This is a genomic window from Pirellulales bacterium, from assembly GCA_033762255.1.
GTDB lineage: Bacteria > Planctomycetota > Planctomycetia > Pirellulales > JALHPA01 > JANRLT01.
Genome location: JANRLT010000072.1, coordinates 1 through 106,901, shown reverse-complemented (window position 1 = coordinate 106,901; position 106,901 = coordinate 1). Strand labels below are relative to the sequence as shown.

Here is a 106,901-nt window from a genome sequence, read left to right as displayed (position 1 = left end):
GCTTGTTCGTTGTGTTCCGCCACGTAAGCACTTCTCAGTTCGGGTCGGGTTTTTGCCAGATGTGCCGTTGCCCGTGCTCGCGGCATGCCTTTGTCGGTTAATGCCTCAAGTGCCGATTCCCATGCCACTTGGGCGGGCTTGCCCTTGGTGCCGGGCTTTTCGTGCCGTGCCCCCTGCCGGGCGTTTGCCGCCGCCAAATATTGTTGATGCAATTGCGGTTGCTCCCGCACCAGCTTGGCGGTCGCCGCCGCCGCCGATAGTCGCGGGTTCCTTTCCCGCATCAAATCGAGGTTCGCTTGCCAAAGGTCGGCAACGTTCTGGGTATCTGACATCTAACACCAATCACTTTCTGCCCTGAGGGCAATCAAGAAAAACTACCATGCCGCTACATGCGGCACGGTTCCGCCGGTCGGCAACATGCCGCCGGTCAAATCACTGAGAATCAAATCCTTGATCCGCTGGCGGGTTCCCGCAGAGAGGGACGGCCAGAGGCGGACGAGGTCTGCTAGGTCACTGTCAAGAATTTCTGTGGTGGAATTGGCCAGTGCGCTACCTTGTGCGCTACCTGAGGGGGAACTATGAGAATTTGCCGTATTTTCCGCTATTGTTCCAATCCCGTTGGGGTCAATTGAATTAAGATTTTTATCCGCGAAATTGCGTCCATTTCGCCCTTTTTATTCTGTATCATTCAATCTCTTTGCTGATACTCTTCTCAGCCATATTTTCTCAGCGGTAACAGTTTTTGATTTTATTTGCCTCAGATTTTACCGGTGGCACGCGTAGTTCAGGCCAGCCGTTTACCAGGCAGGCAAGCGAGCAAAATGCGGTTTTATTTCAGCGATCTATTCGTGCTTAGGCAAATCGGCCGCTCGGCGTTAGTCCGGGGGTTTTTTGCCATTTTAACCGCAGTATAGAGCACTAAGGCGGATACGAAATCAAACAGAGACAATGCACGAGAGCACTCAACACGCCTGCTGCTTTTCCAGTCACGATCAAATTTCCTGTAAGGATTTTACAGCCATGTAAACTTACCAATTTTTGCGCAGGACCTCATCCGGCAATGTGGATTAGCCTGCACCTTGATTTTGCTTTTACTCTTTATCTTTGGGTCGTTGTGGATTGTTTTTTGAGCAGTTTCCCGGCGACGATTACGATGTCGGATGATTCCAGTGGTTTTGTCCTCGTTGCCGCTATTTGCGGGCGGTTACAGGTCGATTGAAGGGTATTGCACATTTAGGCAGGATCGCTCGAAAAATAAAGACCCGGATTATGATACTCCGAATGCCTGCTAGCACGATATTTGGCGTGTTTTCACCGGGAAGTTATTTGTCGTGCGCCCCCCAGGTAAAACATCAGCTTGAGCTAGGTCCTACGCCGAGGCCGCTCTGAATGCGATTACCTCGATCATCAAGAAGACGAATATTGCAGGATTTTTAACCGCCATTTTGTCTGGTTTGCTATTGGTGGGCATTTTTATCCAGAAAAACCACACCATCAACTCCTGGGAGAAAATGTGAACCTATGTAAATAGTTACAGTACATATCAGTTGGTAAGCGTTGTTTCATGATGAATTCAAGATAAAAATGCGTCATTTCTTGGGGAGTCAGGTTAAAGGGAATCCTCTGGATAAGTGCGGAAATGGCGGCTCGACACTCCCGTATGTTCATGAGCTGTTACAAACATTCCAGGAGTTTCAAATTACCAATTTTTTCGTCTCATTAGGGCCTATAAGTGTCCTTGCGGGAATCACAACTCTTTGTATATTAGATAGTTTCGCGAATTCCCCAGGACTGCTAGCGTAGCTCAATTGGCAGAGCAGCTGATTTGTAATCAGCAGGTTATCGGTTCAACTCCGATCGCTAGCCCTGAAAAGCTTAAACCTATGCCATTAAACAGTTTAGCGTTTTTTGCAAGCTGTTTTTTGAGGGGGCGGGTGCCAGCCGGACTTGCCAAAGCGGGTTGGAGGGTAATTCCATCCCCCAGAACTTATGTTGTCGGGTTTTGTCATTCCCCTTGGTTGGTAGGCGTTTTTGGTGCGTAGAGGAGCAGAAATTGAATGATTTCCGCGGTGCCATAATTTAATGGAAAAGCGGGGTTTTTTTGCCGGTGAGGTAAAAGCGATTGTACGGAGGGTTATCCAAGTGGCTAAAGGACGCAGACTGTAAATCTGTTGCACTCGTGCTTCGAAGGTTCGAATCCTTCACCCTCCACTAGAATTTTTCCCGGGAGGGGGTCTCACCCCCGGGAGATAGTTGTGTTAGATTGACAAAAACTGGCTGTTGCGGGTTTGCGATTTATCCGTGGCGTCAGAGGCGTGTGAATGGGCATTTTTTGCCATGTAGGAGCTTGAGCGCGGGTGTAGTTCAATGGTAGAACCCCAGCCTTCCAAGCTGGTCGTGAGGGTTCGATTCCCTTCACCCGCTGTTAATGAATGTTGTAAGAGGTGGCGAGATAACCGTGGTTGGACATTTGTCGCCGTGGATTATTGCTGTTGCCTCAATAGCAAGTTGATGCCTGAATAATACCTAGTCAACCTGCTGATGTAGCTCAGTTGGTAGAGCACGTCCTTGGTAAGGACGAGGTCAAGGGTTCAAGTCCCTTCATCAGCCCTGGCAATTGGGCGGATTGTGGTTGGGCGGATGAGTTGGTGGTATTGCTTTGTCGGATTGTTATGGTGAGCCAATTTTCGAATGTGTCGAACAAGTCCGTGATGTTCGGCGGGATTCGATTTACCGAGTTTTGTTTACGATTTTTTTCACGGGTTTGGGACGGGCCGGTTAGTCTTTTGCCGGTTTGTCACCGCAGCATTTTTTAGGAGTTAGAATGGCCAAAGACGTCTTTCAACGTACCAAGCCGCACTGTAATGTCGGCACCATTGGGCATATCGATCATGGCAAGACCACGTTGACGGCGGCATTGTTGGCCGTGCAATCGGTCAAGGGACTGGCTTCCTTAAAGTCCTACTCGGACATTGCCAAGGGGGGAACCGTCCGTGATGAAACCAAAACCGTGACCATCGCCGTGTCCCACGTCGAATACGAAACCGAAAAACGGCACTACGCCCACATCGACTGCCCGGGGCACGCCGACTTTATTAAAAACATGATTACCGGCGCCGCCCAGATGGACGGAGCGATATTGGTGGTAAGCGCCGCTGACGGCCCGATGCCCCAGACAAAGGAACACATTTTGTTGGCCCGGCAGGTCGGCGTACCCGCGCTGGTGGTCTTTTTGAACAAGGTGGACCTGGTCGATGATCCGGAATTGTTGGATCTGGTCGAAATGGAAATTCGGGAGTTGCTGACGCACTATGGCTTTCCCGGGGATGACATTCCGATCATCCGCGGCGCTGGCAAGCCCGCCTATGACAGCCCGGCCGACCCGACCGCCCGCAAGTGCATCGAGGATTTGCTGGACGCGGTGGATAGCTACATTCCCCAGCCGCAACGCGAAGTTGACAAGCCCTTCCTTATGGCGATCGAAGACGTGTTTTCCATCGAAGGCCGCGGTACCGTCGCGACCGGGCGTATCGAACGCGGAGTGGTCAAGGTTGGCGACGAAGTGGAGATCATTGGCTTTAGCGAAAATAAAGCCAAGACCACCGTCACCGGCGTGGAAATGTTCCGCAAAATGATGGAGCGGGGCGAGGCGGGCGACAACGTCGGCTGCTTGCTCCGCGGTTTGAAGCGCGAAGATATTGAACGGGGCCAAGTCTTGGCCAAGCCAGGCTCGATCACCCCGCATAATAAATTCGAATGTGAAGTTTACATCCTGAGCAAAGAAGAAGGTGGCCGCCATACCCCGTTCTTTTCTGGATATAAGCCGCAGTTTTATTTCCGCACGACCGACGTCACCGGCTCCGCCAATTTGCTGGGGGGCGCTGAAATGTGCATGCCCGGCGATAATGCCAAGCTAAGCGTGGAGCTGATGGCCCCCATCGCCATGGACGAAGGGGTCCGCTTTGCTATCCGTGAAGGGGGCAAAACGGTCGGTTCCGGCGTCGTGACGAAGATTTTGGCCTAAGTTGACGGTTAGGTGGAATTTTCCCAGGGCGGACACGGGAGTCAATTTCTCGCGTCCGTCTTTGGTTTTTTCGGCTGGCGTGTTTTGCTCATTAATGAGCGGATGGGCGTAGCTCAATTGGCAGAGCAGCGGTTTCCAAAACCGCAGGTTGGGGGTTCGATTCCCTCCGCCCATGCTGATTGCCGGGTGACATTTCCGTTGGGAGGGTTAGGGTCTGTTGGAATGGATGGGGTGGTTGGGGGGGATGATTAGTGGCAGGCAGTGTTTTAGTCAAGCAGTGTCGTATCAAAAAGTGGCTCGCCGGATAACTTGCGGCGTTGGACCTGTACCAGTCCCTTGTCAAGTGTGCCGCTGGTAGACGTTTGTAAGGCATCAGGATGGGCGGTAAGGCACCGGGATGGGCCTTGGTGGATGGTATTTTTTGCAGGATGCGAATTTGTGGAGCAATAAGCCATGGCAGAAAAAAAAGAAGCGTTAGCCCCCTCGGTATTCGCGGAATTATTCCAGTTTGGGTTGTACAAGCGTTCGCAGGGCCGCATTATGCGGCAGGCGACCTTTTTTGGCCTATTGGCGTTTTTCCTGGCTTTGGCATGGCGGTTGCCGCCATACTTTGGCTATGACGCAGGCAGCACTTATTGGAGCATGTTTTTTGCCATCTCCGCCGTGGGGGCTTGGCTTAGTTATCGGGTGGTCAACATCCCGCGTTTTGCCGACTTTTTAATCAACGTGGAAGGGGAGTTTAACAAGATCTCTTGGCCCACGCAGGCCGAATTGTTGCGTAGTTCGGTGGTGGTGATATTCGTGATGTTGGCCATGGCCCTGCTGTTATGGTTTTTTGATACCGTGTGGTTTGGGTTGTTCCGGCTGATCGGTGTGATTCATTCATGACCACTCGTGGAATCTGGGGGGACCGATTTTTTTGGATGGGTAATGACCATCGGAGAGTAGTGCAGTGCAGGACGAGATGTTAGACAATACGCTGGATGACGGACACCCGCGGCAGGCAGGGGATGAAGCGGCGGTGGCGCCCGCTGATTTGGCATCTGACGCAGCGGTTGAAACAACGGCTGGCGCAAGTGGTGTCGCGCCCGCGACACCGGCTATGCAAGATTTCGAAAATTTAACAGCGAGCGCTGAACCGCCATTGGAGAATGCCGTCTCCGGTCAACACCCTGACGCGGCAACAGCTGAAGTAGATGTTGCTCTGGATCAGGCGACAGTTGCCGTTGATCAGGCTCCATCCACCGACCAACATCTCCAGGGGGAAAGTTCCCCTGAACCTGGATTTTCCACCGTATTTGATGAGGCCGCCAAGGTGGAAGCTGCCGCCAATCAGTCTGCTCCCGTTGATGTTAGGGTTGATGAGCACCTGGCCAGTGATATAGCCAGCCCGCATGTTAATGGCGTAGATGTAACGCCTGCCGCGTCAACCGCCGAAGAAGCGGACGAACCAGCCACTATCGTGGTCCCCACGGTCAAGCCTCGGCGCACCAAAACCGCCGCCGAGTATCAAGAAGCCATGACCGCGCTTGAGGAACCTCCCGCGCAGATGCATTGGTATATCCTCAAGGTGGCGACCAATCGCGAGGACTCCGTTTGTGACACGCTGCGACGCAAAATTGCCATGGCTGGCCTGGAACGTTATTTTGGCGAGATTGTCGTTCCCGTAGAGCTTATCACCGAATTTCGCAACGGCAAGAAGCGTACTACCAAGCGGAAATTGTATCCCGGTTACATCGTTGTCAACATGGAAATCAACGACGACACCTGGTATATCGTGCGCGAGACTTCCGGCATTGGCGACTTTACCGGGGCGATGGGGCGTCCCACTCCCATGTCGGCGGCCGATATTGCCAAAATCCTGCCCAAGACAGAGGATGGTCCCGCCGAACAACCAAAGGTCGCCATCAAGTACAAATCGGGCGATAAGGTGCGGATCAAGGAAGGGAACTTTATCAACTTTGAGGGGGTAATCGAAGCCATTGACGAGGCCAAGGGGCGCGTTACAGTCATGGTCAATATTTTTGGCCGTCCCACTCCCGTGGATATTGAGTATTGGCTGGTGGAAAAAGTGGATTAAGCCGAGGTTTACCACCCGCAGGGGATCGAATTGGCTCGGTGCCGTTTTGTGTTTTTATTAGCGAAATTTAAAGTTTCAATTTTCAATCGACAATTCATTTTTGTGTTCAGGTGAGTCAGTATGGCTAAGCAATTGGTTGGCACGGCAAAGTTTCAGGTTCCCGGCGGTCAGGCCACCCCCGCCCCCCCGGTTGGTACTTCCCTGGGTAAATTTGGCATCAACCTTGGCCAATTTGTCTCCCAGTTTAATGATCGCACCAAGGAAGCCAAGGGAATGCCTATTCCCGTGGTGGTCAATGTTTACAACGACCGCAGTTTTGACTTTATCACCAAAAGTCCCCCCGCCGCCGCCCTTTTGAAGGAAGCCGCCAAGATCGAAAAAGGTTCTGGTGTGCCTAACAAAACCAAAGTCGGCAAGGTCAACAAAGAACAATTGGATAAAATTGTTAAATTGAAAATGGCCGATCTGAACGCCCGCGACGCCGAACACGCCCGGCGGATGATCGAAGGGACCGCCCGTAGCATGGGCTTGGTGGTGGAAGGCTAATTCACGGCGCTAAATGGCCGGAAATAGCCGATGGCAGCGTAGTTGCGGGGGAGGCGGACTATAGTTTAAGCGGAAAGCTGAAAAATAATTATACAATTATTTTCTTGGCTTGACATTTGGCTGGATGTGTTAGAATCGAAAGTCTGTCATTTTTTCTGGGACGCAAACCCGCCACTGGGGCGTGGGATGCGGCTTGGACCAGGAAAGTGTGGATCACTATGCCACTACAATCAAAACGTAATAAAGCGCTCGCGGCGAAAGTTCCTTCGTCGAAGACTCCGCTCCCCTTGGCCGAGGCGGTCAAGATTCTGAAGCAATTCGGCGGTTTAAAGTTCGATCAATCGGTCGAAATCGCCATGCGGTTGGGAATCGACGCGAAGCAAGCCGACCAACTCGTGCGCGGCTCCATCGTCCTGCCCCACGGTATTGGCAAGTCCAAGCGGGTGGTAGTGTTTGCCAAGGGTGATTTGGCGGATCAGGCCAAGGCTTCCGGCGCGGACGAGGTCGGCACCGATGATCTGGCCAAGAAAATCAAAGATGGCTGGACGGAATTTGATGTCTGTATCGCCGCTCCGGATATGATGGGTCTGGTCGGTCCCCTGGGAAAGGTCTTAGGCCCACGTGGTTTAATGCCTTCTCCCCGCGCTGGAACGGTCACGCCGGATATCGCCAAAACAGTCAAAGAGTACAAGGCAGGCAAGGTGGAGTTTCGCAATGATGCCGGCGGAATCATTCATGCCGTGACTGGCAAGCTAAGTTTTGACGAGCAAAAGCTGGTGGAGAACATTCAGGCCTTCATTGATCATGTCCTGCACTTAAAGCCGACGGCGGTTAAGGGGCAGTATGTCAAGACTGTCTCTATCTCCGCCACCATGAGTCCTGGTCTCATGGTAGCCATTTAGGTTGGGTGGCTCGTTAGGTTGGGTTGCCTGGCTATCCGTCTGATCTGTCAGGTTGGGCGATGATGGGTGTGGAGTGAAGTCGGTGGTAGGCAAGGCGGGGTGGTGTTCGGTGGCCCGGTCCTGAAATTCAAATATTTCTGAGTTAGGTGAATTGCGATGAGCAAGTTAGTTAAAAACATGATGATTGACGATCTAAAGCGCAAGCTGACGGGCGTCAATGATGTGCTGTTGGTGAATTGCATCGGCCTGAATTCCGAGCAAACCGCCAAGCTGCGGACCGACTTGCGTGCCAAAAATATTCACTTGACCGTGATTAAGAACAGCCTGGCGCGTCTGGCCACGCGGGGCACTCCCATTGAGAATGCCTTTGTGGAGACCGAGGGTTCTTTGGCGGTGGTTTGGGGGGGAGAGGACATCGTCAGTCTCGCCAAGGAAATCATCGAAATTTCAGAAAAAAAGGGCTTTGAAAAGCTAATTCCCCGCGGTGGCGCGGTGGATGGAGAACGTTTGGCTCCGGACGGCGTCAAGGCTGTCAGCACGTGGCCTAGCCGGACAGAAGTCTTGGCCAAGATTGCGGGTCAGATCTCTGGTCCGGGTGCCCAGTTGGCGGCGCAGTTGATTGGAATTGGCGGGACGCTTGCCAGTCAAATCAAGCAAAAGCTGGAGGATCTGGAAAAGGCCGAGGCGCCGGCCGCGGAATAGCGGCGACGATTGCTTGGCGTTTTTAGCGACTGGCTCGCGGACTTGCTCGTTTGACCGATGTTCATGGCTGGTTGTAATGGGTGGGCAGTTTGGCGTTTGGGGCGGGTTGGTGGCGAGATAGCGTTGGTGACTAAGTCGTAAGTGGCTGGCTGATTGTTTTTGCCGGCGGCCGTGATTGCCGCCGTTTGTTCATACACGTTGGTATTTGAGTTTTTTGAACCATTCTGTTGTGCGTTGCCGTGGTTGGGATCGGCCCGGCGGCGTTTTCGTGAGAAAGGATCGTTGCGACCATGTCCACTGATACCGCAGTTGATTATTCCGCTCTGACCAAGGATCTTGGCGACAAGATCGTGGCCTTGACCCTTAAGCAAGCCAAGGAACTGAGCGATTATCTGGAAAACGTCCACGGAATCAAGGCCGCTGCTGGCGGCGCCGTGGTAATGGCTGGTCCCGCCGCGGGTGGCGGTGGCGCGGCTGCTCCCGCCGCTGTTGAAAAGACCGAGTTTGACGTCATTTTGGAAAGCTTTGCCGCCGACAAGAAAATCGGCGTGATCAAGGTTGTCCGGGCGGCCACCGGTTTGGGTCTGAAGGAAGCCAAGGACCTGGTCGAGGGAGCACCCAGCAAGGTCAAGGAAGGCATTTCCAAGGAAGACGCTGAAAAGCTCAAGAAAGAGCTGGAAGAAGCGGGCGGCAAGATCGCCCTCAAGTAAAACGCGGAATTTGCCCCAAATTCCAGGTTTTGCCACCTACCCAGCCCATGGGAATAGCCATTTTCCCATGGGACCCCCTGGAACTGGGTGGCAATACGCGATAGAGATTCCAGTCTTCCTTGGCACAAAAAATGCCCTTCCTGCCAAATTATCCCTTGGCAAGGTGTTGCTGATTGTGTTAGGTTAGAAATTTGGTGCTGGCGCGATTACGGATTTTTGGTGGTAATTCAGCGGCGACTCACATTGCGGTAGACCCGGTCCCTGGCTGCATCCTGGCGTAAAGCCTGGGTTTACGGCTGGCGCGGATTAGGCAATTGGGAGTTGCGGAATGCGTTGAGCTGCTTCTTGTTGAATTTTCCTTGTTCTTTGAGTGTGTTTTGCCTCTCTGTCCCGGAGATTCCGGTTTGGACTTTATCCAGCGGCTTGGACTTTGCTTTTTTGCAAGGTTGCAAGACGTTGCCGAACCCGTATGCGCCTGGGCGGTTGGTAAAGATGCTCTTCACGTTCAAGTCCCCTTTGGTTTTGCTGGTGCTGATCGCGCTGGTGGAATTGGTGTTTTTGTCTAGCGACCAAGGGTCGAAAATTCAGGGAAGATATGTGCCAACGCGGAAAAAGCTGGAGTTGTCAGCCTGACGCAATACCAAATCAAAAAGTCCGGGGTTAAGGCAAGGAGTTCCGTATTTTTTTGTCCAGTTTACGCCGCGACGAGTTGCGACAACCGCCAGAGCAAGTTCCCCGGATAGCATGCTTGTTTTGCGTGGGTTGTGATGGGAATAAACATAGGAAGGTCAAAAGCGAGTTGCCCGCTTTATAAGGGTGCCTGTTCGCCGTAGTTGGCGTGAACATTTTGCCCAGGCCGCAAGCCTCGGTTTTTTGGCCACAATTCATTTAATTACTTAGCCCGCTTACCAGTACTTTAGCCCGCTTACTAGGGAGTTCTCACGCCTATGGCCACCTCGGCAGAACGTCGACTCCGCCCCAAGGAAATCCGCCGCTTTGGTTCGCTGCGCGAACACCATCCCATTCCGGATTTGACGGTCATTCAGACCAAAAGCTATGAAAACTTTTTGCAGCTTGATCTTCCCGCCAACAAGCGCAAGGATCAGGGGATCGAGGGGGTCCTGCGCGAGATTTTTCCCATTGAGAGCTACGATAAAAATCTCAAGCTGGAATATCTCCGCTATGAATTGGGCAAACCCCGTTACGAACCTCATGAATGCCGCCAATTACGGCTGACTTATGGTCGGCCATTTCGGGTTTGGCTGCGCCTGAACAAGGAAGAACCCGTCGAAGAAGAAGTCTACCTGGGCGACATTCCCATCATGCTGGGGGGCGGGGAATTCATCATCAATGGCGCCGAACGCGTCGTGGTGAGCCAGTTGCATCGCAGTCCCGGCATCGACTTTGTGGCCGATACCGAAATCACCGACAAAAAGCTTTACAATTGCCGCATCATCCCCGAGCGGGGCAGTTGGATCGAGCTGAACATCAGCAAAAAAGACACCCTGACGGTCCGTATCGACCAAAGCGGCAAGTTTTCGGCCATGACGCTGTTACGCGCCATGGATCCAAAGTTTGGGACCAACGCCCAATTGATGCGGGCATTTTATGAATCCACCCACGAAAAGGTGGTGGATGGTCGCAGCGTGGCCAAAATCGAGGGGAAGGTCGCGGTTGACGACATTGTGTATCCGGCGGATAGCGACCGAGCGGGGGAAGTGATTTTGGAGGCGGGTCAAAAGATCACCAAAAACGTGGCGGAGCAGATCTGCACCAGCGGACTGGCCACGATCGAGGTGATGCCCGATCTCAAGAACTCGCTTATTTTAAACAGCCTGGCCGAGGATCCGACCGGCAGTCACGAGGAAGCGCTATTGCGGATTTACCAGCGGCTGCGTCCCGGTAATCCTCCACAATTAGAAAAAGCCCGCGTGTTGTTTCATGAAAAGTTTTATGACACCAACCGCTATCGCCTGGGCAAGGTGGGGCGTTTTCGCATTAATCGCAAGTTGGGGACGGAGGTATCGGAAGAGGAAATGACCCTGCGGCCGGAGGACATTATTGAATCGATCCGCTATTTGCTCAAGCTGATTGACAACGATCCTACGGCCGAGGTGGACGACATTGACCATTTGGGCAATCGCCGCCTACGGACGATTGATGAATTGGCTAGTGACGAGCTGCGCAAGGGATTTTTAAAGCTGCGGCGCACCGTGCAAGAGCGCATGAGCCTGAAGGACTTGCAGGACATGACCCCCCGCAACCTGATCAATCCCAAGAGTATCTCCGCGGCGATTGAGTATTTCTTTGGCCGGGGAGAATTATCCCAGGTGGTTGACCAGACCAATCCCTTGTCAATGCTGACGCACGAGCGGCGGTTATCCGCCCTGGGGCCGGGGGGGCTAAATCGCAAGCGGGCTGGCTTTGAAGTGCGCGACGTGCACATTTCGCACTATGGGCGGATTTGCCCCATCGAGACGCCGGAAGGAACCAACATCGGGTTGATCTCTAGCCTGGGGATTTATGCCGGCGTGGATGAATACGGCTTTTTGGTCGCGCCCTATCGCAAAGTCAGCAAGGGCAAACTAACCGACGAAGTTGTCTGGCTGCGCGCCGACCAGGAAAACGAAGCTTATTTGGCTCCGGCGGACACCCCCGTGGCCAATGGCGTGCTCCAGGGAGAAAACATCGTCGCGCGGTATCGTTCGGACTTTATGCTAATCAACCCCGACAAAATCCAGTACATTGACGTGGCTCCCGCGCAAATGGTGGGCGTGTCGGCGGGATTGATTCCCTTTTTGGAACATGACGACGCCAACCGCGCGCTCATGGGTTCCAACATGCAGCGGCAGGCGGTGCCGTTGCTCGTGACCGAGCCACCGGTTGTGGCCACCGGCATGGAGCGGGATGTCGCCCGCAACTCCGGCATGTTGGTCCGCGCGCATAAAAAAGGGACTGTGACTTTTGTTGATGCCACCCGGATCGAAATTGGATCCGACGTTTATCCCCTGACCAAATTCAAGGGACTTAATGAACGAACCTGCCTCAATCAAAAGCCCATCGTGCAATTGGGCCAAAAAGTCGAAAAAGGGGACGTCATCGCCGACGGGGCCGCGACATTTCAGGGTGAACTGGCGCTGGGTCGGAACGTGCTGGTCGGCTTTATGTCGTGGGACGGATTTAACTTTGAGGATGCCATCATCATCAGCGAAGAGTTGGTCCAGGATGATGTCTACACCAGCATCCATATCGAGGAATTTGACATTGAAATTCGGGAGACCAAGCTGGGACGCGAGGAATTTACCCGCGATATTCCCAACGTCAGCGAAAAAATGCTGCGCAACCTGGACGAAAGCGGCATCGTCCGCGTGGGAACATTTGTCCGTCCCGGGGACATCCTGGTGGGAAAGGTCTCGCCCAAGAGCAAGACAGAACTGACGCCCGAGGAAAAATTGTTGCATGCGATTTTTGGACGGGCGGGGGAGGATGTCAAAAACGACTCGCTGGAGGTTCCCTCCGGGATCGAGGGGATTGTGATCGACACGCAAAAGTTTTCCCGCCGGATGAGCCTGTCCGACGAGGAGCGCAAGCTGTTTGAAAAAGAACTGAAGGACGCGGAAGCGGAAGGAAACGCCGCCATCGCGTCCGCCTTTGGCGAATTGATTGGCCAGATCGAGGAAACGCTGGGCAAGAAATTAACCGACGAGGACGGTAATCCACTGGTGCGCGACCAGGAGCACCGCTTTGTAGCGGATCAGGCGGTCAACTTTAAGTTGGACAACCTGGACATTCGCAGCCCCCAAAAGAAAGCCGACGTCGAGGCCCTGTATAAAAAACTGTGGCCCGCGGTCGATTACGCGATTGACGCCCGCGAACGCAAGCTTAACAGCATGAAGCGCGGGGATGAACTGCGCAGCGGCGTCCTGCAAATGGTGAAGGTCTACATCGCCGCCAAACGCGTTATTAGCGTTGGCGATAAAATGGCCGGTCGCCATGGTAATAAAGGCGTTATTGCAAAGGTCCTCCCGCGCGAGGATATGCCCTTCTTGCCGGATGGCACCCCTATCCAGATCATGCTCAATCCGCTGGGCGTCCCCTCCCGCATGAACGTGGGCCAAATTTTGGAGACGCACCTAGGTTGGGCGGCGGCGCTGTTGGGCTTTCAGGCGTTGACGCCGGTCTTTGACGGCGCCAGCGAACAGGACATCTGGCAGTGTTTTGCCGCGGCTAACCTGCCCAAGCATGGTAAAGTGCGCCTTAACGATGGGCGCACCGGAGAACCGTTTGAGCAGGAAACAACGGTGGGCTACATCTACATGTTAAAGCTGCATCACCTGGTGGATGACAAGGTTCACGCTCGCTCCACGGGGCCTTACTCGCTGATCACCCAGCAGCCGCTGGGGGGGAAAGCGCGGTTCGGCGGGCAGCGGTTTGGCGAAATGGAGGTTTGGGCGCTGGAGGCGTACGGCGCTGCCTATATTTTGCAAGAACTGCTGACGGTGAAAAGCGACGATGTGGAGGGCCGGACCAAGATTTACGAAAGCATGGTCAAGGGCGAAAACACACTGGAGGCCGGTACGCCCGCCAGCTTTGACGTGTTGACCAACGAAATTCGCGGCCTGGCGCTGAACATGCAGTTGGAAAAACGGCGGATTTAGCGGGGCGACATTCGCCTTTGGATCGGCCACGCTTTACAGTAGCAAACCAACCTTAATCATATAAGCTTTGAATCCCGCGCGGATTTCACCGCGATTTTTTGCTGAGGAGCATTCCCTATGAGCACAATCGGCGAAGCATCCTACGATCGGATTAATGACTACACCAGCGTCAAGATTAGCTTGGCGCGCCCGCATGACATTCGCAGTTGGTCCTTTGGCGAGGTCAAAAAGCCCGAAACCATCAACTACCGCACCTACCGCCCCGAAAAGGACGGGCTGTTTTGCGAACGCATTTTCGGCCCCGAAAAAGATTGGGAATGTGCCTGCGGCAAATACCGCGGCATGAAGTACAAGGGGATGATTTGCGACCGTTGCGGGGTCAAGGTTACCCACAGCCGCGTGCGCCGCAAGCGCATGGGCCATATCGAACTGGCCGCCCCGACCGTCCATATTTGGTTTTTCAAGGCGATGCCCAGCCGCCTGGGGAACCTCTTGGACATGAAGACGAGCAGCCTGGAAAAAGTGATCTATTTTCAGGATTATGTCGTCATCGACCCCAAGGATACCCCGCTCAAGCGGCAGCAACTGCTGACCGAAGAGGAATACCGCCAGGCGCGGGAAACCTACGGAGACGGCGGGTTCGAGGCGGACATGGGGGCGGAGGCGGTGCGCAAACTCTTAGGCGCGCTCGATTTGGTCCAACTGTCCAAGGATCTGCGGCAGGAGCTGGCGGAGACCAATTCCAAGCAAAAAAAGAAAGACCTGATCAATCGGCTGAAAATTGTCGAAAGCATCCGCGATAGCGACAACAAGCCCGAGTGGATGGTGCTGGATGTCATTCCGGTTATTCCGCCCGATCTGCGGCCGCTGGTATTGCTGGATAGTGGTAATTTTGCGACGAGCGACCTAAATGATTTGTACCGCCGCATTATCAACCGCAACAACCGCCTGAAAAAGCTGGTGGACCTGAACGCGCCCGAAGTCATCATCCGCAATGAAAAACGCATGCTGCAACAATCCGTCGACGCGCTATTTGACAATAATCGCTGCAAACGGCCGGTGCTGGGATCCAGCAATCGCCCGTTAAAATCGCTCACCGACATGATCAAAGGAAAGCAAGGCCGCTTTCGCGAAAATCTGTTGGGCAAGCGGGTGGACTACTCCGCCCGGTCGGTGATTGTGGTCGGGCCGACATTGCGCCTGCATCAATGCGGCCTGCCCAAGAAAATCGCGCTCGAACTCTTTCAGCCGTTTATCATCCGCCGCTTAAAGGAGCTCGGTCACGCCGACACGATCAAATCCGCCAAGAAAATGCTAGAGCGGAAGGACGAGGAAGTATGGGATATCCTGGAAGAGGTGATTCGCAACCACCCCGTCCTACTCAACCGCGCCCCCACGCTGCACCGCATGGGCATTCAGGCGTTTGAACCAATTCTGGTCGAGGGAAACGCCATTAAGCTGCACCCCCTGGTTTGCAAGGGCTTTAACGCCGACTTTGACGGCGACCAAATGGCCGTGCACCTGCCGCTATCCATCGAGGCGCAGGTGGAGGCCCACACCCTGATGATGTCGACAAATAACATCTTTAGCCCCTCCAACGGCGCGCCGATTATCAGCCCGTCGCAGGACGTGGTTATGGGTTGCTACTATATCACGGCGACGATTCCCGACCGCCGCGGGGACGGCATGATCTTTAGCTCGGTCAACGAGGTGATCATGGCGTTCCAGTTGAAAAAGATCGACACCCACGCCAAGATCAAGGTCCGCCTGCCCAAGAAGCGCAGCCTAAAGACCGATAATCCGGCAGAGGCCAAACCGGGAGCCATTATCGAAACGACCGTGGGCCGGGTCATGTTTAACGACATGTTGCCGGAGGGGATGCCTTTTTACAATATCCCCATGCGCAGCAGCGAATTGGCCAAGGTGATCAGCGATTGTTACGCTATTTTGGGACGGCGGGCGACGATTGATCTGCTGGACAATATGAATCGCCTGGGATTCCGCAGCAGCACCATGAGCGGCTTGTCGTTTGCCACCGACGACCTGATCACCCCCGATACCAAGACCAAAATCATTGGCGACGCCGAGCGCGAAGTGTTGAAAATCAACAAAGCGTACATGCGCGGCGCTCTGACGGAGCTGGAACGCTATAACCAGGTCCTGGATAAATGGACGCACGCCCGCGAGGTCATCACCAAGGAAATGATGGCCCAACTGGAGACGGATTTTCGCAAGGATGGTTATATCAACCCCATTTATCTGATGGCGCATTCCGGTGCCCGCGGCGGCGTCGAGCAAATTCGCCAATTGGCTGGCATGCGCGGGTTGATGGCTAAGCCCTCGGGCAAGATCATCGAGACGCCGATCAAGGCGAATTTTCGCGAGGGGCTGACCGTATTAGAGTACTTTAGCTCCACCCACGGGGCGCGCAAGGGTCTGGCCGACACCGCTCTCAAGACCGCGGATTCGGGTTACTTGACGCGCAAACTGGCCGACGTCGCGCAAAACGTGGTTATTACGATGCACGATTGCGGCACGACGCAGGGTATCACCAAGGGGGTCATTTACCGCGGCGAAAAGGTCGAGGTCAGCCTGGCGGATTCCATTCGGGGGCGGGTCTCGCGGGCGACGATCGTCAACCCGCTGGACGACAAACCCGTCGTCAAGGAAGGCGAACTAATCACGCGCGAAATCGGCCGCCGGATTGAGGCGCTCGGCCTGGAAAAAATCCAGGTGCGCAGTCCCCTGACCTGCGACGCCCCCCTGGGCATTTGCCGGTTGTGCTACGGCATGGACTTATCCACGGGGTCGATGGTGGAAGAAGGCATGGCCGTCGGCATTATCGGCGCTCAGTCCATCGGCGAACCCGGCACGCAGCTCACCATGCGCACCTTCCATATCGGGGGGGTGGGCGTGCGGACCGTGCTCGAGCATGAAAGCAAAGCCAAAAAGCCCGGCGTGGTTCAACTTGCCCGGATTAAGATCGTCAAGAACGACCAGGGCCAGAGCATCGTGCTGAGCCGCAACGGCGAAATTATCATCCAGGACACCAAGGGGCGCGACCTGGATAAGTACGAAGTTCCAGCCGGGGCCATCCTGATGGTCGAGTCGGGACAAGAGATCAAGCAGGGACATGTGTTGTGCACCTGGGATCCGCACAGTATTCCCATTATCGCGGAAGTTGGCGGTAAGGTCCGTTACGAGGACATCATCGACGGCGAAACCGTCCGTATGCAAAAGGACGCCAGCGGCAACATGCGCCGCGTCATCATCGAGCACAAAGGGGACTATCATCCCCAGGTCGTGATCGAGGATGAAAGCGGCCACATCCTGGACTACTATTACCTGCCGGAAAAGGCCTATATCGAAGTCAATGAGGGGGACCGCATCACCGGCGGTTCCCTCCTGGCCAAGACTCCCCGCGAAGTCGCGGGCACCTCCGACATCACGGGGGGGTTGCCCCGCGTGACCGAGATTTTTGAGGCCCGCAAGCCCAAGGATCCCGCGATCATCGCCGAAATCGACGGCGTCGTCGAAATCCTGGGTGAAAAGCGCCGCGGTAAACGGACATTGATTGTCCGCAGCGAAAGCGGCACGGAGCGCGAGCATTTGGTCACGCACGGCAAGCATTTGCGCGTGCACACGGGCGATTATGTGAAAGCGGGCGAGGCCCTCGTGGATGGTCCCCTGGTTCCGCATGACATCTTGCGGATCAGCGGCGAAGAAGCCGTCCAGCAGTATCTGGTCCGTGAAATTCAAAATGTGTACCGTGCCCAGCGCGTGGAAATTGACGATAAACACATTGAAATCATCGTCTCCCAGATGCTCCGCAAAGTCCGCATCGAAAGTGTCGGCGATACCGGCCTGCTCCCCGGTAGCGTGATGGATAAGTTTGAGTTCCGCAAGGTGAACCAGGAACTACAAAAGTGCCTGAAAATCACCGAAAAGGGGGACAGCGACTTTGAGCCAGGGACCATCGTTCCCAAGGATGCCCTGGAACAGGTCAACGCCCAGATCGAAACACTGGGGGGCAAACCGGCCAAGGGGACCAAGCCCAAGCCCGCGACCGCCAGCACGCAGTTGCTGGGAATCACCAAAGCGTCGGTGCAAAGTAACAGCTTTATCTCGGCGGCCAGCTTCCAGGAAACGACCAAAGTTTTGACCGAGGCGGCCCTGGCTGGCAAGGTGGACAACCTGGTGGGGCTAAAGGAAAACGTGATTCTGGGTCACTTGATTCCCGCTGGAACCGGATTTAAGCATTTTCAACAGTCCGAAGTGCGCATTCGTCCCCAAGCCTTGGAGGCGCTGGTCGCTGAAAAGAGCGATGTGCTGGGACGGGCGTTTCCGTTGCTGGACGCGGCGGGGGGGGATGACGATGCCTCCCGTGGGAATGGCTCCAATGGAGACTCCGGCGCCAAGCCCGGTCCAACGGGCTTGGATTCGCTGTTGGGGGGGCAGGGGTAACTGACTCTGCCCATACCGGATCATTAGCCAACAAACTTTTGGCGTTTTGCGAAATATTGTTGATCCCCCTTTCCTTTGCGGGTTAAAGGTGTTTGATATTTCGCGAGACAATGTCGTTCAATTCTGTGCGGGCCACAGGCACGACCTATCCCACCGTGTTTTTTGAATTGTGGCAAACGCAGTGTCGCCGTAGCGCTGTGTTATAGTTAAAAATTCAGATTGGGCTGATCAGACGTTGGGCGCTAACCCACGGTATTTGCCGCTCTAACCGTGGGCTAGCACCTTACGGCTTATCCAAAAATGAATCGTTGACAGAGTATTAAGTTATACGGCATTGAAAAATGGAAGGGTGCCAAATGCCCGATTTATTTGCTTATCTATACGCAGGTTGTGTATAAATCCAGCGCAAAATGCTGTTTGAGATAAGGTTAAAATGTTTGTCAGGGATGTTGACTCTAGCTATATTTAATGTCTACCCCGTTGCTTCTCAGTGCCTGATGGCAATGGAATTTTGAATGCGTCCCATGCCACGGGAAGCCGCGCGCGGTTTTTTATTTATGCCGCCTCGCGCATGAGCGAAACGAATAGCCCACCCATTCCCTCCTCCATCGCCACGTATTTATGATCTTGCACCGTTTTATGCCACGCTGTCTTGCAGTTGCCGCTCTGGTTTTGATTTGGGGTGGATTGGGTAACATCTCGGTCGCGGCCCCCCCGCTGGAAAAGGCACAGTGGATTTGGCATGCCGATCTGCCGGCCAACGCCCCCACCGATCCCGTCTACTTTCGCGCGCAGTTTCCGCTGGCGGGACAGGTTAAATCCGCCGAGCTGCAAATCACCTGCGACAACCACTACGAAGTGTTTGTCAACGGTCATAAGGTCGGCCAGGATGGAGAGTGGCAAAACCTAGAGGCGATCGACGTGCAAAAACAGTTGGTCCAGGGCCAAAATGTGCTGGCCGTGATCGGCCGCAATGAATCTGTCGGCCCCGCGGCGCTTGCCGCGCAACTGGTGATCCAGCTAGCCGACAAATCGACCGTGATTGTCGCGACCGATCGGACGTGGCAGGCTGCCCTCGACACCGAGGATAAATGGCAAACCGCCGATTATCAAACCAAACAGGCCCGCGTGAAATGGTCCGCCCCCCGGGAACTAGGTCTCTTTGGCAAAACCGCCCCCTGGGGAGGAAACTCCAGCCCGCCGGCCAATTCCGCGGATCGCTGGAAAACGCTGCCCGGCTTTGCCGTGGAACAGGTGCTTGACCGCCAAGCGGGCTCGCTGGTGGCGATGACCTTTACTGGTCAGGGGGATTTGCTTCTTTCGGCCGAAGGTGGCCCACTACGTCTGCTCAAGCAGCCGCAAACCCTGGGCATGAAAATTCCTAATACCGAAATTACCGAGCTTGCCGCGCCTGCAAAAGTCATTACCTACTGTGACAAAGTCAAAAACTGCCAGGGAATCCTGTGGCACAAAGAGCGCGTCTACTGCGTGGGGGATGGGCCCGAAGGGACCGCGTTTTATCGCTTGACCGATGAAAATAATGACGACGTCGCAGACAAAGTTGAAACGTTGTTTAAGTTCAAGGGGGGCATGGGAGAACATGGCCCGCATCAGCCGATCGTCGGTCCCGACGGCAAAATTTATATCATGATCGGCAATCACGCCTGGTACGGGGCGGAACCGGCCAAAACCAGCCCGCATTATGGCTATTATGAGGGGGATTTGCTGCAACCCCGCTATGAGGACGCCAACGGCCACGCCGCGGGGATCAAGGTTCCCGGCGGGACGGTCATTCGCTGCGACACCGATGGTAAGAATGTCGAGCTATTTTGCGGCGGCTTTCGCAACGCCTACGATCACGCCTTTAACGAAGCGGGCGAACTGTTTACCTATGATTCCGACATGGAATGGGATATTGGTCTGCCGTGGTACCGACCGACGCGCGTCAATCACTTGATCGCCGGGGCCGATTATGGCTGGCGGAGCGGCTGGTCCCCCTGGCCCGATTATTATCTGGACAGCCTGGGAGCCGTGATCGACATTGGCCGGGGCTCCCCCACGGGCGTGACATTTTATAAGCACACCGCGTATCCGGCGGAATTTCATGGAAATATGCTCATCGCCGATTGGTCGCGGGGGTACATCATTGGCGTGCGGATGAAGCCGCACGGTGCGACCTACCAGGGGGAGCAGTATAACTTTCTCGAAGGACAGCCGCTGAATGTGGCGGATTTAGAGGTTGGCCCCGATGGGAATGTTTATTTTTGCACGGGGGGCCGCGGCACGGCGGGGGGAGTCTTTCGAGTAGTTTGCCGGGATCAACCCGCAACGTTTTCCTTTGGAACGGCGGATGAACTCGATTCAAACAAAAGTGTATTTGCTAACAACCCTCAGTCCGATGCCGCTTATCGCGAGTGGGAATTTGCCAACCTAAAAAAATCGCTGGGCGACAAATGGAAAGGTGAACTCCACAAATACATTGCCAATACGGCTGAAGCTGGCGCGCAGCGAGCTCTGGCGATGGACCTGCTGTTGCAGGATGCCACCGACGAAGATTGGAACTTGATTCGCACCCTGGCAACGGATAAGTCCCCGGAAGTCCGGGCCAAGGCCGTTGCACAGTTGGGCACACAAAAACAGACGGATAATCGGCGCGTGGTCTTATGGGCCGCGCTGGATGACTCCGACCCGCGCGTGCGGCGGATCGCGTGCGAATCTTTAGTGCGGGGCGGATATCAGGTCGATATCAATAAATTGCTGAAATTGCTGGCCGATCCCGACACCTTTGTCGCCTGGGCCGCGCGCCGCGCGCTTGAGGCGCAACCAGCGGAAAAGTGGCAAATAGAAGTCATCGCCAGCGATAATTTTGCGGTATTTTGCCGAGGCGCGGTGGGGATGCTGATCCTCAGCGAAGACCCAGCCAAGGCTCACGGAGTTTTAGTTGGTTGTGTGGCTTGGCTGCAAAAACCATTATCCGCCCAGCAACAAACGGATGTCGTCCGGCTGATGCAACTGGCGCTGATCAAGGGGAAAATCACCCCGGACCAGGCCGCGCCGCTGCTTGAGGTGGTGTCGCCCCTCTTTCCGGCCAAGGATTGGCGCACTCAGCGGGAATTAGCCCGATTGCTGGTATACCTGCAAGATCCCACGTTGGCGGCCAAGCTGGTTCCGTTACTTTCCCCCGTAGCAACCGACGAAGCCGCGGCTATCGAGCAGCGCCATCTGGCCGCCACCGCCCGCATGCTCACAACCGGGTGGACGCCGGAATTACGCGCGGGACTGCTCGCTTATTACGACACCCAACGCGTGCTCGATGGGCAGGGAAATAGCTTCAGGGGTTACTTCAATAATTTCGCGACCGACTTTCTCAAGGCCCTATCCCCGGCCGAGCAGTTGGCAATGATCGCCGCGGGAGGAAGCTCCCCCGGTACCGCCGCCGCCCTCATCCGGGCCTTGCCGCAACCCCTGGGAACAGAGCAAGTCGACGCGTTACTAAAGTTACTGGAAAATCTCCCCGCACAACCCGCGCCCCAGTCCGCTGAATTGTTCAAGGCCGCGGTGGTAGCGCTGGGTAAATCCAGCTCCTCCGCCGCCAATGCCCGGTTGCGGGCCTTGTTTGAGGAACACCCCGATTTACGCAATGATATTGCGGCGGGGTTGGCCCAACAGGGGGGGGATAACCCCATTCATGAAAATTACCCGTTGCTTGTGCGGGCACTGGCGACCGCCGAAGGAGAAACCGCCCGCCATGTGTTGACCGCGCTGGCAAAATTTCCGGCCCAAGATGTCACGCCGGGATTGCGGCGGCAGGTCATATTATTGGGCTTAAAATTAAAAAACAACGGAGGGCGGGAGGCGATCAAGCTGCTCGAGCATTGGAGCGGCCAGACCCTGGGCCAGGGAGGTAAAAACGTGGAGCAAACGCTGGCGGAGTGGCAGGCTTGGTTTGCCGCGACGTATCCCGACCAGCCCGAGGCGGTCCTGCCGGTGGATACCGCAGGAAATAAATGGACCCTGGCGCAAATTCAGGCCCGGTTGCAGGCGGGACGGACTGATGAGCGTGATTTGGCCATAGGGGGGGCGATCTTTGAAAAGGCGACGTGTGTCAAGTGTCACCGCTTTGGCGGCAAGGGAGAAGGGATCGGCCCCGACCTAAGCAATGTCGGCAAGCGGTTTACCAAGAAAGAGGTGGTTGAATCGGTCCTGTATCCGTCCCAGGTGATCAGCGATCAGTTCGCCGCCAAAAATGTCGAGTTAAAGGATGGCCGGGTGTTGGTGGGCTTGGTTGCTCCGGCGGCGGATGGGGGCCTGGTGGTTTTGCAGTCCAATGCCGAAAAGGTCACCGTCGCGGCGGGAGAAATTGAAAGCCAATCGCCCAGCAAACTCTCCGCCATGCCGGAAGGGCTCTTTGCCAATCTGACCCTAGATGAAATTGTGGCGCTCTTGCATTACCTAAGTGTGCCACCGGTAGAAGGGAAGTAATTACGTCCTCATCACAGTCCCTGTGATGAACCAGGGGGATTTAGCCACGGATAAACAGGGAATATCACGAATACTTTTAAACGTCTGCAATCATCCGTGTCCCATCTGTGGCATTCCGTGGCTAAAAAATAAGAGCTAAATCCCTCACCAAGCAGGGGCGTGCATTCTCCAAAAACCAGATACCAATAACCAGCGATCCTCTCACGGAGTGAGAGGAGTACATTACTCCAGTTCCGGCATTTCGCCTCCTAGTAGTTCGTGCAGCTTGAGCCGCGCCTCGCGCCAACGGCGGCGAATGGTGCGCTCATCCACCTTCAGCAGTTCCCCGGCTGCCTGCTGAGACAGGCCGTGATACCAGATCAGGTCAAAGACTTCGCGTTCTTCCTCGGGCAATTTACCGATCGCCTCGTGAAAGTCCACCCATTCCGAGATTTTACCTGGATCCAGCGTGCCGCGGCCCTGGTCCAGGGCGTTAAAAACCATGCTTTCCTGGTTCCCCTTGGGGAGTTGGCTAAAGTGGTGCTTGCCCATCCCCTGGGGTCCGCCATAATGCCGCGCCAGGTCGATGAGTTCCCGGCGAATTTGCATGGCGGCTAGGCGGTAAAAGTGCCGCGCGTCGTTGGGGGTTACCTCGCCCAAGGCCCGGTACAGGCGGAGGCTGGCGTTTTGAAAGACGTCGGCGGTTTGCTCCCAGCGTTGGACATCGGGAAAATCGCGCAGGATTTTGCGGGTGATATGCATCAGTCGATCACACGCGGTTTGCAGCAGTCGCTCGCGCGCGGAGTCATCCCCCTTTGCCAGCTTGCGAATGTAATCCTCAATCAGCAGCGTGTGCTGGCCTGGTTCTTCTTGGGACATGGGTCAAGGGGGAGTGGATAGTGGGGAGTGGGAAGTGGATAGTAGGGAGAATTTATCATGCCCAATACCACTTGATGCGACCGCAACCTGATTATAAGCCTCCATGCCCGGAAAATGCAAAAACAGCCGAAAAGCACGGGGCTTTTCGGCTGTTCAAGAGATTTTGAAGCAACGGCGAATCGCGGGAATTACTTGATAAACAGCATTTCCTGGTACTTGGGCAAGGGCCACAGGTCGTCGGCCACCACGGTTTCCAGTTGATCGGCGACCTCGCGGACGGCGAGCATGGCTGGCTTGACATGGTCGTTAAAGTACTTGGCCTCGGCGGTCAGGTCATGTGCGTGCTTGTGGCTGGCAGCCTTTTCCAAGTCACCAATGGTTTCCTCGAACTTGGCGACCAAACCGGTCAAGACTTCCAACGTTCCCAAATGGGGGTTTTTGCCGCAAGCCTTGAGGTTGGAGGCAATGCCCGCCAATTCCCCCTGATAACGATACGCCGCGGGAAGCAACTGCGTCTTGGCGATGGACAAGGCGCACTGCGCTTCGGTGTTCATGTCCTTGCAGTACCGTTCGACGTAAATATCGTACCGGCTGCGCAGTTCCCGCTCGCTGAGGACTTTGTATTTTTCAAAGACCTCGATGTATTCCTTCTTGAGCAGGGCCGGCAGCGCGGTGACGGTGTTGCGCAGATTAGGCAAACCGCGCTTTTCGGCTTCCTTATGCCATTCCTCGCTGTAACCGTTGCCATTGAACACGACCGCGGAGTGATCGTTGGCAATCTGCTGCAATAAGCTTTGCACGGCGCTGTTAAGCTTGGACTTGTCCCCCCCCATGGCGGCTTCCAGCTTTGAAGCGCAATAATCCAGGCTTTCGGCCATGATGGTGTTCAAAACCACCAGCGGGCCGGCGATCGACTGGCTGGAACCGACCGCGCGGAATTCAAACTTGTTGCCGGTAAAGGCAAAAGGACTGGTCCGGTTGCGATCTCCCGCGTGCTTTGGCAGGGGCGGCAACACATCCACGCCAACCTTGAGCACGCCGCTTTGCTTGGAACTGGTCGCCTTGCCGGTCTTTAACTGCTCAAAGACATCGGCCAACTGATCCCCCAAAAAGATCGAAATAATCGCGGGAGGAGCCTCGTTGGCCCCCAGGCGGTGGTCGTTACCGCTGGTGGCGACCGTCACGCGTAGCAACTCGGAATATTTATGCACCGCCCGGATCACCGCCGCGCAAAACACCAAAAATTGGGCGTTTTCATGCGGAGTGTCGCCTGGTTCCAGTAAATTGCCGACACCCGCCCCTCCGATCGACCAGTTGACGTGCTTGCCGGATCCGTTGATGCCGGCAAACGGTTTTTCGTGCAGCAGACATGCCATGCCGTACTTTTGCGCGGTCCGTTGCAAAAACAGCATGATCAACTGCTGATGATCGGTCGCCAGATTGGCGTTTTCGTACAGGGGGGCGATTTCGTACTGCGCCGGGGCGACTTCGTTATGCCGTGTTTTCACCGGCACGCCCAGTTTAAACAGTTCGCGTTCGGCCTCCATCATGCAGGCCAGGACGCGTTCGGGAATGGCGCCAAAGTATTGATCTTCGAATTCTTGCCCCTTGGGAGAGGGAGCGCCGTATAATGTCCGGCCGGTGGTCACCAGGTCGGGACGGCTAAAAAAGAAATTCCGGTCGATCAAAAAATATTCTTGCTCTGGTCCACAAGTGGCAAAAATGGGACCGACATTTTCGTGGCCAAAGAGCTTGAGAACCCGTTCGGCTTGCTTGCTAACCGCCTGCATCGAGCGAAGCAGAGGCGTCTTTTTATCCAGTGCCTCTCCGGTCCAAGAGCAAAACGCTGTGGGAATGCACAGTGTCGTGCCGTTCGGGTTTTCCATGATGTAGGCCGGGCTGGTCGGGTCCCAGGCCGTATAACCGCGGGCCTCAAACGTGGCCCGAATCCCACCCGAGGGAAAGCTGGATGCGTCCGGCTCTCCCTGGATCAGTTCCTTGCCGGTGAACTCGGCCAGCGCCGTCCCGTCACCAGTGGGATTCATAAAGCTGTCATGCTTTTCCGCCGTGATGCCGGTCAACGGATAAAAGACGTGGGCATAGTGGGTCGCGCCTTTTTCAATGGCCCAGTCCTTCATGGCCAAAGCCACGGCGTCGGCCACGCTGGCGTCCAGCGGAGCCGCTTTTTTGATAGTGGCTTGCAGGGCCTTGTAAACCGCTTTGGGCAGCCGATCCTTCATGACCCCGTCATTAAAGACATTTGAGCAAAAGAGATCGCTGGCCGGGGTGTCCTTAAAATTTAAGGCCGCACCATTGGACTTGTAATTGTTCACTGCTGAAATCGCCGCCTGTCGTGCAGTACTCAAAGCCCTAACTCCGTAAAAAAGTGGTGGAAAATAGACCAAAACGCAGAGCGCGAAAATCCAAGACCACCACTGGCGGAAGGATGACCGCCGAGAAGAGCGGGTCTTGATTTACGCCTGCTCAAACAAAGCTAAAAAGGCAAAAATGATGCCCAAGAGGGATGTCAGGCCGCTCACTTCGATTGACCTGAGAAATTTCCCGTTATTTTTACCAATTTTCTCTCAACTTAACTCTTTTTTTGGCCGAAACAACCCTCTTCTGCCATTTTTGCTGGCAATCTGTGCATAATTCCCTGGCAAATAGAGATGCGCGGCCACAGATTTACCGGCAAGTTGACGCAGAAGTTAAAGTTTGCGCTGGCGGAAAATTTTAGCGTAAGCGGGGCTACTCTTAGGCACTTCATCGGTGCCATCGGATAGGGGCCAGGCGAGCACGCTCAAAAAGGGAAGTGGGAAATGATGCATGTCAGAAACAAAGTTGCCGGGCATACTCACAAGGTGGCCTGGTGTTTTGTGCGAGGCTCCTCTTTGAGAAATCGGCAACGAGTTTTATGGGGGGGAAAAATCGTGCTCCTTAAATCGTAATATGGAAAAATTCAGGACAGCGGGGTGCACGGCGCGGAAGTGGATGATATAATTTGCCCACTGGGAATGGTGGAGGATACCCCCGTGCCTGACGATTTGCGCCGCAGATCGCCCGGTGCTCTAACGAGTGACCCCCTAAGGATGAGCATGAGTCAAATCGAAGCCCTGGCCCCTTCTCTGGTAGCCAAAGAAGGTCCGCGCCTTTCCGAACTTTCAGCGGAAACGCTTTACGAAAAAATGCTGGCTGTCGCCCACAATCTCTGGTGGTGCTGGCATCCCGACGTGATCTCTTTGTTTCGGGATTTGGATCCTATTCGCTGGCGGCAGTTGGACCATAATCCGATCGCGCTCTTAACCGAATTCACCCCCGAACGGTTGGAAACCCGCGCCGCCGAGTTGGTCTTGTATAGCCGCATCAATCAGGCCTTTCGCCGGTTAAAGGAATACATGTCCGACACCAACACCTGGGCCACCACCCATGCGGGCGTGTTAGGGTCGAAGCCGGTCGCGTATTTTTCGGCTGAATTCGGCATGCACGAATCCGTCCCGATTTATTCAGGCGGTTTGGGCGTGTTGTCGGGGGACCATGTAAAAAGCGCGAGTGGGCTGGGCATTCCGCTGGTGGCGATCGGGCTGTTTTATAACCAAGGTTATTTTAAGCAGCACTTGGATCTGGATGGCTACCAGCACGAGGAATACCTGGAAACGAAAATCGAAAATGTCCCCGTGAAGCGGGCCTTGACCAAAGCCGGAAAAGAGATCACCGTTCGGGTCGAAACGCGCAATGGCCCGATCTGCGCCAAGGTCTGGCACATGCTGGTAGGACGGGTGAATTTGTATTTGCTGGACTGCGATGTGGAGGAAAACAAACCGGAAGACCGCGAATTAACCAGCCGCCTGTACGGCGGGGATCATCGCACCCGCATCCGCCAAGAGTTGATCCTGGGCGTGGGAGGGGTCAAGGCGCTTAAGGCAATGGGGATCACGCCGGGCGTGTATCACTTGAACGAGGGGCATAGCGCGTTTGCCACGCTGGAAGCAATGCGCGAACGAATGGAGGAAGACGGCATCAGCTTTGACGATGCCCTGCGCGAGGTGGCGCAGCGCACGGTCTTTACCACGCACACGCCGGTTCCCGCCGGACATGACCGCTTTGACGCGGGCATGATCGAGGAACACTTAGGCCCCTTGCGCGATCAGTTGGGCATTTCGCATCAACAACTGATGGGCCTGGGTCGGGTCGAGCCCCACAACGAGGGGGAAACCTTTACCATGACGGTGCTCGCGCTCAAGCTGTCGCGCCGGGCCAATGCCGTCAGTCAATTGCACGGCCAGGTTAGCCGCCGCATGTGGGCACATTTGTGGCCCTGGCGCGTTGAAGAGGAAATTCCCATCGGACATATCACCAACGGCGTGCATATTCCCACGTGGTTATCCTGGGCTATGTGGCAACTGTACGATCGGTATTTTCCGCCGAACTGGATGCGCCGCATGGGCGAGCCGGAAGTTTGGCAAGAGTTGCACCGTGTTGATCCGGGCGAGCTATGGGAAACGCACTACGCGCTTAAAAACCAAATGTTGCAGTTTGTGCGCCGCCGGCTAAGCCGCCAGGCCCGCCGTCGGGGAGAGTCCGACGACATCGTCGAAGCCGCCCGCAACGCGTTGGACCCCAATATCCTTACGATCGGATTTGCCCGGCGATTTGCCACGTACAAGCGGGCAGATCTGATCTTTACCGATGTGGAGCGGATCTCGCGGATTCTCAATAACGCGGACCATCCGGTGCAAATCATCTTTGCCGGCAAGGCGCATCCCGCCGACGAGCCGGGCAAACGCCTGATTCGCAAGATCGCCAATCTGCGGCATGATGGCCGCTTTGCCAACCGTGTGGTCTTTGTCGAGGATTACGACATGAATGTCACGCGGCATTTGATCCAGGGGGTCGACGTGTGGTTGAACAATCCGCGCCGCCCGCTGGAGGCCTCGGGCACCTCCGGTGAAAAGGCCGTCATTAACGGCGGACTAAATTTATCCATCCTGGATGGCTGGTGGGCGGAGGCCTACGACGGCAAAAACGGTTTTGCCATTGGCAAAGGGACATCCCACGCCAGTGATGAGCAAGGGGATCGCCGCGATGGCATGGATTTGTACCGCGTCCTCGAGGAAGAAGTCGTCCCGCTCTTTTATGAGCGGGATTCGGACGGCCTTCCCCGCCGCTGGATCCAAATGATGATCCATTCCATCAGTTCGCTCAGTTGGCGGTTTAGCTCCCACCGGATGGTGGCCGACTACGCCCGTCTGGCGTATGTTCCCGCCGCCGGGGGGCTCAGCAGCGACATGACGTTGTAAATTTAGCCGTAGTAATCGCGCGGCCCAGCCCAAAGCCTTGACAAAGGCCCCAAATCGTGTTAGTGTACTTTAGTTCACTTTCACGGTTAGGGGCCTTAGTTCATTCCTTTGCATTGGGGGGTATCTATGGAAACACGCCTTAACAGCGCTCAGTCGCCTGCTTTTTCCCAAAGTCTACAAAAATCGGCGGATGCGGGTTCCCCTTCCGTCGTCGCTTGTTCTACTCGACCGGCATGTCCGGTTTGCGGGGGGATTTTGGTCGAAAGACGGATGAAATTGCAATGTTCGCAGTGCCATAGCATCTGCGAAACCTGTTGCGAGGGGGGGCGCGGATAAAACTGAATACCTCGTTCGTACTGTCCGGCCCAACTTGGCCCAGGCCGCGATCACCGCGTAAATGTGGCGGTCGCGGCGCTAGTGGGGTGGGATGTAAAATAATGTCAGCTTTTTACTCAGCCAGAAAAGGTCCCGCTTTTCCCTTGATTTCAATTGACGATCCGGTTTTTGGCGACGTATACTGAGGGGCGTAAAAAATCCGGGGCAGCGCGTCCGGCTCCTCTATTTAGGTGTATTTCGCAATGAGTTACGGCGAGGGATCCGCGACCGATTATGCCACCATGCGCGGGCGAAATTATCCCAGCATCCGCCAGTTCACGGTTTTTCTGGAAAATCGTGTTGGGCAATTGCTGGAGGTCGTTCGCCGCTTCGAAGGGAGCCGCGTCAAAATTGTCGCGCTCTCCATCAATGATTCCGCCGAATGCGCTTTTGTTCGTTTCTTGCTTAGCCATCCCGAGCAAGGACGCGAAATTTTGGAACGGGCCGGATTGGCCATGATCGAAAGCGATCTGATCGGCGTAGAATTGCCCGATGACTCCCAGCCCTTATTGCGGGTTTGCACCGCGCTCTTACAGGCTGAGATTAACATCATTCAGGCTTATCCCATGCTGGCCAGGCCCCTGGGCCGGCCCGCCGTCGCGCTCATGGTCGATAACATCGAAATGGGCTTGGAAACCTTGGCCAACAAAGGATTTAATTTGCTGACCGAAGGGGACTTGCTGGCGGAAGAAAATTAAATGGGTCGCTAGGGGCGTAAGCCAATGTTAGAAGTAGGAATGAAGAAGGCAGAAAGCAGTATGTCTGCAAAACAATTCCGCATTCATCATTTCGCGGTCGCGGATGCGTAATGTGGCCAGACACTCACTCAAACATGCCATCCGGTAAGCCGACCACGCCGCGAATGATGACTTTCTGCACGGTATCCCAGGGAACGATAGTCATTGTGACCGTCCCATCCGCCGCTTGCGAAGCAAATAAACCGTGAGTCTCCACGGACAATTTGCGCTCAAACCAATCGGGCAACAGCACGGCTCCCCCTTCCAGATGCAACTCGATAATTCCGCCGTGCTCCCGTTCTTCCCAGAGCTTATACATGAGTTCGGCTAATGGGTTGGCGCGTTTGGCGGTCGGGGGCGGGTTGGCCAGGGACGGAGACGGCAGCACGGGGATGGCTGTCCCCTTGCCAATGCCGCTGGCCGCGGTACCGCGCTGTAGAATTTGGCGCTCTTCGTCGGCACGCACGGCAGCAAAGAGATCGGCTAAATCGCCAGCCGCGTTAGGCTCGGTCATGGACGGCGGGACAGGCTCGGTATCCACGGCAATTTCGGCCATAATTGGCTTGCCTTGGTTGGAAATATCATTCTCCTGCACTGGGGGGCCTGCCTCGGCGGCCTGCACGGCGCGGAGCACTTCTAATGAGGGTATTTGAAACCTCGCTTGGCAATGCGGGCACTGGCCCAAGCGGCCCGCTAGCTTGGCGGGGCCATTCAGTTTATGCCCATTAGGACATAGGAACACGATGGCGTCCGGGGGTAATTTACCGCTGCCGCCAGCGGGGTTTGGCCCGGGTGTGGCGTTCGATGACGCCCCCGCGGGTGCGGCAAACGCCGGTGCATGACCTGCGGAAAGCGTTGTCAAAGAGCTTTCGCTTTTAAGAATACTAGAGCCAGGCAGGTGGGTGATTTGCATCGCTTGGGATTCGGTGACGGGCTCGACGGCATCTGTCGCGACGGCTCCCTCGAGGGGAATATGGGGGGCGTCCACCGCTAAAAAAGCGGGCGCGGCGGGATGCGGCGGGGGGCCACGATCCGGCGGAGGTGAGCCATTTTTAGGCAGGGCAGAGTCTCCCGGTATCCGAAATGGCGTGGCGCAGCGCGGGCAACGGGCCATCCGGCCCGCGCTCTCGTCGGGACATTGAATACGATGACCGTTGGGGCAAAGGGCTTCGAGCGACATAACCGATCGGAACTGCGCCTGCGGGAAAAGCCACGAGCCGGTCGGAGCGGACCTGAGGAGAAACGGGTGGCAATACCCCTATTCTAGCATCGGCGCGGGGAAAATCGCCAAGGGAATTCGGTATAAACCGGTCAAAAGCGCGGCGACCGGGCTTTCCGGGAGGGAATACGCCGGGAAGGGGGACGGGTTGCTTGACTTCCCCCCACAGTCGGCGGAAACTATAGTTTTGTAGGACACTTTTCCCGCGTTCTCCCATGCCGATCCACGTTGTTTGCCAAGCTTGCAAGGGCCGTTTTCAGGTCCATGAAAAGTTTGCCGGAAAGCAAGGCCCTTGCCCCAAATGCAAGGCCGTGATCACCATCCCCAAACTGGATGAGCAAGTGGTGATCCATGCGCCGGAGGAATTTTCCGGCGGTTCCACCACCACGGCCAAGGATGCCAAGGGACGTTCGGTCCTGCGCCCCATTCCCCGGGCAAAACTCCGGCTGCAACCGCTGCTGGTGGGGGGGATTGCCCTGGGGATTTGCCTGATCTTTGGCTTAGCGTGGCTCTTGGGAAATACTGTTCAAAATAGCGATACCACGGCCTGGGTTTTTTTAAGCGCGGGGAGTTTATTCTTGGCGCCGGGGTGTGTCTATGCCGGGTACACCGTGCTGCGCGATAAAGAGCTGGAAGGGTATTCCGGCATGCAGCTGTTGGTCCGAGTGGCGATTGTCAGCGCGGCCTACGCCGCGATTTGGGCCATTTATTGCGGGTTAAAAGTGTTTGTTTTTCCCGAGGGAGTGCATGATTACGGCCAATGGCAGCCTCTGGTTATGGCGGCGCCCCTGATGATCATGGCCGTGCTCACCTGTCTGGGGACGCTGGATTTAGAGCCGGTTCCCGCCACCATCCATTTTGGATTTTTTTTATTAGTCAGCGTGGTCTTGCGGGTGGTGATGGGGCTGCATCCTTGGTAAATTTTTTTACGCAAAATTCATCGGGCGGCGGACTCCGCGTCTGTTCGCGGGCGCGGGGAACCCCAACGGGATGATTCTCTGGGCGATTCCAAGGAAAAAAACAGCAATGAACTCGTGGCTGGCGGATCTGCCCGAATTACGCGCGCTGGAATCCCGCCGCGAGTTGATTCGGATTCCCCCCGAACAAGATGTCCCCCTGACTCCGCGGGTCCGGGCCGTGATCGATACGCCGCAATTTCGCCGCTTGGCCCAGGTGCGGCAATTGGGGTTGGTCTCGCTGGTCTATCCAGGGGCCATGCATCAACGGTTTGAACATTCGCTGGGCGTTTACCGGTTAGGTTTGCTGTTTTTACTGGAATTGCAACGGGACCCCCGTTTTTGCCGCCTGATCGATCCACCACGGGCGGAAATGTTCTTGGCGGCGGCGTTGTTGCACGACTTGGGGCATTATCCCTATTGCCACCCGATTGAGGATTTGCGCATGGAGGGCTGGCCCCGACACGAGGAGTTGGCCGCCGGCTATTTGCAAGAGTCCCCGCTGGCCGATGTATTAGTCGAACAGTGGGGGTTGCAACCCCTGGCGATCGCCCGGCTTTTGGCGGGCGCAACCGAATCACCGGCGGAACAGTTGCTAGGAAGCATGCTTTCCTGTCCGATTGACGTGGACAAAATGGACTACCTGGCGCGGGACAGCCTGCACTGCGGCGTCCCATATGGACGAAACTTTGACCAGCAGCGGCTCCTTGGTAGCCTGTGCCTCAATGCGGCGGGAACGGGACTCGCCATTACCGATAAAGGTAAAACCGCCGCAGAAATGCTGGTATTTGCCCGCTATGTGATGTTTAGCGAAGTCTACTGGCATCATACGGTCCGGGCCGCCACGGCCATGCTGCAACGGGCCGTTTATTCGCTGCGCCACTCGCTAGACCCCGCCGAGCTCTGTCGTTGGACCGATAACAACTGGGTGGAGCGCCTGCGCCGGATTAGCCAGCATCAGCCGGTGGAGGGGTTGCTTTCCGGCCTATTTGGCCCCGTGCGAAAAATTTACAAGCGCGTGGCCCAGTATAGTTTTTTAGAGGAACGGGATTTGTATGAGCGATTGGCGCGGCGACCATATGGATGGCTGACGCGGGTGAGCCGCGCCTTGGCCGGGATTCTTTCCACCCGGCTGGGTACCCCTGTTGACGAGCATGATATTCTTTTTGACGCACCTCCCGAAGAGCGTGAAGTCGAATTTGATCTGGATGTTTACGCGGCCAAGGAAGATCGGTATCGGCGTTTGGGGGATGTCTCGCCGATGGTGCGCACCCTGGCGCGGGAACAGTTTGACGATTACGTCAAACGCGTGCGGATTTATTGCGCCGCGGAGTTACGACCGCAATTAACGGAGCGGAGAGACTTGCGGGAATGCGTCTGGACCGCGATCGACGAGGCAAATCGGATCGATTGAGCGGCTTTATGCCGCAAGATGTCGTGCCATTCGCAAGTCATCCTAACGTTGGGTCTACATTCTATTTTTGAATGAGCCGTAGGGTGCTAGACCACGATCAGCACGGCAAAAGTCGTAAGGTAGCGCCCAGCGGCTGATCCGCTTTACACCAATCTTTGACACAGCATGGAGGAATGCTATGCAAAAAAAAAGCAACCCGGCGGATTAGGCCGGGCTGCGCGTGTGTGTGACCGCGAAATATGCTCAATCGATGGTGGGTTAAATTTCGCGGTTTAGTCATTTATGCCAGGAATCAGCTGGCAAGCTTAGCTACGGCGACGCAGCCCCAGGGCCAACACGCCAGCCAGGCCGACACCGGCCAGGACGAAAGTAGATGGTTCGGGAATGACTTCGCCATTGATGGTCACCATGTCAAACCGCAGCGTGCCGGTACCGGCGTAGGTGCTGGTCGGGTTGGTAGCGGTGAAATTTGCCAAGCCATCCTTGGACGTCAAGATGCGGAAGCCAAAGTTGGGATTATTGTTCGCGCCGGGAATGGACGAAAAATTGACACTGCGGCCATTGAACCAGTCATCGCCAGCGCTGGTGGCCACACCGCTACTGAAGGTGCCGGTGGCGCCGTACAAACCGGGGGTACTGGCGGGATTACCCAGGGGAGGTGTCACGCCGGGAGTGGAGTTGGTGTTGTCCAGGGTGAGACGTGTAAAAGTCGAGCCGTCCAGTGTGTAGTGAACAGAGATGAAGCGGCTAGAGGTGTTGCTGTGGCGTTGATCAAAATTGATCGAAATGGAGTTAAAACCGAAGGTGGAAACCTTGACTTCGATGCCGGCGGTTTCGTCAGCGCCGCCAATGGCGGGATAACCAGTGGTTTGATAGCCGCTATTGTCGGCGGCGGGTGCCGGGTCGGAAGAACCACCGCTAGCCGAACCTGACGAAAAGCTATTGGTGATGCCGCCAACATTAGCTAGTGTGCCGGTGCCAATGGCGGGGGCGGTAGTGCCGGTGCTAGTGTTGCCGTCAGCGGGGTTGGAATTAAAATCCCACTGCGAGATAATCGCGGCGTTAGCGAGGGCCGGTAGCGCCACAATGGCGGCGGCCAGCAGGGAACGGGAAACGAACCGATTCATCAGCGTGCTCCTCAGATGAAAAACTAAAGAAAATAAGCCCCTCAAAGTGCAACCAGTATAAACCAGAATTGTTAGGGTCAGATTAGCAAGCTCATTTTCCTAATTAAAATTTTTAGTTTAATCCAAATTGAATCTCAATAATAATCTACAAATAATTTCTACACTCTTGGCCAATTCTCAAATTGATAGAAATTTGCGGCAGATAAAGCAAAAAGCACCGGGGGGAGTGAAAATTCCCCACGGTGCCGATGGATGGGATGCGAGTTTTCCCATTTGCGATGGATTCAATAAATAATTATTCCGAATCCTTTTTCATTTCCGGCAACACGCCCTTCTTCAGCAGTTCCCCAAAGGTGGGGCCATCGTCGCTGGATTTCTGTTCGGCGACTTTCAGCAAGGCGGCTTGGATTTTTTCGGCGTCCATTTTGTCTTTCTTTTTATCCAACAATTCATCCAGGGCCTTGCCATAGGCGTTCCGCACTTTTTTGGCCTTGGGACCATGGCAAATGATACAGGCATCCACCGATTGGTCTTCCTCGTTCACTTTCTTGATCTTGTCGATGGCCGCGGCCAATTTCTTCTCGCCCGCGTCTTCGCTGTCGGGCTTGTAATAGGTCTTCAGAAATTCGTCTTGGAATTCGCGAATGGCAAACGCCGAAGAGGCTTGCCAACCAATGATTGCCGAAGCAACAGCCAACACCACCGCAAACTGCATGCGCTTCATGTGAAAACTCCGAGGCACAAAGTAGGAAACTGCACAAAAGTAGAAAACCGCTGCTCCACGACTGATACAACCCGCGCGGGTTGCCTGCCCCTAGCAGAGCTAGTGTAGTTAAACGATTTAACGGGCGAAAGTCAAGGAAAGCCCGGCAAAGTCACCCCGATCCCGGCAATTTTTCAGAATTTCCCCGTCCTCCGGCCACGGATTCAGGGACGGGACATTTCCATTTCTTTTTCCATTTCCCGCAGATCATTAGCCGAAAATCCCGATTTCGGCTCGGGAACAGCCGGTGATTCGGCCGGGATAGTTCCTGTCGGAAGTCCCTTTGCACGTTCCGCCGGGATTGTCGATTCGGGAGCGAGCGGGGTGGGCCGGGGAATGATTGCGGCCGGAAGTGCCGCGGCATCCCCCTTGTCCGACGTGTTGCCCTCTGTTGGGGGTAAACCCGGAACGGTCCGGGTGTTGGAGAAAGTGCTGGATTTGAGTGCTAAATGCCCGGGCTCTATCCGATGCCATTCGGGCAGTCGATCCGCCGGGGTGGCCCAGGGAAGGGGGGCAAAAGCCAACTGTCGTTCGCCCAATTGCCAAATTTCGTTCCATTGATTGACCGCGACGTTTGTCGTGCCGACCGCGGCGGTGATCCGCGCGGGAGAAGTATAGCCATCGACTAAGAAATTGCTGGAGCGCCATTGCAAAGCGTCCTGCAGGCCGTTAAGGTCGTCCAGATTTTCCAATTCCAAAAACGGCCCCGAGCCGCTGCCACGAATCACGCTGTCCCGCAAATCCAGCGAAACTGGCAAAATATCCGGCAGATTCAGGGCGTTTTTGATCCTGGCCAATCCCCGCCAGAGGACCGCGGTGACATTGCGCAATTCGATCGTCACCCCCTCGTTAATTTGCCCGGCGGCAGGCCGCTGTCCAATATCGACGGCTAAGAGCGTCTCGCTGGTCGCTAAAAACCCTTGTTCCCAATGAAAGCGAAGCGGAACTTGTTCTTGGTTATTGATGATGACCGCGGCCCCCCGGATCGTCGACTGGAGTCCCTCCAGGATGACGGGGTCGCGGGGCCGTGGGAGCGTTTTTGCGCGCAGCGTATTGGCATTGGGACCGTTGGATAATTCAAAAAAACTGACCCGGGCATCCCGCGGCCGGATTTGATCGCCGTTGCGGATGGTTAAGGAAGATTCCACAAAGCGGAGGCTGGTAATTTGCCTTAAATGAAAAAATGCCCAAGGCTTGGCGGAAATTTGCCCCGGCAGTTCAAACTCTAGATGGACCCGTTCGAAGTTGAGCTGGCCTCCCATCATGGTTAGCATGCCTCGGATGCTGGCCGCGCTTTCCAACCCTCCCGGGCGAAAGCGGATGATCGGCTGCCGCTGCGGAGCGGCGGCAATCGTGAGGTTGGGTTGCGACAAGGTAAACGGCTGCTCAATCAGCAAGCCGTCATAGTCCAGGATCACCGTTGCTCCCTCACGGGCGGCGCGGCATGCCGCCGCCAGCGAGGCAAATTCCCCTCCCCGTTGAGGATTGGGCGTGACGATCAGTCGGCCGCTGGTCCCCCCGCTGGATTCGGGAAGAGGGGGGGGATTTGTATTTCCATCGGGATTTGCGTTACCGGTGGCGGGAAGGGATTCGCGGGCGAGTTGCGGCCAGTTAAACTGCCACTTGGGAAGATTGCTGGTGATTTGGGGGAGATACTGAGTCTGCAGGGAGGCCACGGACTCATTTAAATATTTCGTTGACCACGCAATCCGGCTTTGCCAATCGTCCGTACTAGCTGGGTCCGTAATAGGCGTGTCCGTGCCGGGACTAGCGGATAGATTAACGTTTTGGCTATTGCCTTTGTCATTTTGACGGGCGGCTGGCGGGAGCGCGGCGCCTTCCGGTGCTAGGGCCAGTTCTGGAAATGTCGGCTGAGAGTTTGTCGCTGGGGGCGATTTATCGTCTAACGCAAAGTTTTGACTCTGCGCTGGTAATTTGGGATTAAAAAATGCTTGGTCCGCTGGTGCCGCGGGAGAGCTTTGGCCCTTGGGAACACCGCTGTTCGTCGCCGAAGGGAGGGGCTTTGTGGCAGTCGTGGCGCGCGTGCCGGGATGTTGAGCCGAGATCAATTGCGGTTGATAATCTTTGGCATACACCTGATCCCACGTATATAAAATCCAGCCAATGATCAGCGACAACACCACGGGGGCGATCCAGGGTAAATGGTAATACCACCACGGGGGAGCCACCTTAACCGGGGGAGACCAGACCGTGGACAATCCCGCCCGATGCGGCAAAAGGCCCAGTTCCTCCGCCAAAACACGTAAATCCTGCGTTAACTGGGTCGCGGTTTGATACCGCGCTTCGGGTGATTTGGCCATCAACTTACGCAGGATTTTTATCAAATCCGCGGGCAATTCCGGCCGCAGGGTGCGGGGATCGGTGGGATCCTCGGACTGGTGCTTGAGCAGCTTTTGCAGCACGGTTCCGCTGGAAAAGGGAGCCGCTCCGCTGAGCATAAAGTACAGCGTGCAGCCCAGCGAATAAAGGTCGCTGCGGACATCGGCCACGCGCGGGTCGCGGGCCTGCTCGGGCGAAATATAGTCAAACGTCCCCAGGGTCACGCCGCTGGCGGTTAGGTCTTCTTGTTGTTGGTCGACCTGGTGCAAACGGGCCAAGCCCATATCCACCAACTTGGCCTTTTGCTCCGGCGTAACGATGATGTTAGAGGGTTTAATGTCCCGATGTACGACTTCGCGGCCGCTGGCATGGGCGAGGGCCTCGGACAATTGCAGCATGTACAACAGCGTGTCGGGGATCGACAGCGGCCCCTGCTGCTCCACCAACTCCCGCAAATTGACCCCCTCAATAAACTCAAACACAATAAAATGCCAACCCCGATCATGGCCAAAGTTGTACACCCGGCCGATGTTTTCGTGGTCCAGCCGCGCTGCGGATTGGGCTTCATTTTGAAAGCGGCGCAGGGTTTCTTCGTCCCGCGATTGATTCGGCGCTAGCACTTTGACAGCGACAATGCGGTTGAGCATGGTGTCGAGCGCGCGAAACACCGCCCCCATACCCCCTCCGCCCACGAATTCCCGCAGAGCATAATGGCCCAGTGTTTGCCCGGCCAGCAGCTTACCCATCTCCCGCGAGGTCAAACTACCGATCTGCGGCGCTTCTTCCAGTGGATTGACAGAGATGACCGTCTGCTGATTGACCAGTTCCGCCTCTTCCTCCGGAGTCAGCGGCGCGAGTGCCCGGGCGGAACTTCCCGCCACAAACTTTTGTCCTGAGTCGCTTTTGCCGGAATCGCTTTTGGCGGTAAGACTGTTGAGCCTGGCGGAATCGTTGACCAGCGACAAATCCTGGCGTAATGGGTCAAGTTCTTTGATATAAGGCAGGGTCTCGTTATCCAGCAAACGTGGCCGCGGCATGATCACCGTGCCGTTGTCCGTACTGTCATAAACCGCTGCCGCAGGACTTTTCACACGTAGAGCCGAGGGCGAATTACCCGGTGTTGATTCTTTATCAGTCTGCGCCCTGGGCGTACCGTCTAACTCCGTGGTTAGCGGGGGAGGAGTTTGTGAAAGCGATAATTGTTTCGACGAATCCATGACATGGCCCGTGCCTGTGATCCATTCGCTGCTAGCTACAGATACGTTAGAGAAGCCTACGGACTCAGAAAAGTTCCCATTATTATATTCGCCGACGGGGCATTCTGTATTGGCGAATCCCCCCAAAAAGTGCTTTTAAAATCACCATAAAAGCCGTTATTGGCTTATTGTTTAGTTTCTTAAGTCTATATGCCAGAAGATTATAGGTGAATTGTTGTAGCATGGGTAAAAACTTGTCCGCAAATTCTTTTTCATCTTTATGGGACAAATCGCAAGGTTCCCCAATCGACGGGGTGGGCTTGAGTCGAGGGGGTTCCCCGGAGTGATTGTAACCCCTGCCGGGGCCAGATGCGATTCACCTGGACAATCCAAGATTGCCCCAACAGTTCGTTGCTAGCGGTTAACTCCCGCAAGGGAATGGCCATTTCCACGCTCCAACCCGTCTCGGAACGCTTGGCCGCCACAAAATACTCGGGGTTCCAGCGTTCATCCCCCGTGCAATCTTCACTTACCTTGCCTGTGGAATCGCACTCGAAATGAAACCAAGTATTCCTATCGCGATCCAGGTCCAAATACCACTCGATCCGTTCTTGAGCAGTCAAATCGGGGTCCCGGGAACGAGTTTTGGCGATCTCGGGCTGGTTTTCCGGGTCGTGGGTCTGACATTCCGCCGCTAAATATAGATACTCGGCGTCATACGCCCAGCGTGTTGTGGTGGGGGGTAAATCGCTATCTAATTCTCCACCGCGAAGCGAGATAGCGTCCGTTTTCTGCCAGGTTTCGTCATCGCAAATGCCATCCAGGTATGGCTTTATGGTAACAGCCCGACAACCCCAGTGAGCTTTGGGGGCACGTCTGCCTGCGGTGTCCCGCAATTCGGCATTGATAACTTCCTGCCAATCATCGGAAAAGCGGCTGTGGTAGGGAGGCTTGCTTAGGATTTTTAAGCCCAAAGGTGGCGTTGTGGCACCCGGTTCCTGAGGATGTTCTTCATGCCAGGAGTGATATAAAAATTGGATTTCAGGGGGGCAAGCCAATTGCGGGTGATGCCGCCAAAGTATTTCATTGACTTTTTGCAGTCGGGCGCGGTGGGTGTTTGACCCTGGCGCAGCCGTTCCCCCCTGTTCCGGGGTGGCCCCGCGTTTTTGCCAATGTTGCAATTCACAACTGGAAAGCTGACGCAATTCCGCCAACCAAATTTGACCAGTGGCGGTGGTCAAGGGATATTTTTGCCATAAGTGTTGTTGGATTAATCCCGCCAAATCCAGGCGACCAATTTTTTCACATTCCCTGGACAAATTTAGCAAGGTGTCGGCGGCGACTTCAGGGGAACTGCCACGCGTAAACTCATCCAGCATGGGCAACCAGTTGGCGGATTTTGTTAATTTTCCCTGCACTAGCATTTTTTGCCAAACCCGTCGCCGCCCACTGGCTATGGTTTCCGTCGGGGAAAATCCTGGCGTGTCATTTTGTACCAGCATTCGACGTGTGGGAGAGTCTGCCGGATGTTCGCTGTGACTAAGAATTTGTGCGTTAGGGTTCGTCGGCGGGCTTGTACCCGCTTGCCAGTGCCAAGACCAGCCAGCGGGTAATTCCTGAGGAGACCTCAGTGAACCGCGCAGGCCAACTTGAGCAACCCCCCGTGCCATGGCCCGCGCCGGAAGTGCCCATTCCTCCAATGTTATCGGCGTCCGTGGGACCGGCTGCTGGCAAGACAATCCTCCGGCATGGGGTTGCGCGGTTGGTTGAAAGGACCATAAGGGGGGGGATGGGTCTGCACCGCTGGAACCGGTCGCTTGCCAATATTCCAAGCAACTGGCATGCAGCAACACATCTTGAGCGGGGGCGTCAGGTCCCGGCTGAGGCACTAGGACCGCCGCCGGTTGCCAGGTAAGTAAAGTGTTCCGCCAGAAATTTTTGAGCGCTAGTTGTGACGTGGTACCGGCGGATTGCCCCCAAATTTGATTCAGGCGTTCGCTAGGCCAATCAATTCCCGGTTGCCGCAGCGGAAACCGCCACTCAGGTTCCGCCAACGTGGCGCCCAAGCTGGCTAGCGCGGCCCGCACGCGAATCGCTTGTCGTTCGATGGCGGGGGAGGGAACTTCGACATCACGTCGATTCAACACATCTACCACGGTGCGAAAACCTTGCGCGCCGCTTAACTGGGCGATCAATTCCCAGGGGATTTGGCTTGGCTCATTGACGACAATCAGCACCCCCGCGCGGCGATTGGCGCCCTGGACGGTTTCCCAGGTTTGGCCCCCATCGCTGGTAAGGATAATTTGACCCAATCCCCCCACTCCCCAGCCATGCCGTTCGTCGCGAAAGTGCAGATCAAAGATTGGCAACGTGGTGGGGATTTTCTGCCATTGCCAGGTTTGGCCAGCGTCCTTGCTATGTAAAATGCGTCCCCCGGTGGTGCCCGCGATCCAGATTTTTGGCCCGCGACACGCCACGGCCTGCCAGTCACACCACTGTAATTCTGCCGAATCAGGCAGTTGGCCCGGCTTTGTCCAGTCGCTGTTTTCCGCCGTGTTTTGCAGAATAAGCCCCCCTTGGCCAACCAGCCAGGTGTTTCCCGACTCGTCATGTGCCATGGCTCGTGGACCTCGCAACCCATCAAAGGGAGTGGCAATGGAGGACCATTCGGCCAAACTTCCGCTTTGGATGCCGCGCTGGCTAGCCAAGGTAAAGCGTAACCGCTTTGTCATGGCGGTAGGTCCGCTAGTGTTGCTATTGGCAAGAGAGATGGCAACTTGCTGATCAGTGGCCAGTGCGGCCAGGATATCGGACTGTTGCTTATTAACAACCGGTTGCCAATCGCGCCCCCCATTTTCCGTGATGAAAATATTTGTCCCAAAGATCGTCGAAAATTGCCCCGCGCACCAACCAACCTGATGATTAAAAAACCTCAGTTGACGGATCCCGGGGAGTTGCTGATGTTGGTCAAGAATCCAATTTTGGCCACCATCCACCGTGCGTAAGATCACCGCGCTGGTGGCGTCCGCCGCGGGATGGCACACCACGCCGCCGATCCAACCATGCTGCTCATCGACAAAGCTGACCGCGGTTAATGTGGCAAACACGCGGGAGTCCTGTGGTTGCCAGGTCCGGCCCCCATCGGTCGTCGCCCAAATTGCGCCTTGGTCTCCCACGGCCCAGCCTTGTCGTGTGTTGACAAAGCAGACACTCCGTAAAGTCGCATCGGATTGCCAACTGCGGGCATAGGGCTGCAACCAGGCGACCGATTTCTCCGCGGGATCGACCGGGTGTTCGGCCGGTGGAGGATTGACAGTCGTGGCGGCGGGAGCCTTGTTAGCGGCGAAATGTTCACTTCCGATAGGCGGAGGACTTGGCTCGGGCAGGTTCAGCCCCGCTGGATTTAAGGCGCGATCATCAATCGGCTGGGAAAAGACCCCCTGGCGTTCGCGGCGGTCAATATTATTTTGAAACAGATTCGCGGGTATATCGGGGTAATCGCGCTCGTCGGCGCGTGCGCTACGCGCCAGAGCAATTAACAGAATCAGACAGAACAAAAGCGCGGGGCGGATGTTCAAGCTTGCCAGGCTAACTGCTTGCGCGGTCCGGCGACTGTATGGGCTGGGGAGGTAAGGCAGCATGACGGATGACATTCAATAAATCAGCGTAAAAATTCCGCGGGAACGATTCAGGCTAAAAAATCCGCCAAATCGTAGCAAATTGCCCCCAGCCGCCATAGAGAAATCTGGTTTGGATTCAAAAGACGCCTTAACGCGACCGCGATGCCCATTTATCCTAATGTTTTGGAAAAGCTGTCAATTTGAGTTGATCACATCAGCCGCTGGGCGAGCGCCCACGGTTTTTGCCTTCATCCGATGGCCATTGAACCTGGTTGCACATCCTCCCGACCTCCGTGCTAGCGGAATCGTTGATGGGTATTTTGTTCTTGTGCTAGCTTTTGAGGAATTTCCCGCGCGTGCCGACCATTGCCGAACTAGTGGTGCTGATGGGCGCGGCGGCGTTGGCCGGGGCCATGAATTCTATCGCTGGCGGCGGGACGTTTCTCACTTTTCCCGCGCTTGTGTGGTCGCTAGGGGCCGGGAACGAAGTCGCCGCCAATGTCACCAGCACCATCGCCCTCTGCCCCGGGTCGTTTGCCTCCGCTTGGGCGTATCGGCGGGAACTTTCGCACTATGGGCATTGGCTAAAGTGGCTATTTTGGCCCAGTCTGCTGGGGAGTGTGGCGGGGACGTTGTTGCTGCTGTGGGGGCGGCCGGAAACTTTTCAAAAATTGATACCGTGGCTGATACTCTTGGCCACGCTGCTGTTTGCCCTGCAGCCGCGGATTTTACGCTCTAGCGGCCTGGCAAATGCCGGTGATGCACATGTCGTCCCGGCAAGCAACCGCCGCCTGGGGGCGATTCTGCTTTTTCAAACGGCGATTGGCCTGTACGGCGGATATTTTGGCGCGGGGATCGGCATCCTCATGCTCAGTTCGCTGGGCCTCTTGGGCATGACCGACATCCATGGCATGAACGCGGTCAAGACGGTGCTGGCGACGCTGATTAACGCCGTCGCGCTCGCGCTATTTTTGTGGCAAGATAGTTTTCCCGTCCCCGGACAAGGAGAGATCATCAATTGGCCCCGCGCGCTGCCGATGGTCCTGGCGGGGGTGGCCGGGGGTTACTTTGGCGCGCATTACGGTCGCTTGCTGGACAAGCATTTGCTGCGGCGCTTGATTGTGCTGATCGGCAGCGTGCTGACGGCTTGGTACTTTTGGCGGCAATGGGCCGGATAGTAGTAGGCACCGTCCCGGTGCCGTATTACGTTTAGCCGCGCCGCGTAGCGAAGCGCGTCCCGATGCCGTATTACGTTTAGCCGCGCCGCGCAGCGTGTCCCGGTGCCGGACTACGTTTAGCCGCGCCGCGTAGCGAAGCGCGTCCCGGTGCCGTATTATGTTTAGCCGCGCCGCGCAGCGAAGCGCGAGCGACTGGTATTTGGTTTATGGTATTTGGTTTATGGAAATGATAATTTTGCCACGACGCACCCAAAGCCGCCGCTGGCATCGGCGGAATTAGCGGCAACAGACGCGTATCGCGGGAAAAATGTAGGAGGCGACTCCGTCGCCGAACGGGCAGAGACGAAGGTGATGGGTAACGAGCAACACCCACGCTGCTCCGGAGGAGCGCCATCTTTATAGCAACCCGCCCCACACCACAATTGCCAATTCTTCATTCTTCACCCCCTCCCTGCCGTTTAGCCGTTCCGCGCGGCGACCGGACGCGGTAGAAATTGTAAAGCGTAAGCCGCTATCCTGGTAAATCAGCAATTGCCCGCTGGGAAAATTGGGAACTGGGCGCCGTGGAGCTTGTTCATGTTGGTTCTTTTAATTTTATTAACCGATAGGTTTAGGCAAATACTCGCAGCAACCTTATTTTACTTTTTATCCCGCGCGGGTGGTTCACTCAGCCATAATTTTTTAGATTTCCAAGCCGCGATACGTTCCTCAGCAAGTTTGCCACCACTTGGCAATTCGTCGCTTCTCCAATCGTTGTCCAGCTTGGCCAATTCTTGGCACGTTATCGCCTCGTCATACTTGCCCAAGAGTGCTAGTGCGCATGCTTTGGCATTCAGGGCATAACCATCCTTATTCGCCTGCTTCAGAGCTGACTCCGCTAATTCTAATGCTAAAGGACCATCGCGAAATTCTGGTTGGGGACAGGTGGCCAGGAGAAAGGATTTACAAGCGGATGGCATAACTGAGTTGGCATCTAAATTGATGGATTTATTAAAGTTATTAAGAGCACTGACATAATCACGATTGCAGTGATAGGCTATGCCTAGTCTATAACAAGCTTTACTATCTTTAGGATCGCGTTTAATTACTTCGCAATAATCCTGAATTGAGCCACTATAGTCATTTATGTAAAGTTTTGACCCTGCACGGTATTCGAATGCTAGGCTGAGCGAAGGATCGATTCGGATTGCTTTATTGGCATCGCGTATGGCCTCATCGTAGTGCTTTATCTGAGTGAAAGCATAGCTGCGAATTATATAAATATTAGCATTAGACGGTTCTAATTGAATTGAAGCATCGAAATCTTGAATTGCGCCATGAAAGTCGGTTTGAAGCATTTTGGCTTGACCGCGGTTATTGTACGCGGGGGCATATTTTGGGTTAAGTCGAATAGCTACATCGTAATCTTTGATAGCAGCATTAAGTTCTTGTTTGGATTGCTTTGAAATGCCACGATTGTAAAAGGATAGATAATAGTATGGATGTAATTGTATAGCGTTATCAAAATCTTTGATCGCTCTATCGTGGTTTCCCATATCATCATGTACATATCCTCTATTAAAATACGATAAATAATCTTTTGAATCAAGTCGGATTGCCTCATTAAGATCCCGTAACGCACCAGCATAATCCTGTAGCATGTTCTTGGCAAATCCTCGATCTCGGTAAGCCTTGGATAAGTCTGGATTGATTCCGATAGCTATGTCATAGTCCGTTATGGCTTTATTATAATCTTTACGTTCAAAGTTGAGGTTTCCCCGGTAAAGGTAGTTAAACGCATCTTTTGGATGGTGTAGGATTGCTAGTTGAATGTCAGAATAAGCTTTATCGTAATTACCCCATGCAATCCACGTTGCTGCTCGAATACGCAAAGCCTCTGCGGGAGCATAGTTAATCGAGATTCGAGTGTTTGCCATTGAAAATGCTCCAATCACATCCATCACATCCTTCTTCCGCACCCAGGCCCGCTCCAGCCACAGCCATTCGCCGTTAACATGTTCAACAGTGGCGGGATAAGGGATTAAAGTAACATCGAAAACTTGGTTTCCGATCTTTGCGATAGCATCATCGCGCCAAAATACCCGCTTGCCAATCCATAGGTCATCCGCCAGGAGCGGCGTACCTGGGAACACGCAGATCAAGAAAGTAAGCCAGAATTTGCCACTCATCGGCCCCTCGCATATCGGAATGGATTACAGACCAGTGAAATTTAAGCAAGCAGATCATAATTATGTGTGATTGTTGAGTCAATCAAAAAGGTGCTTGCAGATAACAGTCGCATGCTACTAACTACGATTGCTAGCAGATTTACTTTTGTTTACGGCATCGGGACGATGCCTACTACTTTCTTTTGCGGCATCGGGATGGTTTCTGCTACTTTTTGTTTACGGCATCGGGATGGTTTCTGCTACTTTTTGTTTACGGCATCGGGACGGGGACTGCTACTTTCTGATTACGGCATCGGGACGATGCCTACTACTTTCACCCTAGCCACGGGTTATTGCGTTTTTCCTCGCCGATTGTGGTTGCGGGGCCGTGGCCCGGGAGGACGATGCTCTCGTCCGGCAGCGGCCACAGGTGGGTCCGAATGCCGCGCAACAGCAACTCGTGGTCCCCGTCAGGAAAGTCCGTCCGCCCAATCGAGCCGGCGAACAGCACGTCGCCGCCAATCACCAGCGGTGGATTCAGCCCCTGGCTAATAAACACCACATGCCCCCGACTGTGACCGGGAACTTCGCGCACGTCCCAGGCCAGCCCGCCATACTCCGCCACATCCCCCCCGCGTAGCAACCGGTCGGCGGGGGGGCTAACCACTGGCATCCCAAACAACGCTGACAGGTTCAGCTGGGGATTGGTAAGCTTTTCCGCATCGTCGGCACCAATCACCAGCGGGCACGTGGGCCAGGCAGCCTTGAGCGCACCATTGCCGGCGATATGATCGGCATGTCCATGCGTCAGCAAGATCGCGACGGGCGTCAGGGACGCTTTTTTTATCGCCGTGATAATCAGTTGCGGTTGCAGGCCGGGATCGACGACGACACATTCAGATTGACCCGCCACCCAGATCAGGTAGCAATTTTGGTCAAACGGGGCGGAAACAATCGTCTCTATCCGCACCTTTGGATCAAGTTGATCAATGGAATTAGTAAATGCCATGGAATTGGTGGTTGTCCGTAAAATGTCAAATGTCAAAGGAGTTGGCAAACCTTTGTAATTATTACGCAGTCGGCGGGGCGATAAAGATTACAGACTTTAACCAAAATTACCCACTTTTGCTAAGCTGTGCGAATTATTCAGCTATTTGGCAGCTTGGGTGGTTTGGGATGTTTGCGAGATGTTTTTGCCTTTGGTTTGCAAATTTGGCATTTGACTTGCACAGAAAGCGGAAAGTAACATAAGAGTGACCTTAATGTAATATCGTCCCGCTGGCATTGTTGAGTTGTTAGGTAAACTTTGAATTCGATGGATTGAATTCCCCACCCCCCCACGCAACATACTTGGCACAACTTTAAAAGGAGTAGAAAAATGCGTTGTTCTTGGATTTCACGTGTATTTAGCCTGGCGAGTCTGGGCGGAGGCTGCCTGGCGGCGGCCCTGCTCTTTCCCGCGATCGTCAGCGGTCAAACCACCCCCCTTCCCCCGACACAACAGCCAGTACCCGCCCAGCCCGCGGCAAATCAGGCCCACCCGCTGGATCCGTGCCTGGAAATTGCCTACAAGGGGATGAAGCACATCAAGGAAGATATCAAGGACTACACTTGCACGCTGGTCAAGCGCGAGCGGATCGATGGCAAGTTGTTAGACGCCGAGTATATGTACACCAAAGTGCGGCAAGAGCCGTTCAGCGTATACATGAGCTTTTTAAAGCCGGACGCGGTCAAGGGTCGCGAAGTGATCTACGTCCATGGCGCGAATGATGGCAATTTGCTGGCCCACGAGGGGAAGGGTTTGGCCGCGCGGTTTGGGATGGTATCGCTCAAGCCGAATTCGGCGCTCGCCATGAAGGACAACCGTTATCCCATTACCGAGCTGGGCCTGTACAACCTGACGCGGCGGTTGATCGAAGTGGCGGAAAACGACCGCCAGTTTGGCGAATGTGAAGTGAACATGTCGCAGGCCAAGATTAACGGCCGCGAATGCACGATGATGCAGGTGGTGCATCCGGTGCCGCGCAAGAACTTTTTGTTTCATGTGGCGCGGATTTACGTGGATAACGAATTGAATGTGCCGATCCGCTATGAGGCCTACGATTGGCCGGAAAAGCAAGGGGGCCAACCGGTCCTGATGGAGGAATATACGTACTTGAACTTGCAGTTGAATACCGGCCTGACAGACGCGGACTTTGACTCCCGCAACCCGCAGTATAACTTTAAGTAAGCGGGGTGAGGGGTTAGGGTCGAGGGAACGGGGGATGGGGAACAGGGACGAAGGCTTTAGCCCGTATCTGACAAAGCCGCCGATGGTATCGGCGGTTTGCGGGAGACGGTCTGCTGGACGCGGGTTCGCGAAGGTAGCCGCGACGCAGAGTGGAGCGCTGCCGTGAAACTTGAATGAGCAGAAAACAGGTGCCGTAGGGTGGTGACAAGCCACTAAGAATTCGGCGATTTTGCAAGGCGACCGTCGGCACAGTCCCACCTTTTAACCCCGGGGTAAGTAGCGCGGAATTGTGCATTTTAAACCAATCAAGCCATTCGCGGGTAATGCCGCGAGTGGCTTTTTTTATTCGCCAAAGGTGAAAATTCGCGTTATAACTATCGAGGCAAGTGAGGTATCTTTGGCCTGTTTATATTCTTTCTCACTAACCAACCCAGTTGATCACAGAGGGACGATATGACCACTACCGCTAGGGTCACCAATTTTGGCGCGAATGTCAGCTTTACACCCCAAAGTGTGTATGCCCCCCGGTCCGAGGCGGAGTTGCTGGAAATCATGGCCCGCCACGCCCAATCCCGCTTTCGCGTGGTGGGACGGACTCATGCGTGGAGTCCCCTTATCGAATCCAGCGAGGTCTTGCTGGATTTGCGGCACTTGGATCAGGTAACAGTAGAAGCCAGTGTGACCCAGAATGACAGTATGACCCGGAATGACAGTGTGACCCAGCCGACGGCCTGGGTGGGAGCTGGCTGCCAGATAAAACACATCCTGGAAAAGCTGGCGGCGGCGGGAGATTGGATGCTCCCCGCCCTGGGCCTTATCACCGAGCAAGCCCTGGCGGGAGCCATGTCCACCGGTACGCATGGTTCGGGGCGGCATAGTCTGTCGCATTATGCCCTGGAAGTGCGGATCGCCGGGTTTGACGCCATAACCGGCCAACCGGTCATTCGCACGGTGTCGGACCCGCGCGAATTACGGGCCGCGCGCTGCGCTTTGGGCCTCTTGGGGGTGATTGTCGCGATCAAACTTCCCATCCGCCGCCAATTCCAGGTCGAAGAGTTCTTTTACCGCTATACCGATCTGGAGCAGGTTCTCGCCCAGGAAGCGGAGTATCCGCTGCAACAATTTTACATGGTTCCGTATCGCTGGGATTTTTTTGCCCAGCAACGACGGGAATCGACGTTGCCGCGCTCCTGGTCCGCGCCGCTGTATCGGCTGTTTTGGTCGGTGGGAATGGACCGAATCTTTCATTGGATGCTCATGGCTTGCGGGCGGCGCTATTTGCCGCAGTTTTGCAATTATTGGTTTTTTCGCGCGGTGATGCCTTGCTTGCTGCCGCAAAACTGGCGCGTGGTGGATCGGGCCGATCGGCAGTTGATCATGGAACACGAACTGTACCGCCATATCGAGACCGAGATTTTTGTCACTCGCGGGGATCTGCGCGCCGCGCTGGATGTCACGATCTGGTTGCTAAAGCGATTCAGTGGTGAGCAAGCCAGCGCCCCGGCATGTTGGTCCGAAAATCCCGTCTGCGACGTCATGACAAGCGAAGTTGAAGCAGCGGCGGGGACGTATTTTCAGCATTATGTGATTTGCGTTCGCAAAGTGTTGCCGGATGACACGCTGATCTCGATGGCCGCCGGTACCGAACCGTATTACGCGATCAGTTTAATTAGCTATGAATTGCCGGAGCGACGGGCAGGGTACTTTGAATTTGCCAGAATCTGGGCCACAGCCCTGTACGAGTTATACGCGGGGCGACCGCACTGGGGGAAATACTGTCCCCTTCCCGCGGTCACGCTGAGCCAGCTTTATCCTCGTTGGTCGGAATTTGTGGCAATCGCCAAAAAATACGATCCCCCGGGCCAATTTGCCAATGCTTGGCTGCGAAATTCGCTCAAGGAAATGCCGCATTTGGCGGGTTACGGCGGGGATAATCTTGAAATTTCCACAATCTGAACCAAAATAAAATTTTAGTCTCTGCTAACGGCGGGGAAATTTCCCTCCCTTATGTAACCTGATGATCGATCAAGTCATAAATGATTGACATGCCGCAGTCGGGCGGGATTATTAGGTGTTGTTAGCATACGGGCGCACAGCCCCGTTTCTGTGGCAATCCACGCCTACGCTGTATTTTTTTCCCTTTTGTAAAAACACCGTGCTAATCCGCGCTTGATTTTATGCCAGTACCTTTGCTAAATACTTTGGTTATGCTCCCTACATTTCAAGTGCTCCCTAAATTTCATATGCCCCTTCAATTGCATGTGCCGCGCAGATTTGCGGGTTTTTTCCAGTTCATTTGTCTAACGATTCAGCTTGGTTTTTTATTTATTGTGGCGGTCTCTTTGCCTGAATTGGCCTATGGCCAGGACGCGAATGTCGGCGGCGCATTTTCCGGTACCCCCTTTGTAGGGGGGGAATGGGAAATCACACCCGACAGCGAGGCCGCTCTTGAGCGGGGGCTGGCGTGGCTGGCGCGCAATCAAGGGGCGGAGGGGAACTGGGAATCCAACGATGTCGGCCTGGTCAGTATGGGGGCATTGGCCTTTATGGCGGCGGGGCACGCCCCGGGCCGCGGAAAGTACGGCCCCAACGTCGAACGAGCACTCAATTATGTCATCAAACATGCCAAGCCTTCCGGCCTGCTCAACGCCAGCAACCCCCAGCGCGACATGTATAACCATGGATTGGCGTGCTTTGTGTTGGGCCAGGCGTATGGCATCTCCAACGATCAGCGGATTGGTCCCGTGCTGGAGCGGGCGTTGCGGCTGATTGCCAATACCCAGTGTGGCGACGGGGGATGGGACTACATTGCCAAGCGTCAGGACCGGGGGCATGACCTAAGTTTGGTGGTGATGCAGGCCAAGGCGCTGCGGAGCGCGATGGACAGTGGGTTTGAGGTCTCGCCCGACACCGTGCGGCAGGCGATTTCCTGCGTCCGCGCGCATTATACCCCTCAGAACCGCCAGGGTAACGAAAACGAAGAACGGACCTTGCCGGGGCAGTTTACTTACAATCAGGGTGGGCAGGGGACAATCGCAATGGCGGCCTGCGGCGTGGTTTGCCTCCAAGAATTTGGCCAATATGACGATTGGCGCATTTTTAAGAGCATGGAATTTGTCAACTCCGCGATCAAACGTTCCAACCGCCCCGAAAGTCGCGATGGCGTCATGCCGTTTGACTCTTACACGCTGTATTACGTGGGCCAGGCTCTGTATCAGGTCGGGGGGCAACATTGGCGCGAGGGGTATCCGATCTTGCGGGATCAATTGGTCGCCGCCCAAGTGCATGAGCCGGGGCGAGATGACGATGGCAAATGGCAGGATCGTGGCCGGCAGGGAGAATCCCGCATTGGTGGCAAGCCCGGTGAACTGTACGGGACCAGCGTGGCGTGTTTTATCTTGGCCATTCCCAACCGGTACTTGCCCATCTTGCAAGATGGCAAAATCAGTCAGTTTCAAAAGGGAAATTGAAGTTAACTACAAATTTCGAATTACGAATGGCCTTGTTGACTAATTCGATTTTTCATACTACATCTTGTGCTAGCGTGGCAATTTTTGGTGTGTGCAAGCACAATTAGTGGTAATATTCAACAAGGCCATTACGAATTACAAATTAATACATTTGAGAAAAATAAACCAAATGCCAAGCACTAAATACCAAATTTCAGTAAGCCGCAGAGTCAACGAGGATGCAGGGGTATTTTAGTTCGGGCTTCAGCCCCAAAACCAGGGAACTGTTAATTGAATTTGTTGGTCGAACTGGATGAATCGGGCCGTTGGCCCTTCCGTTTTGTTTTCCTTTAACCCAGGGCGACGCTGCGCTTGCCCTAGGCTGGAATAGGTCGGGCCTTTGGCCCGCATAATGTTGGAAGTTCCCCTACCAAAAACCATACTCCAAATACCAAAAACCATTTCTCCACTCCTCCAAACTCCACTTCTCCAGCCTCCCCTCCTCATCCTCCATGCTAAGTTTTTTGCCAGGATACGCGTGGTTTGCCTTGGGGGGGCTGATTGCCGCCACCGCACCGGTCATTATTCACCTGCTCAATCGCCGCCGGTTCAAGGTGGTCAATTGGGCGGCGATGGATTTTCTGCGCGAGGCCCTGCAGCGGAACCGCAAGATTTTGCACCTGCGCGATATTCTGTTGCTGATCCTGCGCAGCGCGGCCCTGGCTCTGTTTGGGCTGGCGCTGGCGCGGCCTTTCTTTCAACAGTCCGCCACTTCCCTGGCTCCTAATCAACCGCTGCACGTCGCCCTGGTCATCGATAATAGCCTGAGCATGGGTTACCAACAGTCTTTGGGCAAAAGCGTACTGGAGGAAGCCAAGGCCCGAGCCAAGGAATTTATCGAAACCTTGCCGGAAAAGAGTGTGGTGGCGGTGATTCCGTTGTGTGGGTCGGCCACGGGGGCGACGCGGGACTCTTATCGCAACGCCGCCGATGCGGTGGAGGCGATTGATCGGATCGAAGTGGTCGACCGCGCGGGACGCCTCTCGCAGGCGGTTGATCTGGCCCAGGCGACGTTTAGCGGGTCGGAGTTTCCCCCCAGCGCGCGGCTGATCGCGCTGGTCAGCGATAATCAAGCGCGCAATTGGCCTAGTGCGGGTTTGGCGGGCGAATGGCTGGGGAGCGGTGGTGAATCAGCCGCGAGTGTGGCAAATTCCAACGGCGCACAACTGAGCGGCAGTACCGCCAGTGGCAATGTCGCCAATGGCACCGACGCTCTCGGCCAGCAACCACGCATGGTGGTGCTGGATGTCGCCCCGCGCCAAGCCAGCAACACCTGGGTGGCGGATGTGCAGGTACTGGACGGCATTGCGGATGTGCAGACGCCGACGACCATTCTAGCTAGGATTCGGCATGATGGACCAGAACCGCGCGGCGATGTGCAAGTCTCATTAACAATTGATGGCGAAGTACGCGACAGCAAAAAGGTAGACCTTAATCCGGGACAAGAATTGGAAGTCGCGTTCCGCTATCGATTTGAGGCCGCCGACCGCCTGCCGGGGCAGATTGACTATGTGCGGGCCAGCGTGGCTCTGACCCCCGATGCCCTGGCCGCCGATGATCAACGGTATGTGATTATTCCCGTGGTTTCGGAATTGCCCGTGCTGTTTATCGATCAATATGGCAGTCGTAATGAAGATCCCCGGGCGCAGCGCTTTGGCGAGACCTACCCCCTGCGGCGACTCTTGGCACCCAAGCTTTCCGCCAATGACATGTCGCCGCAACTCATCAAGGTGGTGCATCTCTCCCCGGATGAATTGACGCAAGAACTGCTCCAAACCGCCCGCTTGGTGGTGTTGGCGGGGATTGCCAGTCCGGGAGACACGGTGCCGCTCTTACGGGAATATGTGCGGCAAGGAGGGCCGCTGGTGATTGTTGCGGGGGGAAACTTTGATCCGGTCCAGTGGCAAGAAACCGCGTGGCTGGAAGGAGCGGGGATTTTGCCCGCGCCACTCAAGCCCCAGTTTGTGGGCAAACCCGCGGAAGAGATCAGTTCCGCGCGCGACCTGTTTACTATCAATCCCGACTCGCTGGCGCATGCCTATTTTCAGTTTCCCGACATGAGCAAGGCCGATCAACGGCGGTTTTTTACCAGTCCCGGCATGAGCGGCGTTAGTCCGGTGATGTTTCGCCTGGCCGAGGCCGCGCTCGATACCGAAACCCTGGCACAACTGCAAAAGTCAGAGCTTCAGCGAGTCACCTCCGAACAAGAGGAACTGCAAAAAATCTTGGAAAATGAAGCAAAATTATCGGCCAAGGAAAAGCAAGGCCCGCTCTCTGCCACGGAAGTGACCGAGCGCGAAGCGGGCCGCCGCCGCCGCGCCATACTCGAGCCGCGATGGCTAACGTGGCTGCAACGCCCCGCGCTGACCCCGGCGCAACTTGTCGCGCCGGAAAAAATCGTGGCAGCCGAGGCTCCCCGCGCTTTAGCCACCTTGTCCAATGGCCTGCCCCTCATTGTCGAACGCAACATCGGCGCGGGGACGGTCACCTTTGTTAGTACGGGGCTTTCTTCCCGCTGGAGCATGCTCGCCTTGTCGGATGTGTTTGTGGTGTTTGACCGAATGCTGCGCGATAAAATCGACGGCACGCTGCCGCGGCAAAACCTCAGCCAGATCGAACGTATTCGCGTACCGGTGCAGGATAACCTGATGCGGTATTCGGTCCTCCGTCCCGGCTCCTCCGCCGATGACGCCGCGCGGGCCGAGCCCCTTTCGATCGAGGCCTTTGGCCCTGACGAGTACGGCGTCATCGTGCGCAATGTCACAAACCGGGGCATTTATACGGTCCGCGCCCAACGGGGCGCGGGCGGGGGGATGCCCCCTGATTCCGCGGTTGATGCCCCCGCCACCAGCATCCCGTTTGCCGTTAATGGCCCCAGCGACGAATCCGCGCTTGGTTATCTGGGACGCGCCGGCTTTGATAATTGGATCGAGCAGGCTAATAACCCGGCTGCACAGGATACCAGCGCGGCTTCAGCGGGAAGTCCGGCTACCGCCCAGCCTCCCGTCGCCATTCAATGGCTGGAACGGGGGACGCCGGTCAGTTTGTCCGGCGCGCTTGTTTGGGGGCAAAGTTTGTGGTGGTGGCTCACTCTGACGGTGCTGCTGTTTTTGCTGGGGGAAATGCTGCTTTTGGCTTGGCCGCTCTTGACCCGCAAGACATAAGACGGTTGTTGACGTAGAAATGTTGTTCATTTGGCCGACTCCTTTTGACTTTTATTGTTAACCCATGTCCTGGACGGAACTCCTTGGAAAACTGCTCGGTCTGGACCAAGTCCAGTCGATCGACCACCTCAGTGCGTCGTTCGCCGCCGGCTGGGCGCGCGGCACCGGGGCCACGTGGGTGCTATTTGGTTGCTTGGCCGCGATTGCCCTGGCCATTACGTTTTATCTGCGCTGGCAAACGGCCAAGGCCCACGGCCATACCGTGCTCCCCTGGTTTTTGGCCATTGGCCGGGCGATTGTGTTGTGCATTTTGATTTTGCTCTTGGCCGAACCGGTCCTTCGGCTAGAAATGACCCACCGCCCCCAACCGCTGTTATGGGTGCTGTTTGACGGCACGGAAAGCATGGCGATTCGGGACGATTATTCCGACGTCGACCGGGAAAAGCTGGCGGCGGCCACCGGTTGGCAGGCAACGAACAAGCGTGCGACGGACGGAAGTCCGCCGGTAACTTCCGCTAGTAAACAAGGGTCTGACACAAATCCGCCCGTGACCGCCGATAACCAAAATGCCACGGACGCAAATTCAACAACATCTCCCCCCGCCGAGGACACCACGCTCCCCACGCGGCTGGATTATGTCAAGGCGCAACTCAGTTTGCCCGCCGATAAAAACGTCTGGTCCAAGCTGCAAGAAAAATTCCGTTTGCGGGCCTTTGTGCTCGAGGCGGGCGATGGAGTCCGCCCGCTCGATACCAGTACCGACAGCGTCAATTATAATAACGCCGCCGCGGTCGATCCCGCCAAGCTGGCCGCGCAACTCACCAACCGGGGGGAAGTCACCGCGCTGGGCCAGGGGCTAGAGGATCTGGTTCTGAGGCATAGCAGCCAGCAACTGGCGGGCGTGGTGGTCGTGAGTGATTTTGGCCAAAACGCGGGCATTCCCCCCGTCGGTAGTCAGTCCTCACCCGTCAGTCGCCTGGGCCGGCCGATATACACCATTGGAATTGGGCCAGAATCGGCGGTGGATGTCAGCGTGGATTTGCAGGCCCCCCTGGTTATGAAAAAAGGGGAAAGCGAAAGTCTGACGGTCACCATTCGTCAAAACGGCTTGGATGAACAGACCGCCTCGCTCAAGCTGACCGCCAAAAAGATCGCGGGGGACGCCGCGGCTGGTTCGCTGACGGATCGTCCGGCAACCAGCGGTGATGAACTGCTCATTGGCCAGCGGGAAGTTCCGTTAGCGGGGGCCTTGCAAAGCGAAAGTTTTTCATTTCAACCCAATGACACCGGCCATTACCAGTTTACCGCCACGCTCGAGGCGCTCCCCGGCGAGATCGTCAAGCAAAATAACACCGCCCAGCGCGAGGTCAACATTCGGGACGACTTTTTGCGGTTGATGTATGTGGAGCACGAGCCGTCGTGGGAATGGCGATTTATCAAGGAAGTGTTTCACCGAGACAAGTTGGTGGGCCTGCGCGGATTTCGCACGTTTTTGAATTCCGCCGATCCCAAGGTCCGTCAGACCAACGAGCTGTTCTTGCCCAATCTCACGCCCAAGCGGAGCGACTTTTTTGCCAATGACGTGATTTTTTTGGGGGATATGCCGGCGCAGCGACTGCAGGGGGCGGATCGCTTTTGTGAAATGACGCGGGAATTTGTCAGCAAGTTTGGGGGGGGCTTGGTGGTGATTGCCGGGCCGCGATTTGGTCCGGGGCAACTGGCGAATTCGCCGCTGGCGGACATGCTGCCGGTCATTCCCGACCCGCAACAGTCCCGCCCGCGCGACGACCGCGAGTTTACCCTGCAACTGACGCCGCAGGCGTTGCAGTTTGATTTTATGCGCTTAGGGGGCAGCGCCGAGGCCGAGAATAAAAAAGCCTGGGCCAACCTGGGACGCCTGCCATGGTACCAGCCTGTGTTGCGGCCGCATCCGCAGGCGATTGTGCTGGCGGAGCATCCGACGGACCTCTGTGCCGATGGCAAAACGCGGCAACCGCTGATAGCCGTGCGTCCCTATGGCAAGGGGGAGGTCATTTACATCGGCTTTAACGAGACCTGGCGGTTGCGGCGCAAATTTGGCGAGACATACTATCGGCAGTTTTGGGGCCAGATGATTCATCGCCTGGGCTTGAGCCATGCCATCGGCTCGCAAAAGCGGTTTGTGGTGCGGACCGACCGAGACACGTATCAGGCGGAAGAGCAGGTCACCGTCACCGTGGAGGCCTACGACGCCAACTATGAACCGTTGGCCAGCGATAAACTGGCGGAAAAACGCCTCGTGGGCGAAATTTTACTCCCCAGCCGCACTCCTGGCGTAACCACCAACCAGCCACTAGGCATTAGTCAGATACGGGACGGGGTGTTTGAGGCCCGCTTTCCCGTGGCGAATGGAGGAGAGCACCGCGTTCGCGTGCTGGATCCGATCACCCGCGAGTACAACGAAGTCCGCTTTCAGGTAACCAGCTTGTCGGCGGAGCGGCGCAGCGCCGTGCGAAACAAGGCCCTGGAACAAGAAATCACGCTAGCCAGCGGCGGCAAGATGTTCGACCTGACCACGGCAAATGAATTGGCGGATGCCATCACTGCCCCGACCGAGCTTGTCAAAAATGAGCGGATATTTCCCCTCGGAAGCACCTGGCTGTCGTTTGGACTGGTCATCGGCTGGCTGATCGTGGAATGGCTGGTGCGTAAGCTGATTAACCTGGCGTGATGGGGTAATTAGTAATTAAGAATTAAAAATTAAGAATTAATTATTCAGTGTTGTTTGTTTTTCATTCAACCAATGTATTGCTGAATTCGCTTTTTTTATCAACCACCGAACTCGTTCAATCCCCATTCTTCATTCTTCATTCATAATTCTTAATTGCCTCCCATGTCCCAACTCGCACAGCTTCGCCGCCAACTCGAATCCCTTTCGCAAAAGCGACAGGCGATCCGCTGGGGAACCGGCTGGAGCGGGTTTGTGTTGGCTATTTTAGGTATCTTGTTTGTCTTCTTTTGGTTGGATTACTCTCTCCGCCTGACGGTGTTGCAGCGAGTTGTCGCCTGGGGCGTGGCAATCATCGCCAGCGTTTGGGCCTATCGCAAGTACTTGGCCCCGCATTTGCGCCGGGCCGAAACAACCCAAGAAATGGCCCTGTTTGTCGAACGGCAACATCAAATCGATTCGGATTTAATTGCGGCACTGCAATTTGAAGACGCCCCGGCCAAGGATTGGGGCTCCACCCATTTACAGCATGCTGTTGTGGATTATGTAGCGGATTTTGCCAAGGGGCTGAATATTTTTGCCGGTTTGGACCGGCGCGAATTTGTCCGCCGGGCGGGCTGGCTGGCGGCGGTGGTTGTCATATTGGGGGGTCTGGTTTTTTTATATCATGGGCACGCGTGGGCCTTCTTGCAACGCTTGGCTTTTGTCCGGGCGTATTATCCCACGGCGACGCAAATTGTCGGCTGGCAGGTGGGCACCACCACGGTTGACCCGCTCGTGCCGGAAGCGGCAAAAATTCGCAGTCCGTATGCCCAACCGTTGGTGGTGCGCGTGACCGCCGCCGGGGAGCTTCCCCCGGGCGGAAAAATTGTGTTGCGGACCCCCACGGCGACGCGCGATGTCGAGTTAGTCCCCAGCGCGGCGACAGCCTCTTCTAGCGGGCATTCAACCAGTAAGACAGCGGAGACGAATGATGCTATTGAATCCCAGGCTAAAAATTCCGCCAGTGGCAAAACGTATGAGGCCATCATTCCGCAGTTACTAGAGGATGTGCAGTGCGAGATCAGTCTGGGTGACGCGCAGACCGACCCCGCGCTGGTCGGTGTGATCCCGCTCCCTAGTTTGGAACTGCAATTAGCGGTGACCGCCCCTGAATATGTCCGCCAGGCGGGGGGGCAACCGCCAATTGACCCGGGCGTGCGACAAATCGCGGTGGTCGAGGGTTCCTCCGTGGCCATTAATCTGGCTTGTACAAATAAAAAGCTGCGATCGGCCACGTTGACGCTTTTGGAAACGCCAACTAAATCCAATGGGGCAAACGCGGGAACCGACTCGCCGACAACTAACTCGCCGACAACTAACTCCGCCGCGAACAGTTCCTCCCCAATCGTAAATGGCCTGACCGCCAGCGCGCCAGCCGCTGAAGCAGCCGCGAAACCAGCCCCTAGCGAACGGAAAGTTTCCTTGACGCCCCTGAACGAGGAAAAAACCAAATGGGTCTATCGTCCCGCCGCGGGGGATGCCTTGGCGGAAATTCATGACGTGGTGCGATTCAAAATTGACGTGTTGGACGAGGACGAGCTCAGCTCCAGTGGCGAGTTAGAGGGGCTGATCCGCATCAAGCCCGACCGCCCTCCCACCGTGGCCATGTCCGCGGTGGCGCAGCATTGGCTGGCCACGGCCAAACCACAGTTGGATTACCGGGCCACGGATGATTATGGGTTGGGAAAAATTCGCCTGCGGGTGGAAATTCTGCGTACCGCGCAACAGCCCGTGGCCGCCGCCGCTAGCCGGTTTGGCGCGTCGATAGGTGGTTTCAATCGCCGCCCCGACTCGACGTCCTCCAACTCCGACTCGCAGGGGGAGCCGGATAACGACATCACCGCCGCGATCGCCGCCTCGCCCACGCTGTCCGCCCCGGAAACTGCCAATTCAAATTCAACTTCCGCTGCCGACCCCGGCGCCAGCCAATCCAGCGACCCCGCGCTCAACCCGCAGCCGCTGGAAGTGGCTTTGTTTACGCCTCCCCTAACGCGCGAGAGCCTCCCCCTGGCGCGGGCTTTTGAACTTGATTTGACGCCTTATCAACTCAACGTGGGGGATCAGGTCAAGCTGGTCATGGAGGCGATTGACGATCGGGGCACGCTGCCTGGCAAGGTTGCCGCCAGCGATCCGCTTTATTTGCAGATTACCGATGAGAGCGGCGTCTTTGCCGCTTCAGCCGAATATGATGAACGAGCCGCGCGCTTATTGGACACCATCTTAAAGGTGCAAACCGGAGGGAACCCATGAATATTAAATTTGCCTGCATTACCCCGCGGATAGTTTTCTTCTTGTTATCTGGATTGGCTGCCGTCGTTGCGTCCCCACAGATCGCGCCCGCACAGACCTCGCCTGTGGCCAAAAACTCTCCCGCCACGGCAGCCGCGACCAATGGGGAGAATTCCGCCGCAGTGACGCCTGGTTCTGTCAAGGCCAAGCAAGAAGCCCAACAACGGGCCAAGGCCATGGCCCGCGAATTGGTGGGGGGAATCTTGGACATTCAACTCAAGCAACTCGAACAAAACGGCCTGACCAAGCTCGATTTGTTCAAGGACATCCGCTCGATGCGCGAGAACATCGACGGCCTGATTGAAAGCGAAATGCAGGAAGTCGTGCTACTGCTGACCGATGCCTTGAATTCCCAAACGCCGTCGGCCACCCGCACCACCAAATTTACGCAGGCCCGCGATAAAATCCGCGACATTGTGATGCGGTTAGCGGTGGAACGCCAGAATTTGGCCAAACGATTGAAAGTGGCGGAGATCGCCGCGCAGGTCAAACGCTTAATCGAGTTGGAAACCACCGCCCTGAACAATACTGAAAAAACCGAAGCCGCGCCCGACCAACAGCGACTTCCGCTGCAATTGGCGCTGATCCAGGACCAGCGGGATGTTTCCAACCTGTTTGTCACGCTTGTCAATCTGCTGACAACCGTCAGTAAATGGGAAGGGGCCGTTGGCGCGGGGGCGGCCGATGGCATACGCATCCTCCGCGCGGGGCAGGTGGGGGTCGAATTTGACGCCTCGATCCAGCATCTGCAAGTCGCCGCTTGGCCCGCCGCCAAGAAAAGCGAACAACACATCCTCAAGGGGCTGCGCGCTCTGCTCGATAAAATTCAGGAAACCCAAGGGTTGATTGGCACCGATCGCGAGGCCATGCTGCAATTTGTCCGCGAAATGATCGAAAAGCAAGAAAAGCTGCGCGAACTGGCCAAGGACAGCCAACTCGATCAGCCCGACGTGGCGGGCAAGCTCAGCCAGGAACAATTTGAACTGCATAAAGAGTTAGGCCAGTTGACCCAGGCTTTGGCCGAACTTCCCAGCGCCGAGCCATACCTCGAACAGGCCAAAACCGCCGCATTAGAAAGCGCGGCCAAACTCTTGGAATCAAACCAGCCCCTGGCCGACCAGGAACAGGGCAAAGTCCTGGGCAATCTGGCGGAGATCGAACAGCAGTTACGTTCGGCGATTGAGGCCGATCGCACGGACCGCTCGGCGGAGGACCTGGCCCGGCAACTGGCAGTGCTCGAGTCCGCTAAAAATCAGGTAAATGCCGCCCGCGAGCAACAAAAAGCGGCGCAAAAAGATATCCTCCAAAAAGCCGCCGCCCAAGCAAAGGATGAACTGCAAAGCGCGGCGGAGCAACTGGCCGCTGCGGCCGCCGCGACGGATGTCCCGCCGCCGGTCGATGCCAGACTAGAGCAAGCGGCCGAAGCGGCGAAGGATGCCCTTGCCGCCGCCGAGAAAGCCGCCGCCGCCCAGGCCACCGCGCCCGATCAACCAGCCACCGCTGAACAAAACAACCAGGCCAAACAGGCCAATGCAGCCGCCAATGACGCGCTCGAGCGAGCCGCCGCGGAGATCGCCGCGGCGATCAATGACACCAAACGCGCGCAATTGGGCGTGGAGATTGGCGAACTTGCCCGCGCCGCCGAGGCGCTCGAACGGGCCGCCGCCGCCGAACGGGAAATCGCCAATCAAGCGGCCGATTCCGCAAAGGAAGACGGCCTGGCGCCGCACGCGGCCAATGACCTGGCTGGTCAACAAAATGACATTCAACAAATTGCCGAAAAAACCGCCGCTGGCGTCAAGGCTGCCGCCCCCAACGCCGCGCAAACCCTAGACGCGGCCCAGCCCGCCCTGGCCGAAGCCGCCGCCGCGCTCAAGGAAGCCCAAACCGCCGCTAAGGCCGCGGATATGGCAAACAATACGGATCAGGCCAATCCCACTGACGCCAATACCGCAACAAAAAATAACTCGGCGGCCCAGCAGGCCGCCGCCAAGACCGCCGCCGCCGCAAATAATGCCGCCGAAAAGCTCACCCAGGCCGCGGCGGAACTGCGCAAGGAGATCGCCAACTCGGCCAAACAGCTCTCCGCCGAGGCGGACAGACAACTGGCCGAAGTCGCCCAGGCCCAGGCCGCGGTCGATAACGTGCAAAGCCAACAGACGGAATCACTGGCGGATCGATTGGCGCAGTTGGACACTGCGGCAGATCACATCGCGCAGGCGCAGGTCGCGCAGCAGAACGCCGCTGGCCATCCCGCTGCGGCTCAAAAAGCCGACCTGGCCCGTAAAATCGCCCAAGCCCAAAAAGCCCAAGCGGGAGCCAACCAAGCCGCACAAGACCTGGCTATGGGAAAGGCGGACACACCTTTTGATGCCGCCACCGCGCAACAAGCCGCGGCCGACCAAGCTGGCGAACTAGCAAAAGCGGCCGGTGCCGATGCCGCGCAGCAACCCATTGCCCAGGAATTGGCCAATGCCGCGGCCGCCGGCCAGCAAGCCGCCAAAGAAACCGTGGGCAATAATCCCGCGGCCGCCGCCGCCGCGCGGGAACAGGCCAACGCCGCGTTGAATAAAGCCGGGGAATTGGCCAAAGCCGCCGCGCGGGATGCCGCCAACGAAGCCGCCAAGCAACCACCGGGCAAGGCGGACGTCGCCGCGCAGGATCAAGTAACCCAGCAGGCCGCCGCGGCGCAGGCCGCCGCGTCCCAGGATGCTCCGCAAGCCGCGGCCAAGCTGGGCCAGGCTCAGGCGGATTCCCAAAAAGCGGCCCAAGCCGCGCAAGCGAGTGACGCCGCACAAACCCAAGCAGCGCAGCAAGCCACCGCGCAGGAACTGAATCAGGCCGCGGCGGATGTCGCCACTGCCAAGGAACAGTTGGCCGCGCAACAAGCGACCGATGCCCAAAAGCAGGTTGCTCCCCTGGGGAGTGCCGCTGAACAAACGGCCAATGTGGATCCCGGTGCGCGGGCGGCTTTAAAGGATGCTCAATCCGCAGCGCGGGAAGCCGCCGCCGAGTCTCACGCAACTCCCGAAAAAGCCGCCGCGAATGCGGCTGCAAAAGAGCGGGCCATCGAGCGGGCCGCGGCAAATTTGGCCGCCCGCGAACAGCGGATCGAACGGGACAAGGCAATTGCCGAATCCCTCGCCAAATTGGCCGAGACGCAGCAAACCGCCCGGGACGAAATTGTAAAAGCGGCCGAGCAATTAACCGCCGCGACACAGTCCGCCGCCAGTGAATCCGCGGCAAGCGAGTCAGCCGCCAGTGACGCCGCCAACCAAGAAGCAAACGGCCAACCAATGGGGAGCGGCCAACCAATGGGGAGCGGCCAACCAATGGGGAGCGGTCAACCAATGGGGAGCGGTCAACCAATGGGGAGTGCTCCCGCTGGTAATAATGCTCCCACACCAGCGCAGTTAGCCGCCGCCGCACAACTGGCCAACGCCCAGAACCAATTCGCGCAAGCGCAATCCGCCACGGGTCAAGGGGCCGAGCAAATTTCTGGCCAGGCCGAAGTGGCCAACCAGCCGATCCGCGAGGCATTGCAACTCGCCTCTCAACTACCGATCAACGGGGGTGAACCCGCGGCCGCACCCGGCAGTCAGCCCCAATCTTCTGGCATGGGCCAAGGTCAAGGTGAAGGTCAGGGCATGGGTGAAGGCCAAGGCATGGGGCAGGGCATGGGGCAAGGCCAAGGTATGGGCATGGGTGAAGGTCAGGGAATGGGGCAGGGGCAAGGGATGGGGCAGGGCATGGGACAAGGCCAAGGGATGGGCCAGGGCATGGGGCAGGGGCAAGGCTCTGCGCCGCTAGGGACCGGTTTTGTGCCTAATTCCCCCCAGGCGACGGCCGCCGCCATTGCCGGTTCCCAGGCCACCGCCCAGGCTAGTGCCGTCGCGCAGGCCGCGGCAGCCAGCGGCATGGGCCAGGGAATGGGGCAGGGTCAAGGCATGGGTCAAGGTCAAGGCATGGAACAGGGTTCGCAGCCGGGGACACAACCTGGAAATAGCCAACAGGCTAGTAGCGGTCCGACCAGTGCCGCTGGCAGCGCGGGGGGCTCATCCAAAGGAGGGAGCGAAGCTCAGAATACGGCGGTGCCTCCGGGTGATTTGCAATTGACCAAGCCCAAGGCCGCAGACAGCCGCACCGCAACCGAAGGGCCCCGCGATGTGGCCAATGCCACCCTGCAAAACAAAGAAAACGCCTGGTTTGCCAAGCTTCCACCGGAATTGCGCAACGCCATTCGCGGCAATGTCAAGGGAACCGCTCCCCGCGGCTACGAGGAACGCTTGCGGCGCTACTATGAGAACGTGGAATAGTTTCATTCAATTAAGAATTAAAAATTAGGAATTAAGAATTGGAATACATCACTCCAACACAGCTCGTTGCTCCATTCTCCGTCATTCCTTTATTACTCCAAACTTCAAACTCCATTCCTCCAACTTCCAACACCCATGACTGACCAACTTGCCATACCCCCCGCCGATGTCGCCGCCGTGCAGAGATGTGAAAAAGCTTACAACACCATCAAGGACGAATTGTCCAAGGTAATCGTGGGCCAGCAGGATGTCATCGAACAGGTCTTGGTCGCCGTCTTTGCCCGCGGCCACGCCTTGTTAGAGGGCGTTCCCGGTCTGGCCAAAACGCTCCTCATTAGCTCCTTGGCGCAGTCGCTGCATTTATCGTTCAAGCGGATTCAGTTCACGCCCGATCTGATGCCCAGCGACATCACCGGAACCGAAGTGATCCAAGAAGACCTGCAGTCGGGGCAGCGGGCGTACAAATTTTTGCCCGGGCCCCTGTTTGCCAATCTGATCCTGGCGGATGAAATCAACCGCACTCCGCCCAAGACGCAGGCCGCCATGCTAGAGGCGATGCAAGAACGGCAAATCTCCGCCGGGGGCCAGGTGCACAAGCTTCCCTCGCCGTTTTTTGTGCTGGCCACGCAAAACCCGCTCGAGCAGGAAGGGACGTATCCCCTGCCCGAGGCGCAGCTCGACCGCTTTTTGTTGTATATCAAGGTCGATTATCCCAGCGCGGCGGAGGAATGGGACGTTGCCCGCCGGGTCACTAGCGGCGGCCAGGGAGAAATTCGCCCTGTCCTGTCCGGCGAGGAAATTCTGGATCTTCAAAAACTGGTCACCCGCGTGCCGGTCAGTGATCAAGTGCTGGGCTATGCCTGGGCGTTGGTCCGGGCCACGCGCCCCGGCCAATCGGAAGCGCCGGACTTTGTCAACAAATGGGCCGGCTGGGGGGCGGGACCCCGCGGCGTGCTAACCCTTGTCACCGCGGCCAAGGCGCGGGCGATTTTGTACGGGCGTTATCATGCGACCTTGGGTGACGTGCAGGCCGTGGCCAAGCCGGCCCTGCGGCACCGGATTGCGTGCAATTACGCGGCCCAGGCGGCGTCGATCAATAGCGAAAAGCTGATCGAGATGCTATTAGAGAAAATCCCGGCGGATAAGAAGTACGAGCGCCCCGCGGCGTGAGTCGGGTGGAGATGGGAGGTGAGAGACGGGAGATGGTTAGCCGCGACGCGCAGCGGAGCGTGCAAGCTAGAGACGAACTGGGTGGCGGGACAAAACTCGTTCTTGCCTTCTGGTACGTAATAAGCATATCCAAGCACGAAGCAGGGCGCTGGGGAGCAGGGTGGCAGGGATGCGTAGGAGCTTAGGAAAATTTAACTAACACCATTACATCACCCCCATTCTTCATTCATAATTCTTCATTCTTAATTGGTCCCTATGCAGTCCCTCCTTAATCGCTATCTCGATCCGGCCGTTCTCGCCCAGGTGGCCGACCGGCATTTTGAGCCGCGGCAGTTGGTGCTGGGCAATCTGGCCGGCGCGCACAAATCGCCGCTCGCCGGTTTTGCGGTGGAATTCGCCGGTCATCGCGAGTACGCACCGGGGGACGATCCCAAGCATATCGACTGGCGGGTGTACTTTACCCGCGACAAGTACTTCATCAAACAGTACGAGATGGAGACCAACTTTGTCGCGCATCTGCTGTTGGACGTGAGCGCGTCGATGCGCTACGGCGCCGACGAACAACAAAAGCTGGCCTATGCCGCCAAGATGCTTGTTTCGCTGGGGTATTCCATTGTCAAGCAAAGCGACAAGGTCGCGCTGGCCACGTTTGACACGCAAATCCGCGGCGTCATTCCCCCCAGTAACAGCATGTCGCAAATTCTGCGCATGACAGAACATCTGGATAAAATCCAACCCGTCGAAAAGACCAGCCTGACCGAATGCCTGTCGGAGCTGACCGGGCGCATGGGCCGGCGGCAAATTATCATGATCTTTAGCGACTTTTTGACGGATCTGAGCGGGTTGGAATCCGCCCTGCAGCAAATGCGCTACAACAAGCACGAAGTGATCCTCTTTCAAACATTGCATCACGACGAACTGGAATTCGACTTTGAGGGGATGGTAAAGTTCGTCGGCCTGGAAATCACCGAGGAAATCCTGACCCAACCGGACGAACTGCGCCGCGGCTACTTGCAGGCCCTGCGCAAATTCCAGGATAACTTGGCCGAAATTTGCTACCGCAACCGCGTGGAGCATGTCGTGGTCGACACCAGCCGCCCCATGGCCGAGGTCCTAGCGGACTATCTGAACCAACGCAGCCTATTGGCAATGAGCCGATAACTCAGCCCGCCGCGTCAGCCAGGGACTAAGCCCGCCGCGTCAGCAAGGGACAAGGGGATAGGGGGCAGGGGCGAGGGGATAGGGGGCAGGGAAAAGCGGTTAGGGGTGAGTACCTCAGCCCGCCGCGTCAGCCAGGGATTACATGCATTTTATCACTGAGCCACGGAGGGAAATCATGAGCGGCACGGAGAAGAAATAGAACGTTGATGAACGCGGTTAGGGGGGTTGGCACCGACTAGCAAGTTCTACCAGGCCAACGGGGAATCATACATTCTGGGTCAACAGTATTTAAATCCTGTCGGCCAACGGCCCAACCTATTCCAGCCGTGCATATTAGAATTGTAGCAAGCGCAGCGTCCCCCTAGGTTTACGGAATGCCAAAAATGAAAGGGCCAAAGGCCCGATTCAACGACTGATAGCTGGCTGGCAGAATCCAGCAGTAGGTTGGGACCAGCCGCGAATAGTACGGCAATCTCCCAATCGATTTTCGGCGCAGTCCCAACAGCGTTCGTCAGAGTGGTGGGACAGCGCGGGCAATCTTCTAAAATATGGCAACAGCCTTGGCAGTTCAGCCCAACCTGATGAGGCCACTTCAACACGGGTTAACATAAACCTAGAATAGCGGTTTCTCAGATATCCGCTTTTTTATTTTCCTACCCCCCCATGCTGCGTCAGACGCGTCATTTTTTGGAATTGATCCGCTTTAGCCACACGGTCTTTGCCCTGCCGTTCGCGCTTTTGGCGGCGGTCATGGCCTGGGGATTGGGCGGGGGGGATCATTCCAGCTTAGGCTTAAAAGCTCCTGGTGAAGTCAGCTGGAACTTAGGGCAAGTTCCGCTACCAGATGAACGGAACTTTGTGCAAGTTCCGCTACCAGAGGGCGTATTCTGGTGGCAACTGCTGGGCATTCTAGTCTGCATGGTCACCGCCCGCAGCGCGGCGATGGCGTTTAATCGGCTGGTCGATCGCGATGTGGACGCGGCCAATCCCCGCACGCGGGGGCGGCACCTGCCGGCGGGCCTACTGAGCGTTCCAGCCGTGGTTCTGTTTATCCTGCTTTCAGCTGCGGGGTTTGTGGCGGGGACCTTGCTATTTTTGCCAAATTGGCTCCCCTTGGCTTTGTCGCTGCCCGTCCTGATGTTTTTGTGCGGTTACAGCTACGCCAAGCGGTTCACCGCGCTCGCCCATTATTGGTTGGGGGCGGCCTTGATGCTGGCCCCCATCTGCGCCTGGATCGCCATTCGGGGGACTGTGCTGCTTAGTAACCCAGCGGATATTCTCCCCGCAGTGCTACTAGGCGCTGCGGTTTGCGCTTGGGTGGGAGGGTTTGACATTATCTATGCTTGCCAAGATGCGGACTTTGACCGAGCGACGGGGTTAAGCAGCCTCCCCGCGCGCTTGGGTGTGGCGGCAGCGTTGCGTTTGGCGGCGTTCAGCCATGCCGTAACCGTGCTGCTCTTGGCGTTATTACCCTTGGTCTATCCCGCCTTTGGCTGGATTTATGGCCTGACCGTGGCGGGTATCGCGGGCCTCTTGATTTACGAACATGCCCTGGTCCGACCGACCGACTTATCTCGAGTCAATCAGGCGTTTTTCTCTGTTAATGCCGTGATAGGGCTGGTACTGTTGGTCCTGGGTAGCATCGATGTTTGGTGGTAAGTCCCGCCGTGGATTTGACTTATGTCACAAATACGATTCCCTCCCCGTTACAGAATTCGCTGGCTTGCGGTAATATCTTTGTAAGGATTTTAGCCAAGTTTGAACTAGTTAATTCCGGCAGGCCGTAGGCACATTTTTACTTTCACAATTAAATCATGACCCCCAAATTTGCGGACATTCGAAAGAAAGTACTCGCCCACGAGCGGCTGACCCTGGAGGACGGGGTTTATCTGTACTCGCCCGAAGTGCATCTGAATGACGTGGGTGAATTGGCCAATCTGGTCCGCCGGCGGAAGAACGGCAACGCCGCGTATTACAACATTAATACGCACTTAAACGCGACCAATGTCTGCGTGTACCGCTGCATCTTTTGCGCGTTCCGGGCCGACCTGCGCGACCCACGGGGCTACGTTATGAGCGATGAGCAAATCTTGGCCCGGGGGCGGGAGGCCGTGGAAAATGGTTGTACCGAGATGCACATAGTCGGCGGGCTGCATCACATGAAGGGGTTTGATTGGTATTTAAACACCATCAAAATTCTGCATGAGAATTATCCAGCATTGCATCTCAAGGGGTGGACCGCGGTCGAGATCAATTGGTTTACACACCTTACAAAATGGCCCGTGCGAAAAATCCTGGAGGAATTGTGCGCGGCCGGTCTGGGGAGTCTCCCCGGTGGCGGAGCGGAAATTTTTCATCCCGAAGTGCGCGACATCATTTGCGAGCATAAATCCGACGCCACCAATTGGCTGGAGATTCACCGCACTGCCCACGAATTGGGCCTGCGTTCCAATGCGACCATGCTATACGGCCACATCGAGAACGCCTACCACCGGATTGATCATCTGTTGCGTCTGCGAGATTTGCAGGACCAAACGGGCGGCTTTCAAACGTTCATCCCGTTGGCATTTCACCCCGAAAATACCAAGCTGAGCCACATCAAAAAGCCCTCCGCGCTCATGGACCTGCGCACGATGGCCATCAGCCGGCTGATGCTGGACAACTTTGACCATGTCAAGGCTTACTGGATCATGCTGGGGATCCCCACGGCGCAGCTAGCCCTCAGCTATGGGGCGGATGACATTGACGGAACCGTGCGGCATGAGCTGATCTATCATGACGCCGGGGCGGACACGCCTGAAATCCTCAGCGTGGAACAAATCCGCCGCCTGATAAAGGAGACCGGCCACGAACCAATCGAGCGGGACACGTTGTATCACCGGGTAGAACGGGACGGGAACACGTGGCAGGCTGGGGAGCAAATTACCACGCTAGCGACAGCCAGCACCCTTTAAAACATTCTAAAGTTTTCCAAGAATTTGGATTCAATTCATCATTCTTCATTCATAATTCTTCATTCCACTCACGGTCTTTCCTCCCCCCGAATCCACGGCGCGTCTTCTCCTTCAAATTCCTGGTCGTAGGCGGTTCCCCGGTCGCGGGCGGCCAGTTCGGCGGGGTTTTCGCGGGCCAGACGCTCCGTTTCCGCGGCTTCCTCGGCTAGGAGCCGTTCGTACAGGCCTCGGCCCCACAGCAGGTAACTGAGCAAGATTCCCCCGACCAAAAAAACTAACAGCGATGACACGACGATGGCCAATTGCAGGTCAAATAGCGATAAAAAGCCGAAAAACAACGCCCAACTGGCCATGGCCAGCATGACAAACGCCAGCGAAGTGCCGCAACCGGATTTTGGCGGGCTGGACGAAGGCGAGACGCGCGGCTTATCGGGCATCCGGGGAAGTTCAGGCATGGGGAGATCGGGATAATGGAAGATGGGGTTGTTTGTATTGTATACAAAGCGGGGGCAGGGGTGGAGGCTGGATGGGTGGAGTAGTGGAGTAGGCATATATCCTTGCTAACGCTGCGGGCTGAAATACTCACCCCTCACCCCTATCCACTCACCCCTTCCCAGACTAACGCGGCGGGCTAGCCAGATAGGTGATGATTTCTCCTGCAATGTCCACATGGCATGCTTGTGCCAGGCCGCGCCAGCCCGGGACGGCGTTAACCTCGATGACGTACAATTGGCCATTGTCCGCTGTTAACAGATCGACGCCGGCGATTTCCGCTCCCACGGCGGCGGCTGCCCGATATGCCAAATCGATCCAGGCTTCGGGAAGTTCGCACGGCTCGGCAGCGCCCCCCCGACTGATATTGCTGCGCCAATCGTGCGCGTTGTGGCGGCGGATGGCCCAGTGCCGCTGGCCGATGATGAGGATGCGATAATCGCCCCCCTGATGGGGCAAAAATTCTTGCAAATACAACACGCCCCCGAGTTGTGATTGCAATTGAAACGCCCGCTCCGCCAGGTCCGCATCGGTCAGGCGGGCGATACCGCGTCCCTCGGACCCAAAGAGCGGTTTGAGAACGACATCGCGTCCCAAATCGTCAAAACCACGCAGGGCCTCCGCCACGGTCTGTGCGACCCAGGTGCGCGGGATGGGCAGCCCCGCCGCGGCCAGCCGTGCGGAGGTGAGAAATTTATCGATTGCCGTTTCGAGCGCGCGGGGGGGATTGACGATAATGCGTCCCTGCCGGGCCAGTTCGCCCAGGAGGTCCATGCGGAGGACAATCTGCTCGAGGGACCCGGCGGGCATCGATCGAACCAGAAGCGCGTCAAAATCGAGCAGGGAATTTTCGCCAGAAAATATCTGAGATTTAACCGCTTCTCGCATTCCTCCCGCGTCCCCCGTCCCGCGACCCGCGTCTCTCTCCACTCCCCCCTGCCCCCTAGCCCCTAACCCCTGACCCCGCATTTCCCCCACGACCCGCAACTCGCGACCCGCGTCCCGCACACCGCCCAGCCAGCCTCCGCACAGTTGCCGATATGAAAGCGGAATCAGCGTGTGTCGTTCCGCCGCCGCGCGGAGCAGATCACGAAAGTACCAACTGTCGGGCGTGGCTAAAACGGCAATCTGCATGGTTTATTAACTATTTTGCATCCAAATTCACGCTATTCGTATCACAACGACACAACTAAAGCTGGTTAAGATCTTGAATCGGGCCGTTGGCCCTACCGATGGTGTTCAACTCTTGACCTAGGGCGACGCTGCGCTTGCCCTAGGCTGGGATGGGTTGGGCCTTTGGCCCACGGGATAATTGCCGTTGGCTCACGGGGTGATCCGTGGTCGGGAGTGGCTGGCGATGTAAGCTTGCGACCGCAATTCAACGTTGATCGCCAGTCACTTCCTTCCACCTCATGAATAACCAAGGGGCGCGGGACTCTTCCGCAAAGGTGCTTGATTGCCATAGACGCGTTCACCGCGTCAGACTCACAACCCCGCGATAGTTTCACAATGGACCGCCAAAGAACGATTCTTGCAACACCGCGGGATTCAACTTGCCGTATTGAAATGTTCGTCCCGTGGCCAAATTATGAAATGTCACCACCGCCGGGCTAAACAGGTGGGGATCAATTTGGTAAAAGTCCCCTTGATAGCGCTCAAAGATCGCTTGAAAGGGCTGGCCATAGTCATCGCTCGCCTGGCTGGGGGTCTGGGGACCGTATTCCGCCAACAGGTCGTCTTCGCAGCGGACATACAGGGTAACTTCGCCACCGTATAAGATCGCGTCATTTGTCCGCCCGATAGCAGCCAGATCGTCTTTTCCTGGCGGAGGAAGCGGCGACACGCCATAACCGCTAATAACCTTGCTAACGTCAAACCCCAACTCTAGTAATTTATGCAACGCGGTTTCGACGGATCGAGCCACGATTTGCACCCCCCCCGCTAAACTGGCCGTGGGGGCGGCCAACAGGGTCACGCCCGGCGTCGTCACCTGGCAATCCTCGGCAATTTTGGCAATCAACTCGGGCGGTGGAAAACCGCGGGCTTCGAGAATGCCCACTACGCTGGTCGCTTGCTCCCGTTCCCAGCCAAATTTGGCAAACAACGGTTCCTTTATCGCGGCCAGACGGAACGGACCGGACCCCATGGCAAAGTACTTATCCTGAGCGAGCTTCCAACCGGCATATTGACTGGCCAGGCAGGCGACCAGCGGCCAGTCGGTTTGAACTTGAACCGCGGGACCGGATGATAACTCCGCCCGTGCTGGAACGATCCGCACATCTCCTAGCGTGGCCAGGCAAATTTCGGCCAGGCAACGCCCCGCTTCGAGACCCCCGGCGCATTGATTGCCCAAGTCAATCAGCCGCGCGCCGGTGTCGGGGCAAGTCGTTGCCTGCAGATTTAACTGCCGCTGCTGGGCTAAGAGCAAATCGACAAACTCGTCCGTGTTGGCGTTAAGTTCAAAATCGGCGGGTGCGACCGGCGGCATGTGATTAACCTTGATATTCTCGCGTGCGCGAGGACTTTGAGTTGGTAGATTCAATTACATGCCCCGGTCGTTTGATCCATGCGGGACACAGGCCCGGCCTATCCCAGCCTTGGCCGATTTCACAGTTAAAGCTTTGAATTAGGCAGATCAGCCGCTGGGCTTTAACCCACGGTTTTTGCCACTCTTTCTGTCGGCATTGTTTTATATTGAGCGCGGATCACAGCCGTCCCACGGGGGTTTCCGCCCGAAGTTGTTCGATCATCTCGAGAGTGGCCGCTTCCACCGCGGTTTGCCAGCGCGCCTCGCCGTATTTTTCGGCATAAGGGGCATTCTTGTAGGCAAAAATAATCCCCCGCGAGTTATTTACCACCGCCCCCAAACCCTGCTCGTCAAAACCGCTGGTCACGGCGGCGGCGGTGCCCCCTTGGGCTCCATAACCGGGAATCAAGATCCAGGTGTGTGGCATCAATGCCCGCAGTTCGGCAAGTTGTTCGGGGTAGGTTGCCCCGACGACCGCTCCGCAACATCCATATCCTGTGGCGTCAGCGGTTTTGGCGGATTGTTTCTCCACCCAGGCGGCGACATGCTCGTATATTTTTTTACCGTTGGCTACCAGGTCCTGAAACATGCCTCCGCCGGGGTTGCTAGTCTTTACCAGCACGAAAATTCCACAATCATTTTGGATAGCCACGTCTAAAAAAGGAGTCAAACTATCTTCCCCCAGGTAAGGGCTAACGGTGAGCGCGTGGGCATCCCAGGGGTAATGCTGCGGCGCGCGCTGAAGGTCTTTTTGCCCGGTATCTGCGGACTGCGGATTTATCGTGGAAAGATACGAGGGACGCAAATAAGCCGCGGCATAGGCGGCGGCGGTGGTGCCAATATCGTTGCGTTTTCCATCCAAAATCACGATGAGTTTGCGTCCCCGCGCCGCCGTGATGACATTGCCCAGGGCTACCATTCCCGCGGGGCCTAATTCCTCAAAGAATGCCGCTTGGGGTTTGACCACGGGGACCAGCGGCGCGACCACATCCAACACGCCCAAGCAGAACTGTTCGTAGGCCGCGGCCATCCCCTGCAAATCACCGGACTGAACGGAGCCGCGTAGCTGGGAAGGGAGGGAATCCCAGCGTGGGTCGAGGCCGACCACGACGGGGTTTCCTTTTTGGCGGATCGCGTTGGTTAAATAGGTGGAAAACACGTACCCACTGTTGGGAAAATGTTAAAGAAAGTCAAGTGGCGGAGTGGGAAAGCCTTTTTGCCCATGGAGAGGGGCGGAATTGCCAGTCGGCGGGTGGCGAGCCCAAAACGCCGGAAAAATAGGGCCTGAACCGGGATTTACGGGCTTGTTTGTGATTGTGAGGGGCCGGTAAAGGTGTTAAACTTATGGGTCTCTGTTCAATTTGATAGCAGGCCAACTTATGGCGTGCGGTTGGATGGTTGTTTTTTTCTTTGAGCCAGTGGCGGGATGGTCCCGTCCGGCTTCTTTTTCACAGGTCATTTTTTTCATGGTCAATCGGAACCTAATTCGCGGTCTGGAATACGAGGATGAATCGCTAGAGGCGGAGCTCAATCTGGCCTTGGAAGGTAATCTGGAAGATTACATCCTGGGCGGGGATGACGACATTTCCGTCAATCGTATTGTCGAAGGCCGCATTCTGAGGGTGGATGAGGAATTTGTCTTAATTGACGTGGGTTACAAAAGCGAGGGGCAAATCCCGCGGAACGAATGGGAAGAAAACGAGCCCCCGCCTGAACCGGGCCAAGTGGTGCGGGTGCTGATCGAGGATGTGGAGGACTCCACCGGTTTTGGCGAAGAATCGCGCGGGATGATACTCTTATCCAAGCGCAAGGCCAAGAAGATCGACGATTGGGAAAAGGTGATGCAGTCCATCCACGAGGGGGACACCGTCACCGGCACCGTGCTGCGCAAGATCAAGGGTGGGCTGTTGGTGGATTTGGACGGGGTGAATGTCTTTTTGCCCGCCAGTCAGGTCGATATCCGCCGTCCCAACGATATTGGCGACTACGTCGGCCGCACGATCAGTTGCATCGTGCTCAAGATCGACGACGAGCGGCGTAATATCGTGGTTAGCCGCCGGGCGCTCATTGAACAAGAGCGCGTCATCAAGAAAAAACAACTGCTGGAAACCCTGCAAGAAGGCCAAACCCGCAAGGGCGTGGTCAAGAATATCGCCGACTTTGGCGCGTTTGTGGATTTGGGGGGGATCGACGGCCTGTTGCACATCACCGACATGAGTTGGGGCCGCATCAACCACCCGACCGAGATGGTGCAGATCGACCAAGAACTGGAAGTCATGGTGCTGCATATCGACCGCGAACGCGAAAAAATCGCGCTCGGGCTAAAGCAAAAGAGCGCCAGCCCGTGGGACCAGGTGGGAGACAAATACCCCGTAGGCAGCGTGCACAAGGGCTCCGTGGTCAATGTCATGAGCTACGGCGCGTTTGTAAAGCTCGAAGAAGGGATCGAGGGGCTGGTCCACATCAGCGAAATGTCCTGGACCAAACGGATCAGCCATCCCAACGAGTTGGTGCATATTGACGACGAGATTCAGGTGGTCATCCTCAAAATCGACGGCGAAAAGCACGAAATCAGCCTGGGCATGAAACAAACCCAGGAAAACCCCTGGGACAAGGTCGTCGACCGTTACCCGGTCGATGCCGAGGTCACGGGCACTGTGCGCAACCTAACCAACTATGGCGCGTTTATCGAGATCGAGGAGGGGATCGACGGCCTGTTGCATGTCAGCGATATGTCCTGGACTCGCAAAATCAGCCATCCCAGCGAAGTCGTCGAAAAGGGACAAAAGCTCAAATGCCGCGTCCTTTCCGTCGATCAGCAGCGCCGCCGCATTGCCCTGGGACTCAAGCAGTTGGACGAGGATCCCTGGGCGACCGAAATTCCGAGCAAGTACCAGCCCGGCCAACTTGTCAAAGGCAAGGTGACCAAGCTGACCAACTTTGGCGTGTTTGTCGGTCTCGAAAACGGCCTGGAAGGCTTGCTGCATATTAGCGAGCTGGCCGAACATAAGGTCGACAACCCCGAAGACGTGGTCAAGGTGGGGGAAGAGATCGAAGTCAAGATTTTGCGAGTTGACACCGACGAACGCAAAATTGGCCTCAGCCGCAAGCGCGTGGAATGGTCGGAAGAAACCGCCGCCGCCGAGGAAGCCGCGGAGGCCAACGCCGCCGCTGCCAGCGAAGCCGCCACGCCCGCGCCCAAGGAGCTAAAAGGAGGGGTCGGCCAAGCGGGACCACTGTTTGGCACGACCGAAGGGAAAACCTAACATTTGGCTGCCATTTGCTTTAGTGGCAAATACAACAAAAATTTTACCGCCCCCCGCCGGACCTTTTTCGGCGGGGGGCTTTTTGATGCGCGCGGCGGACGGATTATTTTGTCAAAACCACTATTATTCCCCGGCCAGTCGCCGGGCAAGTCGGATCGCCGCAAACAGACTCCCCGGATTCGCAATTCCCCGCCAGGCAATGTCATTGGCCGTGCCATGATCCACGCTGGTGCGGACAATCGGCAGACCCAGGGTGGTGTTGACTGCACTGTCAAAGGCGAGTGCCTTAACCGGGATGTGCCCTTGATCGTGGTACAGACAAATATAAGCGTCAGTTGATTGACGCTTGGCCGGAATAAACGCCGTGTCGGGGGGGAGCGGCCCTTCCACCCGCCAACCCCGCGCGCGGGCTTGGTCAACGGCGGGCTGAATCAGGCGTTCTTCTTCTTGGTTGCCAAACAACCCATGTTCGCCGGCATGGGGATTGAGGCCGCAGACGACGAGTGCTGGCTCCGTTCCTTTGATTTTTCGCAGGGCGTTACCGGCCAGTTCAATCACGGCCAAAATTCGCTGGGGCGTGAGCAGCGCGGGGACGTCCGCATAACCGACATGGGTGGTGACAAACGCGCAGGTGATTTCCGGGGAGTATTGCAGCATGCAGGTCGGTTCGGCCTGGCAGCGGGCGGCAAAAATTTCGGTATGACCGGGAAAGCTATACCCGGCGGCGTGCAGGGCTTCCTTGCTGATGGGGGCGGTGACGACTCCCCGCACGCGACCGGACAGCGCCGCGGTGATGGCCGAGTCAATGTAGGCGTAACTGGCCGCGCCGGTCGTGGCGTCTAGTTGGCCGGGGACAATCGATCCGGCTGTGCACGCGGCATGATCCACAATGACTGGTTGCGAGGCCCGTTGAGCATCCGTCGCGACAAGGGACCAATCGGCCAGCGGGAGGACGTTTTCCGGGCGGGGCAAATCCAGTTTGTCGGCGCAGCGACGCAAGATCTCCGCGTCGCCAAAGACGATGGGAAAGGTTGTTTGCCACAGTTCCACGTTCGCCAAAGCACGCAGGATCAGTTCCGGCCCGACCCCCGCGGGGTCCCCCATCGTGAGCGCGAGTGGAGTGGGTAGTTTCATGGGATCGTTGGATGGCGGGGGGAGACGCGGAGCATTCCCTCCCGCTTTGAAATTTGAGAGTCGTTCTCTTTATCCGTACTACTAACCGTTTAATTCTTCGCAGTGTACAAAGATTTTCTATTTGCTGATTTCTTTGCGGGCCAAAGGCCCGACCTATCCCAGCCTAGGGCAAGCGCAGCGTCGCCCTAGGTTAAAGGGAAATGAAAAAGGAAGGGCCAACGGCCCGATTCATCCGCTGCAGCCAACGATTGAATTCAATAGTCCCCTTGGGTTACGGGCTAAAGCCCGTACCACGTTCCATCAGTGAACATCCGTGGCTAAGTAACTCCAAACTCCACTCCTCCAAACTCCACTTCTCCCCTCTCCTCTCTTCCCACTCACACTTGGCCATCCACGGACTCTTGCACTTTCCAGCGGTTGAGCATCTTTTCGCGAAATTGGTTCCATTCCGGCACGTTGATTACTTCGGGGTGGCTGTCGTGCAAAAGCTCTGTCACCCATTCGTCCATGCGTCGCATCCGGTCGGACAACCCTTGAATGACGTTGTAGGCGACTTTGTAAACCGCCCAGACTCCCTCATTGATCAGATCCTGGTAATCACCGTGTGAAATGCGCAACACATGCATATCGGTTCTGGCCCGCACATTGGCCGAGTTGGGGGCCGGATTAAAAAACGACATTTCGCCAAAATAACTGGGGGGTTCGATTATCGCCAGAACGATCTCTTCCGAGTCGGAACGTTCGGGCCGTGTTCGCTTGGTGACTTCGCACACGCCGGTTTGCAAAATCCACAAATTGCGGCTGGATTCCCCTTGCTTGACGATGGTATCCCCCGCGTGAAATTGCAGGGGCTTGATGATTTCCGCGACCTGGCGGCATTCACTTTCGTTTAAGTTGCGAAACAGTGGCAACTGGCGCAAGACGCGAATATCGACGGATTTAACGGTTGGCATGTTTGTTCCCACGCACAAAGGGGCAAGTTCGGCTAGAAGAATTCCTCCTAGCTTAACCCCGTTGTTCCGCTGAAAACAAGTGAGTCAACCGGATTTTATAGGTCTTATCGGCAATATCTTGCTCTTGTTAGGCAATGCCGCTGAGCACGGTAGCCCGTCCGACGCGGCCAATGCCTAGCATATAGGCCGCCGTGCGCAGGGAAACGTTTCGTTCGTGGGAAAGTTGCCAAACCGCCTCAAAAGCGTCCCCCATGGCCCGGTCCAGCTCTTGGCGGACGCGATTGATTCCCCAGCGGTAATATTGGCGATTTTGGACCCATTCAAAATAACTGGCGGTGACCCCCCCGGCGTTCGCCAAAATGTCGGGCACCACGGTCTTGCCCGCCGCGGCAAATATTTCATCAGCGTCGGGCTGGGTGGGGGAGTTGGCCGCCTCGACAATAATCGGCGCCTTGACCAGCGGGGCGTTTTTGGCGGTGAGCACGCCGCCGAGCGCCGCGGGAATGAGCAAATCGACATCCAAGGTAAATTGACTGCCGGGCGGGCCGATCATTTCCGCCCCCTTATAGCCTGCCAGGGAGTTTTTATTTCCCGCCGCGTAATCCAGCAGCTCCCCAATCTTCAGGCCCTCCCGGGAATAATAATCCCCGCTGGCATCCCCCACCGCCACGATTTTACACTGGGCATCGGTCAAAAACCGCGCCGCATGCGAACCGACATTACCAAACCCTTGGATTGCCACGCGGGTTTGCTCTGGCTTGCGCCCCAGGCGGCTGAGGAGCTTCATCACCACGATCCCCACGCCGCGGCCGGTGGCTTCATCGCGGCCGGGAAGGCCGTACAAGTCGACCGGCTTGCCAGTGACACAGGCGGGGCTAAAGCCGTGGTATTTTTCGTATTGATTCATGATCCAGGCCATGACCTCGGGCCCGGTCCCCATGTCGGGCGCTGGAATGTCGGTGTCCGGCCCAAACAGGTCATGGATTTCATCGACAAATTTGCGAGTGATGCGTTCTAATTCGCGGAGGCTGTATTGCCGCGGGTCGATGCCGATCCCTCCTTTGGCTCCTCCATACGGCAGATTCACCACAGCGGTCTTCCAGGTCATCAGCGCGGCCAACGAGCGCACTTCGTCCAGGTCCACCTCGGGATGGTAACGCAGCCCCCCTTTCATCGGACCGCGCGATTTGTCGTGTTGCACGCGATACCCCTGAAACACGGCGATCTCGCCATTATCGCGCTCGATGGAGATCTCCACGGTGATCTCGCGCCGCGGACTGAGCAGCAGCGTCCGCATATTTTCCGAAAGTTCCAGCAGATCCGCTGCCTTATCAAAATATAAGCGAGTTGCGTCGAGGGATTTTGTGCCGGAAGCCATAATTGGGAGTGGGAACGGTGGGTGGAGGGGGAACAGGGAACAGGGAACAGGGGGGTGGCGGGTGGTCGAGCCTTCGCGAGCCCCCAGCGGGGCAAAGTGAGAAGTATGAATGAAGAAGGCAGAATGACTGCAATTAATTCTTCATTTTTCATTCATACTTCTGCCTTCAACTTCACTCTCGCGCTAATATGACCGCCGTGGCGGTTGCATGCGTTCGGCAATGGGCCAATGTCAGGAAAATTTCCCCAGGTTCACGCTGCTCGATGATTTCCCGCATCCCCCCCCGGGAAAGCACGCGATAACCGGTCTTTGCGCTGCGGCGTATTTCCAAATCGCTCCAGGCCAGCGGTTTTCGCCAACGCACCCCCAGTCCCTTTAATACCGCTTGTTTACCCGCCCAAATCCCGGCAAAGTGTTGCGTGGCGTGCGAGCAGGACTGGCAAAAGGAAATTTCTCGGGATGTAAACGCGTGGGTGAGAAATTGCTCGGCGTGTTGCTCAATCAATTTGGCAATTCGCAGGCATTCGACAATTTCGGTACCGATACCCAGGATATTCATCGATCCACGCTAGTTTGGCGATCAACGAGTGGTGGTAAAGCCTAGTGTGCTGTTAAAAGTGTAAATTCGAGTGGGGCGGATCAGCCGCTGGGCGTTGGCCCAGGTTTTTTTGCCACTCCAAACGTGGCCTAACGCCCTATGGCTAATTCGAAATAAAAGCGTGACGGAGCACTAGTTGGCGGTTTCCTTTGTCGGCATGGGAGAGACGCGAAGCACCCCGCCCACGCGGGGCAAAATCCAATAAATAAGTTGGGCCAACAGTTGTTGCAAAAGCGCATGCACGACATATAGGCTATACCGCGCGGCGGGGTGTGTTTCGCCGCCGCTCATAAATTGGATAAAGTTGGGCAATTCCAGCGGCGGGGCAAACTCGGCCAATCGGGGATTTAACTTGATGATTTGAGCGGTCCGCGCTTGATGGTTAAGCTCCTCGATCCGGCAATGTTCCCGCCAGGATAAATAATGCTCAAAAAAGGAGAGCACCCCGACAAATAGGACCAAAGCCACACTCATCCAGCCCGTGGATAATTCCAGCCAACGCTGCAACATAAACGCCACGCTGGCTAAAAAGCCACAACCCACTAACAGCATGATGGGATAGTTCATCCGCGCTCCCCAAAGCGCGGTGAGCCGGGCCAACAAATACGCTAGTAATAGTAGCACCAGCAGGCTGAATAGCCAGCGTCCGGTGGTCGTTGAAAATGCCATCGATTCACCTACCTGCACAAATAAATTTGCCCCTGTTCCTACCCACTACCCACCATTGACTTCCCGCTATCAACTATTTTAGCCCGCAATTTCGCTGGGCGCGGGCCAAAACCTGCGCCGCCTTGGCCTGGGCGGTGGCGGCTCCGGCGGCCAATATCTCGCGCACTTGGGCGGGTTTTGCGGCTAATTCGGCCCGGCGTTCCCGGGCGGGGCCAAAATAACGCTCGGCGGCGTCGGCTAGGGATTTCTTGATCTCCCCATAGCCAAAGCCCCCCCGTCGGTACAATTCAGCCATGGCGGCGGTTTCTTCCGGAGTCGCCACCAGGGCATAGAGTTGATAAAGGTGGTCGGTGTCGGGGTCCTTAGGCTCCTCTTGCGGGCGCGAATCGGTGGTGATTCGCATGATTTTTTTGCGCTGGGCCTTCACATCCTCAAAGACCTCCAGCGTGTTGTTATAGCTTTTGGACATTTTTTCGCCGTCGGTGCCGGGGACTTTGGCGGCGTCAGACAGAATCTTGGCCTTGGGCAGGACAAAGGTTTCGCCATACAAGTGGTTAAACGTCCCTGCCAGGTCGCGGCAAACCTCGATATGTTGGTCTTGATCCTGCCCCACGGGGACCGTGTCGGAGTCATAAGCCAGGATGTCCGCGGCCATGAGGACCGGATAAGTAAACAATCCCGCGTCCGCGGGTAGCCCCTTGGCTTTTTTGTCCTTGTAGGCGTGGCAGCGTTCCAGCAGGCCCAGGGGGGCGACCGTCATGAGCAACCAACAGAGTTCGCTCACGGCGGGGACGTCCGACTGGACAAAGAGCGTGGCATTTGCTGGATTTAACCCCAGGGCCAATAAATCGATCGCGGCATCGAGTGTGTATTGGCGCAAGAGCGCGGGATCGCGCACGGTGGTTAGGGCGTGGAGATCGGCAATAAAATAAAAAGCCTGCTGCTCGTGCTGCAAGTCAATGTATTGGCGAATCGCGCCAAAAAAGTTTCCCCAGTGGGGACGTCCCGTCGGTTGGATGCCGGATAAGACACGCATGAAATCAATCAACCTGAAAGATTCAAATAAACTCTGAGTGAATCAAAGAAACTAACTTCCCGCACTCGTTTTTGCCGGTGGTGGATTGACTTGCAACGTCCCCACCAATTCCCGCACGCTGCCAACTCCCGCCGTGGACAAAGCCCCGGGCAACTGGGCCAAGATCTCCGTCACAACCTGCGGTTGATAAAAGTTGACCGTGCCCAGTTGTACGGCACTGGCTCCGGTAACAATAAATTCGAGCACATCATCAATGGTTGCGATACCGCCAATCCCGACCAGGGGAATTTGCACCGCTCGTCGGACCAAATACACGCAGCGCAGGGCAATGGGCTTTACCGCCGGGCCGCTAAGTCCGCCTAACACATTGCCCAGCAAAGGTTTGCGCCGTCGCCAATCCACCGCCATTCCCTGCAGCGTGTTAATCAGCGAGATCCCGTCCGCGCCGCCTGCCTCCGCGGCACGGGCGATCGTCGCGATATCCGTCACGTTGGGCGTCAGCTTGGCCAAAATTGGCCACTCACACGCGCGGCGGACCCCCGCCACGACATTTTCGCAGGCGTGGGGATCAGTTCCAAAATCGACACCATGACTGACATTAGGGCAGGAAATGTTAAGTTCCAACGCCGAAATTCCCTCCAAACCTTCCAACCGCGCGGCCATTTCCACAAATTCCGCCTGCGACCGCCCGGCAATACTGACAATAATTGGCGTCCCCAAGCTTCCCAGATAGGGCAAATGCTCGGCGATAAAAGTCTCAATACCGTCATTATCCAGGCCAATTGAGTTGAGCATCCCGGCGGGCGTCTCAATGGTGCGCCAAGGAGCGTTTCCTGGACGAGGCTCGCGGGTGATCGTTTTTGGCAATATGCCCCCCAGGCGGGACAATTGCACCAGTCCCGCCATTTCTCGCGCGTAGCCAAAGGTTCCCGACGCCACCAAGATCGGGTTTGGCAACTGCAATCGGCCTAAATTGACAGAAAGGTCCATCGCGGGGTTCACAAGTCGGCGGTTAAAAATGTATTGCTACGAATCTTAGTGGTGGAATCAGTAATTTGCTAAAAGATTCTCGGTTGTCCATCCCTTTGTAGCCCACGGTACGCTAACCTTTGTGGGCCAAAGTAGTTTAATTCTTTGTGGGCCAAAGGCCCAACCTATTCCAGCCTAGGGCAAGCGCAGCGTCGCCCTAGGTTCATGGAAAAATAAAATGGCAGGGTCAACGGCCCGCTTCATATCTTTGCCAAGCATCCAACATGCCTTGGGTTACGGGCTAAAGCCCCAACAACATTCATCCACACAATGGGCGGTTTTAATATGGATTGACGTCTTTGCCTAGCGAAAGTGCTTATCACAAAAATCCAGGTATTGCCGCCAATCATACTCGGTGACGGCATGCTTGCCGGTGCGGAAATGATAACCAACCGTATGATGCAGGGGTTGGTTGAGGGTAGGCATATCAGCATTGGGGAGCGGTTCTTTTCCGAGTAGCTTATAAACCGGTCCGGCGTGATAAGCGGCTAAAAATTCGCCCCGGGGATCCGCCCAGGGGTCTTCCTCGGCGCTGGCCACATAGACGGGGCGCGGCGCGATGAGCGCGATCAGTTGATGCGCGTCAACGGGTAATTCTGACTCGCGTAGATTATACTTTTTAAAATTGGCACAAAACCAATGCGGAAAACTGGTGTTGATCCGTTCGATCGTTTCGCCAAAGCAGCGGCGGGTGATGGCGGCCCCCCCTTCGCCGGAATTGTTGGATATGACAATGGCAAACCGTTCGTCATTGGCCCCCGCCCAGAGGGCGGTTTTTCCCAGACGGGAATGTCCCATGAGGACGACTTTAGTGCGGTCGACACCTTTTAATTCCCTCACAAAATCCAGTACGCGGCTGCAGCCATAGGCCCAAGCGCTGATCGAGCCCCCTTCGTGGGGAAGGGGCTTGGTCTGACCGGCTGGATAGAAGTGCGGGTGCAAGCCATTTTGAAAGCCGTCGTCAAAATCGGGATCGACGTCGCAGTAACAAAACGTCGCGACACCATAGCCACGGGATAAGATCAATTCAAGCGGCCAACTGGCGGCGTCGACGCCGCGAGATTTTTCGGTCGCTTTGTGATCGACGATCCCCGCTTGCTCGTCATTGCGCAGCCAGCAACTGGCTAGGTGAATGGCCGGATCGGCATGAATGGCTTGATTGCCGTCAAAGTTGGGGACGATAAAAATCGGCGCTGGCCCCCCGGCATTGGCAGGGAGGTAGATGAGGACGTTAATAACCACCGGTGATGAAGGGGGATCCGAAGTCGTGGCGTCCGCCGGGGTTGCCTTACCCAGCGTAAGTCGGCGTTGTTGGCGGGTGGCGGTGTTGTTAAAAACCGCGGTTGGCGCCTCGGTGATTGCCACAGCTTGCGGCAATGGCGGGGTTGGAATTTTGCCATAGACCTGGTTGGCAAATAGCTCCAATATCTCCGCCCGCCGCAATGGCCACTCCGCGGGTTGTGTGACCGGGGTCCCATCTTGCCGGACCAGCGGGTCGGGCAGGGTGTACGCGGGGACCTGGGCCTCGTCATAATTGGGCGTAAAGGGGGGCGCGGCCTGGGACATGGATGTGGTGAAGGCGCAACAGATGAAAAGTGCCAAGAGCAAAGTCCAGCCCAAGGTTCGAAACGGTGTTTGGAAAGTAGTCATGATGAAAGCGTGGGTTGGAGGGTCTGTGTACTTAGTTTAACAGATTTATTTGGACGTTTCGATATGGCCGTCCACCTCCAGGAACACGCGGCGCTAGCAATTGCGGGACGTTTTTGACAGAGGCCCGACAATCTGGGATAATCCTGGGCTGGTGGTGGGGCTATCGATCTTGTGTTAGGGTATCCGCCCTTACTTTTTTTCAGGAGCGTTCGATGTCGCGCTGGCTTGGCAAGATTTTCTTATTGGCGGTGGTTTGCGGATTTTTTGTCACCTTGGCCGACGCGGCCGAGGTCAAGGTGGGAGAGCCGGCTCCGGATTTTGAACTGGCGGGGTCGGACGGTAAAACGCACAAACTGGCGGATTACGCCGGAAAAACGGTGATTGTGGCGTGGTTTCCGCGGGCGTTTACTCCCGGCTGCACCAAGGAGTGCAAATCCTTTGCCGAACAAGGGAAATTGCTACGGGAATTTGATGTGGTTTACTTTACGGCCAGTTGTGATCCGGTGGAGGAAAACACCAAATTCGCGGAATCGCTCAAGTGTGATTATCCCATTTTGTCCGATCCCACCCGTGCCGCAGCGCTGGCGTATGGATTAGTGGCAAATGAGAAAGGGAACGCCGCCCGCAAGACGTTTATCATCGGCGCGGATGGAAAATTGCTGGCCGTCATTGATAAAGTGGACACCGCGGGGCATGCCCAGCAAGTGGCGGAAAAGCTGGCGGAACTGAAGGTCCCCGCGGCGAAGAAAGAGTAGCAAGGATTTAGCAACGGAATTTGAGCCACGGTTTGGCACGGATAGTCACGGATAATATTCGAGGTATAAAACAATTCTGTGCATTCGGCGGTTTAAAATCTTTAATCTTCGATTTGAAATTTGAGATTCTTACTCCGCATCCGTGTTCCATCAGTGTTCATCCGTGGCTAAAAATCCACCCCTACAAACACCAAACACCAAGTTCCAGCAGTGCTCATCCGTGGCTACTAATCTCCCCTCCTCCACTTCTCCAAACTCCGCTACTCCAGCATCCCTGCGCACGCGGATCTTTGACGAAATCCAGACCTGGACGTTGATTGATCCGCACACGCATATTGACCCCCATCGCCCGGCGGCGACTTCGCTGGCGGAGATCTTGGGTTATCATTATTACACCGAGTTGGTCCATTCGGCGGGTGTGCCGCGGGAAGAGATCGAAGCCCCCGGCCTCTCCCCCCGGGACAAAGTTGCCCGGTTGGTGGCGGGGCTGGCCCCGCTCGAAAACACGATCCAATACAGTTGGCTTATCGAACTTTGCCGCGAGTTTTTTGATTTTCAAGAGGAGACGCTTACCCTGGCCAACTGGGAAGCTCTGTATGAGGTTTCCCTGGCCAAATGCGCGCAGCCGGATTGGCCGCGGCAGGTTCTGCAAAAAAGCAATTTGCGGGCGGTCTTTTTGACCAACGACTTTGACGATCCCCTCAGGGGGTTGGACACTAGCGTCTATGTTCCGTGCCTGCGCACCGATGATTTGGTGTTCCATCTGCGACAGCAGTCCGTGCGGGATCGTTTAGCCGCCGCGACAAACGGCGAATCGGCAACCGCCATGGGCCTGCGCAAGGCGATTGGCAAATTATTTGAGCACTTTACCCGTAATGGCTGCCGGGCTTGCGCTATCTCGTTGCCGCCCGATTTCACGCCGCTCCCCGGCGATGCCTCCCGCGCTGATCGGGCGCTGGCCAAACTACGCCATCAGCCCGACGAGCTGTTGCCGGAGGATTTTGCGGGGTTATCCCAATTTGTGTTTTGGACGCTGGCGGAATATTGCGCGGAATACCGCCTGCCGTTTGATCTGATGATTGGCGTGAACCGCCGGGTCTATCCGGGGGGTGTGTACCAGGGAATGGACCTCTATGATAGCCGCGTGTCGCTGTTGCAGTATCGCGAGTTATTTAACGCCTTTCCTAGGGTAACATTTCCCATTTCGGTCCTGGCCAGCGTGACTAACCAAGAGCTCGTGGGACACGCGTGGATTTTTCCCAATGTGGTCACGAATGGGCATTGGTGGTACAGCAACACGCCTTCGTTTATTGAGGCGGATTGCCGCGCCCGGCTAGAAGCGGTCCCCCGTACCAAGCAAATCGGCTACTACAGCGATATGTATAAACTGGAATTCGCCCTGCCGAAACTGCGGATGTACCAACGCATCCTGTCCAAGATATTGGCGGAGCAATTTGTCATCGAGCGGGGCTGGTCGGAGGAACGGACATTAGACTTAGCGCGGGATCTCTTGGTTAATAATATCCAGCGGATTTTTTATGGCGGGGAGGGGTAAGGCTTCAGTTGGTAACTACGCCAGATTCAGTAACTACTGCCGCTGATGCAATATCTCTTTTAATATCATTCAGATGCAGATCGTTTTAAATCCATCAGACGGTCTTTGTGCAATTCTTCAATCCCGCGATAGTATTCCAAAATCCGCTTTGCATCGTGAACAATTTGTGCGGAGATTTTTTGTCGCACACGCCGACTTTCAGCAAGAGGGCCATTATTCATATTGAATAACTTTGACTCGCATAAATGACCTTTCGAGTCTTCAAGGTTTCCGCGCGGCGAAACGAGTTAAGCAAGCTTTCTTTTTCCACCCAATCCACTTTTCGTCCCGCGAGCAGGCTTAATTCAACCGCCATCGTGGTCAAATCCCACAAACTCCACGGGGCGGATTCCGCAAAAGAAATGAGTACCTCAACAACGCTGTCAGGTAGATAATCATGGCGGAGGACCGAGCCAAACAGCGACAATTCACGCACACGCCAGCGCTGCACAAAATCGTTCAGGCGGTCGTGGGGCAACAATTGATCAAAACGTTGGGCGATATCCAAAGTTAAAAAAATCGTAACTGTTTAGCCTTTTACGGCACAGCAACCGTGGGCTAGCGCCCGGCGGCTGATTTTGTCACAGTAATTGCATAAACCATCAACCGCCACGCGCTAGCGTCCGGTTAAATTCTCATCATTTCAAATGACTAAACTGTTACAAAAAGTCGAGTGCTTATTTGCAATTCCCTAGCACCAACAGCGCATAGCCGGTGACCAGATTGGGATCATTTTCCAGCCACTGGCGATTTTTATTCGCCCAGGATCCGTCCTCGTTTTGCCGTTTGGCTAGTTCGGCTATAAACTCCGCCCGCCAATTATGTTCAACCCCCTTGGCGTCTGTAAAGGTATCCATTTTTGCGGCTTGCAACGCCCGCGACATCAGGTGGTAATAATAAAACAGCCCCGCCTCGCCGAGGCCTGGATTTTGTTCCAGGGTGTAATTTTTGGCCAGAAAGTCCAGCGCCGCCTTCACCCGTTTGTCATCCGGTGTCAGTCCCGCGTACAGCATGCTTTTAAAACCGGCGTACGTCATCGATCCATAGCTACGCAACCCCCCCTGAAATGATTTGTCCTGCGGCGGTTCATCGGTGATAATCGTGTAATAAAAGCCGCCGTCGTTGACCTTGCCCGCCAGGGGGGTGGTGTTATGCTCGGACTCTAAGTTCTGGCAGCGGGAGACAAATTTAAGCGCGTTTTGCACCGCGGGATCGTCGGGACCCGCCCCCGCGGCGATCAGGGCCTCGACCAAAAACGCCGTATTGCTCAGGTCCCCTTTTCCCCCTTTGCCATAGCCGACGCCGCCAAAGTCAAAATCCGCCTCGGTTTTTCCTTCGTCGGCGTCAATCTGGTTCCCCCGCAAAAACAGATCGGCCTGCTTAATGTTCTGTTTATATTTGCCATCCTGGTTGGCCTTTTGCAGGCACAGGATCGCCAGCGCGGTCTCATAGTTTATAATTCGCGAGCCATCCTTCCCCACGGAGCCATCCTTTTGCATGGCCCCTTCTAAATATTTCAGCCCCTTGGCCACGGTCGGATCGTCCGGCGATACGCCATTTTCCATCATCGCCAATAAGCATAACGATGTGATCCCGGTTCCGACTTGCTTGGTAAACGACCCATCCGGAGCTTGACCCTTGGTCCGTAGATACTCGATGGCTTGGGCGACCATTTTTTGCCGCTGGGCCTGCAATTCCGGAGACAACGCCGCGACTGGCGCCGATTTTTCTCCTTGGGTTGCGGCGGGCTGTTTATCCGTAGTGGGTGCCTCGTCGGCGGCGACGGCGCGACTGATGGTCATCCCCAGGCTCAAGAGCACGCTGGAGAACTTCACCGGCAGGGAACTGCCATAAAATCGGGGATATTGTTTGGCGCGGCGCATCGGTAGACCTCTTATTAAAAAACGATTCAACGCGGGCTAACGAAAAATTCGGAGTGGCTGGCGGAAGTGGGATGTCAAACATCTAACCAGCGCAAATTAGCACAAGATCGGACAATTTGCAATTTTTTGTCAATTTGCCACCTGCGGCAAGCCGTAATACGCGTCATTTTGTCGCCCGCGTCACAATTTCCCGGTCGAAATAATTCACGCCCATGCCAGCGTCGACGACAATTCGCTGGGCGTTAATCCCGCTGGACCGGGGTGACAGCAAGAAGGCGGCGGTGTTGGCGACTTCGCGGGTATCGACGGGGGCTTTGCGTAGTGTGGCTTGTTCGGCAAAGAGATAGGAATCTAAATAACCGGGAATTCCGGCCGAGGCGCTGGTTTTGAGCAAGCCCGGGGCGACGGCGTTAAAACGGACGCGGGAAAACTGGCTAAAGGACTTGGCTAGAAACGCCAGGGACGAATCGAGCGCGGCCTTGATGGGCGCCATATAGCCGTAGTTTTCGCTAGCCATTTTGGTGGTGGAGATGGAAATCGTGACGACCGAGGCATCCGGCGTCAAAAGGTCCTGAAGTTCGCGGGCGACCGCCATCAAAGAGTAGCAAGAGATATCCATCGCGCGCAAGAATTCCCGTTTACCGGTCAGGTGAAATGGCTTAACCCCACCTTCGTACTCGGCAAAGGCCACGCTATGGACCAGGCCCGCCAGCTTGACTTCCGCCGCGCGCAGTTCGTCCCGCAGAGCGACAATTTGCGTCTCATGCTCGACATCGCAGATGTAAATGGGTGCGTCTCCCACGAGTTTTTGCAGTTGCTCCCGGCGGGCCGCGCTGCGGACGCTATAGTGCACCTTCGCTCCCGCGGCCAGCAGCACCTGCGCGATCTGCCAGGCCACGCTTTTTTTATTTGCCACACCCATGACCAGGATTGCCTGGTTGGCCAGTTGGAGAAAATCTTCGGGCATGGGGGCTGGAGGAGTGGAGTAATGGAGTTTGGAGTTTGGCTGCATTCTTAATTCTTAATTCTTAATTCTTTACTTCTCCGCCATGGTGCAGGCAAATTCCAGCCGGGCGGCGACTTTGCCCGCCACGCTGACTTTGCCCGTCATAAAAAATGCGTCCGCCAGTTGTTCCACCAGGTTCACTTCGATATCGATTGTCTCGCCGGGACGCACCATGCGCTTCCAGCGGACATCATTCATACGGGTGGCGACCGGCACGCTTTTCCCCGAGGCATTTGACTGTTGGCTAAGCAGCACCGCCCCCGCCTGCAGGCAGGCCTCGCACAAAATCACGCCGGGTGTGAGGGGAAAATCCGGATAATGCCCCTGATAAAAAAATTCTTGCCCTGTCAGTGTTTTCTGGCAGTGGATCTGGTTCATTTCTTGGCGAACAATACGGTCCAAGAACAAAAATGGTGCCCGGTGCGGAATCGCGGCGTGAATGGCGGCCAGGGACATGGGTAATGTTGTTAAGATGAATTGGCGAAGGCGTGCGGAATAAGTAAGGGTAATCCCTCCCGTAACAGAACTCGCTAGAGTTCTGAAGAGGTTGGGAACGTGCTAAATTCGGAATTCTAGCGAATTCCGCTACAAAATGCTCACGACGAAATTCTGGTGAATTTCGCTACGATAGTTCCACGGTATTTTTCATTCCGCGTCGCTAAACTTCCAGTGGTTCCACTTGTTGATTCGACTTTAGCAGCAGGTTTTCCACGTCGTTGGCCACGATAACGCCATAGTTGAGCGCCCCCAGCCAGCCCGACATGATGATCCCCACGCTGCCGGCATGATACAGACCGTGGATTTGCTGGGGGAGGCCGCGGCTGATGGCCAGCCCCTCAAACTTGGTCCCAAAGCTGGCCCCCAACGCGTGCTTGGTGTAATGTTCGAACGTCCGCGGGGTGCTTGCCTCCACATGATCCACCAGATCACGGATGTTTGGTACGTATTTTTGAAGCGCGTCCAGCGTCGTTTGGCACAAATCCGCCTTGCTGGCCTCGTACTCGGCATCGGACAATCCCGCCCAATCATGGTAATGGGCATTAGTGCTGGAGACAATCAAACACCGGTCGGAGCCTGGTCGCGTGCGCGGATAATAAAATGAATAGGTGCGGCTGGTGATGTTGCGGCTCAAGAGGGCATCGGTCCGAAAGAGGGGGGCGGTGGAGCTAAAGAGCAAATCACCATGGCTTTCGTCCAATTGCGCATCGGGCTTGAGCGCGATATAGACCTGCGTGCTGGAGTTATTCAGCCTGACGGCCGCCGCGCTTTCGGCAAAGTCGGGGTCAAAGTGTCCCCTTCCCACGAGGTCAAAGATGGTGGTTTTGAGATTGGCGTTGGATATGACAGTCTTGGCCCGGATGGTTCGGCCCCGCACGGTCACGCCGGCAACCCGTCGACGGGAATCCACCACGATTCTTTCGGCGTCGCATTTGATGCGGACATCGACGCCGTTCTTTAAAAGATCGGCGTGCATCAGTTGGATCAGCCGGTCCGTCCCGCCGGAAAAGGTGTAGACCCCCTTGGACATAAAATTGGAAAAGACGATTCCATACGAGATCGCCGGATCTTCCAGAGTTGATCCGTTGGCGTAGGTGATCGGTTCCATCAACAGGCGGATGACATCCTCGCGCCCGGGAAAGAATTTTTCAAAAAGCTGGCCGGTGGTCAGGTTTTGATCGTCATAAAAGTTCATCCCCCGGGCGGCGTCAAAAAACGCTGTAACGCTTTCCGCGGGGACGTCAAATTTCTCCACCAGTTGGCGGGTAAAGTCCTCGCGGTTGAAGGTGGTCGACAGCGAAAACATGGGGTTATCGAACCGAATGTTTTTTAACTGGACGATGGAATCCGCGATCTCCCGCGTCCAGTAGCGGCGGCAGCTTTTGATCATGCCGATGGGAAATCCATGCAGCGAAATATCAAAAATATGCCCTTGCGGACGCTTGAACCAGGTGGCCATCCCCCCCAGTTTGTAATGTTGTTCCAGTAGTAGCACGCGATGACCGGCGCGCGCCAGCGTGTTCGCCGCGGTCAACCCCGCCAGGCCGCTGCCGATGATGATGCAGTCATACTCATCCCGCGCGCCGGCGAGAAAATCCTTGGGCATGTCGGCTAATAGATCAAAGGGGTGTTAAAAATTAGAATGGGCAAAACGACCGAGGATAATGTAGTTTGATTTTAGGCGATAACTCGCGCGGCCCCCAGGGGGAGGGGGCGTGGGGGGCGGGGGCAATTCTCAAAGGGAGACCCCTGCTGGTGGCAAAATTGCGGTCATGCTAGCAATTTTCCGCCAAAAGTTGCGGAATTTTTTAATGGTTCCAGTTGGCAATTTCTTCGGTTTGGTTATATTTGTGGCTTGTGGGCCAAGCCCCGGCAACCAAGCTAATAGTCGTGAGATAACGCGGCGTGAGTTGCTTGTGGGGGGAAGTCGCCCGATCAATGACTACTGTTTCCAAGGAGGGAAATCATGTCCACCCGTGTTCCGCTGGATACCGTCACGCGCGAAGCAATGGAAATGCAGGCCAAACTGGAAATGAGCACGGCCGAGATTGGCCTGGCCGTCCGGACCACCAACTGCCTGGAAGAGCGAGGCATTTTTACGATTCAGGATTTGCTCAACACCAAGCGCGAGCAACTGCTCAGCATTTCTAATTTTGGTGAAAAGACCCTCGAGGAAGTATATCTCGCATTGGAAAAGATCGGCTTTTATCGGCCACATCGCCGTCCAACCAAAACGGTCAAGCTGCAATTGGCGGGGGTGTAGGTTTTTTTGATTGAATCAACGCGCCTCTCTCATCGCTGGCGTACTATCAAGCTAGAAACAGGCGGTTGGTGATTTGGGATCACCAGCCGCCTGTTGTATTTATTGTAGCTGGTTAGATTTAGCTTCTCACGGAGTGAGAGGAGTACGTTTGCTGGCATCTCACGGAGTGAGAAGAGTACATTCGCTTAGGCCGCCACGCGGCGGCGCCAGCCGTAGAGGGCCAAGGCCAATCCGCCACAGCCGATTAACATCACTGTGCTAGGCTCGGGGATAACCTTGTAAAATCCGCGAATTTCGCCACCTTGAAAAGTGCTGGTATGGATGTTGAAATACGCTCTTTCATTTTCCAAGGCGTCAATCAAGGCATTGAATGCGCCCCCCACCGTGCCACCATTGGCGGTAATAAAACCAGCGCGGTAACTAGAGGCTAGCGTCATATCAAAGGTCTGGTCAAATGAACCAAAAGTTACGCCCAGGGGAAATAGCGAAAAAGAAGGTGTTTGAGTTGCCACGTTCGCGGTACTCGTGTTGGGAAACAAGGTCGGGGCGTGAATGTGCGCCGCGCTGGTCGTACCGAGCAAATCTTGGAATTGCGCTTCCACGCGCATGGTGACCATATCCAGATCGATCGTGACCTTGGAATAACCGGTGCCAGGAGAAGAGTTCGGCGGGGCTTCAGAGGGGCCGTCCATGAAGGTTTCAAAAATCAATTCATGGGCGTTAGCGTTAATGCTGCCCAACGCGCAAGCCAAGCCGCAGAAAGCGGCTAACAGTACTTTGCGAATACTCATGAGCGTCTCCTATAATAATGTGTGAACAAAATCGTTGTAATCTTGCATGCACCATTAGGCTATCCGCCTGCCACAAGAAGAACAACGAAATTGCATTCACGCTCGTAATTATTTAGGGAAATATCAACACCTTTAGCACGGGACAATGGTTATTGCATGAATCCCTGTGCTTTTTCTGGCATATTAAAAAAATTGCTTTTAGTAAGAATCTTATTTTGCCCGGGGATGCGCTACTTCATAGATTTCCCGCAGTTTCGCGGTTGTCACGTGTGTGTAGATCTGGGTGGTGGTCAAGCTTTTATGCCCCAGCAGTTCTTGCACACTGCGAATATCCGCTCCCCGGTCCAACAAATGCGTGGCAAAGCTGTGCCGCAGGGTGTGGGGGCTGGTCCGCAAATCCAATCCAGTCAACTTAAGATATTTTTCCAACATCCGCCCGACACTGCGCGTGGTCAAACGCTTGCCAAAGCGATTAACAAACAATGGTATCACGCCCCCACGACTGGCTGTAGGGGCGACGATACGTACGGCGATCCAGTCTAGCAACGCCCGACTGGCAAATGAGCCGATGGGCGACAGCCGTTCGCGCTTTCCTTTGCCCCGGATGCGTAAAATCTCGGCTCCCCGGTCCCAATCCTCGTCATTCAGGCCCACGACTTCGCTGACGCGCAAGCCCGCGGAGTACAACGTTTCCAGGATCGCCCGGTCGCGCAGGCCCTGGGGGTCATTGGCCGGGGGGGCGGAGAGCAGTTGTTCGATTTGCTCACCTGTCAAGAAATGCGGCAGTTTGCGGTTCTTGCGGGGGTTCCTCAGCGGCCGGGCGGGATTGCCATTGGACCAGCCCTCTCGTTGCCCAAACCGAAAAAAGCTACGCAGCGACGCCAACCGCCGGGCAATGCTGCTGTGGGCGAGTCCCCGCTCATGCAAACCAGAAAGATATCCGCGCAAATCGAGCGTGGAGAGGCAATCGGGGGGTGGGGGCGCGCCTTGCTGTTCGGTAAAAAAATTTTCCAAATCGGTCAAGTCTTCGCGGTAACTCTTGAGCGTGAGGGGGCTGGCGTTTTTTTCCGCCTGTAGAAATGTCAAAAAGCGGTTGACGGCCAGGCGCAATTCCGACTCCGGGCTGGCGGAATCATTTATGCCCGCTGCCTGTCGGGGGGGCGCGGAGGAATTCTCCCCGGGAACGATGGATCGCCGCGCGACGGAACGAGAGCGGGTGCTCATTCGGGTTGGGGGACGTCAAAGCGGCGTTTGACTTCGGGAAGAGCGGGGCGGGGGGCGGTGTCGCGGATTTTTTGGCTAAGGACGGCGGCGTCGTACCAGCTAAAACTCAGTTCGGGGTTCGAGGCATACCGCCCCAGCGTGCGGAGGGTTTCGGCGCGGCTGGCTTCGTCAAATAAAAAGACGTAGCGTTCCTCGCCTTTCACTAATGCCAAGACATTCAATTCCTGCTGCGCCACGACCGCCGCTCCTTCTTGGTCCGCGAGTGATTCCGGCTGGCGAATTTATGACCGCCGGCGTTTTTTCAATCAGTCCCGGCTGCGTGCCGTGATTGATCCCCAGGTATCTATCGGCGTTCATGCCACCGCCACAACACCCGCGTTTCACCCGCGCCCCCCCGCGCGGTCAACATTTCCGTGATATGCAAGTGACAGCAAAAGCGCAAAAAGTCCTCGCTGCGTTGCATGTAGCCCTGCCAACCGCCAAATCTGGCATCATCGCGAAAAGCGTAATAGTTTTCCAATGCTTTTGTGAACTCGATGTCATGCCCATTGTAGATGCGGGTATGCGTCAGCACGGGCAGGTTGGAGGGGCGGCAAGCGGGTCGCTGCGGCGAGGGGGGTTCGGGGATCAAACCCCGCGGATCGGGCCAATCGACCGGCAGCGCTTGCGCGGAGGACTCGTGTCCCGCTAGCGGAGTTCCGGCGGTGGCTTGCGGCGTGGTCAATAATTCCGGCGGCGCGGGTTGGGACGGTTGCGCGGGAGTAGCGGCTGCTAGCGGACTCTGGCTTTTATCGCCCGTCTCTGCGGAATTAGCGGTACTTTTGACGCTGCTCGGTGGGGGGATTCCGGCGCTGTTATTCGCTTTGCGTTTATTGGCCACCAAGGCTAGGACGCCATATTGTTCCGATGGTCTGTCGGCTGTCGGCACTGGCACCAACGTCGGTGTTTGATCTTGCGGGGTTTGCGTCTTTAGCTGTTCCCGCGCCAATTCAAATTCGGTCGCTTGCACCAATGTTTGCGGAATTTCTTCTTCCTCGGTTGTGCCCCAAGGCAACCCATACCCCACGGGAATAGGATGAAAGCACGGATTTGTCGCGTGCCAATCCACCGACAATCCCAACCGCGGTGGATAATAAGGACTGTAATCCGTCACCACGCCCACCACAATCGCGTCCAATTTTAGCTCGCGGGCGATATAGCGATATTCCTCGGCGGTGCTTAACTCCAGTCCTAGGCTGCGGGCTTTTTGTTCGATGACGCCAATGGGCACCACTTCAAACCCGGGGATGCTTTGTAATTCATTGAAATACGCTTGAGCGATTTGGCGGGTATCGAGCGTGGCCTCGGTGGTCAGATTGATAAATGGCGCTACCCCCACCCGGCTAAGTTGCGGAAAGGGATTATGAAATGTCGGCTGGTGTTCAATCTCGGGGAGCAGGCTGCAGCCCGTCACCAGGATGAGTGTAGCGATCAGCGTGGCCAGACGAAAAAGCATGTCAAAATGCAAAAAGTGGAAATGAAGCGTCCCAATTGCTAGCAGAACAAAAGAATATCCTGTTCGAGGGATGCGGAAAATCCGCTACATCCCCTACTATCGGCAAAGTTTGCGCAATTGATCCACTTTAACTGTGGCTAGCCGGAGAGATTTTTTGCTAGCGTGCAAAGCGATGCGGGCTTTAGCCTGTACCCAAAATTTATGGAGATAGACCTAGGGCGACGCTGCGCTTGACCTAGGCTGGAATAGGTCTGGCCTTTGGCCAGCAAATGCTTGTATTAAACGAGCAACGCTGATCCCGCGCGGAACTACGGCCGCCAGAGCACAAGCGGGTCCGCTTCTTTTGCGCTGGCCGTGATTTGCGCCATGGTGAATTCTTTACCCAGCACCCGCGCGAGTTCTTCGACCGCGAATCGCTCGCTGGCATAATGTCCCAACAGCAGCATCGTCATCTGATTGGCGGCGGCGGCCAGGGCCGTGTGAAAGCGCGCCTCGCCGGTAACAAAACAATCACAACCCAAGCGCATCGCTATTCCCAGCAACTCATCCGCGGCTCCGCAACCGACACCCACCCGTGTGACAGGCCGAGCGGGGTCGCCGACGATGTGCGCGCTAGACAGCGATAACTGTTGGCAGGCGGTCGCCGCCAAATCCCCCAAAGTCGTGACGGGCGGCGCATTTCCCTGGCGTCCGATTCCGCTCGTCGGTTCCGTCGGATCCGGCGCTAACGGCTGTATTCCGGTTAAACCCAGCCGCGTTGCCAGTTGTTGGTTGATGCCCAGCTCCGCCGAATCAAACGCCGTGTGGGGACTGTACACGGCAATTTTGTGCTCTATCAACGCCAATAACAGCCGGCCCGTGGTGGTGTCCGCTGTCCACCGTTTTTCCGCCTTAAAAGGAAACGGGTGATGGCTGATCAGTAGATTCGCCCCCATGTCGATTGCTTCTTGCACCGTGGCGTCCGTCACGGTTAAGCACGTCAACACCCGCGACACCTGCCGCGTCGCATCCCCCACTAGCAGGCCCACATTATCCCAGTCGGCGGCTAGCCGCGGGGGGGTGTGTCGGGCAAAAAACTCAACAAAATCGGCAATCGTGGACATGGTAAGAAAGCTTAGGCGTCCCGTTCGGCCGTGAGATCTGCAAAATCACGCAGGTGATAGGCCAGACCGGATTTATCCAGCACGTGCGTGAGGCCGCGCAGGGCCACGCCCATGCCGTCGGGCCCGCTGGCTCCGCCGTATTGACCGCCGGCCTTGAGATGGGGTTCTAAATCCAGAAAGACGCCGGGAATACCGCGCTTGGCCAGTTTTTTTGTAAGTGCCGGGACGAGCGTGGCAAAATCGGCCAAAATTTTGGCATGGCCGGCGTCCCCCTGGTCCGCGGGGACAAAGTTCCAGACCGCGTCCTCGTCAATGTGCTTTATTTTTTTGCTTTTTTTGGCGTATTTATAATCTTTGATATGCATCCAACCCAGCGCGGGCTTCATGGCCAGGTATTGATCAAAGGTTTCCTTGGGAGAGTACCCTTGCATGAGGATATTGGCCCCGTCAAAGACCAAAACCACGGCAGGATGGTTGAGCTGGCGGTGAATTTCGGCCATGAGGTGGCCATTTTGGCCGATCAGATTAGCTTCCACCTCCAGGCCAAAGGTCAAATCGGAGCGGTGGCACATTTCGGCGATTTGGCCCAGTTGCTCGACCGCCTGGGGCAAGTAACCCTTGGGATCAGTCCCCTTGGGATGGTAAAAGGTAAAACCGCGGATGAGTTTGGTCTCGAACGCATGGGCCAGTTCGCAAGCGCGGGTGACTTCGGTCGCTAAATATTTTTTGAAGGGGACATAGCGGTTCTTGGTGCCGTCATCCTGGTCGAGCAATTTTACCTTTCCCAGGGGAGAACCGATCGAGGCGACATTGAGGCCATATTCATCCATGAGGTGGCGAATGACCTGGACTTCTCCTTTGGTGAGCTGCATTACATTTTTGATTCCCTTGCCAGCGTCGATAAAGCGCAAGGAAAAATACTCTAGCCCCAGCGCGGCAAAAGCCACAAACTGTTCGACGGCGGTCTTATGATGGGCGGCCTCGTCGGCAAAGCCAGAAAGAATGACAGCGGGAGTAGGCATGGCGGGCGGTCTTGGGGCTGAGAGAGGAAAGGGCAAACAACAGGCGGACCATTCCGCAAATAGCTTTGCGTCCGCATTGTGAGGGATTGTGTCCGCCACCGCAAGCAGCGCCCGGCACAAAAGCGAAAATAGCAGCCTCCGCGGGGGAGAGAGTCCCGTCGGACTACTCCGCCAGCCACAGAATGCCCGTGCCATCCCGGCTGGTGGTAAAGACCTGGCCGTCATCCGCCGAAAACTGAACGGAGGTCACTTCCTGGGTATGTCCGCTCAGGGTGAGAATTTCCTTGCCCCGCGGGGATGCGGCGTTTTGGTCGGCGGGGGCCTGGGCCGGGGGACTAGCCGCCAGAGGAGCCAAGACGCGGGTGTCCCACAGCTTGACGGTGGTGTCGGCGCTGCCGGTCAATACCCGTCGGCCATCCGTGGAGAGTGCGACGCTGGTGACCGCCGCGGTATGGCCGCGCAGTTCACAGCGTACGCGCAGTTTTTCTGGGTGGTCGGCGGAAAGATCAGCCAACCAAGCCGTGTTGTCCGCTCCGCCAATGGCCACCAAAAGCGCGACGGAGGGTGTCTTTGGTTCATTCGCGGCGATTTTTTGCACCGCCAAGCTGGTTAGCGGCGCTGTGGAAAGCTGCCAAGATTCTACCTGTGATCCCGTGGCAATGTCCCACAAGGACAAGCGGCCGTCATTGCCCGCGGTCAAGGCGTGCCCGCCGCCAGGCAGGATCACTCCCGCGCGCAGGCGGACATTTTCCGCGTTCAGTTTTTGCCGCACGGTGTAGGCAGGGACATCCCACACGACGCCGGTGCCATCATCCGCCACGGTAAGCAGCAAGTTCCCTTCCGCCGCAAAGCGCGCGTCATTTATCGGACCGGTATGCGCCAAGGGAAGTTTGCGCAACGGTTGACCGGTCTGGCGGTTCCATAATTTAAGCGTGTTATCCCAACTGCCGGTCAAGACGTGCTGTGCGTCCGGGGCAAAGCGCGCGACCGAAACCGCGCCATGCGGGGTAAAAGTCATGATGGGTTGCGGTTGACCCAGTTTCCATAGACGAGCGCCATTACCCCCCACGGTTAATAGGGAATTGGCCTGGGGCCCAAAAATCGCGGACCAGATTAAACCTTCGCTGCGTTCCAGATTGGGCAATTCCCCGCCGGTGGCAAGGTCATACAGACGCACGCGGGAGGAATTCGTATCAGGTGATGCCGCTGGCTGTTCGGTGCCTCCCGCTGGACCAACCGCCGAGCTAATCACCAAAGCGCGGGTGTTGTCGGCATTGATGGCTAAACTGGTCACCCGCCCGGCCGCGCTCTCGAGCATGGACCGCGCTTTGCCAGTCTCGGGATTCCACACGCGCACCGTGCCGTCGACGGTGGCGGTCAAACCCCAAGTGCCGTCGGCGGATAAAGCAAACGCCGTGAGTTCGGCGTCATGCCGCCAGATTTTGTCACGCGCCTCGGTGCCTGTGCGTCCATCGGCGCAACCCACGGTATGGTCGGCGCTCGCGCTGTACAGCCATTTGCCATCGGGGGACCAGGCCAGACCTAAAATATTGTCCGCATGGCGGTCGGCTTTCCACAGTGGTTCGCCGGTGGCCAAATCCCACACGATCAGTTGGCCGGCAGTATCGCCGCTGGCCAACCAGTTGGCATGCGGAGCAAACGCCACCGCCGACACTTGGCCCCGGTGGCCAAATAATTTTTTCAGTCGATTCCCGTTCGCCGCGTCCCAAACCTGGACAATGGGGCGAAGGATCGCCGCTCCCGCGACGGGCAAGACGTTCTTAGCATCCGCGGGTAAGGCATTGCCTAGGGGTGAGGCAAGAGCTTCCGCCGCTTCCTCTCCGGCGGTGGCCAGGAACTCTCCGGTGGAATTGACCGCCACGATGGCCGTTTGACCGGTTCCCACCAACCGCAAGCGTTCGACGCCGCTTTCCAAATCCCAAACTCGCGTCGTGTTGTCGACGGCGGCGGTGGCAAAGGCCTTGCCATCGGGAAAGAGGGCCAGGTTAGTCACCAAAAAACTGTGCCCTTCGGTCAAGGTTTGCAACAGCGCGCCATCCCCGGTATTCCAAATTTTGGCGGTGCGGTCCTGGCTGGCGGTGACGACCGCGTCTCCCGCGGGGGTGATATCCCCGCCTAACAGCGCCCCAGAGTGTCCCGTTAGCAGTTTTCCCTGCAACACGCGTTCTTCGCGGTAACCGGCCAAATCCCACTGCTTGACGCGGCGGTCGTGGCTGGCGGAAACTACCTCGCCGGATCGGGGCAAAAAGTCCGCCGCCGCCACCCGCCCCGAATGTCCTCGAATCGTTTGAATGGTTTCGCCCGACTCGGCGTTCCAGACTTTGAGTGTATTGTCCTGGGAAGCGCTGAGCACCCGTGCGGTTTCATCGGGAAAAAACCCCACCCAACGGACCGGCCCCAAATGTCCCGCCAGGGCGCGGTAAGCGACCGTCGCGGGCGCGCTCCCCGTGGCCAAACCGGCCAGATCAACCGCCTGGGCCGCATCCCGCCGCCAGATGAGCACGCGCTGATCGTAGCCGCCGCTGGCGACGCTGTTTCCGTCCGGCGAAAAAGCGGCGTGGTAGACCGGTCCCGCGTGAGCGCGAAACAGGCGGCGGTTTTGAGGTTGTTGCAACTCCGCGTCGGATTGGCGCAGATCCCAGACAATGCAGGTGCCATCTTGACTGGCGGTTACCACGTAATTTCCATCTGGCGACCAATCGGCCGACCAGACCCACCAGGAATGTCCACGCAGCACGCGAGCTTGACTAGTCCCATCCAAATCCGAAATCCGCGCGGTATTGTCATATCCGCTAGAGAGCAGCTTTTTTCCGTCCCGGCTGAATTGCACGCTGAGAACGGCATCGGTATGGCCGGGGATTTTTTGGATTATATCCCCCGTGGTTCCATTTAATAACTTGAGATGCCCCCCTGCGGGATCATTACCGCCGACAGCCAGTTGTGCGCCGTCAGGGGACCAGGCCAAGGCGTGGATATACTGCCCCCCCGGGGCAAACACCCGGGCTGGCTGGTCATTTTTACCAATTTGCCAAATGTAAATTTTGGCGTCATAACCGGCCGCGGCCAGCCATTGTCCATCGGGTGACAGGGCTACCACGTCCAGTTCCGCGGGGAGTCGGGGATCGATCGCAAGGGGGGATTGTTCCGCGGCAACTCCAGCGACCGGCGGTTCGGCTTTCAGGTGATAATCGAATTTTGCCCGTTGGCACAAATAACGCAGTCGTCGCCATTCCCAGTTGCGATATTGCGGGGGGCATTGTTCCAGCAGTTCTAGCACATCGCCAAAAGCGTTTTCCTGGACCTTGGCGGAGGCCAGGCCAATCTTGGCGATGTAGCCCGAGTATTCTTCGGCTTCTTTGGCCATCAGCGCGGCATCCTTCGCCTGGATGGCGACCCCTTCCGCTTCGACCGCGCGTTGCTTTTCTTTCACGGCGATTTTTTCCGCCTCTTCCGCCCGCATTTTATCCTTGATCGCCGCCTGCTCGGCCTTTTCGGCCAACAATTGGGACTCTTCGGCTTTTTTCTTGGCTAGTTTTTCCGCTTCGGCGGATTCCAGCGCTTTTTGTTTGGCGATGCGCTCGGCGGCGGCGGCTTGTTCGGCTTCCAGCTTTTTGGCTTCCGCCAGTTTTCGCTGGGTTTCGGCGGCGATGCGCTGTTTATCGGCATCCTTGCGGGCGACTTCTTCCAGCTTTTTGGCGCTGACCGCTTCATCCCGCGCAACGACCGCCTTTTGTCGTTCGGCGTTGACCCATAGCAGTCCGCCCACAATCAAGATGGCAATCGCGGTTCCCATGCTCCACAGGACGCGGCGGGCCATTTGCAGCCGCTGGCGGCGGGCGTTCCGCTCGGTGATTTCGGCGGCCACGCGCTGCTTGAGTTCTAACTGCGTTGGATCGCTCGTGACTAAGAGCGAATCCGCCAAGTCAAAGTCTTGCTTGGCGAGCGCCGCCTCGGCATAGGCCAGTTGCGCCTGGCGGATACCGGTCTCGGCCTTGTCATTTTCCGGCCAGAGCGCGTGGGCCTCTTGATACCCGAATAGCGCTTTGGAATACGTTTGGTAGTCGCCGCTGTCGCGTGCTTCGGCCAAGCCTTGCTCGGCGCGCTGCACCAGGGCGATGCTTTCCGCGTGGGATTCGTACTCGCGCAGCGCGTTTTGAAAGTCGCGCACGCTGGCGTAACGGGCGTCAATCTTGGTGGACATGGCCCGCCGGGCGATCTCCACCAGTTCCCCCGCTTGATCGGTGGGGACGATCTCGTTTCGCGCGGCGGCCATCAGGCACTGCATCACGGTTTTTCCGGAATGCGGCGGCTTCCCCGTCAAAATCTCGTACAGCATCGCCCCCAGCAAGTAGATATCGCTGGCAAAGCCCACTTTTTCCAGCGGGCCCGCCGCCATCTCCGGGGCCATGTACGCGGGCGTCCCCCCCATGCTGGTTGTTTGGGTGATGGTTTCGACCTTGCGAAAATTACTGGTCGCCATGGCCAGGCCCCAGTCCATGACCAGCGCCTCGCCAAACTCGCCCAACATGATGTTTTCAGGCTTGAGATCGCGATGGATGATTCCCCGGGCATGGGCAAAGGCGACGGCGTCGGCCACCTTCATTAATATATCCAGGTTTTCGGCCAGGGACTTGGTGGTGATGACCTTGTTCCAGGGCGTGCCGATCACCTTTTTCATGCTGTAAAACAGCGCGCCGGCCTCGTTCGTCCCGAGATCATAAATGGGGACGATATTGGGGTGGTCCAGGTCGCCGGTGACGACCGCCTCGCTCAAAAATTTTTCCCGTTGCTCCGTGTTGGAAGCGCCGGACGGTTTGAGCATCTTGAGCGCGACCGTCCGGTCGATGCTGGCCTGCCGGGCCGAATACACCACGCCCACCCCCCCCTCGCCAATGATGTCCAACAGCTCGTAATCGGCGTTGGTCTTGAGTGGCGGCATTTTGAGCGCGCGGGCGGGCTTGCGGGCAAACTCCTTGGGTTTAATGACCAGTTTGGAATCCTTGGGAGAATCCTTGCGCGCGTCACGACGGATGGTCATCCGCGGCGTGGTGGTCGGTTCGATCGTGCCCCGCCACATTTTAGCGATGGCCGCCCCCTGCGAACCGGTCACTTCCGCCGAATCAAATGTTGCCGCCAGACTACGCTCCGGCCAGGTCCCGCCGGTGTTTTCATCCGCCATGCCGGCAAACGCCGAATCCAGTTGGACAGAGCCGGATTGCGGTGGCGTGGGGTTTCCGGCGGCGGGAGTTTTGCCGGCGGCCACTTTGGCCATCGCCGCGACAGTCGCGCTGTCAAAGATATTGCTTTCGATGGTTTGCGCGATTCCCGCCGAGTTGTCCGGCCCCTGGCCGCCAAGAGCCTGCCCCGGCATGGCTATTGTCCCGCTTGCCCCTTGATCAATTGTTAGATTCAACGGAAAATCCGCCGCGCCGGGTTGCCCGGGCAACTCCACGGTTTGACCTCCGGAGACCGGCGAAGTATTTCTCCCGTCGCCAGGGCCAGTTCCCCCATCCGTCAGGGAAATATGCGTGGGGGTCGCTTCGTCCGCGCCATCCTGTGCGGCAGGCGGGACAGTGAGTTCAAAATCCCCCCCGCGCGCGTCGGGATGGATCGGATCATAACTGGAAAATTCCAATGTGTGGGAAGGAACCGCCCCCAACAGCGAAAAGCGGGGATCGCTGTGCGTGGAGGGATCGGCCAAATCAAAGCTCGCCCCACCGGCCTCCTGTGCTGGCAAGTCAACGGTCGCGCTTGCCGGGGATTGTTCGATTATGCCCTGATTAACGTCGGTGGTGCCCGGCGGGTTCTGCCAAGAATCCCCCGTCGATTCGACCGTGGCTGACAAACCGTCCGCAGCCAGACCGGGACCTAGGTCAAAATCACCCCCCAAATCTTCCTGGGGGAGGGTGCGCGCGGCGTCGCTATCAAGAGTCTGGGCGTCGACCCGCGGAGCCGCCGGCGCGGGAACAATGACCGTCATATCCAGTTTTTCATGGGCGGTTTTGCGGGGATCCACAACCTCCCCACTGGCATCGCGCACGGTTTCAGTAATCAGACTAGAGTATTCGCATTCCAGATTTTGCTCGGCAAAGGCGCGGGCGATCTCTTTGCGAAATTCGCGTAACTCGTCGCGGGTAAAGCTGTGCCCACAGACATCGCACCGCCCCGACTTGGCGCTGGCCAAGAGTAATTCGACGTGGCAACGTGGACAAAGCATGCAATCACACGAATCCGCGGGCTAGACGATCAGGCCAAAAACCAGGTGGGGGGGTGGTAACTGCTATTTTGCTTGAGTGAAAAGACTTTGCCGAGATGTTTGTGGGAAAAAACGCGAAAAAACCTGTTTTCGCGCGGATTTTAGCGATTTTACAAGGCCCTTTTGGCAAATGGGGCGTTTGCCTGATGATTCGCTCCCGATGCGCCCCCCTTACAAACGCTTACATCCACCCCGGTCGATGGTAGGTCGTGGCTTTACTCCTGGGGCACCGTCATGTTGCGCCGCCAGTTTCGCACAGCGCGACTAGCGGCTACAGGTTGCCCCGTGGCACCCGGTGATTGTTGGCCCACTGCATTCATGGCCCGCTGCCAGCGCCGTCCGCGACGAGTGCTGGCCCCAGTCAACACCAGCGATACCCCCAGACCGGCAGTGATGGCCATCGTGGACATGGTTTCTTGTGAAGGGGGATTGGTCGACTCGTCCGGGGAACCGGCAGGTGGCGGGGGGCTGGGATCAGCGGGGGGCAGGGTCTGTTCGATCGGGGCGGGAGGATTCGCCTGCCCAGGCGGGGAAAGGGGCGCATCCGACGCGGGGGTGTTTTGCGCCGAGGGGGGGGAGGTTTGTAGATTGGGGGATGGGGGAAGCGTTGAATCATCCTGGGCCGGGGGCAATACGACCCGTGGCGGCGGGCGGTCCTGGCTGTCGGAGTTGGGTTCGGTCGGATCAAACGCCTGTCCCTGGCGAATCACCACATCCACCACCAGGCGTTGGTTATTTTCTTGGATCAAATAAATTCGGTACCGGCCGTCGGGCAATTTCTTGAACAAACCGGGTAAGTCCTGCAATACCCGGTCTTGCAAGGGAATGTTGGGGCTTTCACTGCCGTCGGGCAGGACAATCCGCAGGACAAGGATGCGTTCGGCTTCGGAAAGTTCTTGTTGGCCAAAGACGCGATCCTCCGCCTGCTGCGCCAATTGCGGCGGTGTGACCAGCGACAGCGGCTGCACGGCGACCGTGGGGGTAATCACCGGGGGAATTTCCTCTGGCTCGGGCGTCACATAAATCCCCACGGCGGGAACGTTTTGGTCGGTGACCTCAAGCTGGCGAAATTCCACGACGGTATCGGTGCCGTCAAAGTAGCGGATCTCGATCGTGACCTGATCGAGCGGATTGGGCCGAAACAGAATTGCCTGGTACTTGTAGACGAGCGTCGGAAAGTCGCGCGGGATGGCGGTCTCGTTGGCCAGAAATGGATCCACGGCCGTGGTCACCGAATTCAGCACAAAATCATTCCACAGCACAGTGACCGTGATGGTGTCATCCCCCGGATCACTCACGGTGGTATCCACTGTCGCCGTCAACTGCGAGTCAATATCGGTGGTGTCCAGGGTGATCGGCGTGGCGGGGACATTGGCCACGCTAATGGACTGGGTGATCACGCTGATGCCACCGTCCTGGTCATCGACCGTGAGGGTGACAACATAGGTTCCCTCATTATTGGGCGTAAAGAAAATCGTCTCGCCGGTTCCCTGGCTAAAAAATTGCCCGTTACGCGTCACTGTCCAGCTAAAGAGCAACGGATCAAAAATGGCGGGGGCGCTGGGGGGATTGGCCGGGTCGGTGGCCGTGGAACCAAAGCTAATCGTGGTTCCTTCCAACCCATCGATGGCGGGATTAATAAATGTCAGCGTCGGGGCGACATTGAGCACGGTTAACGGGATAGCCGCCGGGACACTAGCGGCCATATCATCGGTCACAATGGCCGAAAGGACCAATGTGGCATTATCAAAGTGCAGAAATGTCAGCCCATCCAAGGCGGCGTTCAAGTCGGCCAGTGTCCCCTGTATGGTCATGTTTCCGGTCCCATTAGCCCCTAGCAAAAAAGTAATTCCGCTGGTCGTGGCTAGCGTCAGTGTCCCCACGGGAACGGACAAACTGACCGTTTGCGGCAGGTTAAACGCGTCGACATCGCTGAATTGCGGGGCATTGCCATTTGCCGAGGAAAGCACCAGGGCCGTCGACTCATTTATTTGCTGCAAACCGGGAACCACCCAGACAGGGGCGTCATTGACCGGGGTGATGTTCAAATTGACTGTGCGGGGCAGGGGAGCAGCGCCCGGTCCGCCGCTATTACCCAGATCGTCCGCCTCAATGACCAAAGCGTCCCCGCCAAAGTAATTCAGATTTGGCAGATAACTTAGCGTGGCCAAGGCCGCGTTGATGTCCGCCAACGTCCCTTGAATGATAAAATTCGCCGTGCCGTTGGTGGTCCCGCTAACAAATGTCAACCCCGCCGTGCTCCCCAGGGTCAATGTCCCTTGACTAACCGAGAGCGAAAGCCGCAATTCCCCGCCAAAGATGTCCACATCGGCCACACTTATCAATAATCCATTGCCGGTGGAAAAAGCCAATACCGTATCCTCGGGAGTCGTGGCGGAAGCCGGCGCGGTAATGACCGGCGGATCATTAATCGGATTCACCACAATCTGTGCGGTAATGACACTCCCCCCCAGATCGGCAATTGTGTTCCCCACAGCCGCTTGAATCTGGAATGTCCCCACCCCAAAGAAGTTGGTGCTGGGCAAGAACCGCAGTCCCGCCGCTCCTTGGGTCGCTGTAATAAAGCTGCCGTTGGTGACCACGGTCACGCCGTCATTCAAAAACAGCGTGCCATTTGTAATCGACGTAATTTGATAATGGGTTACTTCCGCCCCATCGACGGGATTGCGACTAATCACCAAGCCACCCATGGAAAGCGTATCTTCATCGGTTTGCGCATTGGTAACGCTAGGCGTATCGGCGATGGGATTGACCACGATCGTGGCGGTGGCCAGGCCGCCCCCCAGTTGCGCATTCGTTGGCCCTAACGCCGCCTGGACCTGAAATGAGCCATTGCCAAAGAAGTTGGCGTTGGGCAAAAAGCGCAGACCCGCGGCCCCTTGGGCGACGGTGATAAAGCC

Annotated in this window: 67 protein-coding genes and 5 tRNA genes; 36 read left to right on the top strand and 36 right to left on the bottom strand. The window is 56.4% G+C overall.

Annotated features, from left to right (window positions below; all coding sequences use genetic code 11):
- A partial coding sequence (locus tag SFX18_20440) for a hypothetical protein (GenBank protein MDX1965522.1) occupies positions 1–332 on the bottom strand: 332 nt, incomplete at its 3' end.
- A gap of 1,461 nt (positions 333–1,793) precedes the next feature.
- On the opposite strand from SFX18_20440, the gene SFX18_20435 reads away from it, so the two are divergent.
- From SFX18_20435 to rplL, 12 genes are all read left to right on the top strand, one after another.
- Positions 1,794–1,866: transfer RNA gene (locus SFX18_20435), tRNA-Thr, on the top strand.
- A 262-nt stretch (positions 1,867–2,128) separates the two neighbouring features.
- Positions 2,129–2,211: transfer RNA gene (locus SFX18_20430), tRNA-Tyr, on the top strand.
- Positions 2,212–2,353: 142 nt separating this feature from the next.
- Positions 2,354–2,424 (top strand) — tRNA-Gly (locus SFX18_20425).
- A 113-nt stretch (positions 2,425–2,537) separates the two neighbouring features.
- A tRNA-Thr gene (locus SFX18_20420) sits at positions 2,538–2,610 on the top strand.
- Positions 2,611–2,824: 214 nt separating this feature from the next.
- The gene (gene tuf / locus SFX18_20415; GenBank protein MDX1965521.1) at positions 2,825–4,024 is read left to right on the top strand and encodes an elongation factor Tu; all 1,200 of its coding nucleotides are present in this window, start codon (positions 2,825–2,827) and stop codon (positions 4,022–4,024) included.
- 102 nt (positions 4,025–4,126) lie between these two features.
- Positions 4,127–4,199, top strand: a tRNA-Trp gene (locus SFX18_20410).
- Positions 4,200–4,477: 278 nt separating this feature from the next.
- The gene (gene secE, locus SFX18_20405) at positions 4,478–4,912 is read left to right on the top strand and encodes a preprotein translocase subunit SecE (protein MDX1965520.1); all 435 of its coding nucleotides are present in this window, start codon (positions 4,478–4,480) and stop codon (positions 4,910–4,912) included.
- Between the two features lie 76 nt (positions 4,913–4,988).
- Entirely contained in the window at positions 4,989–6,104 is a 1,116-nt protein-coding gene (gene nusG, locus SFX18_20400; protein ID MDX1965519.1) for a transcription termination/antitermination protein NusG, read from the top strand.
- A 120-nt stretch (positions 6,105–6,224) separates the two neighbouring features.
- On the top strand, positions 6,225–6,650 hold the full coding sequence (gene rplK, locus SFX18_20395; GenBank protein ID MDX1965518.1) for a 50S ribosomal protein L11: 426 nt from the start codon (positions 6,225–6,227) through the stop codon (positions 6,648–6,650).
- 218 nt (positions 6,651–6,868) lie between these two features.
- Positions 6,869–7,552 carry a 50S ribosomal protein L1 gene (rplA, locus tag SFX18_20390; GenBank protein ID MDX1965517.1) on the top strand — a complete coding sequence of 228 codons (684 nt, stop codon included), beginning with the start codon at positions 6,869–6,871 and terminating at the stop codon, positions 7,550–7,552.
- Positions 7,553–7,708: 156 nt separating this feature from the next.
- On the top strand, positions 7,709–8,254 hold the full coding sequence (rplJ, locus tag SFX18_20385; protein ID MDX1965516.1) for a 50S ribosomal protein L10: 546 nt from the start codon (positions 7,709–7,711) through the stop codon (positions 8,252–8,254).
- A gap of 290 nt (positions 8,255–8,544) precedes the next feature.
- Entirely contained in the window at positions 8,545–8,964 is a 420-nt protein-coding gene (rplL, locus tag SFX18_20380) for a 50S ribosomal protein L7/L12 (protein ID MDX1965515.1), read from the top strand.
- Positions 8,965–9,254: 290 nt separating this feature from the next.
- Here rplL and SFX18_20375 read toward each other — a convergent pair whose 3' ends face one another.
- Complete coding sequence (locus tag SFX18_20375) at positions 9,255–9,467, bottom strand: hypothetical protein (protein MDX1965514.1); 213 nt, start codon at positions 9,465–9,467, stop codon at positions 9,255–9,257.
- On the opposite strand from SFX18_20375, the gene SFX18_20370 reads away from it, so the two are divergent.
- The 4 genes from SFX18_20370 to SFX18_20355 all read left to right on the top strand — a co-directional run bounded on the left by SFX18_20370 (position 9,457) and on the right by SFX18_20355 (position 22,568).
- The gene (locus SFX18_20370; protein ID MDX1965513.1) at positions 9,457–9,597 is read left to right on the top strand and encodes a hypothetical protein; all 141 of its coding nucleotides are present in this window, start codon (positions 9,457–9,459) and stop codon (positions 9,595–9,597) included. The two genes, SFX18_20375 and SFX18_20370, sit on opposite strands and share 11 nt — an antisense overlap.
- 314 nt (positions 9,598–9,911) lie before the next feature.
- The gene (gene rpoB, locus SFX18_20365) at positions 9,912–13,622 is read left to right on the top strand and encodes a DNA-directed RNA polymerase subunit beta (protein ID MDX1965512.1); all 3,711 of its coding nucleotides are present in this window, start codon (positions 9,912–9,914) and stop codon (positions 13,620–13,622) included.
- A 117-nt stretch (positions 13,623–13,739) separates the two neighbouring features.
- Positions 13,740–18,086 carry a DNA-directed RNA polymerase subunit beta' gene (rpoC, locus tag SFX18_20360; protein MDX1965511.1) on the top strand — a complete coding sequence of 1,449 codons (4,347 nt, stop codon included), beginning with the start codon at positions 13,740–13,742 and terminating at the stop codon, positions 18,084–18,086.
- A 639-nt stretch (positions 18,087–18,725) separates the two neighbouring features.
- On the top strand, positions 18,726–22,568 hold the full coding sequence (locus SFX18_20355) for a HEAT repeat domain-containing protein (GenBank protein MDX1965510.1): 3,843 nt from the start codon (positions 18,726–18,728) through the stop codon (positions 22,566–22,568).
- Positions 22,569–22,790: 222 nt separating this feature from the next.
- On the opposite strand, the gene SFX18_20350 is transcribed toward SFX18_20355, so the two are convergent.
- Together SFX18_20350 and SFX18_20345 are read right to left on the bottom strand one after the other, a co-directional pair.
- Positions 22,791–23,426 (bottom strand): sigma-70 family RNA polymerase sigma factor, encoded by a 636-nt coding sequence (locus tag SFX18_20350; GenBank protein ID MDX1965509.1) that lies wholly within the window; start codon positions 23,424–23,426, stop codon positions 22,791–22,793.
- A 188-nt stretch (positions 23,427–23,614) separates the two neighbouring features.
- Positions 23,615–25,792: a glutamine synthetase III gene (locus SFX18_20345; protein MDX1965508.1), complete on the bottom strand. Its 2,178-nt coding sequence runs from the start codon at positions 25,790–25,792 to the stop codon at positions 23,615–23,617.
- A gap of 729 nt (positions 25,793–26,521) precedes the next feature.
- On the opposite strand from SFX18_20345, the gene glgP reads away from it, so the two are divergent.
- Together glgP and SFX18_20335 are read left to right on the top strand one after the other, a co-directional pair.
- On the top strand, positions 26,522–28,723 hold the full coding sequence (gene glgP / locus SFX18_20340; GenBank protein ID MDX1965507.1) for an alpha-glucan family phosphorylase: 2,202 nt from the start codon (positions 26,522–26,524) through the stop codon (positions 28,721–28,723).
- A 578-nt stretch (positions 28,724–29,301) separates the two neighbouring features.
- Positions 29,302–29,796 carry an acetolactate synthase gene (locus SFX18_20335; protein MDX1965506.1) on the top strand — a complete coding sequence of 165 codons (495 nt, stop codon included), beginning with the start codon at positions 29,302–29,304 and terminating at the stop codon, positions 29,794–29,796.
- Between the two features lie 124 nt (positions 29,797–29,920).
- Here SFX18_20335 and SFX18_20330 read toward each other — a convergent pair whose 3' ends face one another.
- Positions 29,921–31,015: a hypothetical protein gene (locus SFX18_20330; protein MDX1965505.1), complete on the bottom strand. Its 1,095-nt coding sequence runs from the start codon at positions 31,013–31,015 to the stop codon at positions 29,921–29,923.
- 254 nt (positions 31,016–31,269) lie between these two features.
- On the opposite strand from SFX18_20330, the gene SFX18_20325 reads away from it, so the two are divergent.
- Positions 31,270–31,974 (top strand): hypothetical protein, encoded by a 705-nt coding sequence (locus SFX18_20325; protein MDX1965504.1) that lies wholly within the window; start codon positions 31,270–31,272, stop codon positions 31,972–31,974.
- A 106-nt stretch (positions 31,975–32,080) separates the two neighbouring features.
- Complete coding sequence (locus tag SFX18_20320) at positions 32,081–33,424, top strand: HD domain-containing protein (protein ID MDX1965503.1); 1,344 nt, start codon at positions 32,081–32,083, stop codon at positions 33,422–33,424.
- A 305-nt stretch (positions 33,425–33,729) separates the two neighbouring features.
- On the opposite strand, the gene SFX18_20315 is transcribed toward SFX18_20320, so the two are convergent.
- The 4 genes from SFX18_20315 to SFX18_20300 form a co-directional block, all read right to left on the bottom strand.
- On the bottom strand, positions 33,730–34,551 hold the full coding sequence (locus SFX18_20315) for a PEP-CTERM sorting domain-containing protein (GenBank protein MDX1965502.1): 822 nt from the start codon (positions 34,549–34,551) through the stop codon (positions 33,730–33,732).
- A gap of 295 nt (positions 34,552–34,846) precedes the next feature.
- Positions 34,847–35,275 carry a hypothetical protein gene (locus SFX18_20310; GenBank protein MDX1965501.1) on the bottom strand — a complete coding sequence of 143 codons (429 nt, stop codon included), beginning with the start codon at positions 35,273–35,275 and terminating at the stop codon, positions 34,847–34,849.
- 203 nt (positions 35,276–35,478) lie between these two features.
- On the bottom strand, positions 35,479–38,871 hold the full coding sequence (locus SFX18_20305) for a protein kinase (protein MDX1965500.1): 3,393 nt from the start codon (positions 38,869–38,871) through the stop codon (positions 35,479–35,481).
- Positions 38,872–39,128: 257 nt separating this feature from the next.
- Positions 39,129–42,503, bottom strand: a complete 3,375-nt coding sequence (locus tag SFX18_20300; GenBank protein MDX1965499.1) for a YCF48-related protein — start codon at positions 42,501–42,503, stop codon at positions 39,129–39,131.
- 323 nt (positions 42,504–42,826) lie between these two features.
- Between SFX18_20300 and SFX18_20295 the strand changes: the two genes are divergently transcribed.
- On the top strand, positions 42,827–43,648 hold the full coding sequence (locus tag SFX18_20295) for a sulfite exporter TauE/SafE family protein (GenBank protein ID MDX1965498.1): 822 nt from the start codon (positions 42,827–42,829) through the stop codon (positions 43,646–43,648).
- 638 nt (positions 43,649–44,286) lie between these two features.
- Here SFX18_20295 and SFX18_20290 read toward each other — a convergent pair.
- Together SFX18_20290 and SFX18_20285 are read right to left on the bottom strand one after the other, a co-directional pair.
- On the bottom strand, positions 44,287–45,816 hold the full coding sequence (locus tag SFX18_20290; protein MDX1965497.1) for a tetratricopeptide repeat protein: 1,530 nt from the start codon (positions 45,814–45,816) through the stop codon (positions 44,287–44,289).
- Positions 45,817–46,129: 313 nt separating this feature from the next.
- Entirely contained in the window at positions 46,130–46,804 is a 675-nt protein-coding gene (locus SFX18_20285) for an MBL fold metallo-hydrolase (protein MDX1965496.1), read from the bottom strand.
- Positions 46,805–47,173: 369 nt separating this feature from the next.
- Here SFX18_20285 and SFX18_20280 point away from each other — a divergent pair, with 369 nt between their 5' ends.
- The 11 genes from SFX18_20280 to mqnE all read left to right on the top strand — a co-directional run bounded on the left by SFX18_20280 (position 47,174) and on the right by mqnE (position 69,337).
- The gene (locus tag SFX18_20280) at positions 47,174–48,025 is read left to right on the top strand and encodes a DUF1571 domain-containing protein (protein MDX1965495.1); all 852 of its coding nucleotides are present in this window, start codon (positions 47,174–47,176) and stop codon (positions 48,023–48,025) included.
- Between the two features lie 453 nt (positions 48,026–48,478).
- Positions 48,479–49,981, top strand: coding sequence for a D-arabinono-1,4-lactone oxidase (locus tag SFX18_20275; protein MDX1965494.1), 1,503 nt, complete (start codon positions 48,479–48,481; stop codon positions 49,979–49,981).
- A gap of 374 nt (positions 49,982–50,355) precedes the next feature.
- Positions 50,356–51,495 (top strand): squalene--hopene cyclase, encoded by a 1,140-nt coding sequence (locus SFX18_20270; protein MDX1965493.1) that lies wholly within the window; start codon positions 50,356–50,358, stop codon positions 51,493–51,495.
- 491 nt (positions 51,496–51,986) lie between these two features.
- Positions 51,987–54,698, top strand: coding sequence for a BatA domain-containing protein (locus SFX18_20265; GenBank protein MDX1965492.1), 2,712 nt, complete (start codon positions 51,987–51,989; stop codon positions 54,696–54,698).
- A 64-nt stretch (positions 54,699–54,762) separates the two neighbouring features.
- Positions 54,763–57,408 (top strand): hypothetical protein, encoded by a 2,646-nt coding sequence (locus SFX18_20260; GenBank protein ID MDX1965491.1) that lies wholly within the window; start codon positions 54,763–54,765, stop codon positions 57,406–57,408.
- Between the two features lie 162 nt (positions 57,409–57,570).
- Entirely contained in the window at positions 57,571–59,697 is a 2,127-nt protein-coding gene (locus SFX18_20255; GenBank protein ID MDX1965490.1) for a hypothetical protein, read from the top strand.
- Positions 59,694–64,052 carry a hypothetical protein gene (locus SFX18_20250; GenBank protein ID MDX1965489.1) on the top strand — a complete coding sequence of 1,453 codons (4,359 nt, stop codon included), beginning with the start codon at positions 59,694–59,696 and terminating at the stop codon, positions 64,050–64,052. Before SFX18_20255 ends, SFX18_20250 begins: the two co-directional genes overlap by 4 nt.
- Positions 64,053–64,187: 135 nt before the next feature.
- Positions 64,188–65,222, top strand: coding sequence for a MoxR family ATPase (locus SFX18_20245; GenBank protein ID MDX1965488.1), 1,035 nt, complete (start codon positions 64,188–64,190; stop codon positions 65,220–65,222).
- Between the two features lie 255 nt (positions 65,223–65,477).
- On the top strand, positions 65,478–66,383 hold the full coding sequence (locus SFX18_20240) for a DUF58 domain-containing protein (protein MDX1965487.1): 906 nt from the start codon (positions 65,478–65,480) through the stop codon (positions 66,381–66,383).
- Positions 66,384–67,046: 663 nt separating this feature from the next.
- Positions 67,047–68,042 carry a UbiA-like polyprenyltransferase gene (locus SFX18_20235; GenBank protein ID MDX1965486.1) on the top strand — a complete coding sequence of 332 codons (996 nt, stop codon included), beginning with the start codon at positions 67,047–67,049 and terminating at the stop codon, positions 68,040–68,042.
- Positions 68,043–68,197: 155 nt separating this feature from the next.
- Complete coding sequence (gene mqnE, locus SFX18_20230; protein ID MDX1965485.1) at positions 68,198–69,337, top strand: aminofutalosine synthase MqnE; 1,140 nt, start codon at positions 68,198–68,200, stop codon at positions 69,335–69,337.
- A gap of 68 nt (positions 69,338–69,405) precedes the next feature.
- Here the strand turns inward: mqnE and SFX18_20225 are convergent, their stop codons facing one another.
- The 4 genes from SFX18_20225 to pyrF all read right to left on the bottom strand — a co-directional run bounded on the left by SFX18_20225 (position 69,406) and on the right by pyrF (position 73,515).
- Entirely contained in the window at positions 69,406–69,792 is a 387-nt protein-coding gene (locus SFX18_20225) for a hypothetical protein (GenBank protein MDX1965484.1), read from the bottom strand.
- Between the two features lie 163 nt (positions 69,793–69,955).
- Positions 69,956–70,963 (bottom strand): RimK family alpha-L-glutamate ligase, encoded by a 1,008-nt coding sequence (locus SFX18_20220; protein ID MDX1965483.1) that lies wholly within the window; start codon positions 70,961–70,963, stop codon positions 69,956–69,958.
- A gap of 370 nt (positions 70,964–71,333) precedes the next feature.
- Positions 71,334–72,317 carry a methenyltetrahydromethanopterin cyclohydrolase gene (gene mch, locus SFX18_20215; GenBank protein ID MDX1965482.1) on the bottom strand — a complete coding sequence of 328 codons (984 nt, stop codon included), beginning with the start codon at positions 72,315–72,317 and terminating at the stop codon, positions 71,334–71,336.
- A 217-nt stretch (positions 72,318–72,534) separates the two neighbouring features.
- Entirely contained in the window at positions 72,535–73,515 is a 981-nt protein-coding gene (gene pyrF, locus SFX18_20210) for an orotidine-5'-phosphate decarboxylase (protein ID MDX1965481.1), read from the bottom strand.
- 307 nt (positions 73,516–73,822) lie between these two features.
- On the opposite strand from pyrF, the gene SFX18_20205 reads away from it, so the two are divergent.
- The gene (locus tag SFX18_20205) at positions 73,823–75,622 is read left to right on the top strand and encodes a 30S ribosomal protein S1 (GenBank protein ID MDX1965480.1); all 1,800 of its coding nucleotides are present in this window, start codon (positions 73,823–73,825) and stop codon (positions 75,620–75,622) included.
- 123 nt (positions 75,623–75,745) lie between these two features.
- On the opposite strand, the gene pdxA is transcribed toward SFX18_20205, so the two are convergent.
- From pdxA to SFX18_20165, 8 genes are all read right to left on the bottom strand, one after another.
- Complete coding sequence (gene pdxA, locus SFX18_20200) at positions 75,746–76,756, bottom strand: 4-hydroxythreonine-4-phosphate dehydrogenase PdxA (GenBank protein ID MDX1965479.1); 1,011 nt, start codon at positions 76,754–76,756, stop codon at positions 75,746–75,748.
- A gap of 377 nt (positions 76,757–77,133) precedes the next feature.
- The gene (locus tag SFX18_20195; GenBank protein MDX1965478.1) at positions 77,134–77,709 is read right to left on the bottom strand and encodes a cyclic nucleotide-binding domain-containing protein; all 576 of its coding nucleotides are present in this window, start codon (positions 77,707–77,709) and stop codon (positions 77,134–77,136) included.
- Positions 77,710–77,836: 127 nt separating this feature from the next.
- Entirely contained in the window at positions 77,837–79,087 is a 1,251-nt protein-coding gene (locus SFX18_20190; protein MDX1965477.1) for a Glu/Leu/Phe/Val dehydrogenase dimerization domain-containing protein, read from the bottom strand.
- 172 nt (positions 79,088–79,259) lie between these two features.
- A complete protein-coding gene (gene acpS / locus SFX18_20185; protein MDX1965476.1) occupies positions 79,260–79,646 on the bottom strand; it encodes a holo-ACP synthase in 387 nt (128 codons plus the stop codon).
- 171 nt (positions 79,647–79,817) lie between these two features.
- Positions 79,818–80,354, bottom strand: coding sequence for a hypothetical protein (locus tag SFX18_20180; GenBank protein MDX1965475.1), 537 nt, complete (start codon positions 80,352–80,354; stop codon positions 79,818–79,820).
- A 73-nt stretch (positions 80,355–80,427) separates the two neighbouring features.
- Positions 80,428–81,390 carry a tryptophan--tRNA ligase gene (trpS, locus tag SFX18_20175; protein MDX1965474.1) on the bottom strand — a complete coding sequence of 321 codons (963 nt, stop codon included), beginning with the start codon at positions 81,388–81,390 and terminating at the stop codon, positions 80,428–80,430.
- A gap of 51 nt (positions 81,391–81,441) precedes the next feature.
- Positions 81,442–82,380 (bottom strand): dihydroorotate dehydrogenase, encoded by a 939-nt coding sequence (locus tag SFX18_20170; GenBank protein MDX1965473.1) that lies wholly within the window; start codon positions 82,378–82,380, stop codon positions 81,442–81,444.
- A 342-nt stretch (positions 82,381–82,722) separates the two neighbouring features.
- On the bottom strand, positions 82,723–83,985 hold the full coding sequence (locus SFX18_20165; GenBank protein ID MDX1965472.1) for an acetylxylan esterase: 1,263 nt from the start codon (positions 83,983–83,985) through the stop codon (positions 82,723–82,725).
- 296 nt (positions 83,986–84,281) lie between these two features.
- Between SFX18_20165 and SFX18_20160 the strand changes: the two genes are divergently transcribed.
- Both SFX18_20160 and SFX18_20155 read left to right on the top strand, forming a co-directional pair.
- Positions 84,282–84,824 carry a peroxiredoxin gene (locus SFX18_20160; GenBank protein MDX1965471.1) on the top strand — a complete coding sequence of 181 codons (543 nt, stop codon included), beginning with the start codon at positions 84,282–84,284 and terminating at the stop codon, positions 84,822–84,824.
- 220 nt (positions 84,825–85,044) lie between these two features.
- Positions 85,045–86,379, top strand: coding sequence for a glucuronate isomerase (locus SFX18_20155; protein MDX1965470.1), 1,335 nt, complete (start codon positions 85,045–85,047; stop codon positions 86,377–86,379).
- Positions 86,380–86,596: 217 nt separating this feature from the next.
- On the opposite strand, the gene SFX18_20150 is transcribed toward SFX18_20155, so the two are convergent.
- From SFX18_20150 to SFX18_20130, 5 genes are all read right to left on the bottom strand, one after another.
- The gene (locus SFX18_20150; GenBank protein ID MDX1965469.1) at positions 86,597–86,926 is read right to left on the bottom strand and encodes a nucleotidyltransferase domain-containing protein; all 330 of its coding nucleotides are present in this window, start codon (positions 86,924–86,926) and stop codon (positions 86,597–86,599) included.
- A gap of 169 nt (positions 86,927–87,095) precedes the next feature.
- Positions 87,096–88,301 carry a prenyltransferase/squalene oxidase repeat-containing protein gene (locus tag SFX18_20145; protein MDX1965468.1) on the bottom strand — a complete coding sequence of 402 codons (1,206 nt, stop codon included), beginning with the start codon at positions 88,299–88,301 and terminating at the stop codon, positions 87,096–87,098.
- Positions 88,302–88,464: 163 nt separating this feature from the next.
- Positions 88,465–89,268 carry an SDR family oxidoreductase gene (locus SFX18_20140; GenBank protein MDX1965467.1) on the bottom strand — a complete coding sequence of 268 codons (804 nt, stop codon included), beginning with the start codon at positions 89,266–89,268 and terminating at the stop codon, positions 88,465–88,467.
- Between the two features lie 69 nt (positions 89,269–89,337).
- Complete coding sequence (locus tag SFX18_20135) at positions 89,338–89,763, bottom strand: 3-hydroxyacyl-ACP dehydratase FabZ family protein (protein ID MDX1965466.1); 426 nt, start codon at positions 89,761–89,763, stop codon at positions 89,338–89,340.
- A 202-nt stretch (positions 89,764–89,965) separates the two neighbouring features.
- Positions 89,966–91,411, bottom strand: a complete 1,446-nt coding sequence (locus tag SFX18_20130; GenBank protein MDX1965465.1) for an NAD(P)/FAD-dependent oxidoreductase — start codon at positions 91,409–91,411, stop codon at positions 89,966–89,968.
- A 360-nt stretch (positions 91,412–91,771) separates the two neighbouring features.
- Here SFX18_20130 and SFX18_20125 point away from each other — a divergent pair, with 360 nt between their 5' ends.
- Entirely contained in the window at positions 91,772–92,068 is a 297-nt protein-coding gene (locus SFX18_20125) for a DNA-directed RNA polymerase subunit alpha C-terminal domain-containing protein (GenBank protein ID MDX1965464.1), read from the top strand.
- A gap of 185 nt (positions 92,069–92,253) precedes the next feature.
- Here SFX18_20125 and SFX18_20120 read toward each other — a convergent pair whose 3' ends face one another.
- The 8 genes from SFX18_20120 to SFX18_20085 all read right to left on the bottom strand — a co-directional run.
- The gene (locus tag SFX18_20120) at positions 92,254–92,859 is read right to left on the bottom strand and encodes a CHRD domain-containing protein (protein ID MDX1965463.1); all 606 of its coding nucleotides are present in this window, start codon (positions 92,857–92,859) and stop codon (positions 92,254–92,256) included.
- Between the two features lie 210 nt (positions 92,860–93,069).
- Positions 93,070–94,083, bottom strand: a complete 1,014-nt coding sequence (gene xerC, locus SFX18_20115; protein MDX1965462.1) for a tyrosine recombinase XerC — start codon at positions 94,081–94,083, stop codon at positions 93,070–93,072.
- Positions 94,080–94,319 carry a hypothetical protein gene (locus tag SFX18_20110; GenBank protein ID MDX1965461.1) on the bottom strand — a complete coding sequence of 80 codons (240 nt, stop codon included), beginning with the start codon at positions 94,317–94,319 and terminating at the stop codon, positions 94,080–94,082. The genes xerC and SFX18_20110 overlap by 4 nt, the downstream gene beginning before the upstream one ends.
- Before the next feature lie 107 nt (positions 94,320–94,426).
- On the bottom strand, positions 94,427–95,578 hold the full coding sequence (locus tag SFX18_20105; protein ID MDX1965460.1) for a hypothetical protein: 1,152 nt from the start codon (positions 95,576–95,578) through the stop codon (positions 94,427–94,429).
- Between the two features lie 308 nt (positions 95,579–95,886).
- A complete protein-coding gene (locus SFX18_20100; protein MDX1965459.1) occupies positions 95,887–96,681 on the bottom strand; it encodes a Nif3-like dinuclear metal center hexameric protein in 795 nt (264 codons plus the stop codon).
- An 11-nt stretch (positions 96,682–96,692) separates the two neighbouring features.
- On the bottom strand, positions 96,693–97,703 hold the full coding sequence (locus SFX18_20095; GenBank protein MDX1965458.1) for a TIM barrel protein: 1,011 nt from the start codon (positions 97,701–97,703) through the stop codon (positions 96,693–96,695).
- A 163-nt stretch (positions 97,704–97,866) separates the two neighbouring features.
- A complete protein-coding gene (locus tag SFX18_20090) occupies positions 97,867–103,941 on the bottom strand; it encodes a protein kinase (protein ID MDX1965457.1) in 6,075 nt (2,024 codons plus the stop codon).
- Between the two features lie 254 nt (positions 103,942–104,195).
- The coding region (locus tag SFX18_20085; GenBank protein MDX1965456.1) for a hypothetical protein at positions 104,196–106,901 on the bottom strand (2,706 nt) is incomplete at its 5' end.

What these genes read in the sequence shown, in the direction of transcription:
- SFX18_20330 (MDX1965505.1), bottom strand. Translation starts at nt 31,015, where the DNA reads ATGTCGCTCGAAGCCCTTTGCCCCAACGGTCATCGTATTCAATGTCCC.
- SFX18_20250 (MDX1965489.1), top strand. Translation starts at nt 59,694, where the DNA reads ATGAATATTAAATTTGCCTGCATTACCCCGCGGATAGTTTTCTTCTTG.
- SFX18_20255 (MDX1965490.1), top strand. Translation starts at nt 57,571, where the DNA reads ATGTCCCAACTCGCACAGCTTCGCCGCCAACTCGAATCCCTTTCGCAA.
- SFX18_20280 (MDX1965495.1), top strand. Translation starts at nt 47,174, where the DNA reads ATGCGTTGTTCTTGGATTTCACGTGTATTTAGCCTGGCGAGTCTGGGC.
- SFX18_20265 (MDX1965492.1), top strand. Translation starts at nt 51,987, where the DNA reads ATGCTAAGTTTTTTGCCAGGATACGCGTGGTTTGCCTTGGGGGGGCTG.
- SFX18_20130 (MDX1965465.1), bottom strand. Translation starts at nt 91,411, where the DNA reads ATGCCCAAGGATTTTCTCGCCGGCGCGCGGGATGAGTATGACTGCATC.
- SFX18_20370 (MDX1965513.1), top strand. Translation starts at nt 9,457, where the DNA reads ATGCTCTTCACGTTCAAGTCCCCTTTGGTTTTGCTGGTGCTGATCGCG.
- SFX18_20315 (MDX1965502.1), bottom strand. Translation starts at nt 34,551, where the DNA reads ATGAATCGGTTCGTTTCCCGTTCCCTGCTGGCCGCCGCCATTGTGGCG.
- SFX18_20290 (MDX1965497.1), bottom strand. Translation starts at nt 45,816, where the DNA reads ATGAGTGGCAAATTCTGGCTTACTTTCTTGATCTGCGTGTTCCCAGGT.
- SFX18_20240 (MDX1965487.1), top strand. Translation starts at nt 65,478, where the DNA reads ATGCAGTCCCTCCTTAATCGCTATCTCGATCCGGCCGTTCTCGCCCAG.
- SFX18_20305 (MDX1965500.1), bottom strand. Translation starts at nt 38,871, where the DNA reads ATGGATTCGTCGAAACAATTATCGCTTTCACAAACTCCTCCCCCGCTA.
- tuf (MDX1965521.1), top strand. Translation starts at nt 2,825, where the DNA reads ATGGCCAAAGACGTCTTTCAACGTACCAAGCCGCACTGTAATGTCGGC.
- SFX18_20245 (MDX1965488.1), top strand. Translation starts at nt 64,188, where the DNA reads ATGACTGACCAACTTGCCATACCCCCCGCCGATGTCGCCGCCGTGCAG.
- SFX18_20145 (MDX1965468.1), bottom strand. Translation starts at nt 88,301, where the DNA reads ATGCGCCGCGCCAAACAATATCCCCGATTTTATGGCAGTTCCCTGCCG.
- rplA (MDX1965517.1), top strand. Translation starts at nt 6,869, where the DNA reads ATGCCACTACAATCAAAACGTAATAAAGCGCTCGCGGCGAAAGTTCCT.
- SFX18_20325 (MDX1965504.1), top strand. Translation starts at nt 31,270, where the DNA reads ATGCCGATCCACGTTGTTTGCCAAGCTTGCAAGGGCCGTTTTCAGGTC.
- SFX18_20160 (MDX1965471.1), top strand. Translation starts at nt 84,282, where the DNA reads ATGTCGCGCTGGCTTGGCAAGATTTTCTTATTGGCGGTGGTTTGCGGA.
- rpoC (MDX1965511.1), top strand. Translation starts at nt 13,740, where the DNA reads ATGAGCACAATCGGCGAAGCATCCTACGATCGGATTAATGACTACACC.
- SFX18_20225 (MDX1965484.1), bottom strand. Translation starts at nt 69,792, where the DNA reads ATGCCTGAACTTCCCCGGATGCCCGATAAGCCGCGCGTCTCGCCTTCG.
- SFX18_20190 (MDX1965477.1), bottom strand. Translation starts at nt 79,087, where the DNA reads ATGGCTTCCGGCACAAAATCCCTCGACGCAACTCGCTTATATTTTGAT.
- pdxA (MDX1965479.1), bottom strand. Translation starts at nt 76,756, where the DNA reads ATGAAACTACCCACTCCACTCGCGCTCACGATGGGGGACCCCGCGGGG.
- nusG (MDX1965519.1), top strand. Translation starts at nt 4,989, where the DNA reads ATGTTAGACAATACGCTGGATGACGGACACCCGCGGCAGGCAGGGGAT.
- xerC (MDX1965462.1), bottom strand. Translation starts at nt 94,083, where the DNA reads ATGAGCACCCGCTCTCGTTCCGTCGCGCGGCGATCCATCGTTCCCGGG.
- rpoB (MDX1965512.1), top strand. Translation starts at nt 9,912, where the DNA reads ATGGCCACCTCGGCAGAACGTCGACTCCGCCCCAAGGAAATCCGCCGC.
- mch (MDX1965482.1), bottom strand. Translation starts at nt 72,317, where the DNA reads ATGCCGCCGGTCGCACCCGCCGATTTTGAACTTAACGCCAACACGGAC.
- SFX18_20105 (MDX1965460.1), bottom strand. Translation starts at nt 95,578, where the DNA reads ATGCTTTTTCGTCTGGCCACGCTGATCGCTACACTCATCCTGGTGACG.
- SFX18_20135 (MDX1965466.1), bottom strand. Translation starts at nt 89,763, where the DNA reads ATGTCCCTGGCCGCCATTCACGCCGCGATTCCGCACCGGGCACCATTT.
- glgP (MDX1965507.1), top strand. Translation starts at nt 26,522, where the DNA reads ATGAGTCAAATCGAAGCCCTGGCCCCTTCTCTGGTAGCCAAAGAAGGT.
- trpS (MDX1965474.1), bottom strand. Translation starts at nt 81,390, where the DNA reads ATGCGTGTCTTATCCGGCATCCAACCGACGGGACGTCCCCACTGGGGA.
- mqnE (MDX1965485.1), top strand. Translation starts at nt 68,198, where the DNA reads ATGACCCCCAAATTTGCGGACATTCGAAAGAAAGTACTCGCCCACGAG.
- rplJ (MDX1965516.1), top strand. Translation starts at nt 7,709, where the DNA reads ATGAGCAAGTTAGTTAAAAACATGATGATTGACGATCTAAAGCGCAAG.
- SFX18_20095 (MDX1965458.1), bottom strand. Translation starts at nt 97,703, where the DNA reads ATGCCTACTCCCGCTGTCATTCTTTCTGGCTTTGCCGACGAGGCCGCC.
- SFX18_20140 (MDX1965467.1), bottom strand. Translation starts at nt 89,268, where the DNA reads ATGCCCGAAGATTTTCTCCAACTGGCCAACCAGGCAATCCTGGTCATG.
- SFX18_20170 (MDX1965473.1), bottom strand. Translation starts at nt 82,380, where the DNA reads ATGGACCTTTCTGTCAATTTAGGCCGATTGCAGTTGCCAAACCCGATC.
- SFX18_20285 (MDX1965496.1), bottom strand. Translation starts at nt 46,804, where the DNA reads ATGGCATTTACTAATTCCATTGATCAACTTGATCCAAAGGTGCGGATA.
- SFX18_20335 (MDX1965506.1), top strand. Translation starts at nt 29,302, where the DNA reads ATGAGTTACGGCGAGGGATCCGCGACCGATTATGCCACCATGCGCGGG.
- SFX18_20165 (MDX1965472.1), bottom strand. Translation starts at nt 83,985, where the DNA reads ATGTCCCAGGCCGCGCCCCCCTTTACGCCCAATTATGACGAGGCCCAG.
- secE (MDX1965520.1), top strand. Translation starts at nt 4,478, where the DNA reads ATGGCAGAAAAAAAAGAAGCGTTAGCCCCCTCGGTATTCGCGGAATTA.
- SFX18_20100 (MDX1965459.1), bottom strand. Translation starts at nt 96,681, where the DNA reads ATGTCCACGATTGCCGATTTTGTTGAGTTTTTTGCCCGACACACCCCC.
- SFX18_20310 (MDX1965501.1), bottom strand. Translation starts at nt 35,275, where the DNA reads ATGAAGCGCATGCAGTTTGCGGTGGTGTTGGCTGTTGCTTCGGCAATC.
- SFX18_20350 (MDX1965509.1), bottom strand. Translation starts at nt 23,426, where the DNA reads ATGTCCCAAGAAGAACCAGGCCAGCACACGCTGCTGATTGAGGATTAC.
- SFX18_20125 (MDX1965464.1), top strand. Translation starts at nt 91,772, where the DNA reads ATGTCCACCCGTGTTCCGCTGGATACCGTCACGCGCGAAGCAATGGAA.
- SFX18_20090 (MDX1965457.1), bottom strand. Translation starts at nt 103,941, where the DNA reads ATGCTTTGTCCACGTTGCCACGTCGAATTACTCTTGGCCAGCGCCAAG.
- SFX18_20195 (MDX1965478.1), bottom strand. Translation starts at nt 77,709, where the DNA reads ATGCCAACCGTTAAATCCGTCGATATTCGCGTCTTGCGCCAGTTGCCA.
- SFX18_20205 (MDX1965480.1), top strand. Translation starts at nt 73,823, where the DNA reads ATGGTCAATCGGAACCTAATTCGCGGTCTGGAATACGAGGATGAATCG.
- rplK (MDX1965518.1), top strand. Translation starts at nt 6,225, where the DNA reads ATGGCTAAGCAATTGGTTGGCACGGCAAAGTTTCAGGTTCCCGGCGGT.
- SFX18_20120 (MDX1965463.1), bottom strand. Translation starts at nt 92,859, where the DNA reads ATGAGTATTCGCAAAGTACTGTTAGCCGCTTTCTGCGGCTTGGCTTGC.
- SFX18_20320 (MDX1965503.1), top strand. Translation starts at nt 32,081, where the DNA reads ATGAACTCGTGGCTGGCGGATCTGCCCGAATTACGCGCGCTGGAATCC.
- SFX18_20300 (MDX1965499.1), bottom strand. Translation starts at nt 42,503, where the DNA reads ATGTCATCCGTCATGCTGCCTTACCTCCCCAGCCCATACAGTCGCCGG.
- SFX18_20180 (MDX1965475.1), bottom strand. Translation starts at nt 80,354, where the DNA reads ATGGCATTTTCAACGACCACCGGACGCTGGCTATTCAGCCTGCTGGTG.
- SFX18_20235 (MDX1965486.1), top strand. Translation starts at nt 67,047, where the DNA reads ATGCTGCGTCAGACGCGTCATTTTTTGGAATTGATCCGCTTTAGCCAC.
- SFX18_20275 (MDX1965494.1), top strand. Translation starts at nt 48,479, where the DNA reads ATGACCACTACCGCTAGGGTCACCAATTTTGGCGCGAATGTCAGCTTT.
- SFX18_20260 (MDX1965491.1), top strand. Translation starts at nt 54,763, where the DNA reads ATGTCCTGGACGGAACTCCTTGGAAAACTGCTCGGTCTGGACCAAGTC.
- SFX18_20355 (MDX1965510.1), top strand. Translation starts at nt 18,726, where the DNA reads ATGCCACGCTGTCTTGCAGTTGCCGCTCTGGTTTTGATTTGGGGTGGA.
- rplL (MDX1965515.1), top strand. Translation starts at nt 8,545, where the DNA reads ATGTCCACTGATACCGCAGTTGATTATTCCGCTCTGACCAAGGATCTT.
- SFX18_20220 (MDX1965483.1), bottom strand. Translation starts at nt 70,963, where the DNA reads ATGCAGATTGCCGTTTTAGCCACGCCCGACAGTTGGTACTTTCGTGAT.
- acpS (MDX1965476.1), bottom strand. Translation starts at nt 79,646, where the DNA reads ATGAATATCCTGGGTATCGGTACCGAAATTGTCGAATGCCTGCGAATT.